General features: G+C 57.4%; 107 protein-coding genes and 1 other RNA gene (2 of these 108 only partly in view). 24 read left to right on the forward strand and 84 right to left on the reverse strand.

Translation table 11 applies throughout. From position 1 onward, the window contains the following. Together R2940_02775 and R2940_02780 are read right to left on the reverse strand one after the other, a co-directional pair. Positions 1 to 762 carry the 5' portion of a 2-oxoacid:acceptor oxidoreductase subunit alpha gene (locus tag R2940_02775; protein MEZ4598695.1) on the reverse strand. The gene continues 372 nt to the left of window position 1, outside the view, so the window shows 762 of its 1,134 coding nt (coding positions 1-762); the start codon lies at positions 760 to 762; the stop codon falls past the left edge of the window. Between the two features lie 34 nt (positions 763 to 796). After that, a complete protein-coding gene (locus R2940_02780) occupies positions 797 to 994 on the reverse strand; it encodes a 4Fe-4S binding protein (GenBank protein ID MEZ4598696.1) in 198 nt (65 codons plus the stop codon). Positions 995 to 1,647: 653 nt separating this feature from the next. Here R2940_02780 and R2940_02785 point away from each other — a divergent pair. After that, positions 1,648 to 2,619 (forward strand): bile acid:sodium symporter, encoded by a 972-nt coding sequence (locus tag R2940_02785; GenBank protein MEZ4598697.1) that lies wholly within the window; start codon positions 1,648 to 1,650, stop codon positions 2,617 to 2,619. A 158-nt stretch (positions 2,620 to 2,777) separates the two neighbouring features. Here the strand turns inward: R2940_02785 and R2940_02790 are convergent, their stop codons facing one another. From R2940_02790 to nifJ, 3 genes are all read right to left on the reverse strand, one after another. Beyond that, positions 2,778 to 4,076 (reverse strand): OFA family MFS transporter, encoded by a 1,299-nt coding sequence (locus tag R2940_02790; GenBank protein ID MEZ4598698.1) that lies wholly within the window; start codon positions 4,074 to 4,076, stop codon positions 2,778 to 2,780. 27 nt (positions 4,077 to 4,103) lie between these two features. Beyond that, the gene (gene purE, locus R2940_02795) at positions 4,104 to 4,598 is read right to left on the reverse strand and encodes a 5-(carboxyamino)imidazole ribonucleotide mutase (GenBank protein ID MEZ4598699.1); all 495 of its coding nucleotides are present in this window, start codon (positions 4,596 to 4,598) and stop codon (positions 4,104 to 4,106) included. Positions 4,599 to 4,684: 86 nt separating this feature from the next. Next, entirely contained in the window at positions 4,685 to 8,242 is a 3,558-nt protein-coding gene (gene nifJ, locus R2940_02800; GenBank protein MEZ4598700.1) for a pyruvate:ferredoxin (flavodoxin) oxidoreductase, read from the reverse strand. Between the two features lie 370 nt (positions 8,243 to 8,612). Between nifJ and R2940_02805 the strand changes: the two genes are divergently transcribed. After that, a complete protein-coding gene (locus R2940_02805; GenBank protein MEZ4598701.1) occupies positions 8,613 to 8,972 on the forward strand; it encodes a winged helix-turn-helix domain-containing protein in 360 nt (119 codons plus the stop codon). Positions 8,973 to 8,976: 4 nt separating this feature from the next. Here R2940_02805 and R2940_02810 read toward each other — a convergent pair whose 3' ends face one another. Then, positions 8,977 to 10,362, reverse strand: a complete 1,386-nt coding sequence (locus R2940_02810) for an outer membrane protein transport protein (GenBank protein ID MEZ4598702.1) — start codon at positions 10,360 to 10,362, stop codon at positions 8,977 to 8,979. Between the two features lie 318 nt (positions 10,363 to 10,680). Here R2940_02810 and R2940_02815 point away from each other — a divergent pair, with 318 nt between their 5' ends. After that, a complete protein-coding gene (locus R2940_02815; GenBank protein MEZ4598703.1) occupies positions 10,681 to 11,052 on the forward strand; it encodes a response regulator in 372 nt (123 codons plus the stop codon). On the opposite strand, the gene R2940_02820 is transcribed toward R2940_02815, so the two are convergent. The 15 genes from R2940_02820 to R2940_02890 form a co-directional block, all read right to left on the reverse strand. Next, positions 11,034 to 12,527: an ATP-binding protein gene (locus R2940_02820; protein ID MEZ4598704.1), complete on the reverse strand. Its 1,494-nt coding sequence runs from the start codon at positions 12,525 to 12,527 to the stop codon at positions 11,034 to 11,036. The two genes, R2940_02815 and R2940_02820, sit on opposite strands and share 19 nt — an antisense overlap. A gap of 148 nt (positions 12,528 to 12,675) precedes the next feature. Continuing rightward, positions 12,676 to 13,626, reverse strand: a complete 951-nt coding sequence (gene mdh / locus R2940_02825; GenBank protein MEZ4598705.1) for a malate dehydrogenase — start codon at positions 13,624 to 13,626, stop codon at positions 12,676 to 12,678. Positions 13,627 to 13,674: 48 nt separating this feature from the next. Beyond that, a complete protein-coding gene (gene icd, locus R2940_02830; protein MEZ4598706.1) occupies positions 13,675 to 15,069 on the reverse strand; it encodes an NADP-dependent isocitrate dehydrogenase in 1,395 nt (464 codons plus the stop codon). Positions 15,070 to 15,202: 133 nt separating this feature from the next. Next, a complete protein-coding gene (locus R2940_02835) occupies positions 15,203 to 15,922 on the reverse strand; it encodes a LysM peptidoglycan-binding domain-containing protein (protein MEZ4598707.1) in 720 nt (239 codons plus the stop codon). A 228-nt stretch (positions 15,923 to 16,150) separates the two neighbouring features. Next, a complete protein-coding gene (gene aspS, locus R2940_02840; GenBank protein MEZ4598708.1) occupies positions 16,151 to 17,941 on the reverse strand; it encodes an aspartate--tRNA ligase in 1,791 nt (596 codons plus the stop codon). Between the two features lie 171 nt (positions 17,942 to 18,112). Beyond that, entirely contained in the window at positions 18,113 to 19,387 is a 1,275-nt protein-coding gene (gene hisS, locus R2940_02845) for a histidine--tRNA ligase (GenBank protein ID MEZ4598709.1), read from the reverse strand. A 188-nt stretch (positions 19,388 to 19,575) separates the two neighbouring features. Then, complete coding sequence (locus R2940_02850; GenBank protein ID MEZ4598710.1) at positions 19,576 to 20,946, reverse strand: diguanylate cyclase; 1,371 nt, start codon at positions 20,944 to 20,946, stop codon at positions 19,576 to 19,578. Between the two features lie 59 nt (positions 20,947 to 21,005). Then, positions 21,006 to 23,423 carry a DNA internalization-related competence protein ComEC/Rec2 gene (locus R2940_02855; protein MEZ4598711.1) on the reverse strand — a complete coding sequence of 806 codons (2,418 nt, stop codon included), beginning with the start codon at positions 23,421 to 23,423 and terminating at the stop codon, positions 21,006 to 21,008. 156 nt (positions 23,424 to 23,579) lie between these two features. Further along, positions 23,580 to 24,587, reverse strand: coding sequence for an AmmeMemoRadiSam system radical SAM enzyme (amrS, locus tag R2940_02860; GenBank protein ID MEZ4598712.1), 1,008 nt, complete (start codon positions 24,585 to 24,587; stop codon positions 23,580 to 23,582). A gap of 192 nt (positions 24,588 to 24,779) precedes the next feature. Then, positions 24,780 to 25,682: an HDOD domain-containing protein gene (locus R2940_02865; GenBank protein MEZ4598713.1), complete on the reverse strand. Its 903-nt coding sequence runs from the start codon at positions 25,680 to 25,682 to the stop codon at positions 24,780 to 24,782. Positions 25,683 to 25,803: 121 nt separating this feature from the next. Then, a complete protein-coding gene (rodA, locus tag R2940_02870; GenBank protein MEZ4598714.1) occupies positions 25,804 to 26,901 on the reverse strand; it encodes a rod shape-determining protein RodA in 1,098 nt (365 codons plus the stop codon). Between the two features lie 5 nt (positions 26,902 to 26,906). Continuing rightward, positions 26,907 to 28,904 (reverse strand): penicillin-binding protein 2, encoded by a 1,998-nt coding sequence (gene mrdA / locus R2940_02875; GenBank protein ID MEZ4598715.1) that lies wholly within the window; start codon positions 28,902 to 28,904, stop codon positions 26,907 to 26,909. Positions 28,905 to 28,908: 4 nt separating this feature from the next. Beyond that, positions 28,909 to 29,433, reverse strand: coding sequence for a rod shape-determining protein MreD (gene mreD, locus R2940_02880; GenBank protein MEZ4598716.1), 525 nt, complete (start codon positions 29,431 to 29,433; stop codon positions 28,909 to 28,911). Then, positions 29,430 to 30,254, reverse strand: coding sequence for a rod shape-determining protein MreC (gene mreC / locus R2940_02885; GenBank protein MEZ4598717.1), 825 nt, complete (start codon positions 30,252 to 30,254; stop codon positions 29,430 to 29,432). The genes mreD and mreC overlap by 4 nt, the downstream gene beginning before the upstream one ends. A gap of 38 nt (positions 30,255 to 30,292) precedes the next feature. Next, complete coding sequence (locus tag R2940_02890; GenBank protein MEZ4598718.1) at positions 30,293 to 31,336, reverse strand: rod shape-determining protein; 1,044 nt, start codon at positions 31,334 to 31,336, stop codon at positions 30,293 to 30,295. Positions 31,337 to 31,543: 207 nt separating this feature from the next. Here R2940_02890 and R2940_02895 point away from each other — a divergent pair, with 207 nt between their 5' ends. The 4 genes from R2940_02895 (at position 31,544) to R2940_02910 (ending at position 36,310) form a co-directional block, all read left to right on the forward strand. Next, a complete protein-coding gene (locus R2940_02895; protein MEZ4598719.1) occupies positions 31,544 to 33,475 on the forward strand; it encodes a SurA N-terminal domain-containing protein in 1,932 nt (643 codons plus the stop codon). 4 nt (positions 33,476 to 33,479) lie between these two features. After that, positions 33,480 to 34,361 (forward strand): phosphoribosylaminoimidazolesuccinocarboxamide synthase, encoded by an 882-nt coding sequence (locus R2940_02900; protein ID MEZ4598720.1) that lies wholly within the window; start codon positions 33,480 to 33,482, stop codon positions 34,359 to 34,361. Positions 34,362 to 34,589: 228 nt separating this feature from the next. Continuing rightward, complete coding sequence (locus R2940_02905; GenBank protein MEZ4598721.1) at positions 34,590 to 34,982, forward strand: Dabb family protein; 393 nt, start codon at positions 34,590 to 34,592, stop codon at positions 34,980 to 34,982. A 74-nt stretch (positions 34,983 to 35,056) separates the two neighbouring features. Further along, positions 35,057 to 36,310: a thioredoxin family protein gene (locus R2940_02910; GenBank protein ID MEZ4598722.1), complete on the forward strand. Its 1,254-nt coding sequence runs from the start codon at positions 35,057 to 35,059 to the stop codon at positions 36,308 to 36,310. A gap of 238 nt (positions 36,311 to 36,548) precedes the next feature. On the opposite strand, the gene R2940_02915 is transcribed toward R2940_02910, so the two are convergent. The 13 genes from R2940_02915 to R2940_02975 all read right to left on the reverse strand — a co-directional run bounded on the left by R2940_02915 (position 36,549) and on the right by R2940_02975 (position 51,157). Further along, the gene (locus tag R2940_02915; protein MEZ4598723.1) at positions 36,549 to 36,752 is read right to left on the reverse strand and encodes a hypothetical protein; all 204 of its coding nucleotides are present in this window, start codon (positions 36,750 to 36,752) and stop codon (positions 36,549 to 36,551) included. Positions 36,753 to 36,841: 89 nt separating this feature from the next. Further along, complete coding sequence (gap, locus tag R2940_02920) at positions 36,842 to 37,837, reverse strand: type I glyceraldehyde-3-phosphate dehydrogenase (protein ID MEZ4598724.1); 996 nt, start codon at positions 37,835 to 37,837, stop codon at positions 36,842 to 36,844. Between the two features lie 150 nt (positions 37,838 to 37,987). Further along, positions 37,988 to 38,650, reverse strand: coding sequence for a class I SAM-dependent methyltransferase (locus R2940_02925; GenBank protein MEZ4598725.1), 663 nt, complete (start codon positions 38,648 to 38,650; stop codon positions 37,988 to 37,990). A 215-nt stretch (positions 38,651 to 38,865) separates the two neighbouring features. Continuing rightward, a complete protein-coding gene (locus R2940_02930; GenBank protein ID MEZ4598726.1) occupies positions 38,866 to 39,462 on the reverse strand; it encodes a nucleoside-triphosphatase in 597 nt (198 codons plus the stop codon). Between the two features lie 255 nt (positions 39,463 to 39,717). Then, a complete protein-coding gene (locus R2940_02935; protein MEZ4598727.1) occupies positions 39,718 to 41,481 on the reverse strand; it encodes a radical SAM protein in 1,764 nt (587 codons plus the stop codon). Positions 41,482 to 41,687: 206 nt separating this feature from the next. Next, the gene (locus tag R2940_02940; protein MEZ4598728.1) at positions 41,688 to 42,236 is read right to left on the reverse strand and encodes an FmdE family protein; all 549 of its coding nucleotides are present in this window, start codon (positions 42,234 to 42,236) and stop codon (positions 41,688 to 41,690) included. Beyond that, entirely contained in the window at positions 42,230 to 43,081 is an 852-nt protein-coding gene (locus tag R2940_02945; protein MEZ4598729.1) for an ABC transporter ATP-binding protein, read from the reverse strand. Before R2940_02945 ends, R2940_02940 begins: the two co-directional genes overlap by 7 nt. A 1-nt stretch (position 43,082) precedes the next feature. Beyond that, positions 43,083 to 44,138: an iron ABC transporter permease gene (locus tag R2940_02950; GenBank protein ID MEZ4598730.1), complete on the reverse strand. Its 1,056-nt coding sequence runs from the start codon at positions 44,136 to 44,138 to the stop codon at positions 43,083 to 43,085. Beyond that, complete coding sequence (locus tag R2940_02955; protein MEZ4598731.1) at positions 44,135 to 45,199, reverse strand: ABC transporter substrate-binding protein; 1,065 nt, start codon at positions 45,197 to 45,199, stop codon at positions 44,135 to 44,137. The genes R2940_02950 and R2940_02955 overlap by 4 nt, the downstream gene beginning before the upstream one ends. Before the next feature lie 8 nt (positions 45,200 to 45,207). Beyond that, on the reverse strand, positions 45,208 to 47,223 hold the full coding sequence (locus R2940_02960; GenBank protein MEZ4598732.1) for a TonB-dependent receptor: 2,016 nt from the start codon (positions 47,221 to 47,223) through the stop codon (positions 45,208 to 45,210). A 68-nt stretch (positions 47,224 to 47,291) separates the two neighbouring features. Then, a complete protein-coding gene (locus R2940_02965) occupies positions 47,292 to 48,113 on the reverse strand; it encodes a methyltransferase domain-containing protein (protein MEZ4598733.1) in 822 nt (273 codons plus the stop codon). A gap of 421 nt (positions 48,114 to 48,534) precedes the next feature. After that, entirely contained in the window at positions 48,535 to 49,713 is a 1,179-nt protein-coding gene (gene purT / locus R2940_02970; GenBank protein MEZ4598734.1) for a formate-dependent phosphoribosylglycinamide formyltransferase, read from the reverse strand. Between the two features lie 238 nt (positions 49,714 to 49,951). After that, positions 49,952 to 51,157 carry a PP2C family protein-serine/threonine phosphatase gene (locus R2940_02975; protein ID MEZ4598735.1) on the reverse strand — a complete coding sequence of 402 codons (1,206 nt, stop codon included), beginning with the start codon at positions 51,155 to 51,157 and terminating at the stop codon, positions 49,952 to 49,954. Positions 51,158 to 51,359: 202 nt separating this feature from the next. On the opposite strand from R2940_02975, the gene R2940_02980 reads away from it, so the two are divergent. From R2940_02980 to R2940_03000, 5 genes are all read left to right on the forward strand, one after another. Beyond that, complete coding sequence (locus R2940_02980) at positions 51,360 to 52,193, forward strand: TlyA family RNA methyltransferase (protein MEZ4598736.1); 834 nt, start codon at positions 51,360 to 51,362, stop codon at positions 52,191 to 52,193. After that, complete coding sequence (locus R2940_02985) at positions 52,190 to 52,999, forward strand: SAM-dependent methyltransferase (GenBank protein ID MEZ4598737.1); 810 nt, start codon at positions 52,190 to 52,192, stop codon at positions 52,997 to 52,999. Before R2940_02980 ends, R2940_02985 begins: the two co-directional genes overlap by 4 nt. A 203-nt stretch (positions 53,000 to 53,202) precedes the next feature. After that, positions 53,203 to 54,333: a DNA repair exonuclease gene (locus R2940_02990; protein ID MEZ4598738.1), complete on the forward strand. Its 1,131-nt coding sequence runs from the start codon at positions 53,203 to 53,205 to the stop codon at positions 54,331 to 54,333. Beyond that, positions 54,330 to 56,546 (forward strand): AAA family ATPase, encoded by a 2,217-nt coding sequence (locus R2940_02995; protein ID MEZ4598739.1) that lies wholly within the window; start codon positions 54,330 to 54,332, stop codon positions 56,544 to 56,546. Before R2940_02990 ends, R2940_02995 begins: the two co-directional genes overlap by 4 nt. After that, positions 56,521 to 56,868: a histidine triad nucleotide-binding protein gene (locus R2940_03000; GenBank protein MEZ4598740.1), complete on the forward strand. Its 348-nt coding sequence runs from the start codon at positions 56,521 to 56,523 to the stop codon at positions 56,866 to 56,868. Before R2940_02995 ends, R2940_03000 begins: the two co-directional genes overlap by 26 nt. A 6-nt stretch (positions 56,869 to 56,874) precedes the next feature. On the opposite strand, the gene R2940_03005 is transcribed toward R2940_03000, so the two are convergent. Next, positions 56,875 to 57,258, reverse strand: coding sequence for a TraR/DksA C4-type zinc finger protein (locus R2940_03005; GenBank protein ID MEZ4598741.1), 384 nt, complete (start codon positions 57,256 to 57,258; stop codon positions 56,875 to 56,877). Positions 57,259 to 57,572: 314 nt separating this feature from the next. Here R2940_03005 and R2940_03010 point away from each other — a divergent pair, with 314 nt between their 5' ends. Further along, positions 57,573 to 58,985, forward strand: coding sequence for an HD domain-containing protein (locus R2940_03010; GenBank protein ID MEZ4598742.1), 1,413 nt, complete (start codon positions 57,573 to 57,575; stop codon positions 58,983 to 58,985). 10 nt (positions 58,986 to 58,995) lie between these two features. Here R2940_03010 and R2940_03015 read toward each other — a convergent pair whose 3' ends face one another. Next, positions 58,996 to 59,967, reverse strand: a complete 972-nt coding sequence (locus tag R2940_03015) for a glucosaminidase domain-containing protein (GenBank protein MEZ4598743.1) — start codon at positions 59,965 to 59,967, stop codon at positions 58,996 to 58,998. 125 nt (positions 59,968 to 60,092) lie between these two features. Here R2940_03015 and R2940_03020 point away from each other — a divergent pair, with 125 nt between their 5' ends. Continuing rightward, the gene (locus R2940_03020; protein ID MEZ4598744.1) at positions 60,093 to 60,509 is read left to right on the forward strand and encodes a secondary thiamine-phosphate synthase enzyme YjbQ; all 417 of its coding nucleotides are present in this window, start codon (positions 60,093 to 60,095) and stop codon (positions 60,507 to 60,509) included. On the opposite strand, the gene R2940_03025 is transcribed toward R2940_03020, so the two are convergent. From R2940_03025 to R2940_03035, 3 genes are all read right to left on the reverse strand, one after another. Further along, entirely contained in the window at positions 60,496 to 61,002 is a 507-nt protein-coding gene (locus tag R2940_03025) for a lytic transglycosylase domain-containing protein (GenBank protein ID MEZ4598745.1), read from the reverse strand. The two genes, R2940_03020 and R2940_03025, sit on opposite strands and share 14 nt — an antisense overlap. Positions 61,003 to 61,029: 27 nt before the next feature. Further along, a complete protein-coding gene (locus R2940_03030; GenBank protein ID MEZ4598746.1) occupies positions 61,030 to 61,842 on the reverse strand; it encodes a class I SAM-dependent methyltransferase in 813 nt (270 codons plus the stop codon). Between the two features lie 197 nt (positions 61,843 to 62,039). Next, entirely contained in the window at positions 62,040 to 62,699 is a 660-nt protein-coding gene (locus R2940_03035; protein MEZ4598747.1) for a hypothetical protein, read from the reverse strand. Positions 62,700 to 62,921: 222 nt separating this feature from the next. On the opposite strand from R2940_03035, the gene R2940_03040 reads away from it, so the two are divergent. Beyond that, positions 62,922 to 64,115, forward strand: a complete 1,194-nt coding sequence (locus R2940_03040) for a class I SAM-dependent rRNA methyltransferase (GenBank protein MEZ4598748.1) — start codon at positions 62,922 to 62,924, stop codon at positions 64,113 to 64,115. Positions 64,116 to 64,255: 140 nt separating this feature from the next. Here the strand turns inward: R2940_03040 and R2940_03045 are convergent, their stop codons facing one another. The 4 genes from R2940_03045 to R2940_03060 form a co-directional block, all read right to left on the reverse strand. Then, positions 64,256 to 64,780 (reverse strand): peptidylprolyl isomerase, encoded by a 525-nt coding sequence (locus R2940_03045; protein ID MEZ4598749.1) that lies wholly within the window; start codon positions 64,778 to 64,780, stop codon positions 64,256 to 64,258. Positions 64,781 to 64,956: 176 nt separating this feature from the next. Further along, positions 64,957 to 66,390, reverse strand: coding sequence for a nicotinate phosphoribosyltransferase (locus R2940_03050; protein MEZ4598750.1), 1,434 nt, complete (start codon positions 66,388 to 66,390; stop codon positions 64,957 to 64,959). A 58-nt stretch (positions 66,391 to 66,448) separates the two neighbouring features. Continuing rightward, entirely contained in the window at positions 66,449 to 66,937 is a 489-nt protein-coding gene (gene ybaK, locus R2940_03055; protein ID MEZ4598751.1) for a Cys-tRNA(Pro) deacylase, read from the reverse strand. Between the two features lie 124 nt (positions 66,938 to 67,061). Continuing rightward, positions 67,062 to 67,868, reverse strand: a complete 807-nt coding sequence (locus R2940_03060; GenBank protein ID MEZ4598752.1) for a rhomboid family intramembrane serine protease — start codon at positions 67,866 to 67,868, stop codon at positions 67,062 to 67,064. A 158-nt stretch (positions 67,869 to 68,026) separates the two neighbouring features. Here R2940_03060 and R2940_03065 point away from each other — a divergent pair, with 158 nt between their 5' ends. The 3 genes from R2940_03065 to R2940_03075 all read left to right on the forward strand — a co-directional run bounded on the left by R2940_03065 (position 68,027) and on the right by R2940_03075 (position 72,564). Next, a complete protein-coding gene (locus R2940_03065) occupies positions 68,027 to 69,391 on the forward strand; it encodes an NAD-dependent succinate-semialdehyde dehydrogenase (protein ID MEZ4598753.1) in 1,365 nt (454 codons plus the stop codon). Between the two features lie 328 nt (positions 69,392 to 69,719). Beyond that, positions 69,720 to 71,423: a L,D-transpeptidase family protein gene (locus R2940_03070; protein ID MEZ4598754.1), complete on the forward strand. Its 1,704-nt coding sequence runs from the start codon at positions 69,720 to 69,722 to the stop codon at positions 71,421 to 71,423. Positions 71,424 to 71,568: 145 nt separating this feature from the next. Beyond that, positions 71,569 to 72,564 carry a glycosyltransferase family A protein gene (locus R2940_03075; protein ID MEZ4598755.1) on the forward strand — a complete coding sequence of 332 codons (996 nt, stop codon included), beginning with the start codon at positions 71,569 to 71,571 and terminating at the stop codon, positions 72,562 to 72,564. Positions 72,565 to 72,605: 41 nt separating this feature from the next. On the opposite strand, the gene R2940_03080 is transcribed toward R2940_03075, so the two are convergent. Together R2940_03080 and ssrS are read right to left on the reverse strand one after the other, a co-directional pair. Further along, positions 72,606 to 73,844: a TraB/GumN family protein gene (locus R2940_03080; protein MEZ4598756.1), complete on the reverse strand. Its 1,239-nt coding sequence runs from the start codon at positions 73,842 to 73,844 to the stop codon at positions 72,606 to 72,608. Between the two features lie 47 nt (positions 73,845 to 73,891). Further along, positions 73,892 to 74,073: non-coding RNA, 6S RNA (gene ssrS / locus R2940_03085), on the reverse strand. Positions 74,074 to 74,254: 181 nt separating this feature from the next. Here ssrS and R2940_03090 point away from each other — a divergent pair. Further along, complete coding sequence (locus tag R2940_03090; protein MEZ4598757.1) at positions 74,255 to 76,609, forward strand: Cache 3/Cache 2 fusion domain-containing protein; 2,355 nt, start codon at positions 74,255 to 74,257, stop codon at positions 76,607 to 76,609. Positions 76,610 to 76,633: 24 nt separating this feature from the next. Here R2940_03090 and R2940_03095 read toward each other — a convergent pair whose 3' ends face one another. Further along, a complete protein-coding gene (locus R2940_03095) occupies positions 76,634 to 76,912 on the reverse strand; it encodes an EscU/YscU/HrcU family type III secretion system export apparatus switch protein (protein ID MEZ4598758.1) in 279 nt (92 codons plus the stop codon). A gap of 83 nt (positions 76,913 to 76,995) precedes the next feature. Next, the gene (locus R2940_03100; protein MEZ4598759.1) at positions 76,996 to 78,015 is read right to left on the reverse strand and encodes a hypothetical protein; all 1,020 of its coding nucleotides are present in this window, start codon (positions 78,013 to 78,015) and stop codon (positions 76,996 to 76,998) included. A 261-nt stretch (positions 78,016 to 78,276) separates the two neighbouring features. Here R2940_03100 and R2940_03105 point away from each other — a divergent pair, with 261 nt between their 5' ends. Further along, positions 78,277 to 79,248 (forward strand): diguanylate cyclase, encoded by a 972-nt coding sequence (locus tag R2940_03105; protein MEZ4598760.1) that lies wholly within the window; start codon positions 78,277 to 78,279, stop codon positions 79,246 to 79,248. Between the two features lie 153 nt (positions 79,249 to 79,401). Here R2940_03105 and R2940_03110 read toward each other — a convergent pair whose 3' ends face one another. From R2940_03110 to R2940_03275, 34 genes are all read right to left on the reverse strand, one after another. Next, positions 79,402 to 80,091, reverse strand: coding sequence for a PilZ domain-containing protein (locus R2940_03110; GenBank protein ID MEZ4598761.1), 690 nt, complete (start codon positions 80,089 to 80,091; stop codon positions 79,402 to 79,404). 170 nt (positions 80,092 to 80,261) lie between these two features. Continuing rightward, on the reverse strand, positions 80,262 to 80,927 hold the full coding sequence (locus R2940_03115) for a PilZ domain-containing protein (GenBank protein MEZ4598762.1): 666 nt from the start codon (positions 80,925 to 80,927) through the stop codon (positions 80,262 to 80,264). A 308-nt stretch (positions 80,928 to 81,235) separates the two neighbouring features. Further along, positions 81,236 to 81,640 carry a hypothetical protein gene (locus R2940_03120; GenBank protein MEZ4598763.1) on the reverse strand — a complete coding sequence of 135 codons (405 nt, stop codon included), beginning with the start codon at positions 81,638 to 81,640 and terminating at the stop codon, positions 81,236 to 81,238. Positions 81,641 to 81,649: 9 nt separating this feature from the next. Then, the gene (gene fliS / locus R2940_03125) at positions 81,650 to 82,084 is read right to left on the reverse strand and encodes a flagellar export chaperone FliS (protein MEZ4598764.1); all 435 of its coding nucleotides are present in this window, start codon (positions 82,082 to 82,084) and stop codon (positions 81,650 to 81,652) included. Further along, positions 82,081 to 83,442, reverse strand: a complete 1,362-nt coding sequence (gene fliD, locus R2940_03130) for a flagellar filament capping protein FliD (protein ID MEZ4598765.1) — start codon at positions 83,440 to 83,442, stop codon at positions 82,081 to 82,083. The genes fliS and fliD overlap by 4 nt, the downstream gene beginning before the upstream one ends. Before the next feature lie 22 nt (positions 83,443 to 83,464). After that, complete coding sequence (locus R2940_03135; GenBank protein ID MEZ4598766.1) at positions 83,465 to 83,809, reverse strand: flagellar protein FlaG; 345 nt, start codon at positions 83,807 to 83,809, stop codon at positions 83,465 to 83,467. Positions 83,810 to 83,883: 74 nt separating this feature from the next. After that, positions 83,884 to 85,329: a flagellin gene (locus tag R2940_03140; protein MEZ4598767.1), complete on the reverse strand. Its 1,446-nt coding sequence runs from the start codon at positions 85,327 to 85,329 to the stop codon at positions 83,884 to 83,886. Between the two features lie 340 nt (positions 85,330 to 85,669). Further along, a complete protein-coding gene (locus R2940_03145; protein MEZ4598768.1) occupies positions 85,670 to 86,131 on the reverse strand; it encodes a flagellar assembly protein FliW in 462 nt (153 codons plus the stop codon). Continuing rightward, the gene (csrA, locus tag R2940_03150; GenBank protein ID MEZ4598769.1) at positions 86,128 to 86,370 is read right to left on the reverse strand and encodes a carbon storage regulator CsrA; all 243 of its coding nucleotides are present in this window, start codon (positions 86,368 to 86,370) and stop codon (positions 86,128 to 86,130) included. Before csrA ends, R2940_03145 begins: the two co-directional genes overlap by 4 nt. 192 nt (positions 86,371 to 86,562) lie before the next feature. Beyond that, a complete protein-coding gene (flgL, locus tag R2940_03155; GenBank protein ID MEZ4598770.1) occupies positions 86,563 to 87,459 on the reverse strand; it encodes a flagellar hook-associated protein FlgL in 897 nt (298 codons plus the stop codon). Between the two features lie 6 nt (positions 87,460 to 87,465). After that, complete coding sequence (flgK, locus tag R2940_03160) at positions 87,466 to 88,845, reverse strand: flagellar hook-associated protein FlgK (protein ID MEZ4598771.1); 1,380 nt, start codon at positions 88,843 to 88,845, stop codon at positions 87,466 to 87,468. Between the two features lies 1 nt (position 88,846). Then, positions 88,847 to 89,206, reverse strand: a complete 360-nt coding sequence (locus tag R2940_03165; protein ID MEZ4598772.1) for a hypothetical protein — start codon at positions 89,204 to 89,206, stop codon at positions 88,847 to 88,849. Positions 89,207 to 89,208: 2 nt separating this feature from the next. After that, positions 89,209 to 89,502, reverse strand: coding sequence for a flagellar biosynthesis anti-sigma factor FlgM (flgM, locus tag R2940_03170; GenBank protein MEZ4598773.1), 294 nt, complete (start codon positions 89,500 to 89,502; stop codon positions 89,209 to 89,211). A 265-nt stretch (positions 89,503 to 89,767) separates the two neighbouring features. Further along, a complete protein-coding gene (locus R2940_03175) occupies positions 89,768 to 90,082 on the reverse strand; it encodes a rod-binding protein (GenBank protein ID MEZ4598774.1) in 315 nt (104 codons plus the stop codon). 101 nt (positions 90,083 to 90,183) lie between these two features. Then, the gene (locus tag R2940_03180) at positions 90,184 to 91,290 is read right to left on the reverse strand and encodes a flagellar basal body P-ring protein FlgI (GenBank protein MEZ4598775.1); all 1,107 of its coding nucleotides are present in this window, start codon (positions 91,288 to 91,290) and stop codon (positions 90,184 to 90,186) included. 170 nt (positions 91,291 to 91,460) lie between these two features. Further along, the gene (locus R2940_03185; GenBank protein ID MEZ4598776.1) at positions 91,461 to 92,156 is read right to left on the reverse strand and encodes a flagellar basal body L-ring protein FlgH; all 696 of its coding nucleotides are present in this window, start codon (positions 92,154 to 92,156) and stop codon (positions 91,461 to 91,463) included. 1 nt (position 92,157) lies between these two features. Next, positions 92,158 to 92,931, reverse strand: a complete 774-nt coding sequence (flgA, locus tag R2940_03190; protein MEZ4598777.1) for a flagellar basal body P-ring formation chaperone FlgA — start codon at positions 92,929 to 92,931, stop codon at positions 92,158 to 92,160. Positions 92,932 to 93,052: 121 nt separating this feature from the next. Beyond that, a complete protein-coding gene (gene flgG, locus R2940_03195; GenBank protein ID MEZ4598778.1) occupies positions 93,053 to 93,838 on the reverse strand; it encodes a flagellar basal-body rod protein FlgG in 786 nt (261 codons plus the stop codon). Between the two features lie 15 nt (positions 93,839 to 93,853). Continuing rightward, entirely contained in the window at positions 93,854 to 94,585 is a 732-nt protein-coding gene (locus tag R2940_03200) for a flagellar hook basal-body protein (GenBank protein MEZ4598779.1), read from the reverse strand. A 144-nt stretch (positions 94,586 to 94,729) separates the two neighbouring features. Continuing rightward, a complete protein-coding gene (locus R2940_03205) occupies positions 94,730 to 95,098 on the reverse strand; it encodes a hypothetical protein (protein MEZ4598780.1) in 369 nt (122 codons plus the stop codon). Between the two features lie 4 nt (positions 95,099 to 95,102). Next, on the reverse strand, positions 95,103 to 95,852 hold the full coding sequence (locus R2940_03210) for a FliA/WhiG family RNA polymerase sigma factor (GenBank protein MEZ4598781.1): 750 nt from the start codon (positions 95,850 to 95,852) through the stop codon (positions 95,103 to 95,105). Next, positions 95,849 to 96,760 carry a MinD/ParA family protein gene (locus tag R2940_03215; GenBank protein MEZ4598782.1) on the reverse strand — a complete coding sequence of 304 codons (912 nt, stop codon included), beginning with the start codon at positions 96,758 to 96,760 and terminating at the stop codon, positions 95,849 to 95,851. The genes R2940_03210 and R2940_03215 overlap by 4 nt, the downstream gene beginning before the upstream one ends. Continuing rightward, the gene (gene flhF / locus R2940_03220; protein ID MEZ4598783.1) at positions 96,757 to 98,046 is read right to left on the reverse strand and encodes a flagellar biosynthesis protein FlhF; all 1,290 of its coding nucleotides are present in this window, start codon (positions 98,044 to 98,046) and stop codon (positions 96,757 to 96,759) included. Before flhF ends, R2940_03215 begins: the two co-directional genes overlap by 4 nt. Continuing rightward, a complete protein-coding gene (gene flhA, locus R2940_03225; protein ID MEZ4598784.1) occupies positions 98,036 to 100,126 on the reverse strand; it encodes a flagellar biosynthesis protein FlhA in 2,091 nt (696 codons plus the stop codon). The genes flhF and flhA overlap by 11 nt, the downstream gene beginning before the upstream one ends. Positions 100,127 to 100,209: 83 nt before the next feature. Further along, entirely contained in the window at positions 100,210 to 101,262 is a 1,053-nt protein-coding gene (gene flhB, locus R2940_03230) for a flagellar biosynthesis protein FlhB (GenBank protein MEZ4598785.1), read from the reverse strand. A gap of 112 nt (positions 101,263 to 101,374) precedes the next feature. Continuing rightward, on the reverse strand, positions 101,375 to 102,163 hold the full coding sequence (gene fliR / locus R2940_03235) for a flagellar biosynthetic protein FliR (protein MEZ4598786.1): 789 nt from the start codon (positions 102,161 to 102,163) through the stop codon (positions 101,375 to 101,377). A gap of 8 nt (positions 102,164 to 102,171) precedes the next feature. Then, entirely contained in the window at positions 102,172 to 102,441 is a 270-nt protein-coding gene (gene fliQ, locus R2940_03240) for a flagellar biosynthesis protein FliQ (GenBank protein MEZ4598787.1), read from the reverse strand. Positions 102,442 to 102,533: 92 nt separating this feature from the next. After that, positions 102,534 to 103,271, reverse strand: a complete 738-nt coding sequence (fliP, locus tag R2940_03245; protein ID MEZ4598788.1) for a flagellar type III secretion system pore protein FliP — start codon at positions 103,269 to 103,271, stop codon at positions 102,534 to 102,536. After that, positions 103,268 to 103,651: a flagellar biosynthetic protein FliO gene (locus tag R2940_03250; GenBank protein ID MEZ4598789.1), complete on the reverse strand. Its 384-nt coding sequence runs from the start codon at positions 103,649 to 103,651 to the stop codon at positions 103,268 to 103,270. Before R2940_03250 ends, fliP begins: the two co-directional genes overlap by 4 nt. Before the next feature lie 5 nt (positions 103,652 to 103,656). Continuing rightward, on the reverse strand, positions 103,657 to 103,971 hold the full coding sequence (fliN, locus tag R2940_03255) for a flagellar motor switch protein FliN (GenBank protein ID MEZ4598790.1): 315 nt from the start codon (positions 103,969 to 103,971) through the stop codon (positions 103,657 to 103,659). A 7-nt stretch (positions 103,972 to 103,978) separates the two neighbouring features. Further along, positions 103,979 to 104,989 carry a flagellar motor switch protein FliM gene (fliM, locus tag R2940_03260; protein MEZ4598791.1) on the reverse strand — a complete coding sequence of 337 codons (1,011 nt, stop codon included), beginning with the start codon at positions 104,987 to 104,989 and terminating at the stop codon, positions 103,979 to 103,981. Positions 104,990 to 104,998: 9 nt separating this feature from the next. Then, on the reverse strand, positions 104,999 to 105,502 hold the full coding sequence (locus R2940_03265; protein ID MEZ4598792.1) for a flagellar basal body-associated FliL family protein: 504 nt from the start codon (positions 105,500 to 105,502) through the stop codon (positions 104,999 to 105,001). 36 nt (positions 105,503 to 105,538) lie between these two features. After that, positions 105,539 to 106,285: a flagellar motor protein MotB gene (locus tag R2940_03270; GenBank protein MEZ4598793.1), complete on the reverse strand. Its 747-nt coding sequence runs from the start codon at positions 106,283 to 106,285 to the stop codon at positions 105,539 to 105,541. Positions 106,286 to 106,288: 3 nt separating this feature from the next. Next, positions 106,289 to 107,068 carry a MotA/TolQ/ExbB proton channel family protein gene (locus tag R2940_03275; protein MEZ4598794.1) on the reverse strand — a complete coding sequence of 260 codons (780 nt, stop codon included), beginning with the start codon at positions 107,066 to 107,068 and terminating at the stop codon, positions 106,289 to 106,291. A gap of 431 nt (positions 107,069 to 107,499) precedes the next feature. Here R2940_03275 and R2940_03280 point away from each other — a divergent pair, with 431 nt between their 5' ends. The 3 genes from R2940_03280 (at position 107,500) to R2940_03290 (ending at position 109,764) form a co-directional block, all read left to right on the forward strand. Then, a complete protein-coding gene (locus tag R2940_03280; protein MEZ4598795.1) occupies positions 107,500 to 107,967 on the forward strand; it encodes a YbhB/YbcL family Raf kinase inhibitor-like protein in 468 nt (155 codons plus the stop codon). A 48-nt stretch (positions 107,968 to 108,015) separates the two neighbouring features. Beyond that, on the forward strand, positions 108,016 to 108,330 hold the full coding sequence (locus tag R2940_03285) for a BON domain-containing protein (GenBank protein ID MEZ4598796.1): 315 nt from the start codon (positions 108,016 to 108,018) through the stop codon (positions 108,328 to 108,330). Positions 108,331 to 108,459: 129 nt separating this feature from the next. Then, entirely contained in the window at positions 108,460 to 109,764 is a 1,305-nt protein-coding gene (locus R2940_03290) for a hypothetical protein (GenBank protein ID MEZ4598797.1), read from the forward strand. Positions 109,765 to 109,767: 3 nt separating this feature from the next. On the opposite strand, the gene R2940_03295 is transcribed toward R2940_03290, so the two are convergent. Next, positions 109,768 to 110,973: a 2,3-bisphosphoglycerate-independent phosphoglycerate mutase gene (locus R2940_03295; GenBank protein ID MEZ4598798.1), complete on the reverse strand. Its 1,206-nt coding sequence runs from the start codon at positions 110,971 to 110,973 to the stop codon at positions 109,768 to 109,770. Positions 110,974 to 111,192: 219 nt separating this feature from the next. Between R2940_03295 and R2940_03300 the strand changes: the two genes are divergently transcribed. Beyond that, positions 111,193 to 112,221 carry a hypothetical protein gene (locus R2940_03300; GenBank protein ID MEZ4598799.1) on the forward strand — a complete coding sequence of 343 codons (1,029 nt, stop codon included), beginning with the start codon at positions 111,193 to 111,195 and terminating at the stop codon, positions 112,219 to 112,221. 92 nt (positions 112,222 to 112,313) lie between these two features. Here R2940_03300 and R2940_03305 read toward each other — a convergent pair whose 3' ends face one another. Beyond that, positions 112,314 to 113,549: a flagellar hook protein FlgE gene (locus tag R2940_03305; GenBank protein MEZ4598800.1), complete on the reverse strand. Its 1,236-nt coding sequence runs from the start codon at positions 113,547 to 113,549 to the stop codon at positions 112,314 to 112,316. Between the two features lie 75 nt (positions 113,550 to 113,624). Next, positions 113,625 to 113,655: the final stretch of a TIGR02530 family flagellar biosynthesis protein gene (locus tag R2940_03310; protein MEZ4598801.1), read on the reverse strand. It continues 356 nt past the right edge of the window; 31 of the gene's 387 nt are visible here — the last part of the coding sequence; its start codon lies off the right edge, out of view; it ends in the stop codon at positions 113,625 to 113,627.

Raw genomic sequence — 113,655 nt, forward strand, 5'->3', positions numbered from 1 at the left:
CAACTGGCGGCGTTCTTCGGCGTCGACCAGTTCGGCCTTGGTGGTCGGAAACCCGTCGGCCGCCTTGTTGAGGCCGGTCACATGATAGCGATAGCCGGAGCCAAAGGCGGCGAGAGGCGGGACGTCGCCGAAGCGGGTATCGAAGGGACGGTAGTCTTCAGGGGAAACTGTCGGCTGTGCGCGCTCGATGATTTCCAGTTCGCCGGGCTCGGGAAATTCGATCCTTTCACGCATATGGCCGAGAATTTCATCTACCAGGATCTGCACCGGCATACGATACTTTTCGGCAAGGTTGAAAGCCCTTACGGTTTCGCTGAAAATTTCCTGGCAGCTGGCCGGAACCAAAGCGATGACCGGATGATCTCCATGGGTGCCCCATCGGGCCTGCATGACATCCGACTGGCTGGGGCCGGTGGGCATGCCGGTGGAAGGCCCGCCGCGCATCACGTTGACGATTACGCAGGGGATTTCCGCGATGCAGGCGTAACCGATCAGTTCCTGCTTCAGGGACATGCCGGGCCCCGAACTGGCGGTGAGAGCCTTGGCCCCGGTCAGGGCGGCTCCGAGAATCGAGGCCATCGCCCCGATTTCGTCCTCCATCTGAATGAATTTGCCCCCGACTTTGGGCAGTTCCACGGACATGACCTCTGCCACCTCTGTCGAGGGGGTTATGGGATAGCCGCCGAAGAAGGTGCAGCCGGCATAAATGGCAGCATGGGCGCACACCTCGTTTCCCTGCAGCAAAGCAACTTTTCTAGCCACGTCTAGAGACCTCCTCTATTTTTCTAAACTACTTTTATTCGTCGTCTTTATGAACTTTGACTGCGAAATCCGGGCAGCGCAGTTCGCACTGCAAACAATTGATGCAGGCTTCGGGTCGAACGACCTTGGCCAGAAATCCTTCCATCTCGAACACCCTGGTCGGACAGAATTCCACGCAGATGCTGCAACCTTTGCAATATTCTTCGATAATCTCCACTCTCGGAGGTTTCATCCCCATTACTCCTTTTTTGCTTTGATAGGGCGCAGGTCAGGACAGTGTCCGATGGCGACGCCAGCGCGAAGTCTAGCACGTTTGGAAGGCAAAATGCCAATTTTTCTGCGCTTTTTTCAACCGAAAGATCGGATTGCCGGATCTGGCCGACTGCCAGGGTGGGACAAAAATAACCGGGCAGCATCGAATCGTATCCCTGAAAAATGTTTCGGCCAGGGATGGATGGGATAATGCCCGGCATTCCTGTCTTTGTATTACTCCCTGACCATCATGGTTCCGCATTTCGGGCAGGGACGCTGCATGCAGGGTTCGCCAAGTCGATGGGGTTCTTTTCGACCACATTGAGGGCAAACACAGGTTCCGGCAGGACCTGCCTCCTTCGGACCTCCTCTGCGGCCGGCTCTTTGACCACCCGGCCGGGTTCCCGTTGGGGAACCCGCACCCGGACCGCGTCCTCTTTCTTGTTCTGTCATTTGGACCTCCCCGTGGTAGTGATCTTCTCAAAGTTTTCCGCTTTCTTATTCCATTCAATCAGGCCGGACGGGGATTGGCAAAAAAAACTTGCATGGCTGTAGAACATATGATAAGAGATATATATAGTTTTTAATATGTTAAAGTGGCCGGTAAAGTTCAATCGACTTCGGGAGGATGCCATGTGGAAACGTCTCGCCTATCTGCAAAAAAACCTGCTCTGGACAATTCCGGCGGCAATGCTTGCAGGGTTGCTGACCGGTTATTTTCTGCCGGTTCAGGGGCTCAAAAGCACCATCGTACCTCTGACCTTTCTCATGGTCTATCCCATGATGGTCAATCTGCAGATCGAAAAGGTCTTTTCCACGGAAGGCCTGCGCTGCCAGTTGGTGACCCAGGCCATTAATTTTCTTCTGATTCCCTTTGTGGCTTACGGCCTCGGGCGATGGTTTTTTACCGATCGCCCCCTGGTGGCCTTGGGATTGCTCCTCGCTGCGCTTTTGCCGACCAGCGGCATGACCATCACCTGGACCGGATTTGCCAAGGGGGATATCAATGCAGCCATCAAGATGACGGTCATCGGACTGGTGGTCGGCTCGATAGCCACGCCCTTTTTCGTGCAATGGTTGATGGGGACTGTGATTGAAATCCCTCTGGCCCAGGTCTTCAAACAGATCGCTCTGATCGTCTTCGTTCCCATGGTGCTTGGCTATTTCACTCAGAAATGGCTGATTCGCCACTACGGCAAGGAGGTCTATCAGCGGGATCTGAAAAACCGGTTTCCCATGATTTCCACTCTCGGAGTGCTCGGCATCGTCTTTGTTGCCATGGCTTTGAAGGCAGACAGCATTCTGTCCCGACCCGAAACCCTTCTCGTCTATCTGTTGCCCCTGGTCCTGCTCTATTCCCTGAATTTTGCACTCAGCACCGTAGTCGCCAGCCTGTTTTTCTCCCGCGGTGAGGGCATCGCTCTGGTCTACGGCACGGTCATGCGCAACTTGTCCATTGCTCTGGCCATTGCCATGACCGTATTCAAGGCAAATGGCGCGGAAATCGCCATCATCATCGCTCTGGCCTATATCGTTCAGGTCCAGGCGGCGGCCTGGTACGTCAAATTTTCAGAACGGATCTTCGGCCTTCCCGCAGAAGGGTGAAACCTTGCGGCAAAGACTTGAACCAGGTCCGAAAGGCCGGAGTTGACTCCGGCCTTTTTTCGACCATCTCTCCTCCCAGTGTCCTGTGCGGTTCGTCATCTCGAAGTTTTCTGACACCTTTTTGGGCTAGCCAAGGCATCGTCAATGCAGGCCGTGGATTAGTCCGCCCTTTGATTGGCCAAGAGGCGATTCATCAAGTTTGCATGTTCTCTCCGGTTGTGGGGGGCGGACCGCGCGGAGCCGTTTTTCCGAGCCTGATCGAAAGAGGCTTTCCCCGGTATCAGAGCGAGGTTGACGAGCATCCCCATGACAGCCAGAAAAGCCGTCGCGAAAAAGGCGTACTGGTAGCTGCCGAAAAGATCTTTGGCCAGTCCGGAGGCGAGGCCGCCGGCGAGGGCACCAACCCCGTATGCAGTAAAGACGAATCCGTAGTTGCGGCAGTAACGCAGGGCCCCGAACAGGTCGGCCGTGGCGACCGGAGCAATGGCCAGCCAGCCGCCGAGGGCCAGCCAAAGCAGGGAAAACGCGCCAAAATAAATGACCACATCACCGGATTCAGCCAGCAGAAGTGCACCTGAAGCGGACAGGATGAGAAGGAAGACGGCGGAAATACTCAGGCGGGCACCGAAGCGATCTGTCAGGAATCCGAACAAAGGCCGTCCCAAGGCATTAAAAAGGGCAAAGCTGCTGACCGTCAGGGCTGCTGCCTTCGGTCCCAAATGGATGATTTCCTGGGCAACAGGGCTGGTGACGGAGATGGCCATCAGGCCGGAGAAAGTCCCGGCGGCGTAACAGGTCCAAAGACCGTAAAACTGCCAGCAACGAAGCAGGGAGAGAATCCCCGCCGACTGGGATGCAGCCGCCACGGAATTTTCCTCCTGCTTCTCGTCCGCCTGCGGAAATTTGAGGAAAAGTGCCAGCCCTGTTATGCAAATGAAGAAGATGATTCCGAATATGCGAAAAGTCACCATCACCCCGAACCGCTCGATCAGCTGCAGGGCAAGAGGGGCGGTGACAAAAGGTGAAACCCCGAATCCGGCCAGAGTACAACCGACCGCGAGCCCTTTTTTCCGAGGAAACCAGCGGGCGGCCACTGCCAGGGGAGCACCATAGACCAGACCGACTCCGGTGCCTCCCAGGACTCCGTAGGTCAGCGACAGGGTGGAGATGGTGTCGGCCGATCCGGACGCGAACCAGGCCAGTGACAGAATGGTTCCTCCCATAAGGGTGGTGACCCGTGGTCCGAACTTCTCGATCAAACCGCCTCCCAGCGGCATCCCCAGGGCGTAAAAGCACAAAAACAGAATATATGGCCAGCCGCTTTCGGTGGCTCCGATGCCCATGAGATCTTCCAGGGGTTTGCGAAATACGCTCCAGGAGTAGATGGTGCCCATGCAGGCGAAAATGCCCATCCCCGCCAGAATGTATTTGCCCGAGGCTTTTTCCTTTGTAAACATGGCCTGTCCGTGGTTGATGTTTTCGGTTCAGCGCTGTTGAAGTTTCCGATCCTTTTCTTCGACCTCTTCGGCCATCTTCTCCCGATAGGCGATCAGTTTCTGCCGAAGGGCGCTGTCGCCCAAAGCCAGAATCTGGGCGGCGAGCAATGCGGCATTTTTTGCACCGGCCTTGCCGATGGCGGTGGTGGCGACGGGAATTCCCCCAGGCATCTGGACGATGGAATAGAGGGCGTCGACGCCATTCAGGGGACCCCCTCCCATGGGGACACCGATGACCGGCAGGATGGTACCCGCCGCCACCACACCCGGAAGGTGGGCGGCCAGGCCGGCCGCGGCAATGATGACCTGGATGCCGCGATCGGCAGCCCCTTCGACCAGTTCCGCCGTTTTGCGTGGCGTGCGGTGAGCCGAGGCGATACGCATTTCATAGGGGACATCCAGCTGTTTCAGCAACGCCGCCGTTTCTTCCAGGATCGGCAGATCCGAGTCGCTGCCCATGACGATCAGCACTTTGGGGTTCATGAGTACTCCTGTGTAAATATATTTATTTTCCGGTTATTTCGGGGTCGCTAGCGGCATCGGATACCGCGCGGATTATGTCAAACATTTTATTGAGCCAGTTTCCGGTAAAGCTCAAAGCGACGCGCAGTCCATGCGTTGGCCCGGGCAATCAGTTCCGCTGCCGCTTCGGGGTTGCTGCGACGCAGGACCTGGAAGCGGTTCTGGGTGCTGGCAAAATCCTCGAAGGTCTGGGTCGGTTCTCTGCTGTCCAGCTGCAGGGGGTTCAGGCCCGCTTCGGCCCGGGCCGGATTGTAACGGAACAGGGGCCAGTGGCCGCAGGCGACGGCCTTTTTCTGGATGTCGATACCTTGGGTCATGTCGATGCCGTGGGCGATGCAATGGGCATAGGCAATGATCAGGGAGGGTCCGTCAAACGCCTCGGCTTCGAGGAAAGCCTTGATGGCCTGAGCCGGGTTGGCCAGGGATACACCGGCCACGTAGGCGGTACCGTAGGACATGGCCATCAAGCCGAGATCCTTTTTCGGCGTATTCTTGCCGCCGGCGGCAAACTGGGCCACGGCCGCCAGCGGTGTGGACTTGGAGGCCTGGCCGCCGGTGTTGGAATAGACCTCCGTATCGAGCACCAGCAGATTGATGTTCTTGTCGGATGCGATGACGTGGTCGAGACCGCCATAGCCGATGTCGTAGGCCCAACCGTCGCCGCCTACGCACCAGACCGATTTCTTGACCAGGTAGTCGGCGATGGTCATCAGCTTTTTCGCGGCCGGGTCGGTGCAGTCGGCCAACTGCGCCTTAAGGCTGGCGACTCGAGCCCGCTGGGCTTCGATATCGCTCTGACTGTCCTGTCTCGCCGCCAGGATTTCGCTCATCAAGGGGCGCATGCTGCCGCAGACCCGGCAGCCGCAGTTCACAAGCTGCTCCAGCAGCTCACGGGCCGAGACGCTCAGCTTGTCCACGGCCAGGCGCATGCCGAAGCCGAACTCCGCCGTGTCCTCGAACAGGGAGTTGGACCAGGCCGGTCCGCGTCCATCCTGACGGGTCGCCCAGGGGGTGGTGGGCAGGTTGCCGCCGACAATGGAGGTGCAGCCGGTGGAATTGGCCACCAGAGCCCGGTCGCCGAACAGCTGGGACATGAGCTTCAGATAGGGCGTCTCACCGCAGCCGGCGCAGGCGCCGGAGAATTCGAACAGGGGGGCGATCAGCTGGCTGCCCTTGAGGCTGTCGCGCTTGATCAGCTGGGGATCGAGCGCCGGCAGGCCGAGGAAGAAGTCCCAATTGCGGGTTTCCTGTTCCCGCAGGGGGACCTTGAACTGCATGGTGAGGGCTTTGTGTTCAGGCGCGTCCTTACTCCTGGCCGGGCACACCACGGCGCAGAGAGCACAGCCGATGCAGTCTTCCGGCGCCACCTGCACCGAGCAGCGCATGCCGGCGTACTCCTGGCCCCGGGCTTCGGCGGACTTGAAGGAAGCCGGCGCGCCCTTGAGGGATTCCGGAGCATAGATGTTCATGCGGATGGTGGCATGGGGGCAGACGTAGGAGCACAGACCGCACTGGACGCACAGGTCTTGATCCCAGACCGGAATCTCCAGGGCGATGTTGCGCTTCTCGAAGCGCGACGTGGCGGTCGGAAAGGTCCCGTCCGACGGCATGCGGGACACGGGCAGGCTGTCCCCTTTGCCGGCGATGATGGTGGCCAGCACTTCCTGGACGAAGGGGGGCGCATCCGAGCTTACCAGGGGCGGCCGCTGCAGGGTGCTGTCGGCCGCGGCCGGAATCGGCAACTCGAAAAGGTTTTCCAGCGCGGCATCCACGGCCTGGCAGTTCATGGCCACCACCTTGTCCCCGGCCTTGCTGTAGCTCTTGCGGATGGCGTCCTTGATGGCCGGCAGCACGTTGTCCAGGGGGATGATGCTGGATATTTTGAAAAAGGCGGTCTGCATGATCACGTTGATGCGGCCGCCCAGACCGATCTCATCGGCGATTTTGCCGGCGTTGATGACGAACAGTCGGAGCTTTTTGGCAATGATCTGCTCCTGAACCTCCCGCGGCAGATGATCCCAGACCTGATCCTGATCGTAGAGGGAGTTGAGCAGGAAGGTCGCGCCCTCGCGAGCCTTGGACAGCATGTCGCACTTTTCCAGGAAGGTGAAGTTGTGACAGGCGATAAAGTCGGCCCGGTCAATGAGATAGGGGGAGCGGATGGTCGCCTTGCCGAAACGCAGATGGGACGTGGTGATGGTGCCGGCCTTCTTCGAGTCGTAGACGAAATAGGCCTGCACCTGGTTGTCGGTTTTCTCGCCGATGATCATCGTGGAGTTCTTGTTGGCGCCGACGGTGCCGTCCGAGGCCAGGCCGTAGAACAGGGCCGAGTACAAATCGCCTTTCTCGTTGGCATAGGCCGGGTTGTAGGTCAGGCTGGTGCCGCAGATATCGTCCTCGATGCCGATGACAAAGTGGTTTTTCGGCATATCGTCCTTGAGGTTGTCGAATACGGCCTTGACCATGGCGGGGGTGAATTCCTTGGAACCGAGGCCGTACCGTCCGCCGACGATGCGGGGCATGACGGGCAGGGCGTTGTGGCCGCCGGCAAAGGCTTCGCCGAGGGCACCGCAGACATCAAGGTAGAGGGGTTCGCCCAGTGATCCCGGTTCCTTGGTCCGATCCATGACCGCAATCTTGCGAACCGTCGCCGGCAGGGCTTCCAGCAAGGCTTTTGCCGGAAACGGCCGGAAGAGGCGGATCTTGAGCATGCCGACCTTTTCGCCAAGGGCGGACAAAGCTTCGACGGTTTCGTGGACCGTGTCCGCTCCGGAGCCCATGAGGATGATGACCCGTTCGGCATCCGCGGCGCCGACGTAATCGACCAGGCCATACCGGCGGCCTGTCAGGCGGGCGAAGCGATCCATTTCTTGCTCGAGGACGGACGGGGTCTCGCGGTAGTAGCGGTTAACCGATTCCCGGCCCTGGAAATAGACGTCGGGGTTCTGCGAGGTGCCCCGAATGACGGGGTGATCCGGCGACAGGGCCCGCTGACGGTGTGCAGCAATGAGGTCGTCGTCGAGCATGACGCGCATGTCGTCATGAGTGAGTTCTTCGACTTTCTGAACTTCATGGGAGGTTCGGAAGCCGTCGAAAAAGTGCAGGAAGGGGACCCGGCTGCGCAGGGTGGCTGCCTGGGCGATCAGGGCGAAATCCATGACCTCCTGCACATTGTTGGACGCGAGCATGGCGAAACCCGTGGAGCGGCAGGCCATGACGTCCGAGTGGTCGCCAAAGATCGACAGGGCCTGGGCGGCAATGGCGCGCGCTGACACGTGAAAAACCGTCGGGGTGAGTTCACCGGCGATTTTAAACATGTTGGGAATCATCAGGAGCAATCCCTGACTGGCGGTAAAGGTTGTCGTCAGGGCGCCGGCCTGCAAGGCTCCATGAACCGCTCCCGCGGCCCCGGCTTCCGACTGCATCTCCGTCACCAGCGGTACCGTTCCCCAGATGTTCCGCTCCCCCTGGGCGCTCTTGATGTCCGAGATTTCGCCCATGTTCGAGGAAGGAGTGATAGGGTAGATGGCGATCACTTCATTGGTGGCGTGGGCGACATGGGCGGCCGCGGTATTGCCGTCGATGGTTGCTTTCTGTCGAATCATGCGTGTCTCCTCAAAAATTTTCTGACAGGCCGGGGGTCGAAACGTCTCAGTTTAAGCTTGACAAGTGCGCACTTTAAATAGTAATCAAAAATTCACGCAAAAAATTTCGTAAGTTGGTTTAAGATAATTACCGGATATCACATTTGCGAGTCAAGCCTTTTTTTGAGGCAGGGTTGATAGCGGCCCTTTCCGCAAGAGGACGAGAGATGTCGGCGTTCGGATATGAAAGTAGGATTGGATTCGTGCGGAAGCCTGAATGTCAAATGTGGTATGCTGCCGGTGCAGTTTGGGGCAGGCAGCACAGGTTTGCACAAAATTTGTCAGCGAATATTGAGAAGGGGACTTTCGCAGCTGTGAGGGAGGACAAAATTTGAAAACCTCAGACAATCACTTGGAGGAAAACGCCTTGCAGCAGGGGCAGAAGCAGTGGACCTTTCTGGATAATCACGCCCATGTCCTGTTGTGCCTGGCCCGTAATCCGGACATGGTCATGCGGGAGGTTGCGCGGCAGGTCGGTATTACCGAACGGGCCACCCAAAAAATAGTCAAGGACCTGGTGGATACTCAGGTCCTTGAACGCTATCGGGTTGGGCGCTGCAACAGCTATCGTATCAATCTGGACCATCCGCTGCGCCACCCGTTGGAAAGCCAGCACACCATCGGGGAATTGCTGGCCATGCTGTTGACGGAGGAGGAGCTGAAAAGGGCTCGGGAGCTGAGTGCGGGATGACCGATCAGAAGATCCAGTTGAGCTGAAATGTGGCGATGTCGATGACGTTCTCATATTCGCCGGTAAGATCGCCTCGAAAAGCATTGCCGGGATCGGTGGCCTTGAGATCGATTTGTGAATCATCGACCCAGATGTGGGTATATCCTGCACTCACCGTAAGAAAGGGTTTTGCCCGCCATTGAATTCCCGCCGACAGCCAGATGCGGTCCTCGTCGGGAATGCGGGGGATACGGGTATTATCGGGCACGGGGCTTTCATCGTAAGCCACCCCGGTGCGGAATTCCCAGTCCTTTGATGGTTTGAAAGTCACTCCCAATGCATAAAACCAGGTATCCTTCCAGTCGGCATCGGTGATGTTGTCGGGCTGGGCCGGGTTATCGAATTGGATGACCAGTTGTTCGAACCGGTTCCAGTAGGTTCGGCTCAGTTCTGCCATGATGGCCCAGCGCGAACCCAGCTCCTGATAAAAACCTGCCGACCAGCTTTCCGGTGTGGTCAACTCCGCCTCGGCACCGGTATCCCGAAAAAGTCCCGTCGGGGCAAATGCGCCGTCGAATTGTGCGGGTACGCTGAAATCAGCATCCCCATCAAAAGTGTGGTCGATTTTGGAGCGGTAGGCAAAGCCGAGGCGCGTGCCTGGCGTGGGTTCGATCAACAGCCCTGCATTCCAGCCGTAGCCCCAGTCATAACCCGCCAGCTTGAAATAACCGTCCTGCGCCGGGTTGCCGGGGTCGGCGCCGACCACGGGCGCCCCCCCCGCAGCTGCCGGCAACACTGTTGCAATGGTGCCGAAATCGATGGCATTGCTGATTTCGGCATCAGCGTATTGGGCCTGGAATCCCAATCCTATGGAAACCCGCTCCGTGAGCCGAACGGCCATTACAGGATTGATGCCGAGGATAACCAGTTTGGATTCTACGGCATGATAGCGGCCGATCCAGTCCCGGTCATAGTTGGATTCGAGACCGTAGGGAACATTGATGCCGAGCCCGAACCGGAGGTTCTCCCCGGGGACAAACATGCCGTAAAACGCCGGGACGAAAAAATCCTCGGCGATATCATCGTGGTCCTGTGAACCCTGGACAGGAAAGGCTGGAAGCACGGGAGGAAAGGGTCCGGTCGACGCGCTGCCTCTACGGAATTTCGAGCGTGGTGCGACGAAACTGAGGACACCGGCCGTCTGCGGTGTTTCCAGGCGGCCGAGTGCCGCGGGGTTGAAAAAAAGGTAGGTGACATCCTCTGCGCCCGCTGTGGCTCCGGCGAAGGCATTCCCTTGAGCCTGGGCGCTCTGTTCTCTGATGGCGAAACCGGAGGCGTGAAGATGATTTGCATTCATCAGATGACAGACAAGGGCAGCCAAAAAGACCAGGAAAAGTGAGAACGGCTTCATCCTGATTCCTGCTGAAGGTTAGGGGCGGCTTAATTTATTGCTCCTTTTTCCTATTCAGGAAGTATTGCATGGACGAAGAGACATGCAATTCCCGCTTAAAAAATACGGTATATTTACGCAGTCGGCGTCGGTCAGGAGGTCTATAGCGAAAGGTTTAGTTCGACCCATACCGATCACGACGCGATCAGAATCAAGGGGTTTCAATAGGATTTCGATGAGCATTTCTGCGTATAATAAAGGTTGATGTTTTCTCTTCGGGAAGGAAAAATTTCGAATTTGCCAGGGGGCAAAAACCCAAAAATATGACAGAAGGCCGCCATGAACGTCCTGATAGCTGAAGATGACGCTACCCTCAGGGTCTTGCTGATGACCCTTCTGGCCAGAAAAGATATCCCCTGTCACCTGGTCAATGACGGGCGAGGAGCCGTCATGGCCTGGGAAGGGGGCGGATTCGACCTGATATTTATGGATATTCAGATGCCGGGGATGGATGGTCTGGAGGCGACCCGGATCATCCGTGAGAGAGAAAGGGGGATCGACACTCATGTCCCGATCATCGCCCTGACAGCCCATGCCAGCTTGAGGGACAGGGAACTGTGCAGATCTGTCGGTATGGACGACTATATAGAAAAGCCGTTCAAGTTCAGCGAGTTTTACCAGATGCTCGACCGCTATCGGCCGAGAATCTGATGGTTCAGGGATTCATTCAGTGGAAGGGTGAAGAAAAACGTACTTCCAACCGCCTCCGTACTTTCCGCCCAGATCTTTCCCCCCAATTTTTCGACGATCTGTCGTGACAGTGCCAGGCCGAGCCCTGTGCCGCCGTATTTCCTGGTCGTGGAAGAGTCGACCTGAGTGAATTTGTCGAAAATCTTTTCGAGCAGATCCGAAGAGATACCGATCCCCGTATCGCGAACACTGAATAAAAGAATATGATTGCCCGAAGTGGCCGGATCTTCAACGGGACGAACGGAGACAGTGATTTCGCCTTTTTCGGTAAATTTGACCGCGTTTCCCAACAGGTTGACCAGGACCTGGCGGATGCGACTCTCATCCCCCATCAGAATTTCAGGTGTCCCCGGGGCCACCTGCAGCGACAGCCGCAAACCCTTTTCCCTTGCAGTGATGGAGACAACCTCCAGAGCTGTCTCCAGCGCCCGGCCGACAGGGAACGGTGTTTTTTCGAACCTCATGGTTCCGGCCTCGATGCGGGCGAAAACCAGCAGGTCGGAGATGAGATACAGGAGCGATTCCGAGGAGCGTTTGGCCATCTCCAGCAGTTGCCTTTCCTCTTCGCCGATGTCCATCCCGAGTACGAGGTCGATCATCCCCATCGATCCCGCCAGGGGCGTTCTTATTTCGTGGCTCATGTTGGCGAGAAATTCGCTTTTGGTTTGGTTGGATCTTTCCGCAGCGATCTTGGTCAGGATCAGTTCCTCGTTGGTTCGCTGCAGATCGGCGGTCCGCACCTCGACGATCCTCTCAAGATGGTCTCTGTGTTCTTTCAGGGCCGCCTCGGCCTGACGGAGGTGGTCGATCATGTCCCGGTTTTCGAATCTGAGCTGCAGAGAGGTGCGGTTCAGCCGGTAATTGTGTTCGGACAGCCGCCAGAGAAGCAGGAGGTACAGGATCGCCATCCCACCCATGGCATAGTTTATGACTTCGCCCTGGAAAAGAAAGTTGATCCCGATGGGAACCAGAGCAGGGATGGCAAAGGCGAGGTAGCCCCAGCGCAGAGAGGAGAAGGTTGTCGCGGCCCCCGACGCCATCCCGCCAAGGACAAAGGCGATAAAAACTCTCTGGGTGGGGGTGATTCCATTGAAGGGAAATGCCCCGAGGGCTCCCCAGACCATGCCGATCAAAATCAGGCCGACAAGGAAGCGGTTTCGCCAGATATCTGTTGAATCCGGTTTGAAACGGGCCCGGAAACTCAAAACAAGACCCATTCTCAGAAAAGTCGCGATGACGAGGGCTGCAAGCCAGGGTATCAGCAGTTGTCTCGACATTCCTCCTTGTTGGAGAACGAAGAAGGCGATCGTCCCGTTGATCAGGGTGGCCATCATGCCGACCGGCGCCAGATTATAGACCTGCTTGACCTGGTCGATGAGAATCTCATTTTCGTACTGACCTTGCAGATTCTCTTCGCTGGCGGTCTCCTCGTTCATTCCGTCTTCTCCTGTTTTCCGGCTCTTCGGACTTTGCATACTTATTTTTTATCATACTCCAAACCGCAGGGCGAAACCTGACGCAAGAAGGCCCGCTCCGGATCTGTTCCGGAACGGGCCTCTGCTGAAATCTTTGGAAGCTCGCAATTTACAGGATGGAAACGAGTTTTTTCACCTCCTCGACCGAGTGTTTGAACATCATCTGCTCCTCGGCATTGAGTTCGAACTCGACGACCTTTTCGATCCCTTCCGCACCCAGAATGCAGGGTACGCCCACGTAATAACCGGTCACGCCAAACTCCCCGTTGAGCAGGGCGCAGGCCGGCAGAAGACGCTTCTGATCGTGGAGAACCGCCTCTACCATGGAAATGGCGCAGGCCGCGGGTGAGTAGAAGGCGCTTCCGGTTTTCAGCAGGTCCACGACTTCGCCCCCGGCATTCTGGGTCCGTTCCACCATGGCGGCCATAACCTCCCGTGCCTTGTCCTTGTCGCCGTACTTGCGCTCCAGCAGTTCCATGGCCGGTATGCCGTTGACGTTGGCGAAACGGACGATAGGGACCATGGCGTCTCCGTGACCGCCAAGCACCATGGCATTGATATCCCTGACGGACACCCCGAGTTCCCAGGCGATGAAGCTGGCGAAACGGGCCGAATCGAGCACTCCGGCCATGCCCATCACCCGGTTCGGAGGAAAACCGGTTATCCTCTGACAAAGGGTCACCATGGCGTCAAGAGGATTGGAAATGACGATCACTATGGCGTTCGGCGCATATTTTTTCAGCCCCTCGGCCACGGCCGTCATGATTCTGGTATTGACATCGATCAGGTCTTCGCGGGTCATCCCCGGTTTTCGGGCGATCCCCGCCGTAACGACGGCGATATCGGCTCCGACGATCCCGGAGATATCGTTGGTGCCTTCGATACGGACATCGAAATCGTCGATGGGAGCCGCCTCGGCAATATCGAGGGTCTTGCCCTGCGGCATGCCATCGACAATGTCATAGAGGATGACATGCCCGAGTTCCCGTCGGGCTGCCAGCTGGGCAATGGTGGCACCGATCTGGCCGCCGCCGATGAGAGCAATCCTGGGTTTTGCCATGGCTTTTCCTCCTGATTAAATTCCCGGTCTGGGGGAAGATTCCCCAGGTCAGTCCGTCATGTTTTCGATGATGGCGGAAGCGAATTCAGAACATTTCAACAGAGTGGCTCCTTCCATGAGGCGCTCGAAATCGTAGGTGACCTTTTTCTGGCTGATGGTTTTTTCGAGAGACCGAATGATCCGATCGGCCGCCTCCTGCCAACCCAGATATTCCAGCATTAGGACGCCCGACAGGATGACCGAGCCGGGATTCACCTTGTCCTGATTGGCGTATTTCGGAGCGGTACCGTGGGTCGCCTCGAAAATGGCATGCCCGGTATCGTAGTTGATGTTGGCCCCGGGGGCGATGCCGATGCCGCCGACCTGGGCCGCCAGGGCATCGGACAGATAATCGCCATTGAGATTCAGGGTCGCGATGACGTCGAATTCTCCGGCCCGGGTCAGCACCTGCTGCAAAGCGATATCGGCGATGGCGTCCTTGATCAGGAGTTTGCTGCGCCATTGACCGCTGCCGTGGCTGGGCATCAGATTAAGGGTCGTCTCCACCTCGCGGCGGATTTCAGCCTGCTGGTCGGGGGTCATCATGTCATAACCTGGATCGATTCGCCGGGCGATCTCCTCGTGGCTGAGGGAAGGGTCCCGGTCCTTGTTGTCGATGATCCAGCTTTCCCTGGCGGTTATGCACTCATCCCGGAATTCGCTTGCGGCCAATTCGTAGCCCCAGGATTTGAAAGCCCCCTCGGTGAATTTCATGATGTTGCCCTTATGCACGAGGGTAACCGATTTTCTTCTGTTTTCTAGGGCATAGCGGATGGCGGCCCGAATCAGGCGAATAGATCCTTCCCTGGAAACCGGTTTGATGCCGATGCCGCACTGATGGCTGAACCGGATCTTTTTGATCCCCATGTCCTGCTGCAGAAAATCGATCACCCGATCCGCTTCGGTGCTGCCGGCCTGCCACTCGATCCCGGCATAGATGTCCTCGGTATTTTCCCTGAAAATGACCATGTCCACGTCTTCCGGCCTCTTGACCGGCGAGGGGACGCCTCTGACATAACGGACCGGGCGCAGACAGACATAAAGGTCGAGGATCTGGCGCAGGGCGACATTCAGGGAGCGGATGCCGCCCCCGACCGGAGTGGTCAGGGGGCCCTTGATGCCAACGAGGTAGTCCTTGAAGGCGGTGATGGTTTCCTCTGGGAGCCAGCCAAGCCCCATATTGAAGGATTTTTCCCCTGCAAAAACCTCCATCCAGGTTATTTTTCGCTGGTCCCCGTAAGCCTTCGCCACGGCAGCGTCAAAAACACGCACCGCTGCCTTCCAGATATCCGGACCGGTGCCGTCACCTTCGATAAAAGGGATGATGGGGCGGGAAGGAACCTGCAGGGAGCCTTCTTTGAGAACGATTTTCTCACCTGCCGGGGGGATTGACTGGTTCGCCATGAAATGCTCCTTGCTGGGAAAATCCGGTGTTTTATCGTCTGGGCAGATCTGTTCCTGCTTTTCGCATCCTTTATGGAAGACCTGTCAGTTTACAAAAGGGGCGGCGGCTGTCAAGCGCGGAGACAGGGTCCTTTCATTCCGGACCTGTTTCCGAACGGAGAACATCAATGGGAAAGATTTTCGAACGACGAGCCTTGTCCCTGGCTTCGAGAATTTCCGCGTCACTCAGATTCCGGGGAATGGTAAGTTTCTGGCCAGGATAAATCTGGCGGGGATCCTTGATCTGGTCGCGGTTCGACTGGTAGAGGATCGGCCACAGCATGGAATCGGAGTAGATGTCCCGGCGGGCGGCAATAGTCCAGAGGGTTTCGCCTCCCCTGACCAGATAGATCTGTGGAAGAATCGCCGGCTTGGGCTTCGGCCGCAGTTCCCTCGCCTCGGTGATGGCCTGACGGGTCGGCTCGCTCGGGGGTTTCGGAGGCACGGGTTTCGGTATTTTCGGCTGAGCCTTCTTTTCGGCCGCCTGTTTTGCGAGCAGTTCCTGTTCCCGGACTTTTTGCAGTTCGCGATTGACCTGCTCTTCCCGGGCTTTCAGCAGGGCGCGCTGGGCATGGGATTCGGCGAAGGGGAGGATTTCCTCGGCCAGCCGGTACTTTTTGCGGCGGATCAGGTTTTCACCGTCCCGCAGGGCTTCAAGGGCCGACTGGTATTCCTCCGGCGCCAGTTTGGCCGCTTCGGCTGCATGGGCTCTGGCCAGAGCGGTGCGGGCAGCCTGCAGCGCTTCCCGCGGTGGGGATGCACACCCGCCCAGGAGGACTGCCAGAACCAGAACCGACCAAATTCCCTTCGCCATAATTCAACCCCCTCCCGCCAGGCAATCTCCTGATAGCCGTCCGCCCGGGAGGCGGGCGAAGGGAGTTGTGCCGGGGGAAGCATCTGCAGCACTGTCAGGTTGTTAAAAAAGCTTTTCCATAAACTTGATACTGCAACCGGACATCGATTGTGCATCATTGATGACGGTAAAAACCATCGATTCCGCGGGTCCATCCCTGGACATCGCAGGATGTCTTTCAGCAGCCTGTCATTGTGTGCGCGCGGCTCGCCGGATGGAAAGTTCCTGCAACTGCTTGTCGTCGACGGGACCGGGGGCCGAGGACATGAGGCAGGTCGCCTTCTGGGTTTTGGGAAAAGCGATGACGTCGCGAATGGAATCGGAGGCGGTCAGGATCATGGCCAGTCGATCGAGACCGAAGGCGATCCCCCCATGGGGCGGGGCGCCGAATTCCAGCGCACTGAGGAGAAAACCGAACTTCTCGCGGGCTTCCTCCTCGGCGATCCCCATCAGTGCGAACATCTTCTGCTGCAGGGCCTGATCGTGAATGCGGATGCTGCCCCCGCCGATCTCCGAACCGTTGAGAACCAGATCGTAGGCCTGGGCCCGCACGCTGCCCGGATCGCCGTCGAGAAGGGCGACATCCTCTTCCATGGGGGCGGTAAAGGGGTGATGGACCGCCACGTGGCGGCGGGTTTCCCCATCCCACTCCAGCAGGGGGAAGTCGGTGATCCAGACGAATCTGTATTGATCCTGGCTGGCGAGACCGAGCTTGTGGCCCAGATGACCGCGCAGTCTGCCCAGGGCCTCGTTGGTCGTCCGATAGGTATCGGCGACGAACAGCAGCAGGTCGCCCGCCTCAGCCCCCAGGGCCTGATCGATCTGGCCGATTTCCGACCCGGTGAAAAACTTGGCGATGGGAGACTGCCAGCTGCCGTCTTCCTGCATCTTGACGTAGGCGAGACCCTTGGCTCCGTAGATCTTCACGAACTCGGTCAGATCGTCGATCTCCTTGCGGGACAAAGAAGCGCAACCCTTGGCGTTGATCGCCTTGACGATCCCGCCCTGTTTGACCACGTCGGCAAAAACCTTGAAGCCCGAATCCTTGACCTGATTGGAGAGCTCCACCAGTTCCAGGCCGAAGCGCAGGTCGGGGTTGTCGACGCCGAACCGGGCCATGGCTTCCTTGTAGGTCAGGCGGGGCATGGGCAGACTGACCTCGATGCCGCGGGTCTGTTTGAAAACCTCGGCGATCATGCCCTCCATGATGCCGATCACCTGGTCCCGATCGATGAAGCTCAATTCGCAGTCGATTTGGGTGAACTCCGGCTGCCGGTCGGCGCGCAGGTCTTCATCCCGGAAACATTTGACGATCTGATAGTAACGATCGAATCCCGAAACCATCAGCAGCTGTTTGAACAGCTGAGGGGACTGGGGCAGGGCGAAGAAGGTTCCCGGATTGACCCGGCTCGGCACCAGGTAGTCCCGGGCACCCTCGGGGGTGCTCTTGGTCAGCACCGGCGTCTCGATTTCGAGAAAGCCTTTTTCATCCAGGTATTTGCGAACTGTGCGGGCGATCCCGTGCCGCAGGATCAGGTTCTGCTGCAGGGTGGTGCGCCGCAGGTCGAGGTAGCGGTATTTGAGGCGGATATTTTCGGCCACCTCGGTGTATTCATCGATCATGAAGGGCGGGGTCTGGGCGACGTTGAGGATGCGCAGTTCACTGACTTCGACCTCGACCTCGCCGGTCTTCATCTTCGGGTTGACCGTTCCCTCCGGGCGATGGGAGACAATCCCCTTGACGGCGAGGACATATTCGTTGCGAACGCTTTCCGCCTTGCCATGAGCCTGCGGATCCCGATCGGGATCCAGCGCCAGCTGGGCGATCCCCTCCCGGTCGCGGAGATCGATGAAAATCAATCCGCCATGGTCCCGGCGCCGCTGCACCCATCCCATCAGGCAGACTTCGCTACCGATGTCGGCGGAGGATATGTTGCCGCAGAAATGAGTTCTTTTCCAATCTCCGAGGGTGTCGTTCAAGGGTATCTCCTTATTTCATGGCCCGCGGGAAGCCACGGCAAGTTCGCATGGCAGCGGCAGGCCGGCAATGGTGATTGATGGGGCCAGGGCAGGGGAGTGCTGTCGCACTCCTCTCGCCTGTTGCCCGAATGGTTGCAAAATGGGAATTATACCGGGGGTTTCAGAAAATGGTCAAGGAGATATCCCGTCCGCCGGAGACAGGATTTCGACCAGTCGCTCGGAAAGCCCTTCGAGGGGAACATCCAGTTGTGTGCCGGCATCCATGTCGCGAAGAGGAGCAATCCCTTTGGCCAACTCCTCCTCTCCAAGAATCAGAACAAATCGGGCGTTCAATTTCCCGGCGCGGCGCATCTGGGCCTTGAGGCTTTTGGCGGTATATTCCATCTCCGCGTGAATGCCGTTTCGCTGCAGGGAGGACATGAGGAGAAAGCCGCGATGGACCGCCACCTCGCCCATGGCCGCCAGGAAAATCTGCGGTCTCGGACCTGCCATCGCGGTTTCGCCCTTCATCAGAACCAGTCTCTCGACCCCCATGGCGAAGCCGATGCCCGGTACCGCCGGCCCGCCGAGGTCGGCTACCAGCCCGTCGTAGCGGCCTCCGGCGGCAACGGCATTCTGGGCGCCGAGGCTGCCGGTGACCATTTCGAAAGTGGTCTTGGTGTAGTAATCGAGACCCCGCACCATGCGATGATCGACGGCAAAGGGGATCCCCAGATCCTCCAGGTACTTTTTGACCTGGCTGAAATGGTCGCCGCACCCGCTGCACAGATGATCCAGGACCGACGGCGCCTGGGCCGTCGCCTCCCTGCAGGTCGGCACCTTGCAGTCCAGCACCCGCAGGGGATTGGCCTGATAGCGGCGACGGCAGTCGACGCACAGGATCTCGAAGCGGGCCTCCAGGTAACTCACCAGCTCGCGCCGATAGTCGGGGCGGCATTCCCGGCAGCCGAGGGAGTTGATATGCAGTTCGACGTTGTCGATGGCGACCGCTTCGAAATAGTGGGAGAGCATGGCCAGGATCTGTGCGTCGATCTTGGGATCGTCGACCCCAAGGGCCTCGACGCCGATCTGGTGGAACTGGCGATAGCGGCCCTTCTGCGGCCGTTCATAGCGGAACATCGGTCCGAGATAATAGAGTTTCGTCACCGGATCCAGCGCATGAAGCTTGTGCTCGATGAAGGAACGCATGACCGGCGCGGTGCCCTCGGGGCGCAGCGTCAAAGAATTGCCACCCTTGTCGGTGAAGGTATACATCTCCTTTTCTACGATGTCGGTGGTTTCGCCGATGGAACGGCAGAACAATTCGGTTTTTTCCACCACCGGAACCCTGATTTCACTGAAACCGTAAGCCTGAAAAATACGGTGTGCTTCCCGTTCCAGAAACTGCCAGGTCGCAATCTGACCGGGCAGGATATCGTTCATTCCCTTGATGCCTGTGATGCTCACAAAAACTACCTCGTGTTTTTTGATTAAATGTGCGATCAGATCCGGTTGCTTGAATGACAGGACATTGGAGCCATAGAGAACCGGCCAGCCGCATGTATACCTGAATCCTTCAGGTTTGGCAACAGTCTGACGACACTGCGTGAACTGCGGGAAGATTCAAGACCTGGTGGGTAAAAGGGTCGGTATCGTCAATCCTCGAGTTCCCTGGCCCCCCGGACGACATTGCGCAGTTTTTTGCCGTAGTACATGGCCTGGTCGGCCAGATCGATGATTTCCTGCTTGCTCTTGGCATCACCGGGAAAGGTCGCATAGCCGATGGTTGCCGTCAGGTGGGTCGGGTTGCCGCTTTCGGCGAAGAAGATGTGCTGTTCGATACTGCGGCGAATCCTTTCGGCGACGATGGCGGCGCCTTCGGCACCGGTTTCCGCCAGGAAACCTGTAAATTCGTCCCCGCCGTAGCGAAACAGGATGTCGGCCTCGCGGACGCTCTTTTTGAGCACGGCGGCCGTTTCTTTCAATGCCTCGCTGCCTGCCAGGTGGCCACGGGTGTCGTTGATTTCCTTGAAATGATCCAGATCGATGAAAACCACGGAAAACTCAAGTTTGTAACGCTCCGCACGGAGAATTTCCTGGTCGAGGATCAAATCCAGGTAGCGAAAGTTGTGAAGACCGGTCAGATCATCGATATAGATCAGCTTGCGGACATCCTTGTAATGAAAGGCGTTGCCGAGCCCCAGGCTCGCCTGTTCCAGAAGAAATTGCAGATTGTCCAGAGGCAGGGGCTGGGAGAAGGAACTGCCCGGCCGGTTGAAAAGAACCAGCAGACCCACGGTCGTCTGTTCATGCTTCAGGGGCAGAAGGCAGAGGGAGTGGGTATGGGGTGGCAGGACGACACCTTTGGGCAGCTCCGAATCGACGAGGACTTTCAGTTCCTTGATGTACTGCATGACCGGAATCAGTTCCCCGGCTAATCTGTAGGCCAGGCTTTCGTCCACTTCTTCAAAGGCCAGCATCTGGGCCGTCGCATCCTCATGGACCAGGAAGGCCAATCCCCGGTTGGTGTCGATTTCCCTGAAGATCGCCTGCAGGGTGGCTTCGAACAGTTCCTGGATATTCAGCAGGGTGGCCAGGTTCTGGCCCTGTTGAAACAGGTTGATCTGTCGTTTCAGCAGCTGATTCTCGTTCAGCAGATGGCGCTGTTCCAGGCAGGTGCGCACGAGGTGGCGCAGTTTTTCTGGATTGAAAGGTTTGATCAGGTAATCCCGGGCGCCGTTTTTCAAAGCCTGAATGGCGGTCTCGATGGTGGCGTTTCCGGTCGCCATGATGACATCGGGGGGATTGCTGAGAGCTCTGGTTTGGCGCAGGACTTCCATGCCGTCCATATCGGGCATGACAAGGTCGGTTACGACAAGGTCGATATCTCCCTGGCGAATCCGTTTCATGGCTTCTGCTCCGGACGAAGCGGATTCGATATTCAGTCCATCCTGTTGCAGAAGCTTGGTATAGAGCCGACGGAAAAACAGTTCGTCGTCCACGACCAATATATTGGCTTTCGTCATCCGCCCTATCTCCATAACAGGAAAATCATGAGGAAAGCTAGCAAAACAGGGGGTTTAAGTCAATGGAAAAGGCCGTTGCACCATCTTTTGCAACGCCAGCCCGATCCCCGGCTGTGAAACCGCAGCGTTCCGTCGCAATCGGTGCGCAGGAGAGTCAGGTTTTGCCGCTGGAGAGCGGCAACGACTTCCGGGTGAGGCAGACCGTAGGGATTGCCGTAACCCTGAGAAGCGAAGACCAGCCGAGGTTCGAATCGTTCCGTCAACAGCCAGGGGAGTGAATGCCGGCTGCCGTGGTGGGGCAGTTTCAGCAGGCTGATGGGCAGATCCGGTGTTTTCCGCAGCAGCTCCTCCACACCCGCTTTTTCCAGATCTCCGGTCAGCAGAACCCCGTCCTCTCCGTGCCGGGCATACAGGACCAGGGAGCGGTCGTTGAGCCGGTCCGGAGGTTGATCAGGGACGAATACCCCCAGGGTCGCAGTCTCCTTTGTCTCCTCCGGGAAGGTCCAGCCGGGCGGGAAGGTTTTCACCGGAATGTTTCGTTCCTGCAAGGGGGTCAGCAATTCGGGATCGAGTCTTTCGGGTTGTTCGGCACACCAGAAGGATTTGACCGGGAAGTGTTCGAGGATATGCACGAGACCTCGCCGGTGATCGGGATGATCGTGGGTCAGGATGACGGCGTCCAGTGAACGGATTCCGAGCCGGCCGAGGGCCGGACCGACCAGTCTGGCACCGGTGTCGAAGGTCCCCCGGGAAAATCCTCCTCCATCGATCAGGTAGTGGCTGCCATCCGGCCTGGTCAGCAGCAGAGAGTCGCCCTGTCCGACACTCAAGGCGGTTAGGGTCATTTCGCCCCCGGCAGAGAAGGGGATCACGAAAAGAACGGCCATGGTCCCCAGGAGCAGCACCCGGGCCGGGCGAAAGCGGGGTTCGAAGGGCAGTATCAGGGCTATGACGATGCAGGACAGGATGCCCAGCATCCACGGCGCGGGATAAACCACTTGTCCTGACAGGATGGGGACGTCGATGGAGTGCCGGCAGAGGTTCCAGGCGAGGGCGGTCATCCACTCGCAGACCTTGAACAGGACAGCTCCGGCTTCCGGAAGCAGGGGGCCGACGGCCAGCCCAGCAAGACCCGCGGGCACCGCTCCGAAACCGATCAGGGGAACGCAGACGAGGTTTGTCAAAAGCCCCGCCGGGGCGAGGAGATGGAAATGCAGCAGGACCAGTGGCAGGGTGGTGATGGTGGCAGCCAGGGTGGCGGCGGCTGTGCCTGCCGGCCACAGCAGCAAGCGGGGCAGTTGCTGCAGGTACTTTTGCCAGCGGGGAAGGAAGATCAGGATTCCGCCCAGCCCGGCAAAGGACAATTGGAACGAGGCTTCGAAGAGGGAGAGAGGAGACCAGCACAGCATGGCGAAAGCCACTGCCAGCAGAATGCGCAACGGGGGAGTCCGGCGGGCCAGGGTCAGCAGCAGGGCGGCAAGGGCCGCCATCAAAAAGGCCCTTCTGGCCGAAAGCGGGTTTCCCGCCAGCTGCAGATAGAGCCAGAGCAGGGGCAGCAGCGCCAGGGGAAGAAATCGTCCCGGGGGTTGAAACAGCAGCAGTTTTTCACTGAATCCGTAAAGAAATCGGAACAGACTGAAAAGCAGCAGGGCCACCAGACCAAGGTGCAGTCCACTGATGGCAAAAAGGTGTGAGATGCCGGCCCGGGCCAGCAGTTCCCTTTGTTCCCCTGAAATGCTCCCTCCATCGCCGATCACCAGGGCCCTCACCAGCGGCGCGGTTTCAGGATTGACCGTCCGGTCGATGCGGCGGCCTGTTTCCTGACGAAACCGGGCTATTCGCGACCGCAGGCCAGGGCCTTTCTCCGAGCTGAATCGAACGAGATCTTTGGTGTTTTCCAGAAATGCGGTGATAAAAATTCCCCGAGCAGCCAGATAGCGGGGATAATTGAATTCTCCGGGGGTGCCGAAGGGGCGGGGGCGTTTCAGTTTTGCCGAAAACCGGATGCGATCCCCTGGTGCAGGAGGCAAAAGCGCCTCTTCGATGAAAAGACGCATCCGCCCTTCGCTGGGACCTGCGCTGCCATTTCGGAAAACTGTCTTAACATCCACATCCAGAAAACAGCCCTGTCCTTCCCTCGGTTGGGTATTGAAAACGGTTCCCTGGAGGGTGATGATCCCCGAATCGGCAAAAACACTGATATGGCGAGGGGATCGGGGCGGCTGCAGATGCAGGTGATAGAGGGCGGTGCCGAACAGCAGAAAAAGCAGAGGCAGAAACCAGAAGCCCGAAGCGGTGCGGGACAGGATTGTCAGCCAGAACAGGCCCAGAAAAAGGAGCAATGGGGGCAGGAGCGGCCAGGGAGAAAAAAAGGGGGCAAGCAGCAGGCCAAGGGTAAAACAGCAGAAAAGTACGGGGAGACCGCCATGGGCGAATAGAAAAAATACCGGCGATGGCGCACCTCGGTCGTGAGACATATTCTGTCGCAGGACCGGTTCAGAATCACGATCAAGGAAAGGGAGGTGCCCCATGTTCGAAATGCTTATGTTGGTGGGTCTGCTTTTTGCCGTTTTCGGCCACCTGTTGCCCGGATGGGAATTCTGGTGAGGGGAACTGTTCCCCTGGCAGAGGCGTTACAGGCCGATGCCCGGTATTTCAGTCCGGCAGAACTCACAGAAGCCCTTTTCAAGGTGCTTCCCTTTTAACCGAAACCCATCCCTTTCGATGACGGCCTTGCCGCACCCCGGGCACAGGGTATCCTCTCTGGCATTTATCAGGTTGCCTTCATAGACGTACTTCAAACCGGCCTGTAAACCGATGTCCCGCGCCTTGTACAAGGTTTCCGGAGGGGTTCGCGGCAGACCGCTCATCCGGTATGCGGGATGGAATGCGGTAATGTGCCAGGGGGTGTCGGTTCCGAGTTGACCGGCGATGAAACGGGCGATATCCCGCAGTTGATCGGTGTCGTCATTGCGGCCGGGAATGATCAGGGTGGTGACTTCAAGCCATATGCCCAGCTTACGATAATGCAGAAGTGTTTCCAGGACTCCCTGCAGTTCGGCTCCTGTGACCTCGCGGTAGAACTGCTCCGAGTAACCCTTGAGATCGACATTGGCCGCATCCAGATAGGGGGCGATCTTTTCCAGAGCCTCTGGAGTGATGTAGCCGTTGGTGACGAAGATGTTGCCCAAACCCCGTTCACGAGCCAGGACTGCGGTATCGTAGGCATACTCGAAGTAGATGGTCGGTTCGGTATAGGTATAGGCGATGCTGCGGCAGCCGCTGTGTGCGGCCCGCCGCACGATTTCAGCAGGAGGGAGGTCCAGACCGGTCACCGGCTGGTCCTGGGGCCATTGGGATATGGTGTAATTCTGGCAATGCAGACAGCGGAAATTGCAGCCTACGGTGGCTATGGAATAGCTCAGGGAACCGGGATGGTAATGAAAAAGAGGCTTCTTTTCGATGGGATCGATGTTTTCGGCGATGCTTTTGCCGTAGACCAGGGTATAGAGGGTGCCTCTCTGATTCTCCCGAACCCCGCATCTGCCCCGGCGCCCGTCGGATATGAGACAGCGAAACCGGCACAGAGAACAGCGAACGCGGTTGTCTTTTTCCTTTTCCCAGAAAAGAGCTTCATGCATCAGAACCTCCTGTCGGGATGGCATGAACGGCTGGATTATTCCTGAAAAAACAATTTTGTTATTCCAGTCTATCAGGACGGAAAGCCTGTGCCATTATATTGAACGAAGCGTTTTCGATACCGCCTCCGATACCGATGACGACCCTGAAGAAGCAGGTCCTTGCATCAATTTGACAAAGGGATGCGGCTTTCTTCACCCTCCTGAGAAGGATTCCCTTGTCTCCTCGAAACCGCGGGAGACCTCCTCGAGCACTTCCCCGATTGCATCCTCATCCAGTCCCAGTTGCAAAGCCTTGGCGTCGTGCGCGATCTCCAGTTCTTCTTCGGCCTGACGCCTGCCGATGCCAAGTTTCCGGCAGACACTGTCGGCCACGCAGATGACATCGACCAACTGCCAGGTATCGGCGTCGACGCCGCTGACCTGAACCTCCTCTTCGTGGAAAAGCGTGGCGGCCACCAGGCGGGGGGAAAAGTTCCACTTTTCCAGCAAGGCCGCCCCGATGGCCGGGTGCGTGTAGGTGAAGAATTTACGCTCCAGATTCGCCGGTAAATCCTCCTCGTTGTAGGAAGCCTGAATGACAAGGGCAAATTTTTCCCGCTCGATATTGTTCATGGCGATTTTGCCGATATGTCGCAGCAGGCCGGCGAGGAAGGCTTCCTCCGGATCGGCCTTCGCGGTTTTTTTGGCGATGCTGCGGGCCGCAAGGCCGCAGCCGATGGAATCATCCAGCAGCAGTTTTTCCATGAGCCCGAACCGCTTGTTCATGCTCTTGACGCTTGCGGCGAGGACCAGACTTTTGATGGTTTTGAGGCCAAGCATCGAAATCGCTCCCTCCAGGCTGGACACCTGCCGTTGAAAGCTGTAGTAGGAGCTGTTGGCGACTTTCAGGACGCAGGCGGTGATGGCCGGATCCCGGGCAACCACCGAGGCGATGCTGCGAACCGACCAATCCGGATCCTGGACGGCGATCAAAAAATCGTTGACGATGTTGGACATGGCCGGCAGGTCCTGCACCGCCTGCACGGCAGCCGTCAGTTCAGCATCGTTCTTGGCCCATTCCGCAAAGGAAAAAGAAGCCGGTCCGTTCTGTTGCATAACGCTTGTCTCCTTGAAACCGATGACTCTTCGGGCCTGGGCAGCGTCTGCCGCCAAGGTAACAAAACGCTAATAGAAGAGTCAATCGCAATTAATGGATTGTCCAATGGGGCAGAATACCTTAGAAAGTGAACCGCCGCATACTGACGTTGAGAATCAGTCCCACGCCTATCATGGTGGTGATCATGCTGGTTCCGCCATAGGAAAAAAGCGGCAGAGGCACTCCCACCACGGGCAGCAGGCCGATCACCATGCCGAGATTGATGACAATATGCCAGAACAGCATGGTTGAAACGCCGAATGCCAGGAACATACCGAAAGGGTCGGCCGCATTGCGTGCCACGTAGACCCCCCATATGACGATAAACAGGTAGAGGGACAACAGGACCAGGCTGCCTGTGAGACCCCATTCCTCGGCGAAAACGGAGAAGGCGAAATCGGTATGCCTTTCCGGCAGAAAGGAGAGCTGCGACTGAGTTCCTTCCATATAGCCTTTTCCGAACAGGCCGCCGCTGCCGACTGCGATTTTCGACTGGATGATGTGATAACCGGATCCGAGCGGATCCCGTTCGGGATCGAGAAAGGTCATGATGCGCTCTTTCTGGTATTCATGGAGCTTGAACCACCCGGCGACGGCCGCTCCCGTCGAAAGGATGATCAGTGCCGCCAGCGTCCCGGGGCGGATGCCGGCGAACAGAACCATGCACAGCCCGATAAACAGAACGATCATGGCCGTGCCCAGGTCGGGTTGTTTCATGATCAGCAAGGCCGGAATGCTCATGCAAGCAAACGGCAGAAGCAGGTCTTTCATCCGGTAACCGAGCAGGTAGTCCTGTCTGCTGAAATAACAGGCGAGGGTCAGGATGATGACGATTTTCATGATTTCGCTGGGCTGCAGGTTGAAAAAGCCCAAGTCGAGCCAGCGGGTGGCGCCCATCGACGTTTTGCCGACCACCAGGACCAGCGCCAGCAGCAGCAGGTTCAAAAAGTAGAAGACGTAGCCCAGCTGCTCCAGATGCCTGTAGTCGATGGCCGCAACGATTCCGGCGAGCATCAGGCCGCCCGCCAGCCAGTAAAGCTGCTTGACATACACCGGCGTGGCCGCGGAGGACCAGGAAGAGGTTGCGCTGTACATGTTGGCGATGCCGACCAGGGCCGTCAGCAGGACCATCAGCAGCAGGGGCCAGTCAAAATGGGTCAGAAGTCTTCGATCGAACATCTGCTTCAGTCTCCACTCAAGCTATCTGCTGTCGGGGTTTCCGCGGCGGCCGAAGGTTCGGCCGGAAGAACGTCTTCTGGTTCGCCGGAGGAGGCAGGGGCGGACGTTTCCGGTCCTGATTCCGCGGCGGAGGGAGCAGGTTTTTGCGGAACGGGCGGAGCAGGAACCGGCTTTTTCTCTATTTCCAGATTGAAATACCGGGCCAGGATTGCCTGGGCGATGGGAGCGGCGGCGCTGCTGCCGTGACTGCCGTGCTCAACGATCACCGCTATTGCGACCTCCGGCCGGTCAAGAGGGGCATAGGCGGCAAAGAGGGCATGATCGCGAAACTGGTAGGGTATCAGATGCTCCTCTCCCTTTCGGGTCCGCTCTTTCTGCTTGACGACCTGGGCCGTCCCGGTTTTTCCGGCATAGGGCATTTCCTGGAGGCGAGCCAGCCAGGCCGTCCCCCCCTGTTCGTTGACCACTGCAGCGAGGCCCTCCCGCACCGCCTTCAGATGAGCGGGATTCAGCTCGACGGAATGCAGTCTTTCCGGTTTGGTTTCGAACTGGATATTGCCGTGAACATCCTGGATCCGTTTGACGAGGTGGGGGCGCCAGACCGTTCCGCCATTGGCGATGGCGCTCATCATGGCCGCCATCTGCATCGGGGTCACCAGGATATAGCCTTGGCCGATGGCGGCGATGACCGTTTCCCCGTTATACCAGGGTTGTCCGAAACGCTGCTTTTTCCATTGTCGATCGGGTATCAGGCCGTCCTGTTCCCCCTCCAGATCGAATTTCAGTTCGTGCCCAAGACCGAGATTTCTGGACATTGCGGCAATGGCCTCGATGCCGGCTTTCTGCCCGGCCTGATAGAACCAGACATCGCAGCTCTCCTTGAGGGCTTTTTTCAGGTCGACCGTACCGTGTCCCCCTTTTTTCCAGCAGCGGAAGGTTCTGTTGCCGACGGCAACCTGACCGCCGCAAAGCACTTTGGTGGACGGGTCGGCGGCGCCTGATTCGAGAGCCGCCAGCGCGGAGACGATCTTGAACACGGAACCTGGAGGATACTGTCCCTTGATCGCTTTGTTGGTCAATGGATTGCGCGGATTCTGGAGCAGATCGATCCATTCCTGTCCGGTAATTCCCCTGGCGAAAAGAGCCGGATCGAAGGAAGGCCGGCTGGCCATGGCCAGCACCTCCCCGGTTCTGACGTCCATAACCACAGCTGCCCCTGCCTCTTCGCCGAAGGCTTCTTCCGCCGCCTGCTGCAGGTCCTGACGAATTGTCAGCAGAACCCGCTGGCCGGGCGAAGGTTCCAGGGTCTTCAGAATGCGCAGTTTTTTCCCCTGGACATCGACTTCGACCCGCCTTTCACCGTCCGTGCCCTTGAGATATTTCTCCAGCTGTTTTTCCAGACCGCTTTTGCCGACGAAATGTCCCGGCCGGTAGTCCTGGAATTTCCCTGAATCAAGTTCTTCTTCGGTGATTTCCCCCAGGTATCCCAGAATGTGGGCCGCCTGGTCGCCGTGAGGATAGGATCGCAGTGGCCGGATTTCGGTTAAAACGCCGGGTAGTTCGAAGCTGTGTTCCAGGACCTTCTCGAGGGTTTCGCGGCTCACGTCGTCGGCCAGCGGTACGGGTCGGTATGCCGGAAAACGGTTTCCGGCAGCCCATCGTTTGCGCAGGCTCTCCAGATCCACATCCAGGTATGCGGTCAGGCTGGAAAGTAGACTTTCCGGATCCTCGACTTCCTGACGCAGCACGGCAATATCGAAAGCGGGCCGGTTGTCCACCAGCACCACACCGTTCCGGTCATAAATCGGACCCCTGGGGGCGGTGATAGGGATAAATCTCGTCCGGTTTTTTTCCGAAAGCACCCGGTATTCCTCATGATTGATCACCTGCAGATACCAGAGTCGCAGCAGCAGAAGAAGGAATATGCCCAGCGCCAGCAGGGAGGAGACGACAAAACGTTTTTTCAGGTCGGTAGCGGCCGACCTGCCTATATTCAGGGCCATGGGATTATGTCAGTGGCGGAAAGGGGCGGAGGAAAAAAAGGTGATTTTTCCCCCTCCTCGGCAACATGGAGAAAAATTTGAGAATCAGGCCGGCTGCCACCAGGTTCAGCAAGACCTGCAACAGCTGGTCGCCGACGATCAGGCGCCAGGACTGCCCGGCATCGGTAAAAAACCCGAGACTGAAGATCAACAGGACACCCTCAAGAAGAGTGCCGCAGGCGACCATGAAAAGGAGCAGCAGAGGACTCTCGGTGTTGAGCCGTCCGGCGACGCTTTTGACCACAAGGGAGATGATCAGGAACACCAACCCGTACAAGCCCAGAAATTCCCCGGCAAACGTGTCCTGCATCAAGCCGAGAAGATAACAGGTGATGCCGGCTCTGATACGGGTTTCGTGGAAACTGAGATAGATGGCCAGAACCAGCAGAAACCCGGGTTTCAGGTGGAATGGGAGCAGGTGGGGCAGAACCGCGGATTGCAGGAACAGAAGACCAAGGCCGAGAATCAGGTAGCCGGGCAGACTTTTCATAATTCCTCCCTGGTCAGAACCAGTACCTCCTCAAGGCGGGAAAAGTCGACCGCCGGGGTGACCTCGACGGTCTGAAAAAGCCCATAGTTGCCGCGGCTGACCGCAGTCGCCCGGCCGAGCACCAGGCCCTTGGGAAAAATCCCTCCGGTACCGCTTGTAATCACCTGATCGCCGATTTCGACATCGTCCTGCCGCTGGGCGAATTCCAGCACAAGTCCGGTCCCGTCGCCCCGACAGATGGCCCTGGTGCGGCTGCGCTGGACCAGGGAGGCGACGGCGGAAGAGGCGTCGGTGATCAGCATCACCCGGGACTGTTGAGAGGAGCTTTTGATGATGCGGCCAACGACCCCTTCGGCAACGACCACCGGCTGACCTTCAGCCAGACCGTCCTGGGTTCCCTTGCTGATGATGACGGTTCGAAACCAGCTGCTGGCATCGACCGCTATAATCTGCGCGGGAACCGCTGCCAGGCCGGTCTCCTCCCGAAAGTCAAGCAGTTTGCGCAGCCTCTCGTTGCTCAGGCGAACCTCCTCCAATCCGGCAAGAGCGCCTTTCAGCTGCATGTTTTCCTGCCGGAGCCGGATGTTCTCCTGTTCCGTTTCAACCAGCCAGAGATATCGGCTCCAGATGCGGTCCATGCCCTGGGCTAGAGTGTCGTAACCCTTCATTAGAGGCGCGGTCAACTGCAACAAAGTGCGCTCGAAAAGAGTGGTCTGGCTCCGTTGGCGCAAATTGGACGAATAGAGCACCAGGGCTGCCAGAATCAGGACGGCAACCACAAGATGGGTGCGATATTTGCGAAGCAGATCCAGTATGGGCATGAAAGACCAGTTCGGCAGCGACGGTCAGGGGACCGGTTTCAGGAGGAGACCGTGACCCTTTTCAGCAGATCGAGTTCATCGAGGACCTTGCCGGAGCCGAGGACGACGCAGGACAGGGGGTCCTCCGCAATGACAACCGGCAGACCGGTTTCCTCCCGCAGAAGGACGTCCAGATTGCGCAGATAGGCGCCGCCTCCGGCCAGGACGATCCCCTTGTCGACAATGTCGGCGGCCAGTTCGGGGGGTGTTCTTTCCAGCGCGATGCGAACCGCTTCGACGATGGCGTTGACTGTCTCGGAAAGGGCTTCGCGGATTTCGGTCGAATCGATTTCCAGGGTTTTGGGAATGCCGGACACCAGGTCGCGACCCTTGACTTCCATCCTGCGCACTTCCGAATCCGGGTGGGCGCTGCCGATCTCGATCTTGATCTGTTCCGCCGTCCGTTCTCCGATCAGCAGGTTGTATTTCCGCTTCAGGTGCTGGACAATGGCTTCATCGAGCTTGTCGCCGCCGACCCGCACGCTTTTGGCATAGACAACGCCGGCCAGGGAGATGACGGCGACCTCGGTGGTGCCGCCGCCGATGTCGACGATCATGTTGCCGGAGGCTTCGGTAATCGGCAGGCCGGCCCCGATGGCTGCCGCCATCGGCTCCTCGATCAGGTAGACTTCCCGGGCTCCGGCCGATTCAGCCGATTCCTTCACCGCACGCTTCTCCACCTGGGTGATGCCCGAGGGGACGCAGATGACGATGCGGGGACGCACCAGCGTCTTGCGATTGTGCACCTTCTGAATAAAATAGCGCAGCATCTCCTCGGTGATGTCGAAATCAGCGATGACGCCGTCCTTCATGGGCCGGATGGCGATGATGCTGCCCGGGGTGCGGCCAAGCATTTTTTTTGCCTCCATGCCGACGGCCAGGACCTTTTTCTGGCCCATGCTGTCTTTCTGGACGGCGACCACGGAGGGTTCGCTGACCACGATCCCCTTGCCTCGGAGGTAGACCAGAGTGTTCGCCGTGCCAAGGTCGATGGCCAGGTCGTTGGAGAACATGCCGAAAATGACATCGAAAAGATTGAGCATGGTGGAAATATCTCCTTTTGCGACGACGCACTATCGGTGCGTCGAGCTGTATGATTGCGGCTGGAAAAAAGGTGCCTCACCCTAGCAGAATCGCCCTGTTTTATCAAGAATGAAAAGGAAAAACCAGTTGCAATTAAAGGCCTGATTGACTAACATTCTCCATTCTGTTTTTCCTCAGAAATAACCTGCAAATAAGGAGCCTGGAGCATGCTGGATTTTGTCCGGAAAAAGCAAAAATCCCTTTGGATTAAGATAATGTTCTGGATCATCATTGCGACCTTCGTGGGAACGGGCGCGATGTATCTGACCAAAGACGAGCCGGGAAACGTGGCGGCGGAAGTCAATGGGGACGAAATCACTTTTGACGAATTTCGCAGCGCCTATGAAAACCTGCGCCGATTCTACCAGAACGTCTACCGCGACGGCTTCGATCCAGAGATGGAGCGGCGTCTTCAGCTGGACCGCCAGGTTCTCGAGGGTCTGATCAATCAGGCCCTGCTGCTGCAGGAAGCCGACCGGCTCGATATCGAGGTGTCGAAAGGTCAGGTTGTCGAGGCCATAGCCGCCATTCCCGCCTTCATGCGTGACGGCCGGTTCGATATGGAGCAGTACCAGACAGTGCTGCAGTATGAACGAATCAGCCCGCAGGATTTTGAGAACAGTCAGCGGCGCCAGATGCTGATCGAAAAGATGCGGGAAAGGATCGAACAGGAAGCTTCGGTGACCGCGGATGAGGTCACCGCGGAATACCGTCAGCGCAACGAGATGGTCAATCTGGCCTTCGTCCGCCTGACCCCTGCCCTTTTCGAAAGCAAGGTGAACGTCACCGACGAGGCATTGCAAGAATACTACCAAGAACATAAGGAAGAATTCCGAATCCCGGAAAAAGTGGCACTCCGGTATGTCAAGTTCGACCCTGAGCGCTACGCTCTCGATCTCGAGGTGACGGATCAGGAAATCGCGGACTATTACCGGCGGCACCAGGCGCAGTTCGACATGCCGGAACAGGCCAAGGTCAGCCACATCCTGTTCCGGGTCGGCGCCGATGCCGATGAAGATCTCCTGCAGAAGAAACGGCAGCTGGCTGAAAAAGTCCTGGCCGACATCCGGTCCAAGGACGGGTCGAACTTCGCCGAGTTGGCCCGCAAGCATTCGGACGATGCCGGCAGTGCGATAGAAGGGGGCAGTCTCGGCTATTTCACCCGCGGTACCATGGTGCCGGCCTTCGAGGATGTCGCTTTTTCCCTGCAGCCAGGTGAGATCAGCGGTATTGTCGAAACCTCCTTCGGCCTGCACATTCTTAAAGGGGAGGGTCACATCGAGGCGGGCATCAAACCGCTGGCCGAGGTTCTTCCCGAGGTGAGGAAGGGCCTGATCGAGGAAAAAGCCCGCGAAACGGCGATCGACAAGGCGATGCAGGCCTACAGCAAATATCGGGAGAGCGGCGACCTCGAGGCCGTTGCCAAGGAACACAATCTGGCAGTCGAGAAAACGGGTCCTTTCGAGCGGGGCGCAACGGTCCCGGGACTTGGCAACGCTCCCGAAGCCAATGCAGAGGCTTTCCGTCTGGAAAAAGGCAAACTGGCCAACGCCGTGATCCTGCCCCAGGGCATTTACCTGGTGGCCCTCGAGGAGAGGATCGAAAGCAAAGTTCCGGAGTTGCAGGACGTCCGGCAGGCGGTGGAAAAGTCCTATCGGCAGGATCAGAGCCTGCCCCTGGCCCGGAATACCGCCGAACAAATGCTGGCTGAGCTCAAGGCCGGCAAAGACCTGCAGCAGCTCACCGAAGGCAAACTGCTCAAAGTCGAGGAAACCGGTTTTTTTCCCCATTCCTACGGCGATTTCGTTCCCCGGATCGGCAATGCGCCGGAAATGGCAGACGAGGCATTCGGACTGACGGAGCAAAAACCGCTTCCCGAAAAAATTCATGCCGTTTCCGATCAGTTTTTTGTGGTAAAGCTGAAGGAGAAGCGTCCGGCCGACATGAGCAAGCTTGACGAAGCCGCCCGCCAGGACCTGGAGAAGGTTCTGCTGACCCGGAAAAAAGAGAAACTGCTGGAAGACCGTCTGGCTGCCCTGCGCAAGGAAGCCGATATCAGTATCGATCCGGCTCTGAATCTCAATCTTGAAAGTGAATAAGCAAATGACTTCTATCGTTTTGCAGACCGATTTCCCCGATCTGAAACTGGTGAACCGCGGCAAGGTCCGCGATCTCTACGATCTCGGCGAACACCTGCTGATCGTAACCAGTGACCGCATTTCGGCCTTTGACGTCATCATGAATGAAGGCATCCCCAACAAAGGCTATGTTTTGACCCAGATTTCAAAATTCTGGTTCGAGCGCATGACCGACCTGGTACCCCACCACCTGGTGGCGACCGAGGTCGGGGATTTCCCCGCGGCCACTCACAAATATCGTCAGCAACTGGAGGGGCGCAGCATGCTGGTGAAAAAGGCCCGACCCCTGCCGATCGAATGCATCGTTAGAGGTTACATCACCGGTTCCGGCTGGAAGGAATATCTCCGGCAGGGCAGTGTCTGCGACATCCCCCTGCCTTCGGGCCTTCAGGAAAGCGCTCCGCTGCCCCAGCCGATCTTCACCCCCTCCACCAAGGCCGAGCAGGGCGCCCATGACGAAAACATCTCATTCGAGCGGGCGGCCGAGCTCTGTGGGAAAGATCTGGCCGAAAAGGTAAGGGACCTGACCCTGGCCATCTACACCCGCGCAAGGGATGAAATGGCGGCCAAGGGGATCATCGTCGCCGACACCAAGTTCGAATTCGGCCTCTACGACGATCAGCTGATCTGGATCGATGAGGCTTTGACCCCGGACTCCTCCCGTTTCTGGCCCCAGGACGGCTACCGCCCGGGCGGCTCCCAGCCGAGCTTCGACAAACAGTTCCTGCGCGACTACCTCGAAACCCTCGACTGGAACAAACAGGCCCCGGCTCCGCCCCTGCCCGAGGAGATCGTGCGCAAGACCTCGGAAAAATACATGGAAGCCTTGAAGCGGATTACCGGATAAGGCTTTTGAATCATCGTCCATAAAAAGCGCGCCGCCCTAAGCTGGGAGGCGCGCTTTTTTTTATGCAGAGGGCGGGAGGGGTCAGGAGAAGGGTGGCTGAACCATGAAGGACTGAAAAGGCCTCGCCTTGAAAGTTGAATTTTAAGTGGCACATTCAATATACAGATATTCACGATACAAGTATTGCAGCCCGGCATGTATTTGACCAAAAGCCTGGAGACTACATTCGTGATTCGTCATATCGTTCTTTTCAGTGCAAAGGACCCGGCCGATATCGAAACGATTCTCGAGGGGCTCAGCATTCTCAAGGAGATACCCGGCAGCTGCCATTTCGAGGTGGCCTGCAACTCAAAGCGGGACGGACTGTCCCAGGAAATCGATGTCATCGTTTACGGTGAGTTCGACAGCTATGAGGAATTGGATGCCTACAAAGCGCATCCTTTTTATCAGGAGAGCATCAAACGGGTACGCCCTTTGCGCGAACTTCGCTATGCCGTCGATTTCGCAGCAGCCCCAGGGTGCCTGCCCCTGGGGACGCCTCAAAGAAGTCAAGGGGACACCAGGGGCGGCCAAACTGCTCTGCGGAAACGCGGAGGGGGTCGGAAGCAGGCAGGCGAGTAAACGACCGGGCATTTGAGAAGCGGCACCGAAAAGATATGCTTGAACCGGCTGCCGTTCAACTACAGGAGGGATGCATGGGCAAGCGTTTTACGATGCTGGTCCTGCTGATGGTCTGCATCGGAATCTTCGTCCCGGCACTCGCATTCCCCGCTGTAACGGAACTTCATTTCTTTTTTGCCGAGAACTGCCCGGGCTGCCGGGAGCAGAAGCCCTTTGTCGAGGAGCTGCAGCAGCGTTATCCTGAGCTGAAGGTGCGCATCTATGACGTCTGGCTCGAACATGACAGTTATGAGCTGATGATGGCTCTTGCGCGGGCTCGGGGCGTGGAGATCGCCACCACCCCGGCCACAGCCGTGGGCCGGCACGCCTGGTTCGGCTTCAACGACATGATCGCCGAGGAGATCGAGGCTGCGGTCGCTGATTGCGCAGCAAAGGGCTGCCCCGACCTGGTTGCGGCTTTGGCTGCCGGGCGACCAATACCCCCGCCTGTCGACGAGGCCGCAGACGCTCCCCTGCCGCTCGATCTGGAAGAGTACTCCCTGCCGGTCTTCACCGTGCTGCTCGGGCTGCTCGACAGTTTCAACCCCTGCGCCTTTTTCGTCCTGCTGTTTCTGCTCAGCCTGATGGCCCACACCCGCTCGCGCAGGCGGATGTTTCTCGTCGGCGGGGTTTTTATCTTTTTCTCCGGTCTGGTCTACTTCTTGTTCATGGCCGCCTGGCTCAATCTTTTCCTCCTGGCCGGACAGCTCCCCCTGCTGACAGCCTTCGCCGGCCTGCTCGCCCTGGCCATCGCCCTGTTAAACATCAAGGATCATTTCTTTTTCCATCATGGTCCCTCTCTCTCCATTTCGGAGAAAGCCAAACCGAAATTGATGGCCCGGATGCGCAATCTGCTCAAGGGACACCGCCTGCTGCCGATTCTCGGCGGCACCGTGATCCTGGCCCTGGTCGCCAACAGCTACGAGCTGCTCTGCACCGCCGGATTCCCCATGGTCTACACCCGCGTCCTCACCCTCCAGGAGCTTCCCGGCTGGCTCTATTATCTTTACCTCGGGCTTTACAACCTGGCCTATGTCACTCCTCTGCTGATCATCGCCTCCCTATTCGCCCTCACCCTCGGCAGCCGCAAGATGAGCGAGTTCGAAGGGCGGGTGCTGAAACTGATGTCGGGGATGATGATGCTGATCCTCGGTCTGATCCTGCTTTGGGACCCGATGCTTTTACAAAACCTGCAGGCCGTGATTGCGTTTATGTTAGCGGCACTGCTGGGGACGGGAGTGATACTGCTGACCGAGCGATGGGTGAGAGAACGGCGGAAGCTGCGTTAAAGCCAGTTTCGACCCGTCTCCTGCCATCAAGGATAGTCTGACGAGGAACGGCCTGAAAACAGAACAGGCGCCGTCCCAGAAAGACGTCGCCTGTTCCTGCAGTCAGATATGAGATCTTTTAATGCAATGGAAACCCTGCTTTTTTCCAGGCGTCCACCCCACCCTGGAGAGCCTCGGCCTTTTTAAAGCCTTTTTCCGCATATTGCGCTGCCAGACCGGCAGACGTCTTTTCATGCGGTCAAGCGCAGTAGAAGATAACCTCCTGCTCTTGGGGAATCTCAGGCAGCCGGTCCTCGAACTCATGCAGCGTTTCGGCTCCCTCCAGAAGCATCGATTGGCATTTTTCGTCGGACTCGTAGGCGCAGACCAGGACCGCCTTGCCCGATTCGATCCTGCGGTGCGCCTCGTTCGGCGTTACGCGGATGACATCTGACTTTTCCATGGCGTGCCTCCCTGAAAAATGGTTTCGAACCACTTCCCGTTCTCTTGTTGCCTGCCAGGCAGAATCCCGTTCCGGGTCGGGACCGGTGACTATTTGCCTGCCAGTGCCGTTGCCGTACGGATCATCTGGTTGGCGTAGCCCCATTCGTTATCGTACCAGCTCATCACCTTGACCATGTCGCCGTCCACCACCATGGTCATGGCCAGATCGACCACCGAGGCACGGTCGTCTCCCAGGATGTCCGAGGAAACCAGTGCTTCCTCGGTCACCCCCACGATCCCCCGGTAGCGGTCCCCTGCCGCTTCTTCGCGAAACAGATCGTTGACTTCCTCGACGCTGGTGGGACGGGAGGTCAGCGCCACCACATCCGCCACCGAACCCGCCGGTACCGGCGCCCGCACCGCCACGCCGTCGAACTTGCCGTCGTATTGGGTGAGAACACGCGTCGTGGCGATGGCTGCGCCGGTGGATGTCGGCACCAGGTTGGCTGCTGCGGCCCGGCCCCGGCGGGCTTTTTTGTTATAAGTGTCCACAAGAGCCTGACTGCCGGTATAGGCATGGACGGTCGACAGCATGGCCTTTTCAACACCTATGCGGCGACCGAGGATCTCGATCAGCGGAGTGATACAGTTGGTGGTGCAGCTGGCGCAGGAGACGATCGGCTGGTCCGGCAGTTCGGTATTGACGCCGTAAATCACCGTATCGATGCCGCCCCCCTTGGCCGGAGCCGACAGGATCGCCTTCCTGGCGCCTGCGGCCAGATGTTTTTCCAGATCCTCGCGACGGGTGAATCGGCCGGTACATTCGAGCACGACATCCACTCCGAGTTGATCCCATGGCAATTCGGCAGGGTCTTTTTCGCTCAGCACCCGAATTTTGCGGTCGCCGACCGTCAGCCCATCGGATTCGGGGACCACCGGTTGTGGATGGCGGCCGTAAACGGTATCGAAACGGAGCAGGTAGGCGAGACCGTCGGGCGGGATCAGGTCGTTGACGGCAACTACGTCCAGCTGCCCCTTCTGCAGAAGTATTTTGAGGGCGGCCCGGCCGATTCTGCCCAACCCGTTGATCGCGACTTTGACCATGATAACCTCCTCTTTGTCCGGCTGCATTTGGCGACAGGTGCATGCCGTAGTTTCAAGGATAGTGGCTGGAAAGCCCTTTTCAACAGGTTTTAACAATTTTCGGTTTTCTGGTTAGGCCATTGACTCAAGTTGCAGCGACAATTCACGGTTTTATTGCTTTCGCAGCGCAACCCAGAAACCGGTATCGTCGTCGATGATGCGGTAGTCGTTTTCGCAGCCGAGTTCGGCGAACATTTCCGCAAATCGTCTGTGACCGTCTTCGCCGGTTTTCTTTTTCGCGTAGCAATCCCATTCCGGGTCTCGCTTGAGCATCTCCGCGACGACCTGGTCCTTGAGCTCGAGACTGCCGAACCCCCCTCCGATATAGGTGAATCCGCCCGGTGCCAGGACCCGGTGAATTTCCCTGAAGGCATCCTTCAGATCCTTCCAGAAAAACATCGAGCCTCGGCTGACGATCAGGTTGGCATAATTGTCGGCGAATGGCATGGAATGTACATCGCCGGCCCTGGTGCGAATTCGGTGGCTCAGTTGTGCTTCGGCGATATTATTCATTGCGATCTGCAGGGAATCCGAAGAAAAGTCGAAGGCGATCACCTCCATCTTCGACACCTCCCGGGCCACGGCCATCGCCAGCATGCCTGGTCCGGTGCCCAGATCCAGGCAGACCCCTTGGGTGATTCCAGTGACCGTCAAGGCGTTTCGGGCAATGACGGGGTAGATCGGTGCGAAAACCGTTTTCGCAATCTCGTTCATCTTCAGGGCGCCGTCTCTGTTGAAGGCCGGTTGTCTGGTCTGGGTCCAATTCTGCTGCATTTTCTGACTCCTTTATGGTTGTTGCTTCGCGTCGAAGGGTCGCAGGTCCTGTTCCTCGAGAAGGCGATGAAATCTTGCACCGGCCAGGCGACCGGGCCTGAAACGATAATAGTGTATGGGGAAATGCCTAGGAAGTCTTCTTTTGAAATGGGGATGCCCAAGCAATATACCGCGGGGCATTTCATTTCACAGATCGAACATTCCATTGGTTGACCTCAAATCAGTCCTGAGGAACTTCTGTCCAGATTTTGCAGGATTTTCAGCAGGCGGGCGGTTGCATCTGTTTCATCAGCACAAATGACATGAAGCGGGGAAATGCCCCAGCGGCGGCAGACGCCGGCGACCCGGGCCGACTGCACCACCCAGAGATGGATGACGGGCAGTTCCAGAAGAGGCCTGAGATGGTCGGCCCAACCCTTGCCCTGAATCTCCAGGGAGCCGACTTCGTCGACCACAAGGATGTCGGCCCCGGCGCAATGCGACAAAGAAAGGGCCAGGCGTCCTGCGGCGAGCCCTTCCGGATAAAATGCATAGGGAAATCCTCCCGAACCGGCCGGATCGGTGCGAACGGCCAGAGGAGTTCGTTTGCCGTCACTCAAATCGATCAGGGTAAAAGCGCTGCGCCGGTCATTCTGCCAGTGACCTTCGGCCAGAATGCCGGCAATGCGCCAGCCGAGAGCGCGCAGTTGCCGCACCAGTTCAGCCACCAGGGAACTTTTGCCGATGTGAGGCGGCCCGCTGATCAAGATCAGCGGGCCATGATCACCACGGTTTTGCCGTCCGGGATGGACTTTTGATGTTTTACCTGTCATTGCGGGCCCAGGCAGAGTCTTTTTTCCGGAGGAAGCCAAAGCGCCTCGCTTCCGATTTCCAGTCCCAACGAATCCCAGCAAGAATTTTCAATCATTGCGGTAACAGGGATTCCCTGGTAGCCCAGCAGCAGGCGGGAAAGTCCTTCCCCCGCGCCGCTGCATCCACCCTCGGCATAACGAACCGCTGAAGGGACAATCCGTTCAATAATCGATCGTCATCCCTTACTCTCGAATCTCGCCCCAGCCCGTTCTTGATCACGCCCAATGCCAATCGATGTCTGGTTTGGCGAAGGAACGATTAATGCTCGCGCGGGAAAATGCGATGCCGTGAAACTGGCGATAAAAGAGGTCCGCTTCCCGGTAAAGGTCGAACCGGAAGCGGTCGGGGTGCAGCACATTGGCCAGGTAGAGCAGGCCGAGCACCCAGCGCGGGCCGCCGAAATCGCTGCTCGGCAATGATGGGGTGTATATGCGCCGGTTGCGGACCGCGTCGACCTCGATGCCGCGCTGCAGGCATTCGTCATAAAAATCGGCAACCGGGTTGGAGAGAAAAGAAGAGATGATGATCACCTCGGGATTCAGGTCGATCAGCGTTTGGCGGTCGATGGTCATGCCGGGCCGACCGGTCAGGTCGAGCTTCTGGTTGACGCTTTCGCCTCCGGCCAGTCGGACCAACTGGTTTTCGAAGCGTTTGCCCTTGATGGCGAACAGCGGCCTGCCCATAGCGTAATAGACCCGGGGACGGCAGGGGGCGCCGATCAGACCTCGGGTGACCTGCACCATTCGGTTTTCAATAAAATCGATCAGTGCAGCGGCCTGCTTGGGGCGGCCTGTCAGTTCCCCGAAATGGCGCAGGAGGTCCATGTAGGAGCACGGCTGCTGTATGGCCTGGTGCAGTTCCCGCAGGTTTTCCGGGCCGAGCATCGTCTCCCAGACCCGTCCCACTTCGGCCGGGTCCCGCACACCCAGTGCGATGAGCATGGCCTGAACGATTTCCAGGGCTCGGGTGAAGGGATAGCCTCCCTGGAAATCCCCTTCCTGAAAACCGCCGCCGCACGGTTGGCCCCTGAGCTTCAGAGCGGTGAACCCGTGAGGGCAGCTCTCATCGGCGGAAATCAGCTTCGCTCCCATCGGGCCGTAAAAATCCCTGCGCAGCAGGCTGGCGCCGCACTCGGGGCAGCGGCTGTCCAGCTGCTGGGTGCCGGGGCAGTTGAACAGATAGGTGTGGCGGAGAATTCCCCTCAGCTCGTCGACCAGCCTTTCCGATTCCCGGATCGTCGGCTCCCACTGGGGATCGGCCGTCTCCAGGGGAATATAGCGCATGACCTGCAGCGGAATGGCTGGCGAGATCTCCTCCACGCGACGGGCCAGTTCCATCAATTCGGCGCTGTTGTCCCGGCGGTGCATACAGGCCACTTCGACATGCACGCCCGACCGGTGAAACAGACCGATGTTGCGCATGACCGGCTCCGGCGATCGTCCTCCGCACGCCCGGTAGGCGTCTTCGGTCAACCCCTTGATGCCGACGTTGACGAAGTCGAGCACCGGCAGCAGCCGGGCCAGCGATTCCTCGGTAAAGTAGCCGTTGGTGGCGCAGCCCACCAGCAGCCCGGCGGCGCGGGCGGCCTGCGCGACCCGCAGGAAGGTCTCAAGGTTGGCCAGAGGATCGTTCATCAGAAAGGCGATGCCCAGACAGCCTTCCTGCATGGCGGCGGTTACCACCTGCGTCGGAGTTAGATGGCGCAGGGATCTGCCGTCAGGGTTCATTTCCCGCACGATGACGGTGGAAATGCACCCGGGACAATCGAAGTTGCAGCCTGCGGTGCTGACCTGCAGGAATTTCCCGCCCGGGTGAAAATGCAGCATCGGCATGGTTTCAATGGCGATCGGGCAGACGATCAGGTAGCGGTCCGGATGGCATTCCTCCATGCTCCCCGCCATACAGCGGTAGCGGCCGCAGCCGCCGCTGGCGCCATCGGCCACCCGGCAGCGGTTTTCACAGATGGTGCAGGTCGTCATGGTTGTTTTCCTAGAAGTGCAGATTTATCGTCCAAATCGAAATCGGGATCGAAATCGAAATCGGTCTTTGACTTAAAATGAAACCGATCCAGGTGAACTCAACGAACCAAAAACCAAAATCCGATTTCGATAGCGATTTCGATTTCGATCCCGACAAGTCCTTATGAAAACCGTGGGACACCTCCCCCGGGCACGGATTTCCCGAGTCAGGGACAGGGCCGATAATAGGGTCCATGAGCACAGGCACGGCAGATACTCCCCTCCTCGGGCACGATCACATCGCGGTGATCGAGCACCGTTTCTCCGCAACGGAAGCATTTGGCAATACGAACCGGAGGACCGGGCAGATCGCCGGGCCCGAAGGTCACGGTCACTTTCTGCCAGGTCAGCAGGGTTTCGTCGTCCGCCTCCAGAGCCCTGGTCATGGCCTGCTCCGGCGGCAGTTCGGCATCGCCGCGGCTGGCCACCCGCCAGGCCTCGCCGGTTCTCTGATTGACGAAGGTGGCCGCCATCTTGCCGTAGTCGAGGAATTTCAGACTGCGCCGTCCCAGCCGCACGCCGGAGGCGATGGTGATGGCGTCGGTGATGCAGCGATCGTTTTCGACGAAGACGATGAGCTCCTTGATATCCTTCGCCTCCACCAGTTCCAGTCCCTTTTTGGCCAGGCGCACACCCATGACCTGTCCGGTGCAGAGATGTCCGTGATATTCCTCGCATTGTTTCAACATGTCCCGTACGTTGTCGACTTTCAGCATGCGATCCTCCCATCGGTCGGGTTGCCGGGCAATACCGGCTTGCAGCCCGACGGACAATTGCAGATTCTGTTGCGCAGCCTTTCCGGCACGCAGATGCGAAAATTTTCCATGAGTTGCCAGACTTCCACGTCCGCCTGATAGAGACGGCACAGGTTGTCCCGGTTCAACACCTCGTCGGGATGGCCGTGGGCGATGACGCGCCCGTCGCGCAGCATGACCACCTGGCCGGCCACCCAGAGCACATGGTCGGGAAAATGGGTGGACATGACGAAGGTGTAGCCCTCGGCGGCCAGTTCGGCGAGCCGCTCGAGCAGGCGGATCTGGTTGCCGTAGTCGAGACCGTTCACCGGTTCGTCGAGTATGAACGTGCGGGCTCCCTGGCAGAGGGCCCGGGCGATGAGGGTCATCTGCCGTTCGCCGCCGCTGATGCGGGTGTAGGGCCGATCCCGCAGATGGCCGATGCCCATCAGGTCCAGCGCCTCCATGGCCAGCTGTTCGTCCCGTAGGCTGGTTGAGGACCAGAACCCCTTGTGAGGCAGGCGCCCCATGAGCACCACGTCCAGCACCCGGTAGGCGAAGGAAGCCTTGTGGATCTGCGGGACATAAGCCACCCGGCGCGCCAGTTCCTTGCGGTCATAGGAGGATATATGGCGGTTTTCCAGGCGCATTTCGCCGCTGCCCGGAGGCAGCAGACCGAGCATGATCTTCAGCAGGGTGGTCTTGCCGCAGCCGTTCGGTCCCAGCAGCGCGACCAGACTGCCTTTGGGGATGCGGAAACTGACATCTTCAAGGACCTGTTTCGATCCGTATTCGAAAGAGAGGTTTCGCCCTTCGATCAGGGTCATGTCATCCCCATCCTTTCCGAGTATTTTTCAGCAGGAAAATAAAAAACGGTATGCCCACCAGGGAGGTGAGGATACCCAGCGGTATTTCGACTCTGAGCAGCAGACGCGAGATATCGTCCACGACCAGCAGGTAGATCGCTCCGAGCAGGGCCGAGACCGGCAGCAGGATGCGGTTGTCCGGCCCGACCAGCAGGCGGCCGATATGGGGGACGATCAGTCCCACCCAGTCGATCCTGCCGCCGATCACCACGGTCAGGGCACTGATTACCGTGGCGCAGAAAACCAGCAGGGAACGCAGCAGGCCGACATTCAGCCCCAGGCTGCCGGCTTCTTCCGTGCCCATGCTCAGGGCGTTGAGGTAGCGCCCCAACAGCATCAGACAGCCCAGGCCGATCAGGATCGGGATCGAAACCGCCATGATCGTGCGGCTGTTGGCCATCGACAGGCCGCCCATCAGCCAGTAGACGATGGCCGGCAGTTCGTCGAGGGGATCGGCCAGGTACTGGACCACCATCAGCAGCGAGGTAAAAAGGGAACCGCTGATGATGCCGCCGAGCACCAGCATCAGCATCCGGTCGCCATGGTAGAGGCGGGCGATGCCGGCCGCCATCCCGACCGCCAGCAGGCCGCCGCCGAAACAGCAGAGCTGGACCCCGAACCAGTGCGGGGAAAGCAGCAGCCCGAGGGCGGCGCCGAAGGCGGCACCGGGCAGCACCCCCAGCATTTTCGGGGAGATCAGCGGGTTGACGAACATCGACTGGAAGGCGGTGCCGGAAGCGGACAGAGCGGCGCCGATCAGCATCGCCGCAACGATTCTCGGCACGCGGATTTCCCACAGCAGGTTGTGGAGCAGTTCATACCGCTCCGGCGCCAGTGTGGGTCGGCCGAAGAGCTGCTGCTGCAGAAAAAGCAGGATTTCTCCAAAGGAAACGGGATATTTGCCGAGGGCGAGGGAAATCAGGACGGTTATCATCAGCAGCACGGTCAGCAAAAGCGCCACCCAGTGCCGGCCGACAACCGCCAGGGCGGGCCGATGGATCGCTTCCGCCCGGCTCATGGCTTGCCCCCTTTTTTCTGGTCAAGAATCGACCGGAGATCCGCCCGGGATGGTTCAACCTGCAGAAAGAGTTTGAAGAATTCCCGTGTTTCCTTGTCCATGTCGAGGCTGAATCTCTCCGGATACAGCACCTTGGCGACCCATTTGATGCCGAGCAGCCGCATGAAAGAGGGCGGCCGGTCGAACCAGTTGAAGGGGATGTCGGGAATTTGGTAGACGCGGCCGTTTTTCACCGCCGGGATGTTGCGCCAGCGGGGCGAGGAAAAAACCTCCCGGAAGAATTTCGGATCCTGGGCCAGGATGACCTCGGGGCGGTAGAGCATGACCTGTTCCATCGACACCTGCTGCATGCCGAACAGATCTTCCGGATCGCCGGGATGCACGTTGACGCCGCCGGCCAGATCGATCAGTTCCGCGTGCCAGGTGCCGCCCCCGTCGGTGCGCAGGCCGTCGCTGCCCAGGGCGTAATAGACCCGCACCCGTTCTTTTTGCGGGATGGCCGCGGCTTTCGACAGAATCTCCGCCAGCGATTGTTCGGCGTAGACGGCCAGTTTTTCCGCCCTCTGCTCACGGCCGAGAAGGCGGCCCATGAGGCGGATGTCCCTGGGATAATCCTGCAGTCTTTCCAGAGTGACATAGGCCAGGGGGATGTCGAACCGCTGTAAAAAGGTATCGAAACGATTGCTGACGGCGTTTTCCCGCCAGCAGATCACCAGTTGCGGCTTGGCCTTGAGCAGAACCTCAAGATTCGGTGTGTGCCCCAGGCCAAAAAAACCGCCGATGACCGGCAATTGTGACAATTGGGGCGGAAGGAACTTTTTATCCTGTTCCCTGATTGGAAAATTGAGGCCGACCATCAGGTCAGGATCGATGGCGCAGGCCAGATGGTTTTCCGGCGGCGAGGCCACGTAAACCCTTTCCATCTGTTCGGGAAGAACGAGCTGCTGCCCTTCCATGTCCACAACTTCTCTAGCACCGGCAGCCGGGAGCAGGGCCACCTGCAGCAGCAGAAGGATCACCGCCAAACCGACCGAACAACCTCTTTCCAGGGCTTTTTTCATGACTATCCTCAGAAGCGGTACCGGATATTGGTGAAAAAGTTGATGCCCGGCTCCGGATAGCCTTCGTCATAGGCGTAGTCGGCGTCGAACAGATTATTGATTCCGGCTTCCACGATCAGGTTCTGCAACGGCTCAACTTCCGCCTTGGCGTTGACCACGGCAAATTCTTCGGCGACCCTGACCCCGTTCGAGGAGCTGTAGGACTTGGAATAGTAGGTGAGATCGGTCTGCAGAGTGAGCCAGGTCAAGGGATGGTATCGGAGGAAAGTGAACAGCTTGTGGTTGGGGGTGTTGGTCAATTCATCGTCATTGCTGCGATTGTCCCGCTCGAGAAAGGTGTAGTTGATGCCGGCGGTCAGGAAATCGAACACTTCTCCGCTCAGGCCGATTTCGAATCCGTACTGGTCGACTTTCCCGATATTCTGGTTCTGCTCGATGGTTGTCGTGGGATCAGCCGGATTGGTGATTGTGGCGAGCTGAATGAAATCCTTGATGTGACTGTAGAAAACGGCCGTATCCAGGGCAATCCGTCCCCAAAACAGGTCCCGATAGCCGAGCTGGTAGTTGATGGCTTTTTCGGGATCCAGATCCGGATTGGGAATAGCCCTTCCCAATCGATAGGAATATTTGTCCTTGATGGTGGCCTGCCGCGTTTTGTGGGCGGCGGTGGCGTAGACAGTGGCGGTTTCGGTCAGATCGTAGAAGAAGCCGATCTGCGGATTCCAGGAATCAATTTTCTCCTTATTTTCAAAATCGACCAGTTCACCGCCGATCAGGTTTTCCGCGTCGAGAGTTTCCAGGGAGTCGTAACTCAATCCCACCACCATTTTCAGCTTTGGCGTAAAGGTGACGGTGTTCTCGACCCCGATGGAGAAGATTTCATCTTCGAAGCGCTGATAAGGGTTGGGCAGGTTGTGCTCCTTGTGCACGTCCCGCTTGTAGTGAAAAGCGAGTTTCAGATAGTTGCGGGGGATCAGCTCGGTGCCGGCTTCTACGGACCCGCCATAGGTGTGATCGTCATAGTCGCTGCGAAAGGCGTAGGGCCGGGTGATGGTGTCGTAATCCGCATCATCGTAGCTGTACAGGGAGTTTTCATAGTTGTCATAGTACAGTCTGGATTTGACGTATGATTTTTCGGCGATACGGGTGCGGGTGTTGAAATAAAAGCTTTCCTTTTCCCAATAAGGCCAGCGCCAGTAGCGGATTCTCTCAGAGGGATCGTCGCCGGCATAGGGCGGTGTGCCTTTTTTCCCACGCTGTTTGATGTAGCTGAACGCATATTCATCGTCACCCCGAGGCGTCAGGCCGATCTTGACGTTGTACTTGTAATCCTCCTGATAGGAATTTTCCCGGCGGCCGCCATCCTCGGCGACAGTTTCATCAAAATTGTCCGACAGACGAAAATAGTCCAGTTCGTACCAGGAACCGCCGGCCTGCAGGTACCACCAGTCCTGGTTGGTGCCGAGATTGAGGTAGGCCTGATAGCTGTCGCCGGATGCGATTCCGGCGCCCATGTTACCCTCGAAGGCTTTTTCCGGGCGTTTTGATACCAGATTGATGGCGCCGCCCATGGTATTGGGGCCGTAGAGCACCGAGGCGAATCCCTTGGAAAGCACGATCTGGGAGAGGTCGAAGGTGGTGAAACGGCGCAGGTCAGGGTAGCCGTCGTAGGGCACGTAGATGGGGATGCCGTCCAGGAAAAGCGGTACGCGGCGGATGTCGAACCCCCTGACGTAGACGGCGCTTTCATTGCGGGCTCCGATTCTGCTGAGATGCACCCCCGGCAGCAGGTCGAGGGCCTCGGCTACATCCTCCCTGTTGAACTGGCGCATCTCCTCGGAGGATACCTGCTCGGTCAGTGCTGCGCTCGGTGTTTCGTCTCCTGTGCCTACAACCTCCACAGTTCCGAGATTGAATACCCCCTCCTGCGAAAGGGCCGTCGACGGGGCCAGGCAAAGAAGCGCCGCGGCCATAAAGCGCCAAAACGGCAAAATTTCGCATTCTCCGGTTGTGCGAAGTTTCATTTTTCCCTCCTTGGTTGGTCTGCTGCAGGGCAGCGATCAGATGTTTGAATTCGAATTCCAAAGCCCTTCTAGAATCGCTTTCCGGGTGAGTCCCACGACATGACGGCCCAGCGGACTGTGCGCGGCGACCGGTGCTGCCAGCGTCCTTCCCGGCACTCATAATTTCGCGCGACGTATTGCTGTAAAGCGGTTTTCTCGCTGGGCAGGAGATTTCCCAGTTTGTTTCCAGCTGCGGCGGTTGCGGATTCCAGGTCGGAAAAGCTCCTGTCCTCGACATAGGAAATAAAAGAGATGCTGGCGTGCAGGCCCAGTTGATACAGCAGATTGTAGACGTAGATGTAGTCCGCTCCCCGGCGGCAGGGCCGGCCGATAGCCTGGAACAGATCCGGATCGAAGGGGCCGTCGCCGGCGGGCACCGAGATGTAGGCGCGATGCAGGGCGAACCGGTTGAGAGTTTCTATGGCGTGGCGAAGGTCGGGGACGATCACCGAGCGTGAGGCGATGACCACCTCGTGGGGCGTGATGTTCCGCTCCTGCCAATCATCAGTCCAGGAAGCTCGGACCGGATGGATGTTCGTGATTCCCTGCTGCCGGCAGATGGACTGCAGGCGATCGAGCATTGCCGCAGAGATGTCAAGAGCGGTGACTCCTGCGACACGTGCGGCAAGGGGAAGGGCAAGTGCGCCGGTACCGCAACCGACATCGAGGACCCGCCAGTCGGGTTGCAGTGACAGCAGCTGCAGGAACTGTTCGATATAGGGACCCTGGCTTTCCGGTCGGGAAAAGCCGGCGGCCCGACGGTCCCAGTATTCCTTAACCTGTTGCGCATCGAAGGGCCGGGCGAGGTGCTCCTGCCAGACCTTGTTCCAATCAATGGTGCGGATATCCATGCTCAATTCACCGACGGGGCAGAGTTGCTCGGGAAAGAAAAGGCAATCGGTAATACCGAATGATTTCCCGGCCCGGATTGTTCGAAATTCTCCAGTCTTTTGTGAACAATCCGGGGCCGGTAGCGACCGAAATCATGCGGGTTTCGTTGGGTCCGTACATTGCCGGAGGACGAAATAGGCGCAGAATTGGGGTGGCGCGCAGGGCGTGACACGATCGTGTCAAATTAGGCACGATAATGACATGACAGGCATGATCGTGTCAAAGAAAATTTACAAATGCTATTTGACAGCTGTCCGAGGGATAGGTCGGGAAGGCGGAAAGGTGTTCAACTGTTTGTTGTAAAAAAGAAAACCGCACCAAGGGCCGGTTGGGAAAAGGCTTGGTGCGGTTTATTTATCGGTACTGCTTGACAGGAAAATGTCAGACTGGTTTCACTTTGATCGCTTTGGCAGCATCCATGGCCCGTTCCCGGGCCTGTTCCAGCGTTTCCCCGACGGCCAGCGCGACCCCCATGCGGCGGCCGGGACGGGCATCGGGCTTGCCGAAAAGACGCACTTTGGTGCCGGGTCCGGCCAGGGCCTGTTCGAGACCTTCGAACACTACCTCCTCGGCCTGTTCCGCCGCCAGCACCACATAGGAGGCGCCGGGCGCGAGCAGTTCTATCTCCGGGACAGGCAGGCCGAGAATCGCCCGCACATGGAGTTCGAACTCGGACATGTTCTGGGACACCATGGTCACCATGCCGGTGTCGTGGGGGCGGGGAGAGACCTCGCTGAAATAGACCTGATCCCCCTTGATGAAGAATTCAACACCGAAGATGCCGCGGCCGCCGAGAGCGCCGGTCACCGCCTCTGCCTGGCGTTTGGCTTCCTCCAGGGCTGCCGGCGACATGGGCATCGGCTGCCACGATTCCTGGTAGTCGCCGCCTTTCTGGATATGGCCGATGGGCGGGCAGAAGCTGGTGCCGCCGGCGTGGCGCACGGTCAGCAGGGTGATTTCATAGTCGAAGGGGATGAATTCCTCGATGATGACCTTGTCGGCCGTCCCCCGGGAACCGGCCCGCGCATAGTCCCAGGCCTTGTCGATGCCGGCCTGGTCGTGGACGGTGCTCTGGCCTTTGCCCGAGGAGCTCATGATCGGTTTGACCACGCAGGGCAAACCGATGCGGGCAACCCCTCCACGGAACTCCTCCAGAGTGGAGGCAAACAGATAGCCGGCCGTCGGCAGTTTCAGCTCTTCGGCGGCCAGGCGGCGAATCCCCTCGCGGTTCATGGTTAGATTGGCCGCCCTCGCCGTGGGGATGACGGTAAAGCCCTCTTTTTCCAGGTCGAGCAGACAGGCGGTGTGGATCGCCTCGATTTCCGGGACGATGAAATCGGGCTTTTCCTGGCGGATAATCGATTCAATCCTTTCCCGGTCCAACATGTTGGCCACATGGCTGCGATGAGCAACCTGCATGGCCGGGGCATCGGCGTAGCGGTCGACGGCGATAACCTCGATGCCGAAACGCTGGGCTTCGATGACCACTTCCTTGCCCAGTTCACCACAGCCGAGCAGCAGGATGCGGGTGGCGGTTTTTTTCAATGGAGTTCCGATCATTTTATCCTCCGGGTAATGAAGTCTTTTTGTAAAGGTAATCGTACTCGTTGTCGTACTCGTAATCCTGATCGATCCTCGAGTACGATTACGATTACGAGTACGTCGACAACGACCACTGACAACAAGTGGAGATTGCGCCTGCTAATGGCAGGAAACAAACATAAAAACCCGGATTTTGTCAACAAATTTGACTTGATGAAGGGTGGTTTACCGAATGTGTCGAACCGATGACAGTGTGTCAATTGGTCCGCAGATCGTCTTCTCCCAGAAATTCGATCCCCAGCATGGTGACGTCATCCCGGATTGGAGCCCCCTGGCCGAAATCGCACAGAGACTCGATCACCTTGTCGCAGCAGGCTTCCACCGACAGCTTGCGCAAACTTTCCAGTTTGCGATAAAGGCGTTTCTGCCCGAACTGGTTCCCCTTCCCGTCGCTATGCTCGATGATCCCATCCGAATAGAGGTAGAGGCGGTCGCCCGGTTGAAGCAGAATGTTTCCCGTCTCGAACGGACCCGAGCAGCCGGTTCCGATGATGGAGCCGCCGGCGCCGAGAATTTCGCTCGAACCGTTCCGGCGCGTCAGCAGCGGACTGGGATGGCCGGCATTACTGTAGCGAACCATCCCGGTCCGGGTGTTGATCAGGGCATAGCTGATAGTGAAAATTTTGCCGAAACGGTCATAGGGATATTCCTTTTCCAGTTGCTGCAGGACCTCTCCCGGAGACAGGAGGCGAAAATAGGGTGGGTCGGCGATCGGCTGTTTGATGATCCGGCCGAAAAAGGGGGAGAGGCTCTGGTAGACGGCAACGGTCACCATGGCTGAAGAGATGCCGTGGCCGCTGACGTCGAGCAGATAGGTCATGACTGTGTCGTCGGCAACCCTCATGATGTTAAACAGGTCTCCGCCCACCTTTTCGCAGGGGAGGAAACGCCAGGCAAAATGCAGGTTGGGCAGATCGGGAATGTCCCCGGGCAGCAGCGATTTCTGAATGTCCGCGGCCGAGCGCTGGTAGGCTTCGAGTTCCTTCTGTTTTTCGAGCAGCGCCCTGTTCGCCATCTCCGCTTCATAAGTCAGGCGGCGGATGGTCAGTTGGGAGGCGATCTTGAACAAAACCTCCCGGCGGTCGACCGGCTCCAGGATCATATCGTCCGCCCAGGGAGCAAGAGGTGCAATCCCCGCTGGTTGCCTCCGTCCGGAGGAAAAAAGCAGGCAGCTCACCTTGTTCCGTTGAACATTGTGACTCAGTTCCGACCAGTCCTGAGGAGAATTCTGCAGGGCCAGGTCGGTGTCGAGCAGGAGCAGGTCGGGCAGTTCCTGCAGAAGGCGGCCTGTATCTGGCAGGTTGGCAGCCTTGAGGACCAGATAACCTTCATCCCGTAGAAAGTTGTAGAGGAGGCAGGAGGTTTCGGTCTCTTGTTGGGCCAGCAAAATTTTTTCAGGCATGACATTCCGTTTATGAAAGAGCCACCAAAGATATCAGTTGATTTGTTCTCAGGGAAAAATTCTGCAATTTACAGGCCCACTTCGTCCGGATCTGGTCCGGATGTGAGTCTGTTTTCATCACAAAATCCATAAGTTACATATATTATTGGGTAAATGCCGGCAAATCCGGATCCTTGCTCGAGTCCGGGCAAAACGGTTGCCCGTGAAAATACCCTGTGCTACCCTGTGGGCCTGTCAATTTCTGTTCTTTCCAGCCACACTCGTGTCTCTGCGCTATATGAAAAAAAAGGAACGGCTCGACAAGCTGATGGTGGAGCGTGGCCTGGTACCATCCCGCGAACGGGCCCGCAGTCTGATTCTCGCCGGCAAGGTGCTGGTTGAAGAGCAGGTGGTGGACAAGGCGGGAACTGCCGTGGAAGAGGACCGCGACATTCGCCTGAAAGGCGAAGATATCCCCTACGTTTCCCGTGGCGGCCTGAAACTTGAAAAAGCCCTGGATGTCTTCGGGGTTGCGGTGGCAGGCAGGACTGCAATCGATGTCGGGGCCTCCACCGGTGGTTTTACCGACTGTCTTTTGCAGCGCGGAGTTGTCAGGATTTTTGCCGTGGATGTGGGCTACGGACAACTGGCCTGGAAACTTCGCCAGGACCCCCGTGTTGTCAACCTGGAGCGGACCAACATCCGCCATCTGACCGCGGAGCGGTTGCCCGAACGGCCCTCTCTGGCCGTCATCGATGCTTCCTTTATTTCTCTGGACAAGGTTCTGCCGCCCACTCTGACTCTGCTGACCGATGAGGCGGACATCATCGCACTGATAAAGCCGCAGTTCGAGGTCGGCCGCGGAGAGGTGGGCAAGGGAGGCGTGGTGCGGGATGCCGAAAAGCACGAGGCCGTGCTGCAGCGTATCCGGAATCTGGCGGCAGATTTGGGATGCAGGGTTCTCGGCGAAACCGAAAGTCCGATTCTGGGGCCCAAAGGCAACCGGGAGTTTCTGATCTGGCTCAAAGTCCTGCCTTCTGAGAGGGAGCCGTCTTGAACAAAGTCTGGTTTATCGGTGCAGGGCCGGGGGATCCCGAGCTTCTGACCTTGGCCGGGGCCCGGCGCCTGGAGGGTTGCAAAACGGTTTACGCGTTCCCTCCTTTCGATGAGACTTTCGCCGAGCGGCTGGCCGGCAAGGCGATCTGCAACCCCTACGGCTACCGGTTCTCGGAGCTGGTGCAGATTCTCGAAGGACAGCTGTCAGAAGGGGATGTGGCCTTTCTGGTGCCCGGTGACCTGACATTTTTCTGCCCCTTTCAGGCTCTGGTCGAGGTGTTTGGGAAAAAAGCCGAAGTTCTGCCCGGGGTCGGCACGGTCAATGCCGCCGCGGCAGCGATGAAGCGCACGCTGAACCTCTCCGGCAGCTGCAGCCGCACAGTCATCGTGTCGACCCGCACCCTGGAGGAGGCCGAAGGGGCTCCCCGCCTGGAGGAACTGGCCGGTCCGGGGGTCACCCTGGTGATCTACATGAATCACCACCCCTTGCCGGAGCTGGTCGCCCGACTCCGATCCGGATATGGCTGCAACGTTCCGATCGCCCTGGTGCACCGCCTCGGTTTTCCCGGCGAGCAACTGGTGCGGGGTCATCTCGACGATATCGAGGCCGAGGCCAAAAAGTACGACTTTTTTTCCGAACCCGGGGGGAAGGGACGATCTGCCCTGACTCTGGTGATCGTCGGCGAGACCCTGACCGCCCCCGCAGGGAGCGACTGGTGGGATGACAGAAGCCGTGACGTTCGCAAGGTATTGGAGGAAAACCTGCAAGACGGAATGAACAGAGATATTCAGGATATTCAGGATTAAGGTCAAAGGATACTGGTTTCAGGAAGTTATCCTGACTATCCTGTCCATCCCTGTTATATGGTTTTTTTGTTGCGTCATTGCGTTAATAAAAGAGTCTGGTTTAATTTTTCCATCCTGTTCATTGGAACGATCGTTGTCAGGTTTTTGAACTTCCAACCCCGATTTCGATCCCGATTTCGATTGTTTTTTTACAGGTATCAATCATGATACGCATTCTGCACACCGCCGATCTCCATCTCGATGCCCCCTTTCCGGGGCTGGGCTGTCGCGCGGCGCGACGGCAGATCGATTTCCTTGAAACCTTCGAACGGATCATCACCGCCGCCATCAAGAACGAAGTCCACCTGTTGGCGATTGCCGGCGACCTGTTCGATCATCCCCGGCCCTCTCCTTTAGCTCTGGGCAAGGTGCAGGCCGGCCTGAAAAGGCTGGCCGATCGGGGTATCCGCACGGTACTGCTGCCCGGCACTCACGACAATTTGGTCGCCGGTTCCTCGGTCTATCGGCAGGCGGAGTTTCCGGGGGCCGTGCTCCTCGATCAGCCGGTGCAGGCGGCACCTGTGGAACTCACCCTGGCCGGCCATCCGGTTTTCCTTTATGGGTTCGCCTATCGCAACTTTGCCTCGCAAAACGCTTTGGACGGAATGCAGCGCCGCTCGGAAGAGGGGCTGCACATCGGCTTGCTGCACGGGTCCCGGGAGGGCAGTCCCGAGTGGAACCATCGGAAAAAGGATCTGCCTTTTTCCATGTCCATGCTGAAAGGGTGGGACCTGGATTATGTCGCTCTTGGCCATTACCATGGATTTGAGATTCTGCAGGAGGAGGGCCGGATTTTCGGTTGCTATCCCGGTTCGCCCGAGGGCAAGAGGTTTGGCGAGAACGGACCCCGCCACTGTGCCCTGGTGACCGTGGATCCGAGAACGGCCAGGGTCGAACCGATTGCGGTGAACCATCGGTTTCTCGAAGAGAAAGAACTGGACCTGACCGGGTGTACGGCAATGAGCGAGGCCGTGGAAAAAATCCTCCCTCTGGCAAACCCGAATCTGCTGCTCCGTCTGACCATGACCGGCACCGTCGAGATCCCCCTCGATCTCGCGGCCCTGGAGAGCCGCTGTGAGGGAGATTTCTTCTATCTGGAACTGAGGGACCGCACCCGTCTTTTCGACAGCGCCTTTGTCCGGCAGATCGAAAAGGAGGAAACAGTCCGGGGTGTTTTTGTACGCCGCACCCGGGAATTGATGGCCCGGGCCGACGGCGAGCAGCGGTTGATTCTCGACGAGGCGTTCCGAGAAGTTTTGGCGCGTTTCAAGGTCTTTGCGGGAGGAGATTCATGATCCTGCGCACTGTCGAACTGAAGCATTTCGGCAAGTTCTCCGAACGTGCCTTCGATTTCCGCCGGGGCATGAATCTGGTCGTGGGACCGAATGAATCGGGCAAATCGACCTTGATGGAAGCAATTCCGGCGGTTCTGTTCGGTCTGCGGGACAAGGATCGCTTCAAACCCTGGGGGCGCCAGGGCAACAGCGAAGCCGCTCTCGCCCTGGAGAACGGCGGCCGCACCCTTCGCATCGAGAGAAATATCCTGACCGATCAGGTGACCCTGGTGGAGCGGGACGATCTCTACCAGGTGCTTTATCAGTTCGAAGGCAAGGCCGCGCCGCAGGGTCGCTCCTCCGAGCGAAAGGAGTATTACGATCAGCTTTCCAGGCTGTTCGCCGTGGCCGAGGAGAGCATCTTTCGAGCCAGCCTCTTTGTCGGCCAGGGGGCCCTGGAACTGGCGGATCGCGGTCTGGCTTCGCGGCTCAAGACTCTGCTTTCCGGCTTTCTCGAAGTCGACTATGACAGGGTACTCGAATCTTTGGAGGAGGATTATTTCGCCATCACCCGGAAAAATCCCTGGGGCAAGGACAAGACCAGGGATCGGGAGCTGGACGAAGTGTTCGAACGGATCGAACATCTGCAGCAGCGCTGGATTGCCGCCCAGGAGGGGATTCGGGAGCTTGAATCGATCCGCAAAGCCATTCGCGAACTGCAGGATTCCATCGAGACCGACCGCAGGGAGCGGGAAAAGGGCGAGCGGTACCTCGACCGGGTTCGCAAGCATTGGCAGCTGAAGGAAAAGGAGGGCGGCCTGCGCCGGGATTTCGTTCGCATCGATCGGGAAGCCGGCAAGGTCGGGGATCTGGAACAGCGGCGGCAGGAGCTTGAAAGCGAACTCTCCAAGACCGGTCTGCCCTTTGAGATGCCGCCTGAACTTCCGGTCCTGCTGACGGAAGCGGAAGAGACCCGCAAGGAAATGGTCGGTCTGCAGAGCGAAACCAATGCCCTGCAGGAGGAGTTGCGAAAACAGAAAAATCCTCCGACCAAAGCACCACTGCTGATTTCCCTCGCTGTCCTGACGGTCTGCCTGCTGGCGGCCTTGCTGACCGACGGGCTGGCGGTGCTGGCCTGGTCCCTTTTCAGTGCTGCGGTGCTCGGAATCTGGGGACATTATTTCTGGCGATTCAACCAGAAACGCACCGAACGCAGCCGTCTGCAGGGACAGAACCAGATTCTCGAACGGCGACGCGATGAGGCCCGCCAGCGGTTGGAGCGGCTGAAAGAACGTTTCGAAGCCTCCGGTCTCTCCCCCTCGCCGGTGGAGCTGGTCCGCATGCAGAAAAACCTGGCGCGGCATCAGCAGCTGCTGGAGAAGTACCGGGAAGTGGTCAGCGCCCTCGGGGTACTGGAAAAATCGGAACAGCTCGGCGAAGAAAGGGCCCACGTGACCCGGGAACTGGCCGTGCTGGATGAGCGGATGGAGCGGGAACGGCCCCTGGCCGATGACGGCATGCTGCCCCCCGAGGAACTTCCCGAGGCCGAGGAGAAACTGCAGGCCCTGGAGGAAAGCATCCGCCGTCGGGAAAAGGAGCTGGTGGAGTTCAGTCGCCGGGAAGCGGCCCTGGAAGGGGAGCTTGGCGATCTGCAGCAGATTGAGGATGAGGGGGAGAGCCTCAAGGAGCGGGAAATTCTTTTGTGCCGGCGGCGGGATTCACTGGCGGCGGCGATCGAACTGCTGTCCGGATCGGTTGAGGAGTTTCGCAGCAACTATCTGAACCGTTTTGCCGAGGAGGTTGGGAACCGGTTGGGGATGGTGACCGGCGGGCGATATCGGAAGGTCCGCCTCGACGACGATTTTTCCCTCCAGGTTCAGGTCCGGGAGAGGGAATGGCGGCCAATAGAACAGTTCAGCCGAGGCACGAACGATGCCGCCTATTTCGCTGTTCGGCTGGCCCTGACCAGTCACCTCAGCCAGGGGCTGAATCTCCCGCTGCTTCTGGATGACCCCCTGGTCAACCAGGACCAGGAACGGCTCGGGGAAACCCTCAAGGTTTTGGAGAGACTGAGCAGCGAACATCAGATCATCCTGTTCAGTCATGACGATCGGCTGCTGAAAAAGGCGGCTCGCGAACGCTGGCATGTGGTCACTCTGAATGATCAGCCGAATGTGACGTTTCCGGCTGCCCAGGAAAGGAAGGAAGATGCTCAACAACTGTCTTTTCTGTAAGATCATCGCCGGGGAGATACCCGGCAAGCTGGTTTACCAGGATGATCGAATTGTCGCCCTGCAGGACATCGCGCCGCAGGCTCCGCATCACTATCTGCTCATCCCCCGCAAGCATCTGGCCACCACCCTCGATTTGGGCGAAGAGGACAAGGATCTTGTCGGGCATATTTTCCTGGTGGCGGCCAGACTCGCAGAAGAGATGGGCTTTTCCGACCAGGGATTCAGGGTCGTCAATAACTGCAACGAAGGGGCGGGTCAAACCGTCTGGCATATTCATTTCCATCTGCTGGGCGGGCGCGCCTTCCATTGGCCCCCCGGTTAGCCCGGTCTACAATTTTCCTTTTTCCGGAGGAGCTTTTTTCGCCTGCTCCCTTTCCAGCTCCTCCTTGCAATCCACACAGTACCGGGCATGAGGGCGGATCTCCAGGCGCTCTGTCGCGATCGGTTCCCCGCAACTCTGGCATAAGCCGTACTCGCCGTTTTCGATGCGGTCCAGTGCTTCATCGATTCGCATGATTTCCTCACGCGTGCTTTCGCTGAGCAGGTGAAGTGTGTCCTGCAGGATATCGGTCAGGCTCATGTCTCCCACGTCGGGCACTCCCTGGTCGATAAGGGCGGCCGCCGCCGCGCTTCTGTCCCGGAATTCGGTCAAAAGTTCCTCCCGGCGTGCCAGAAGGTGCTTTTTGATTTCGGCGATTTTGTTTTCCCTCATTTCTGCTCCTCGCAGTCAGTGGTTACAGCCGAGAAAAAACGGCCGCAAAGGCGAATGGCGATCCTATTTACAGCTTATGTCCGTGCCGGAATCATGTCAATTGACCCAGCTGGTGCCCCATGCGGCTCCTGATGACGATAATGGCAAAGGGCCCCTGGTTTGCCGCAGGTGCCAGTCAAAACATCCTCGGCTTCAATCGTTTTAAAAACAGCCTTGCCGGGCATCCTTTTCTTGTCTAAGATGAAACTTCCACCACCAAATTTGATCGAGGTTTTATGTATCTGCCGGCAGGCGATGAAAAAAAAGAACGGCGAATGATCAATGAGATCATGGAATTGCTGGTCACCCATTACGGTGGTGGTCTGAGCGAAGAGGCTCTGGACGAGGGCATAACAACCCTGCACCGGGCCATTGAAATGGCCCGCAATGCCCATGCCGGACAATACCGCAAATCGGGTGAGCCTTATTTTTTCCATCCATTGAGGGTTGCCCATATGGCGGCGCGCCATTGGATGGACTTCGCCTCGATCATTGCCTGCCTGCTCCACGACGTGGTCGAGGACACACCGGTCACCCTGGCGGAGGTCGAGTCGCTGTTCGGGGAAGAGGTGGCTTTGCTGGTCAACGGCTTGACCAAGGTGAGCGGGGGGGAACTCAGCCGTGAAACCCTCAAGGCGGAAACCTACCGCAAGCAGCTGCTTCTGGCCATCGAGGACGTCAGGGTTTTGTGCCTGAAATTCTGGGACCGTATGGACAATCTTGAAACCATCAAGGCTCTCGACCCCGAAAAACAGGCCCTGATCGCTGAAGAAACCAAGTCGGTTTATGTCCCACTGGCCCGCCATCTCGGGATGGGGAACGTGGCCGTCAATCTGGAGGCCCTGTCGCTGCGTATCCTCTATCCCGGCCGGGCCGATCGCTATCAGAGAACCATCAATGCCCTCAGATCAGAGGTGGAAACCAGTCTTCGCAAGGTCCGCTCCGCCGTTTCGCAGGCCTTCGAACACCACAAACTGCCGGCCACTCTCAAGGATCGCTGGCGTCCCTTCTCGGTGGCGGCGGCCCGGGCCATGAGCCGCGGTCTGCCCACCCTGTATACCCTGGAGATTCAGGTCGACCGCACCATGGAGGCCTACCTGGCTCTGGGCGTGCTGCACAGCCTCTATCATCCGATTCCCGGAAAACTGCGCGATCATCTCACCGTCCCGTCCCAGTTCGGCTATCAGTCCCTGAAAACATCGGTGCAGGCCGGGGAGCTTCGGCTGCGGGTTGAGATCACCACCCGCAAGCTGGCGCGATTCAACGAATCCGGTGTACTGACCCCGGGCTTCGAATTTCGCCGGGACAATTTTCAGGAGCTGATGCGCTCCCTGCTCGAGGGGGAATCCGCCATAGACCCCGAGAGTTTGCGGCTGGCTTCGGCCTCCATTCAGGTCTACACTCCCGAGGGGGATATCTGCACTCTGCCGGAGGGAAGCAGCGCCCTCGACTTCGCCTTTGCGATTCACGAAAAGGTCGGGTTGTATGCCTGGCGGGCGCGCATCAACGGGCAGACGCGGCAGCTCAAATCCCGTCTTCTGGACGGTGACCAGGTCGAGATTGAGCGGAGTTCCACCCCGACCGTACTGCCCAAATGGCTCGACTGGGCGGTCACCCCGCGGGCAAGAAATCAGATCCGGAAGTTTTTGCGGGTCAAGGTCAAGGAAGAGATTGTGACTGCGGACTGAAGGGGTTCAATCAGTTTGTCGCGGCGAGCAGGTGGTGGAAATTGCGTTCGGCGGGGAGAAGGCCGACGGAGGGGGCGGGTTTCTGCAGACGGACCGAGGCCAGCCGTGCCAGATCGTTGCCCCGGATCATGGAGCGGATCTCCCGGACGTAATCGTCGCGGCGGGTGGAGTAGAGTCGAAGTCCTGCGGCCAGATCGATGCCGCGCAACCCCATTCCCTTATCGCGCAGCATGGCCCGCAATTCGCGCAGTGAGCCGTAGGCCCGGTGGGAGTTGAGATTTTTCATGTAAGCACGGACCGAGTCATAAAGAGTGGGGAATCGCTGCACTTCGTGGGTCTCGCCTGCGGAGCGGTCCAAAGGAACCATCCCGGTCCCCGAGGCGTAGGTCCATAGCCCGAAGAGGTTATTTCCTTCCAGCGCAAAGCGGGACGTCCCGTAAGCCGATTCGTTGGCGGCCTGAGCCAGAACCATGGAGGGCGGCAGCACATCGAGCCTTTTCAGCAGGTTCCGGCGGGCGAGGGGATCGAGCAGGGGATTGCCCTGAACGTTGTATTCCCGGCTGCTGTTCAGCAGGCTGCGGTGCTGGGCCGCAGTGAGGGACAGGCCCGCGTCATAATGATCCAGGGCGGTTATCACTTCCTGTCGCTGATGACGGATCTCCTCGTTGACCATCAGCACCATGGGCAGCAGGGAGAGGTAAAACAGCCGTTTCTTTTCCTTGACCTCCCTCAGTTCCTGAAAATCGGGAGGCAAAGTCGCCATGATGAAGGGCGGCACTCCCTGATCCAGGTTGTCCCAGTGGTAGCGGTTGCCCGCCATGAAGGTCCTCAAGTCATGGCAAGTGGCAGGGGCGATGATCGGAACCGACGAGTAGGAAAATTCCGATTCCCTGGAAGCCGTTGACGACCCCTGCCTGCACCCTCCCGCCACCAGGGCGGCCAGTGCGAACATCGGGCCTATTTTCAGTATCAGATTCTTCATCCTCGCCTTTCAAGATACAGGAGCAACCCGCTCGAAAGTACCTTAAGATATAACAGTTGGCGGCCTTAATGCAAGTTTTGAGGTTAAGTGTTTGATATTAAAGAAAAAAATCTTCGGAGGAGCGTATGAAAAGCTATCGCAAGGAGCTCTGGTTCAACCTGCCTCAACGCAGAGGGTTCATCAACATAACCCCGGAAGTGGAGCTCTGTCTGAAGGAGAGCGGAGTGCGGGAAGGTCTCGTGCTCTGCAATGCGATGCACATCACGGCCTCGGTGTTTATCAACGACGACGAATCGGGCCTGCACCAGGATTTCGACCGCTGGCTGGAAAGACTCGCGCCGCACGAACCGGTCTCCGGTTATCGTCACAATGTCGGCGAAGACAACGCCGACGGCCACATGAAGCGGCAGATCATGGGGCGGGAGGTGGTGGTGGCGATTACCGAGGGCAAACTCGATTTCGGTCCCTGGGAGCAGATCTTTTATGGCGAGTTCGACGGGCGGAGGAAAAAGCGGGTGCTGGTGAAGATTATCGGGGAGTGATGGAGGCGGACGTTTTTATCTCAACTGGCTGCAAATCTGTAGACATCCCTCTCTCCGCGAGGGCCTGTTTCAGGGCTTTGAGCACCTTGCCGGCATAGACGCTCCGTTTTCCGCTGTCCATGGCGTTGTAGCAGCCGATCCCCTCTTCGGTCAGACCGTAGCGCTGCAGGCAGTCGGCCAGCACCCAGGCCCCGACCTTGACGTTGTAGCATGGGTCGCCGAGGGCGGCCCAGCGCTTCAGTCCGAGGTGCCGGGCCCAGGAGGAGTTGATCTGCATAACGCCGAAATCGTAGGAGCCGTTGCTGTTGTAGTTGATGGCGGCGGGGTCGAACTGGGATTCAACCTTGGCGATGGCCCAGAGCAGTTCGGGGGAAATATGGTACTCCCGTCCGGCTTCTTCGAAGCAGAAGGCGCAGCTCAGCCGTGAGGCGAAAAGCACCAGCAGGAGCAGAATTAAGGGCAAGGCCGTTTTGAGCAGGCGGGCAGGGGGCATGAGGGCTCTCCGTCGCCGATGCGCAACTTAACTTTTTTCGCTGGGGGGTGCAGCCTTTTTTTCCGGACGACTGGCGTAGATCATTATCTTGACGTCGGTGAAATTTTCCACTTCTCCCGCAAAGGTTTCCACCTCGAAGTGGTCCTGTACCTTGCTTCCGGCCTCGATGAACAACTTGTTCAGTTCCTGCACTCCGATGCGATTCAAGCCGGCCCGTCTTGCCCATTCGTGGAAATCATGGGTTTTTCTCAACTCTTTTGTTTCATGAAGGATAAAGCCTGCTTCGTTGACCATGGTTTCCCACTCCTGTCGAGTATAGGCGCGGTGGTGGGTCGGGTCACGGAGTTTTTCATAGGTTTCCTGGAATTCCGCGATTTCGGGGTCGTCGGAAAGCATGGTATCGATGATCACCATGCGCCCGCCACGACGGAGAACTCTGTGGAATTCCTGCAGTGCCCTGGGCAGGTCGGGGAAGTGGTGCGGAGCTATACGGCAGGTCAACAGGGTGAAGGCACCGGCCGGAAACGGCAGGTCTTCGGCATCGGCCTCGCGGAAGGTGACGTTCTCGACACCACCCTCTTCACTGATGAACTCCTGGGCTTTTTTCAGCATTTGCATCGCCAGGTCCGAAGCCACGACGCTTCTCACCATGGGAGCGAAGTAAAGGGCGGTATGCCCTCCGCCGCAGGCCACATCCAGTAGAATATCGTCACCGGTCGGTTTGAGCAGCCGGGCGGCTTCGGCCAGGTCGTCGCTGGAGGCGAATCCGGGGCTTTTCACATAGCCCTCAGCGGTGCGACTGAACTGTTCCCTGACCTTGTCTTTGAAGTTTTTCGGCATCAAATTCTCCTGAGATTCTTGCTCCCGGCGGCCCTGTTCATGAAGCCTCGGGCTGAAGCCATTATACCATTCCGTACCGGTGTTGTTGGATCCATTAAAAGCCCTGTGTCGGCGAACATTATCATGAACAAAAAGGTTTGGGAAGTCCTGGAATGCGCTATTTTACACTGGATGTTTTTGCCCCTGCATGGCGGATTCTAACCCACCTCGGAATCATCCAGGGAAGTCGCCTGGACCCGGTCTTCGAGCCTCGATATCAGCTCGGCGATGGACTCACGACAGGGCCCGGCCAGGTCTTCCAGAGATTCAAGGCATCCGGCCAGACGCCGCGCCGCGGACAGGGCCGATCTGCAGGCTTGAAGATATTCAGCCGCCGGGTCGTTGGCATTTGCCCTGGACATTTCCTTGAATTGCCTGCGGACGGCGGGATGGCTGCGCTCCTCCTCAAGGACGGCCCGGCGCAACTCGGCATATTGCTCCCCTGAAAAATCCTCCTCTTCCCTCGCCTGACGGAGCAGGTCGATGGTCCTGTAATCGGGCAGGGGTTTCAGCTCCTTTCGACGGGAGAGAAGTTCGGGCTCTTCCTTGGCCAGGTACTGGAAGGCGCGGGTCAGTTTTTGAGCCGTCGGCTGTTTGATATGGATTTCCCGGGCGCAGTAATCCTGAAAACTGTCGTAACCCCATTGCCGATACAGGTTGTTGCGGCTGACCTGAAGCAGCTCTTCCCCCAATTCCACCCATGAGGATTTGAATCGGCGGGCGACGTCCAGGACCCGATAGCGATCCGAGGAAGGATCCAGCTGCTGCATGATCATTTCGATATGGCGTTCGGCGCCGGATTGAGGCTGATCAGTCACGTATTGTCTCCGAAAAATAGTCCGACCGTGGACCCCGAAAGGTTTGACCTGTGCGGGCGTTGGTTTTTGCTCCGGCTCCCGGGGAGGAGGAACGGTTCTCTGACACCTCTGAGGAGGTTCCGCAGATCCTTTTGACTTGGCGGAAAATGACCGGACGGTTACAATGGCCCCCGCCGGTTGGCCTTACAAGCTGATTGTTTCCTGTCCACATAGGATAGCGTTATGAAAAAAGATATGTTTCAAATAGGCCCTCAGACCCTTCAAATGCTGGAGCTTGGTCACCCATGGGTGATCGCAGACCGTTACACCAAAACCTGGCCTTCGGGTCGTCCCGGGGACCTTGTCGAACTGCGCGACGCCGGCGGGCAGATGGTGGCCACAGCTCTGCTCGATCCCAAGGATCGGATTGTCGCCCGGGTGCTGGAGCGTGGTCCCATGAATTTTGGTGGAGCATGGCTGGCTGAGAAGATCCAGCGGGCGCTGAATCTGCGCACCAGGACCTTGGACCTGGACCGAACCAGCGCTTATCGCCTGGTCAATGCCGAAGGCGACGGTCTTCCCGGTCTGACCGTTGATCGCTACGAAAATCACCTGATGGTGCAATTTTTCTGCCGGTCCTGGCAACCCCACCTGACCATGATCGCCGATACTCTGGACAAGCTTCTGAAGCCCCGCGGAATTTATGTCAAGCACCGTCCCCAGCAGACCCGGGAATTGGCCGACGAGGGGAAGCGTTGCAGCCGCCTGTTGACGGGGCGGGGTGCGCCGGGTCGACTCCAGGTGATGGAAAACGGACTTAATTTCCTGGTTGAACTCGAAACCGGTCTGAACACCGGGCTGTTCTGTGATCAACGAAACAATCGCCGGGATCTTATGGGGCGGATCCGGGGCGGTTCAGTCCTGAATCTTTTCTCCTACACAGGCGCCTTTTCCGTGGCCGCCGCAGCGGGGGCCGCCCGGGTGACCAGTGTGGATGCTTCGGCAGGCTATCTGGATTGGGCCCGGGAAAATTTTGCGGCTAACCGACTGAACCCCAAGCGCCATGAATTTATTCTCGGCGACTGTTTTACTGTCCTGGAAGAACTGGTCCGCAAAAAAGACCGGTTCGATCTGGTCATCATGGACCCGCCTTCCTTTTCTACCGTCGGCAAAAGCCGGTTCACCACAACGGGAGGAACGGCCGAATTGGTGACCCTGGCCCTCGATTTGCTGCCGGCCGGAGGGCTGCTGGTCACCTCTTCCAATCACCAGAAGGTCGATTGGGCGGATTACCTCAAGGAGTTGCGTCGAGGCGCTCTGCGCGCCGGCTGCGACTTGCGGATTCTCGCCACCTCCGGACAGGGGGAGGACTTTCCCTATAGTGTAACGTTCCCGGAAGGGCGTTATCTTAAATTCGTTATCGGCATGAAAGGTTGACAGAAGCCGATTCTGGTTTGCGGTTTTGCAAAATCGAAATCGCTATCGAAATCGAAATCGGGTGTTGGCCTTTTTGCATAAAACCAGGCTTCAAAGTCAAGGCCCGGATTCGATCCCGATTTCGATTGAAATCCTCGCCCTCATCCCTTTTCGTCCACAATCCTACTTTTTTCGATAACGACCGGCTCCACCGGTACGTTTTCATGGTAACCGCGACGGCCGGTGGACACCTTGGCAATGGCATCGACCGTATCCATGCCATCGATCACTTTACCGAAAACCGCATAACCATAGCCGGCAGCCGTTTCAGACTGATGGTCAAGAAAGTGGTTGTCGGTCAGGTTGATGAAGAACTGGCTGGTGGCGCTGTCGACCACCTGGGTGCGCGCCATGGCGATGGTGCCGCGCAGGTTTTTCAGGCCGTTGTTCGCTTCGTTTCGAATCGGCTCGTGGGACGGTTTTTGCGACATATCGGCGGTCATGCCGCCGCCTTGGATCATGAAGCCGGGAATAACGCGGTGAAAAATGGTCCCGTCGAAAAACCCTTCCTGAACATAGCGCAAAAAGTTTTCGGATGATCCGGGGGCGTTGACAGGGTCGAGTTCGATGGTGATGTCCCCATATGATGTTTTTAGATGAACCACGGGGGCTTTTTCGGTTGTCATTGTTTGCTCCTTGGTTGGGGCCCGGAATCGGCTGGTTATGGTATGGAACATCGGGCTATATCATGTCCTCTGTCAATTTTCAAGGGTATGGTTAGGCGTAGGGGCAGGTCTCAGACCTGCCCTTTGGTAAGAATCTCGGTGGGTCCTGGTGCGGGTCTGAGACCCGCACCCTACGGCTAATCCTCAAGGTAAGGTTCCATCAACCGGTTGCGTAGGGCGTTCAGACCCGGGCTGATGGAGACCTTGTAGGTGTGGGGATTGATCAATCGCAGAGTACCGTTGGGCATTCGCTGCAGCTGATCCCGGCAACGGTCGGCCATGGTTTCAAGACTTTCTGTGGGCAGGGTGGGTTTGCCGTTTTCCATGACCACTTTTCGTATGTCCTCGAAGGTGACGTCTTTGGGCAGGCTTTTGTGCCGAGAAGGGTTGGTGGGATCGTAGACGGTATCGGCCGGGGAAAGGGTCTCGTCTTCGAGGCAGATGATATCGATGGAAAATTGTCCATCGGGCTCCATGGCGCGCAGAAGCCGTTTGTGATCCGGCAGGGTTGCTTTGGCAATGTCGCTGGTGACCTTGAACTTCGGCTGGTCTTCGCAACGCACCAGCTTGTAGACGCCGCCAAGGGCTCCTCCTCCCGGGCCCCCCGCCGTGGCCAGTTGGGTCCCGACCCCGTAGATGTCGATGCAGCCACCTTCTTCCCGGATGGATTGGATGACATATTCGTCCAGATCGCTGGAGGCGACGATTTTAACCTCCGGAAATCCCGCCTCATCCAGCATATTCCTAGCTTCTTTCGACAGGTAGGCCAAGTCCCCGCTGTCGAGGCGCACCCCGAGGAGTTCATGATTTCTGTTCCTTAATTCCCTGGCCACGGTGATGGCGTTCGGAATGCCGCTCTGCAGAGTGTCGTAGGTGTCCACCAGCAGGATGCAGCTATCGGGAAAGGCTTCGGCATAGGCTCGGAAAGCCTCCAGTTCCTCGTCGAAAGCCATGACCCAGCTGTGGGCGTGGGTGCCTTTGACCGGGATACCGTAAACTTGACCGGCCAGGGTGTTGCTGGTACTGCGGGCCCCTCCAATAAAGGCCGCCCGGGCTTCGCTCAACCCCCCGTCGGGCCCATGAGCGCGGCGAAGGCCGAATTCGATCACCGTGCCTTTTTCCCCGGCTGACAGTACGATGCGCGCCGCCTTGGTCGCGATGAGGGTCTGAAAATTGACCATATTCAGCAGCGCGGTTTCAACCAGTTGAGCTTCGGCAAGAGGCGCTTCCACGGTTACCAGCGGTTCGTTGGCGAAAACTACGGTGCCCTCGGCGGGAGCGACGATTTTGCCCGAAAAGCGAAAGGACTCCAGGTAATCAAGGAAACCGTGGGTAAAAATATTCAAAGCTTTCAGATAGTCCAGATCTTCCCGGCTGAAACGAAGTTTTTCAAGATAGGCAAGCGCGTTGGCCAAACCGGCAAAAACCGCATAACCGCCCTTAAAAGGGTTTTTCCGGAAGAAAAGATCGAATACGGCCTGCTTTTCATGCATGCCGTTTTTCCAGTATCCGGCCAACATGGTGAGCTCGTAAAGATCGGTTAAAAGCGGTGAATAGCGATAATCCGACATGCTGCCTCCGGTGGAATCGATTTGATTCCAGTATACAGGGTGAGGGGCTGAAAAAAGATCAGGGGTCCATGGCTGCTTGGACAAGTGTCGGCTGGAGGACCTGCTGCACATCCTGAGAAGTCATCTCGAGCAGGAAGCCCCGTTTGCCCCCATTGATATAGACGACCGGAAGGGAGAGTATCGATTCTTCCATGTAGACCGGCAGATGTTTGCGGGTGCCGAAGGGCGAGGTGCCTCCGACCAGATAACCGCTATGGCGATTGGCTGCAGCCGGGTCGCAGGGGGTAATCTGTTTCACCCCCATGGCCCGCGCGAGGGATTTGGTGGACACCTGGCGGTCGCCGTGCATCAGGACCACCAGGGGTTCTCCGCGGTCATCCTGCATGATCAGTGTTTTGATAACGGCATGCTCGTCGACATGCAGCTCACGGGCACAGACGGCGGTGCCTCCATGCTCTTCGTAATCGTATAAATGTCCGATAAAATTAATTTTTTTATAACGCAGCAGGCGAACAGCGGGAGTGACGGGGAATTTGTCTTTTGCCATAACGTTATCTTTTAAAATGTTAAAAATTAAAGGCTAAGGTCCGATTTCGATTCCGATTTCGATTTGGATTTTTCGAAATCGGTATCGGTATCGGTATCGGTATCGGATGTTTGCCTTCAAACTTTCAAATAAACCAGTAAACAACCTGCCATCCCAGGCTGCCGATAGTGGCTCCGGCGCAGAGGACGGCCAGGCTCAAAAACAGTTTGGCGCTGGCCTGGCGTCCGCGAAAGCTCATTGGCAGCAGCAGGCCGAAGGCGGCACCGCCGAGCGCTCCGCCAAGATGTCCGGCGTTGTCGGCACCGACCAGCAGGCCGAATATAAAGGCGAAGACCGCCCAGCGAAACATGAAATTGCGCAGCGCCTGGCCCACAGGACCCATGCGGTGAAAATAGGCCACGGCAAAACCGATCAGGCCGAAAATCGATCCCGATGCGCCCACAACCGGTGTTCCTGGGTGCCAGAAAAAACCGAGAAGGGTCGCCGTCAAAGCGGTCAGGGTGTAGAGGGTGATAAAGGGGGGAGTGCCGATCTCCCTTTCGATTAAGGGGCCGACCTGATAGAGTACAAGCATGTTGAAGCCGAGATGGATCAGGCCTGCATGGGTATAGGCGTAGGTCAGGCAGCGCCACCACTGGCCATCATTCAGAACCAGAGGGACCCAGAGTTGGGCGCCGAAGTGAAGCAGCAATTCGATGCGGGGCGCCATCAGGGGGGTGAGGCCCAGACCGGCGGCGGCGCCCTTGAGAATCATCAGGGAAAACCAGATGAGGTTGAGCGCAAGGATGATTTTGGTAGCATTGAGGCTTTCACCTCCGGGAAGAGTTCCCTGCTTGAAAAAAGTTTTCATATTGCGCTCCCAGCGCATGATTCTCCATTGCCAACGGGTACCGTCCAGTCCCAGACGGTCGAAAAACGCCTTCCAGTCCACACAAGATCCTTTCACGAAAATGGGTAGAAATACTATTGCAGAAAAACGAAGCTGGTTCAACTTATGAATCATTCCGTAAGGATGGGGTTGTTATGATAACAGATGATAACGAGGGCTGCCGGTCAGCCCGAGCAAGTACGGCCAGGAAAGGATGAAGCATGCCGATAAGATCGATCAACCCGACAACCGAAAGGATAAATAACCGTTACGAAGAAATTTCCGAGGAAAATATAAAGGAAATTATTAAGAACTGCCATAAAGAGTCAAATGAATGGAAGAAAATCAGTTTGGAAGACCGGGCGATCCTGATGGGCAAAGTGGCCTTTTTGCTTCGCGAAGAAAAGGAGCGTTACTCAAGGTTGATGGCCCAGGAAATGGGGAAGCCGGTCAGTCAGGGGCGGGGTGAAATCGAGAAATGCGCCTGGGTTTGCGAACACTACGCCGAACAGGCTTCCTCCTATTTGCAACCGGAATCCCTGCCCAGCGACGCCTCCCGCTCCTATGTGGCCTTTCGGCCGCTGGGGGTCGTGCTGGCGGTGATGCCCTGGAATTTTCCCTTCTGGCAGGTGTTCCGGTTCGCCGCTCCCGCCCTGATGGCCGGGAACGGAGCGTTACTGAAACATTCCTCCAATGTTCCCGGCTGCGCCCTGGCCATCGAGGATCTGTTCCGGCGGGCCGGTTTTCCAGACCATATTTTTCGCACCCTCATGATCGGATCCGGCTCGGTGGATCAGGTGATCGCAAATCCCCTGGTGCGCGCCGTCACCCTTACCGGAAGCGAGCAGGCCGGGCGCAAGGTGGCTGCGAAAGCGGGGGAGATGCTGAAGAAAACCGTGCTCGAACTGGGCGGCAGCGATCCCTTTGTGGTTCTTCCGGGCGCAGATCTCGGCGAAGCCGCCACCGTGGGTGCTCATTCACGGTGCATCAATGCCGGGCAGAGCTGCATTGCCGCCAAAAGGTTCATCGTTGTCGGGGATATTTACGATGCCTTTGTGGAGCATCTCCGCCGGGCGATGGCTTCGCTGAAAACCGGGAATCCCCTCGACGAGGAGACCGAAGTCGGACCCATGGCCCGGGGAGACCTGCGGGAGGAACTGCATGCCCAGGTTCAGGCCTCGGTGCTGCAAGGTGCAGACCTGATTCTGGGGGGAGTGTTGCCGGAAGGACCGGGATTTTTCTACCCGCCCACTCTCCTGACGGGAGTGCAACCGGGCATGCCGGCCTTCGATGAGGAGCTGTTCGGACCGGTGGCGGCCATGATCCGGGCCCGGGATGTGGAGGACGCTCTGCAGTTGGCCAACCAGACATCCTTTGGCCTGGGCGGTTCCGTCTGGGACAAGGATTCCTTGAGGGCCGAACATCTGGCGGCCCGTATCGAGGCCGGAGCCGTATTTGTCAACGGCATGGTCAAGAGCGATCCCCGCCTGCCTTTTGGCGGGATCAAGGATTCCGGCTACGGCCGGGAATTGTCGGCCTACGGTATTCGGGAGTTCGTGAATATCCAAACGGTGTGGGTAAGGTGAAACGCGTGAGGAGTGAGGACTGCTCCGCTCGTTGTCAATGGAGCGCAAGCGTAACGGTTGTCGGCGTCGTAATCGAAAATGGATCCAATTTCGACAACGATTACGAGAACGACAACGAGGTGGAATGTAACTGATGAACGTGGGAGCTTAAAAACGCGCAGCGAAAGTCGTAAGATGAACGTTACGTTTTTGGTATTAAAAAATTCGGGTTTCAGGGCTTCAATTGACGATATACTTGGTTATACTTTAATGAACTGAGGGATTAACCAGAAAAGGAATCGGCAACAGGATGAGGAGTTTGGTCTGGAAAATATCCGTTAGGGTCGGAATGATTTTTCTGGTCTGGTTATTTGCGTTACCGGCGGCCGCAGCGCAAGTCGATCTCTCGCCGGTCGCATCGGAACTGCGGCAACTTTTAGAGCAAAACACCTCCACCTTTGAGTCTGCCCTCGACGGGACCCCTGTCCCCCTTCACCCAAGGGTGGAGGAGTTCTACCGCATGCGGCACTATTTCCCGGCCTGGCTCGAGGGACGTCAGCTCAACGGACAGGCTCGCCGGCTGTTGAGCCTTTTGCGGGCGGCGTCCAATGAAGGCTTGGATCCGGAGGATTATCAGGTTTCGACACTGACCGTCTTAGGGGCCCTGAATCAGGTCCTGCCGTCCTATGGATATTTATGGGATTTGCGCTGTCTGGCCCGGCTTGACATTCTCCTGACCAATGCCTGCCTTAAATATGCCGATCATCTGGTTCGGGGTCGCGCAACCCCCTCGTCTGTTTATCCCGGAGAGTGGCATGCCGTTTTGAAATCCCTGGACGTGGTTGAACTGTTGCGGGACGGGCTTCGTCAGGGGAAGCCGGCCGGGTTGCTGATGGAAGCGGCTCCGAAAAATCCCCATTATATTCAGTTGCGAAAGTCTCTGGACCTTTACCGGAAAATGGCCCAGGCGGGCGGCTGGCCGCAGATCCCCGAGGGGAAAACCGTCAAACGCGGTGAAAATGACTGGAGGATTCCCTGGGTGAGGCGTCACCTGGTCCAGGTGGGAGATCTGCCCGTCGGGGAAAACCAGGATTCGCCGGTACTAGAAGAGGAGACGGCCCTTGCTTTGCAGCGTTTTCAGGGTCGACACGGGTTGAAGGCGGATGGGGTTTTCGGTCCGGATACACTGGCCGAACTCAATGTTTCCGTTGAAGAGCGAATCCGTCAGATCGAGCTCAACCTCGAGCGGGCACGCTGGCTTCCCGATGAATTCGGCGACCGCCACCTGCTGGTCAACATCGCCGACTTCCGGCTGTTTGTGATCGAGGGCGACCGCCAGGTGTTGGAGATGGCCGTGGTAGTCGGCATGACCAAACGCCGGACTCCGGTTTTTTCCTCCCGTCTCAGCTACCTGGTTTTCGCTCCTTACTGGAATGTGCCTCTCTCCATACTGCGCCGGGAAAAACTCCCCAGGATCAAGGCGGATATCGAATATCTGGCGGCTTATCACTACCAGATTGTTTCCTGGAAGGATTTCCCCACGCGGGTGATCGATCCTTCCACCCTCGATTGGGAGTTGATCAACGCGGATAATTTCCCCGGAATGCTTCGTCAGAAACCGGGGCCCTGGAACTCGCTGGGCCGGGTCAAATTCATGCTGCCCAACAGCTTCGACGTCTACCTGCACGATACACCCGAACAGAACCTGTTCAAACGGGAAGAGAGGGTCTTCAGTTCGGGTTGCATACGTTTGGAACGGCCTGCAGAACTGGCTGCTTACCTTTTAAGGGAGCAAAGGGGCTGGAATGAAGAGCGCATCCTGAAGGCGATGGCGGCCGAGCGGCCGCAAAGGGTCGATATTCCAGATCGGTTGCCGGTTCATATCCTTTATCAGACAGCCTGGGTGGACTCCAGGGGTGATGTCCAATTCCGCAAGGATATTTACAAGAGGGATCAGGAGCTCTTGCTGGTGCTGAACAAGATGCCTTCCCAAACAAGAGCTCTGCTGGCCTCGGAAGTTCGCCATATCGACAATGAGAATCACCTGCCCTGATGCATCCTCCAGTCATGACTTCCCTCGATTTACCCCTGTTTAAAAAATTAAATTAATTATCTTGATTAAAAATTCACGAGAATGGTATTTTACTGCTCGTTTTGCGGGTTTTGTTTGTGCCAACATAAAAATAAGCCTGGTATCAATGACTTCCATATCCGTAACAGTACTCACGACCGTTTACAACGCCGAGCGCTTCCTCCGTGAAACGGTTGAATCCGTTTCCGTTCAAACCTTTCAACCGATGGAGCATCTTCTGGTTGACGACGGCTCGACGGACGGTTCTCTGGCTTTGGCCTACAAGCTGGCGGAAGAATATCCTCGGATACGGGTCATCCCCCTTAAAAAAAACGAAGGGCGTCCCGCGGCCTTAAATGTGGGACTCAGGGAAGCCGGATCGGAACTGATTGCGATACTGGACAGTGACGACATAGCCATGCCCCATTGGCTGGAAAGGGTCGTGGCGGTTTTTCAGGAAGCTCCCGAAGCCGGGTCGGTGGGCGGAGGGGGCGTGATCATGACCGAAAACGGGCTTATTACGGGCAAGGTAAAGTACTGCAAAAAAAAGGGGGATGTGACATCGGAGGTGCTGGCGGGACATTACATGATTCTGCATCCGGGATCTGTTCATCGCCGGTCCATGCTTTTAAAATCAGGCGGTTATAATACTCTTCTCAAGAGCGTCGAGGACTGTGACATGTATATGAATGTCGCCAGCCTGGCAAGGCTCATAAATGTCGGAGAACCGTTGATCTATTACCGCCGGTTAAAGGATTCCGAAAGCAGAACAAATCCGGAATACGCTGCGCTGATCTGCGATTATATTATGAAGAAGGCAGCCTTGTTGTCCTCCGGGAAAACGATTTCCGAGGCAAACAGTTCTCTTGCACCCATTGTCGAGAAGATGACAGTCGTGCCGCGTTTGAAAAAACTGGAAAAAGGCGCTTATGAATATGAGATGGCGAAAGCGTTTCGCCAGGGGGGGCAGCCTCTGCACGCCTTCCGATTATTCCTTGCCGCGGCCGTAGCAAGGTATAAGCCCTTTTCCTCCTGTGGAAGAGCTTTGGGATGCCTCTGGTGCCGGAATATGCAACATCAAATATCCCTTCGTGGTCTCGAGATCCGGAATACAGATGGATGAAATGATATAGGCAACCGAATTGAGTTTAGCTGTTGTGGATCTCAGATCAACTCCGCCAGCCAGCGGAAGGCCAGCAGGGTGCCGGCGATGGAGCCGAGGGAGGAGAAAAGGAAAACCAGCAGAACCCTGGTCATGCGATTGCGCCACCAGCCGGGAAGGGACGCCAGATCCTGGTTGACGTTTTCCAGGTCGTTGACCGTGGGGGCGGCGACAAAAGCCTGGACCAGGCCGGTGACGAAGCCGGCGCCTATGGTGGGGTTGAGCGAAGTGATTGGAGCCGCGATGAAGGCCGAGATCACGGTCAGGGGATGACCCAGGGCGGCTACTGTGCCCAAGGCGGCGAAAAGGCCGTTGGCCAGCACCCAGGCCAGGGCGGCGTCGGTCAGTTTCCGGGGATCGGCAAAGAAAAATCCCACCACGAACAGAGCCAGCACGATGACCGGGAAAGCCCATGGCAGAATTTTGGAATAAAGGGGTTTGTCCGGGATGATCGTGAGTTCGGACGGATCCGGCAGGTTCTCTTCACCGAGGCGGCGGATGATGCCCGGCACATGAGCCGCTCCCACCACCGCAACGATTTTTTCCCCTGCGGACTCCAATATCTGGTGGGCCATGTAGTGGTCCCGCTCGTCCACCAAAATGGTTTTTACGGGCGGCATAATTTCGCCCATTTCATCCAGCATGGCGGTCAGGGTGTCGGTTTGGCGCAGGCGGGCCAGCTGTTCTTCGTCAACCTGCTGGGTTTCGAAGACTCCGGCAAAAAGTGCCGCCAGCAAGTTCATTTTCTTCCATAGTCCGGTTTTACGCCAGGCCCGCAGAAGGGTCGTGCGAATATCCCGATCGATCAAACGAACCTCAATACCGCACCTGTCCGCTGTCTGAGCGGCGGCCAGCAGTTCGGCTCCCGGTTTCACACCCGTCTGCAGCCCCATCTTTTTCTGAAAGGCCGAGAGGGCCAGGTTTGCCAGCAGATAGGCGCCTTGCCCTTTGCGGATGACCTGGACCAGGTCGAGGGACTTCCAGCGGTCGGGTTCGACCAAAGACTGGTAGCGCTGCTGATCCAGCTCAAGACAGACGGTATCCGGTCTTTCCTCTTCAATCACGCGTTGAACGGTATCGACGGAATCACGGGAAATATGGGCCGTTCCGACCAAAAGGATCTCCTTGCCCCGAATGCTGAGGCGGTGGACATCGGAATCGGGCTCCTTGTCAAGGTGAGGATCTTGCAGGGGGCGCGAAGGCAGGATTGACACCAGTTCTCTATCGGAAGAAATTGTCATCTTTTCCTCAAAACAAAAAGCGCCGGTTCAGCGACGCTTTTTGACGGGTTCTCTCCACGCCTGCCGTGGGTTTTTAGGCCTCAAAAGCGAGCCTAGTAAGGTGGGAAACCTTGTGGGGGCATCAGGCGTCCCGATACGAGTCGGGCTGGCTCACCGCCCCCCTGAAGTCTTCCCGAAATAAAAAGTATACCGCTAGGGCTTACCAACCTCACGGGCAGGGTAGAGAGTTTATTCGTGCTTTTACTATAGTAAAAAGCTTTGACTGTTTCAAGGGTAAACTATTGGCGAAGGAGGTGTCATTCCCGTCAGCCTGGATTGGCATTCCATGAAAATTGCATGGTTCGGTCGGTAAAGTTGTGCGACCTCTCGCAGGTCCCCATTTTTCTATAGCAGTTTGCACAGGTAGTCCCATGAATATCCAGACGAAGATAGTCAGCATGGTCCTGGTGTTGGTTCTTTTGACAGCCTTGTCAATTGTCGCTATCGCCTTCCGTCAAAAAAATGTCCTTACAGAGAATGTAAGAGCTGAGCTTGACCAGCTGATTCAGAGCGAAACGGGGAAAGTGGCCCAGGATGTCTATCTCATGTGCCGCATCATGCAGGAATCCCTCGAGCAGCGCCTTGGGCACGGGCTGATCGTAGCCGAAACAGCTCTGAAGCGGATGGGAAACATCTCTTTTGGCAGAGATACGGTGACATGGCAAGCAATCAACCAGTATACGGGGAAACCTTCGAAAGTCATTCTGCCTAAAATGCTTATCGGGGGCCGCTGGGTTGGACAGACCACCCGTTTTGAGGAGGCGGTGCCGGTTGTGGATGAAGTTACAGCCATGCTGGGGACGGCCTGTACTCTGTTTCAGCGTGTCAATGAAACCGGAGACATGATACGGGTGGCAACCAGTGTTCCCGATTCCGATGGCAAAAGGGCCATCGGTACCTACATTCCCCGATTCAATCCGGACGGTTCTTCCAACCCGGTCATCGAAAAACTTTTGCAGGGAGAGACCTATACGGGCAGGGGCTATGTGGTCAATGCCTGGTACCTTACCGGATATGTGCCTTTGTGGGATCCTTCCCGGAAAAAGGTGGTTGGCGCCCTGTTTGTGGGGCAGAAGCAGGAGAGTGTCACCAGCCTGCGGCGGGGCATCATGGATATCCGGATCGGTAAATTGGGTTATGTAGCCGTTTTCGGCGGAAAAGGGGACCAGCAAGGGCGCTACATCATTTCTCAAAAAGGGTCGCGGGACAATGAGAATGTTCTGGCCTCCTCCATGCCTGTCGACATGGTCGATGGGATTGGACAAGCCATCGAAAAAGCCCTGACCCTTGAGGTGCCCCGGGACGGCGGGACCATCCCGGTATTTTTTCACAGGTACCCATGGCAAAATCCTGCAGAAGGTGACAGACGGTTCAAACTGGCGGCGGTGACCTATTTCGAGCCCTGGGACTGGGTCATCATGGCCACGGCCTACGAAGATGATTACCTCGAAGCCCGGGAGCGGATGACGGGAGCCTTCTCCCAGATGATCAACTGGGCCAACCTGGTCACAATGGCCATTATCGCGTTTGCACTGGCCCTGAGTTTCTACATCGCCCGCGGCATCAGCAGGCCCCTCCAGAAAGCCATTCAGGTTTTTGACAAAATCGGCCAGGGGGAGCTCGACGTCCAGATGAATTTGAACGCCAGGGATGAAATAGGCCAGCTGTCACAAGCCTTTGACGTCATGGTCGGCAATCTGAAACAGGTGACTGCCTCCAGGGAAGAACTGGATCGGGAGATCGTGCGGCGATCTTTTGTCGAAAGAGAACTGCGTCGGGCCTCTGCCCGGCGCAAGGAACTGGAGATGATTATCAATCACAGCCCCACGGTGGTTTTTTTGTGGCAGGCGACAACGGGCTGGCCCGTTGAGTATGTTTCGGAAAACATCCGGCAACTCGGTTTTATGGCCGAGGAGTTTCATTCGAAGAAACGACTGTTCAACTCGATCATTCATACCGACGATGTTGGCTGGGTGACCGCCGAAATAACCCGTTACCAGGAGGAAGAGAAAACCGTCGATCTCATCCAGGAATACCGCATTGTCAACGGTGAAGGGGAGGTGTGCTGGGTGGAAACGCGTTCCTGGCCCAGATTCAGCGAGACGGGGAGGATCACCCATTTTCAAAGTGTGCTGTTGGACATTACGGTCCGCAGAAAGGCCGAGGAAGCCGTGCACAAGCTGGCCTATTACGACGGCCTGACCGGTCTGCCGAACCGGATGCTGCTGCTGGACCGGCTGGAGCAGGCATTGGTCCAGGCCAAGCGGGATAAACGGCAGCTGGCCCTGCTTTTCCTGGATCTGGATGGTTTCAAAGAGGTTAATGACCTGCGTGGTCACGCCTTTGGCGATCTGCTGCTCAAGCAGGTTGGTCAGAGACTGGATGACAGCATCCGAAAAAGCGATACCATCGCCCGGTTCGGCGGAGACGAATTTGTCCTTCTCCTGCCTGGTGTTCGAGAAACCGGCGAGGTCAAGTTTGTCGCCCAGAAAATATTGGAGACCCTGAATCAGCCGTTTTCACTGGAAGGGGAGCAGGTGAAGGTTACCACAAGCATCGGAATCGCCATTTATCCCATCGATGGCGGCGACGCGGGGACTCTGCTCAAACGGGCCGATATCGCCATGTATACGGCAAAGAACCGGGGCCGCAGGGGATTCTGCTTCTTCAACGAAGACATTGACCGGGAATGGGACGAGGCAGGTGCCGTGAGGAGTGAGGAGTGAGGGGACTCTTTGTAAGGCTTGACGTTAAGACGAATCACCGCCATATCGGTTGTTGATCCGATAGACGAAGGCCAGAATTTCCGCCACGGCCTGATAAAGCTCCGGAGGGATCTCCGCGCCGAGAGGGATCTTGGCCAGAAGTTCCACCAGATCAGGATCTTCAACCACCTCGACGCCCGCCTCCCGGGCCGCAGCCAGGATTTTTTCGGCAATCGGTCCCTTGCCTCCCGCGACCACCGTGGGGGCATTCCTGCCCTTTTCATATTTCAGAGCGACGGCTTTTTCAGTTTTATTTTCAGTCATTTAAAAACCTTAGTTGCTCGTTGCTGGTTACTAGTTGACGGTCTATGAAGGTTTTCGGTTAACGAGCCACGAGCCCCCACCTTTCAAACCCTCGTATTCAACAGTTTCTGCTCGTCCGTCAACACCCGTCGAATCAGTTCATTGTCGAAATTTTTCCCGCCGGAGCAATAAGAGGCATTCTGGATCGGCAGTGCCGTCAGAATGGAGCGAAGTTCCTTTTCACACCCGGCAACAAAATCGGCTGTGTCCTGCGAGGCGCAGGTAAAGCGAAGAAAAAGCTTTCCCTGCTCGTGCAGCATGTCGATGCGGAGATTGCCGAGATTTTTGAGTGTCAAAAACAGAGAGACCTTGTCGGGTCCGGTAATCGATCCCCTGCTTCGTCCGCCATCCTCGACCGTCATGAAACCGTTTTCCACGAAAGGAAGCGGCAGAGGAATCAGGAAGGAATTTTCCTGGCCAAGGCGAAGATTGCAGAGTTGAAAAAGTTCAATTTTCTGCAACGCTCGGTGGACAGTTTCGGAAAGCTCCGGATCCCCTTCACCATCATGCTTCAGGATGTTGAGCAGGGCGCTTTTCAGATTGTCTGCATCAAATTTGCCGGAACCCTCCGCCAAGTCGGCTTCCATCCTCAACCCTAGCCTGGCAATCAACGCCTTCAGACTTTCCCCTGAGAGGCCTTTTTCGGCAGAAGGCTCGAATCCGGAAAAAAAAGAGAGAAGGTTTTCAAGAGCCGGAGTTTTGGCTTCGGGGCTTTTTGACAACTTCGCCAAAAGGGGGGCCAGATCCCACTTTTCCTCGAGAAGATGTATGGCATGGGTCAGGCGCTCCACCAGGGAATCCTTCACCAGACGAAGCTTGAGTTGAGGGCTCGATTCCTCGACCATTAATCGCAGTTGCTGGCCGGTTTGAAGAGGGATTTCGGATTTGGCCGCGAGTCTCTGGCTGTTGAGATCGAGCACAACGCTGTTCAATCCACCCTCGGCAACAGTGGCTTGCACAAGCTGCCCCGGCTGCAGCCCGTATTGGCGCATTTCGGCCGTCGCAACGGCATTGGCTGCCGGGGGCAGTGAGCGGATGATCAGCATAGGGTTGATAATATTCATGGATTCTTTTCGACCGGTACACAAACTTTCTTAAGTCATATCGGTATCGGTATCGGTATCACAGTCGTTGCCGTTGTCGGATTTTAGGTTTTTTTGATATTCAAAAACCTTTTCGACCCCGATACCGATATCAACCCCGACCCCGAAAAAATCCTTTCAAATTAGCCGAATAAAATGTCCTTTTGACTAAAGACTTCAGGGTTTTGGGTCGATACCATGAGTAAAGAAACAAACCTTCAGTTGACCTGTCGGGAGAAAAAAATGCCAAATACTGCACTGATCATAGGGGAAACCCCCGAGGCGAGGCAGAGTGTTGCCGAGATAGTTGATGCCACCCGTCAGTTTCAGCGCAAGCTCTACTGCGCTGACGACCGCAGGGCGCTTCGATGGCTGCAGGATAACCCTGTGGATATGGTTTTTTGCGGGTTGACGGAGCAGAACATGCGCCATCTGAAAATCCTGACCGGATTTATGAAGGACGAACCGGAATGGCGGGATATACCTGTTGTGGTTTTTTCTCACCCCGGCAAGCGAGACCTGCTGATCCGAGCTCTGGAAAGTGGAGCGAGTGACGGGATGACCCGGGAGACGGCCATCGAGGAGATTACCGCCAAGATCCGCTGGCACTTGAAAAACCGTCAACGAATTCAGGGTTTGTGCATGAGCCGGAGTCAGCTGGCCCGCATGGCTCTCTGTGACGGGTTGACCGGCCTCTACAACAGGGCCTACTTCGATGCCACCCTGGAGAAGGAAATTGCCCGCAGCCGCCGGTCCAAGTTGCCGCTGTCTCTGTTGCTGGTGGATCTGGATCATTTCAAGAAGATCAATGACAACCACGGTCATCTGGTGGGTGACCGGGTGCTTGCCAATGTGGCTGCCGCACTGCGGGATCAGAGTCGCGTTGCCGATACGGTCTGCCGCTATGGCGGCGAGGAGTTTGCGATCATTCTTCCCGAAACGCCATTGGCCGGCGCTCAGCTGGTTGCCGAAAGGATACGGCGCCAGATCTCTGAGCTAAAGCTAGAGGTTTCGGTGACCACGAGTATCGGCATCAACTGTGCTGAACATTACGAGGAACTGGTTCCCGATCTGCTGATCGCCGGCGCCGACTCTGCCCTCTATGCCGCCAAGCGCAAAGGTCGCAACCGCTGTGAGGTGGCGACCAGGAATGAGACCGATTTCTGCGATCTGCATCTGGTATATCCCGGCAATCTTGCAGTGGCTTCGGCTTGAAAAAACTTTAGGTCAAAAGCAAATTGGGACGCAGATTAACGCAGATGAACGCGGATACGGCTTAAAGCCAAAAACTTAATGTTTTGGTTTGGCTGGATCCGCGCATGCGAAACATCAGATTTGATCCGCGTCCAAACCAAGATTTTTCCGATTTTATTCTATTGAACTTTCCCCCGGATCCTGCAAGGTTGAAGCAAAGATGCGGTTTTTGTTCTGCATGGCCTTGAATTGTTCGGTCATGGAGAAATGAGTTATCTTTTCCCGGTCGTCCGGTTGCAGATTCACCAGTTCAAAAGCCGTTTCCAGAAACCCCGGACTTTTTTCCACTGTCCTGATGACCCTGCCCAGACATCGAACCGTTTCCAGTGTCGCTCCCGGCAAATGCATCTCCATTTCCATTAGACCCCCGGGAGGCAGGGATTTTGTCGTCCGGAAGCTGATTCCGTATCCGCTCAGATTGACCCTGGCCCGCTGGGGTTTTTGCCTGTGACGGCCTTCGCCGCCCTGCCAGTAACGAAGATAGATTTCTGTATCGATACGGTAATCGCGGCGAACATGGGAGCTGATCTCGGAATTGGTGACAAAGAGCAGTACAAGGTTGGGCTGGATCGCCCGGACGAGATCGGCCCAGGCGGTGAGAAAGGCGATTCCCTTATCGAAAGTGACCCGCCACTTTCCGCCCGGATCAATCGCCTCAAGAGGCAGGGGCTGGGTGGGAAACTGGATTTCCAGGTGAGGAGGGGAGAAGTTTCGGAGAACCCCGTCCACATGCAGGACCTGCCGCCCTTTCATGGGAACGGTTACGTTGACCATCACGCAGTCGGCGAATTGTTCCACCATCATTTAGTAATCCTAAGGTGGTCAATCTGATGGTTTTGGAAAAAGTCATTCCCGAAGTGATTTTGATCGGGAATCCAGCTTATAAAGTCCTTGAAATTAGGGATGCCCGATAGACCCACTCGGGCATGACGGATCGAATTTGCGAGTATATCAACATGAAGCGATTGTTCCTGCTACCCCAGATCCCGGGTCTGAATCTTGTTGCGCAGTTCCTCACGCTGGGCCGCCATGCAAAAACCGATAATCGCGTCGCGGTCGGCAGACTCAATCTCGATAAAGTGCATGGCTACTCCTTTTCGGCCTCCGGCAAAAGGGCACAAACGTTTGACCTGGCCGATGCAGGTGGCCTGTTTCGGGGGATCCTCACTGAAAATCAAGGTTAGAGAAATCTTTTCATTCAGCTGGACGGTATCAGGCAGGGGCATGCGAATGCCGCAGCCGCTGATATTGACCCGCGCCTTAATTTGGCGGGGCTGGTTCTCCTCGCCTTCCACAAAGCGGGTATAGCGGATGGTCAGGTCGGTATCCACCCGGAAGAATTCGCGGTTGCCGAACTGCAGCGGTGTTTCGACAACCTTTAAACGCAGTTTGTCCCCGTCGAGGACCTCCTCTATGGTCGCCCTGAGGCGGATTGGGTGCCCATCTTCCTCAAAAAAGAGACGGCAGCCGCCTTTCAGATCCAGTTCCTCAACAGGCAGCTGACCGGTCAGGAAGGTCGCCTCGACAGTATCCACGGACCGTCGGCGCGCCACGCACTCCAGGGACATGGTCTGATCATCCCTGATGGGAAGGGTGATCTGAATAATCCGAAAATCTTTTAGATGATCGAGAGCTGACATGAAGCGGTTTCGGGTCCGTTATTGTTTTTGATTGGGCAGCTTTGGGTCGTGGTTCCAATGACGCTGTCGAAACCCGGCTTTTCCGTCTAATTCAAGGGCAATACGAGCAGCCATATTAGCCTTACTTTCCCGATAACGCAAACAAAGTTTTCTGGTTATGCACTTGACTACTGTGAAGATAAAACCTTCAATCACAAAGGCTTAATGCAAAGGAGCGGGGGCGCAAAGGCGCAAGGGGAAAAACGATCAGGATCATCTTGTTCATTGGTTTCTTTGCGACTTGGCGTCCTGGTGTCCTGGCGTTGAATTCACTGCCTGGAACTGACCCTGCTGCCGGAATATGACGAAGGAGTTTTATATCCGCTGATTGCAGTGCGGCCCTCCCGGAGTTGAGCCAATTCATCCCGAACCAGCGCCTTGTGTGCCGTGGCTTGGGTAAGAATTTCCTGGCAGCGATCGGCGAGATCGGTCATCAGCGATCTTTTTGTTGCCAGAAAAGAGGAGGGGAGAGGAGTTTCCGGCTTCGCTGTCAACAGATCAGCGATTCGACCATCGATCAGATGCGCTTCATCCCGAAGCTGCATCCAGCCCTGCAGCGAAACGCCGACAGCATCTCCCTGCCCCTTTTTCAGCATTCCTCCGATTTCCTCCAGCTTATTTAGAAGGTCCCGGTATTGCTGCAGGGAAAGCTGAAGGAGATTTTCCAGTTCCATCGTCTCACCTCAGAAGCTGGCATTCAGAGGTTTGTAATCGCCATTGGCCGTCTTGGTCTCGACCTTCTGTTCCTCGCGGACTGTTTCGATAGCCTGCGTCCAGGTTTCCCGAAGATCGCACAACAGGCCTTCGACCACCTCGAGAGGTTTCGCTTCGTTTGTCAGGTTGGCCTCGAGCATGTTGCGGATCATGTAGTCGTACAGGGCATCGAGGTTGGCGGCGATTTCCCCGCCGATCTGGTGATCCAGAGTATTGCGGAATTCCATGACGATGGCCATGGCCTTCTGGATACCAGTGACCTTGCCGGAAATGTTCCCCTCCCCGATGGCATGGATGGCCTGCCGGGTGAAGCGGATCGCGCCGTCGTAGAGCATGATCAGGATCTGCTCGCGGGATGCAGTGGAGATCTGGTTCTGCTGGTAACTGTTCAGATAGGCATTCATCGTTTATAACTCCACAAATTTTCGAGTGATTCCAGTTGTGCGCTCAGATAACTGCTGGTCGAGTTCATGCCGCTTATCAATTGCTCGAGGGCGTTGAACTGGTCGTAAAGGTTCTGCTCCCGTTTTTCAAGACGCATCTCCATGCGTTCAATGCCTTTTTCAATGCGTTTTACGTTTCTCTCGATGCTTTCCTTGCGACCGGCATAAAAACCATCGGTGTTGTCGGTGATATCTTCCAGATAGTTTTTGAAGCGGGTGGCGATGCCATCTACCGATTCATTGCCCACCAACAGTTCGGTCACACCGGAGAGGTTGCTCTTGATTGCATCCGATAATGTTGCGTCATCGATCTGAAGGGTGCCGTCTTTTTGGGTTTCGAGACCCAACTGGGACAGAGAGGTGATGCTGCCACCGGCTTGAGTGGTCAGCAGGCTCTGCAGGCGTCGCTTGATGTTGTTGAGGCCCGAATCCCCAACCAGAATGCCCGCGCTTCCCCCCTCGGATTTGGACTGGCTGGTGACGAAGGAAACAACATCGTTATAGCCCGAAACGAAATCTTTGATTAATCCTTTTATGGAGTCCTCATCCAACTTTACGGTCAGGTTGGTAAGGGTGCCTTCTTCAGCCTTTGACAGGTCCAGTGACACGCCGGGAATTGCTTCGCTCAGGGTGTTGCTGTCGCTGTAAATATCGATGCCGTCCACACGGATGTGAGCCTGTTGGGCGTTTTGGGTTGTAGCAAGCGCCGGAGGCTCATAACCCTCAACGCCCCCTGCCAAGGCAGAGAAATCGAGACTGAACCCGGTAGCGATATCGTTCCCGGTCACAACCAGCCGATAGGGACTTGCGGTGCCGTCGTTGATGATGGCTGCCGTGACGCCTGCATCCGCTTCGTTGATGGCGGTCATGATGCCTTCCAGAGAATTGCTTTCGGCATCGATGGTAATACTCACCGGTGCTTCACTGCCCACGGTCAGGGTCAAACTGCCTGTACCGAAACTGTTGGCCGTTTTGCTGGAAACCCCCTGGCTGACACTTTTCTGTACCTGAGCAAGATCGACCACCTCGACCTGGTAGCTGCCGGGGAGTGCATCGCTGTCGGCGGTAGCGGCAAAGAAATCTTCCGAACTCAAGGTTGCTTTTTTTGCCTGCAGTTCGGTTACCGAATCGAGATCCTCGATTTTCGACAAAAAGCCATCCAACTTGTCCTCGAACTTGGCGAGGGCCGACAAACGCGCGCTGAAAAAAGCCTTGTCCGTCTCCAGTCGGCTGAGCGGCCGGCGCTCAGCCTCCATCAACTGTTTGATCAGAGAGGTGGTGTCCAGGCCGGTGGCCAGGCCGCCGAAAGATATCGCCATGGTTTGCTCCCCTCCGTGCAGTCTACCCGGTGGTGTCCACCAGGCTGCCGCGTAGTTCTTTCAAGTGTTTGGTCAGATCGATAAGTTCTTCGGGTGGAATCTGTCGAATCATTTCGCCCGATTCGACCTCCACAAGACGCACCACCATCTGGTTGGTCTTATGCTCCATCTCAAAACGTACACTGTAGGCGCCGTCTTCAGTGAGGGACTTGATCTGATCGAGTATCTCCTCGGGCTGCACCTTTTTCCTGGCGGTATCCGAATCGACCCGGTTGGCGGTTTCTTCGCGGACGCGAGTGATTTCGTCGGCGCTTGTCGCCAATTTTGGCGTGACGGTCCCGGAGACGGCTGCAGAGTCAACTTTCATGGTTGCCTCCTGTTAGCTCCTTGAGAAAGGGGGCCGGGAAACCCGGCCCCCCAGGTTGGATGACCGATCCGGCCTTAGCCGAGCAGCGACAGAGCCAGCTGCGGGGCCTGGTTGGCCTGGGCCAGAATGGAGACGCCGGCCTGCTGCAGAATGTTCTGCTTGGTCATGTTGGAGGTTTCCTGCGCGATGTCTGCATCCAGGATCCGGCTGCGGGCGGCGCTCAGGTTTTCAGCAACGTTGTTGAGGTTGGCGATGGTCGATTCGAAGCGGTTCTGCACGGCGCCGAGATCTCCGCGGGAGGAGTCGATCTGGGCAATGGCGCGGTCGATGTTGGTGATCGCGCTGTTCGCTCCGGACTGAGTGGAAATATCCACGTTGGTCATGGAGTTCGCAGTCGTTACATTGGTTGTTCCTGCGGTAAAGGTCATACCCGAACCAGCAGCCGTACCCTGATTGATAACGATTGCATTTTCACTGCTGAGAGTTACGGAGCCGACGATGACCTCATCTTGAACCGCCGTCAGGTCGAGACTGCCAAACAAGGCGTCGCCGTTACCATCTGCTTCCAGCTGGATATTACGGCCATCGCTAGCCGTAAGAACCATTTGGTTGGAAGAGTTCATTTCAGCGGTAACACCGGTTTGGTTTGACACAGCATTGATCGCATCAGTCAAAGCGCCGTTTGCATCGGCAGCCTGAACTGAAGCCAACATAATATCGACGCCGTTAATCGCGAATTCACCTGCTGCCAGGCCGTCTGCATCGAGGGAAACAGCACCCAAATTAACAGTTGTTGCGTTGGCTGTGGCGCTTACACCGGTCGTAGCAGAAAAGGCATTGATCCCTGCAGCAACCGAAGCTGCCGAGTTATCGGCGTCTGTGGTGGAAAGATTGTCATTTGAGGTGGTAATGACCTGATCGTTGATCGTCAGTACGCCTGAAATGTTGGTCAAGAGTCCGGATGCCGTACCAGGTGCAGTTATTCCAGTAGAGGATACTTCCGCGTTGGCACCCAGAGCATTGGCACGGGCATCGCTGATCGACAGAGAGATGGATTGGTCGGCATTGGCGCCAACATGGAACTTGGCGTCGGTCATGCTTCCATCGAGGAGTTTTTTACCGTTGAAGGTGGTGTTGTTGCCGATACGGTCCAGTTCCGAAATCAGCTGGTCAACTTCCGCCTGAAGAGATGCCCGGTCTTGATTGGTGTTGGTATCGTTGGCCGACTGTACGGCCAGTTCGCGCATGCGCTGCAGAATGTTGGTGCTTTCTCCCAGGGCGCCTTCAGCGGTCTGGGCCAGGGAGATGCCGTCGTTGGCGTTCCGGGCGGCCTGGTTGAGGCCGCGGATCTGCGAGGTCATGCGGTCGGAGATCGCCAGACCGGCGGCGTCGTCCTTGGCGCTGTTGATGCGCAGACCGGAAGAGAGGCGTTGCATCGATTTGCCCAAGGCACCCTGAGACTGGCCGAGGTTACGCTGAGCGTTGAGGGACATTACGTTAGTGTTGATGGTAATTGCCATGGTTTATTCCTCCGTGAATGATGGTTTGGCGGGCATCCTTGCCCTGGTTTTGGTTTTTGTTCTGTTTTTTGTTTGCCTGCCGGGAAGGTTCGGGTTGATTCACTCACCTCCTTCGACTGGATTTTCCCGGATTTGCTCTTTGACTCACTTTTCGACCTTCAAAACCGAAATCTTTAGGATTATTTTTCAATATTCATAGTCATAGGCTTTTCGAACGCAGATAACTGCGGATAGAGGCGGATATAGTTAAAATCTGAATGTTTCTTCTTTTGGATTCCGGTTTGCTTTTGAAATCATCTGCGTCCATCCGCTTTTATCTGCGTTCAATTTGCCTTTCAGGTTATTGGCCAGCCTTTTCTTCGGCCGCGGCCCGGGCTTCCTCGATAGTCGGCAGGGGGGTGCGGCTCTGGTATTTGGTGCCTTCCAGGATGACCTGCAGCGCCCGGTTGCTTTTCGGTGCGAACAGGATCGGCGCAGCCAGGTTGAGGGTGATCTTCCGGTCGGGAGGCACGGTCACCACGGTCAGGACGAAGCATTCCTCCGTCTCCTCGAGTCCCAATTTCACCCGCTCCCGCTGATCGGGAACCACCCGGTAATCGAGAAAGAAATTGGTCGGATCGGTGAGGATGAAGGCGATGTTCGGGTCCTCGACGCTCTGAATCCAGAACAGGGGACCTTCCTTCTCGTTGGGCATGACCACGAACCTGCGCAGATGCTCGAAACCGATGAGTCCTTCCGGGAAGGTCAGGAGGTTTTCGTCGCTGTATTCGATTTCGCCGAAGCGGCTCTGAATCTTCCTCATTTCGGTTCTTTCCTCCCGGCCAGGCTGCTGCTCAAATCGTTCAGATCTGCAAGGTTCCATTGGGTCGCCTCCTTGTTTTCCAGGCAAATACGGTCGTAAACTTCCTGCCGATAGATTTTTTTATCTGAAGGGGCCTCGATGCCGATACGGATGCCGCCGCCCTTCAGCTCGATTACGGTTATCTTGATGTCGTCGCCGATGACGATTCCTTCACCGGCTTTACGGGTGAGTACAAGCATGTTTGCCCTCCCTGGCGTTGGTTGGCGCCTTCATCCTAAGGCGTCTGGATTAAGTCTAAGAGGCAGATTGGACGCTGATTAACGCAGATAAACGCTGATAAGGCATAAAACTTGACCTAAATGCATTTTGGTTTTGATTGATCTGCGTATGCGAAGCATCAGATTTGATCTGCGTCCTATCCTGGTTTTGCTTTACAAGTAATTCAAAATTGACAACTCCGAAACCTTACCCGTCACATTCAGCGCCGCTTCGAAAGCCAGCTGCTGCTGATTGAGATTGGTGATCGTTTCGACGATGTCGACGTCTTCGTAGCGGGACAGCACTTCCTGCATGTCGATCTTGACGTTTTCCATGTGCAGTTGGGCGTTCTCAACCCGCTGGGCGATGTTGCCCATCTTGCTGCGCATGAGGCTGACCTGCTCCGATCCGGCCTTCAAATCGTCGAGGTGGCTCAGGGCCGCGGTCGGGTCATTGGAGGTGAGGCTGGTCTCGATCTGGCTCAGCAGGTCGAACAGGTTGATTCCGCCAGGTATTCCTGCCCCCTGGAACAGCCTGTCACCGGTCAGATTGGTTTGGATCTTTTCCCCGGGAGCAATCTCCAGCCTGATCTCATCGCTGGTACCGTCGTAGGTAAAGGGGTCGCTGGTGTCGGGGAAGGGAATTGTGTTTTCCTCGAACCCGGCGAAGATGTATTTGCCGTCGACCTGGGAGTTGGCCAGGGCATAGAGCTCTTCCCGGATATTGGCGATGTCGTTCGCGTAGCTCTGCAGGTCAGCGGCGCTCGCCGCGCCGTTACCGGCGGCGATGGTGGTTTCCTGGGCCCGGATAAGCAGGTTGCTCACCTGGTCGAGATGGGAATCCTGGATCTGCAGGCGGTCGGAGGCGGTGCCGAGGCTGCGCAGGTACCGGTCGCTCTGCTGGATCTGGCTGCGGGCGTTGAGGACCGGGCGAACGGCCGAGGGATCGTCGGAGGGTTTGTTGATCCGCTTGCCGGTGGCGGCGGACAGGCGCTGATCGAGCAGCCGGTCTTCCATCTTGTTGATCTGGTGTTGAAGGGCCCGGTAAACGGTCGCCTGGGTCGTTTTCATGGCTTATCACCTCTTGATGCTCATCAGGGTATCCATCATCTCGTCCACCGTGGAGAGGAGCTTGGCCGAGGCTTCGAAACCTTTTTGAAACTTGATCAGGTTGATCATCTCTTCTTCCAGGGAGACGCCGGCCACGCCGTCGCGCAGGTTCTGCAACTGGGTCATGGTGTCTTCGTTGGCGTTGCGGGCCAGTTCGTTCTGTCCGGATTCGACGCCCACCCGGGAAACGATCCGGGAGTAGGAGCCGACCAGGGTGTCGTTGCCGTCGACCACCTTGGCGCTGCCCAGTTCGGCTATCGCCTGGGCAATGGTGTTGTCTCCCGGCGCCGAAGACTGTCCGGCGGCGACTTCGTCAGGACTGGTCAGCAACACCGAAATCGCATTGGCGGAGCCCGCGACCGTACCCGGATCGTTGAAGAAATCGGCCCCCGTAACGCCGTTCAGAGCGGTGCCGTTTCGGTGTACATTATTCACTGCCTGAATCAAATCGTTTGCCAGTTTGTCAACCTTGCCTTCGAGTTCGGGGATCAACTGGTCGCGGATTTCGAGCAGCCCCTTGAATTCGCCGCCCAGGCGGGTGGTATCCACCGGTCTGGAAATGGTGCCGACAGTGACGTTGAGCTGCAGTTCGTTGGCGACGATCGATCCTTCCAGCGTAATGGCCTGGCCGTTCTGCACCAGGGGAAGGCCGTTCGGCAACTGGACGGAGACGACGCCGTCCTTGTTTTCAAGGCTCTTGGCTCCGATCGTTTTCGACAGGTCGGCGAGCAGCAGGTCCCTTTCATCCCGGAAGGAATTGGCCGATTGACCGACGCTTTCGATGGTCGCGATACGGTTGTTGAGGTCGGCGACCCGTTGCAGACTGTCGTTGATTCCCTCCAGCTTCGCGAGCAGGGTTTCATCGATGTTGCGCCTCACTGAATCGAGTCCCTCAATGGTGGAATGAAAGGCATCGGCCAGCAGGCCGCCCTGCTGAATGACCAGGTCGCGTTCGGTCTGGCCGCCCGGATTTGCCGCGAGTTCCTGCCAGGAGTCGAAGAAGTTGTCGATCTCGGTGCCCAGCCCGCCGTCGGAAATGTTGAAGAGACGTTCCAGTTCGGCCAGCGGCATCGTTTTGGCATCCTCTTCGCCATAGCTTGCGCTCTTGTCGCGGATCTCGCTGGTGAGAAAGGCATCGTGTTCCCGCTCGATGTTGTTGACCAGTACCCCCTGGCCGACGACAAAACCGCCAAAGGTCAGGGAAGGGTAGGTGCTGAGCGTGGCCTTCTGGCGGGAATAACCGGGGGTGTTGACGTTGGCAATGTTGTTACCGGAGATCTCGATGATCTTCTGGGTTGTCGAGAGACTGGTCTTGCCGGTGTTCAATGCCGTGGACAGGCCGCCCATATCAGATCCTCCCGGAGAGAAGACGACCGCCATGCTGCAGGCGGACGTCGTTGCCCTGGGCTCCGTAGGTGTTCGGTACGGTGCGCTGACCGTAGAAGGTCATCAGGTTGCGGACCCATTGCAGGGTCATGTAGAACAGGTAGGCGTTGCGCCGGTTTTCTTCCTTGACGGTTGCGGCCAGCCGGCGGGTCTCCTCGTCCTCGGGACGCTCGCCGATGGTGTCCAGGACCGTCAGCATGCGGCTTTTGATTTCACCGATGCGGGCCAGATTCTCCATGTCGAGAGCCTTGGCGTATTCCCGTTCCTGGATGATGACCTGCTGCAGGTCGATAAGCTGCTGGCGCAATGTCGATTCGGACATGATCATTTATTCCCGGCGATGAATTTGATCAGGCTGGCCGCGACCTTGCGGGTGTCGGGGCGATAGGTCCCTGCCTCGATCTGTTCCTTGAGAGCCTGAAGCTTTTCCGCCCTTTCGACATCGGCTGAAGGGGAAGCTTCCTTGGCCCGATTGACCTGCTGCAGCACATCGGAGAACTGGACTTTGTCGCTGCCGGCAGATTCGGTTTTACCGTCCGCATCCTTCACCCGGTTGGAAACGCGGGATTTGTCGATGGGGCCGATGCCGTTGTTGCCGTAAATTTTGTTGATAGTCATGGTCTTCACCTTGGGTTTTGTGGATTCCGTGGCCGCGGATATCCACCGTTGATTCGAATCAATGGCTGCTCTGCGAAATAATCGGCAGCACCAAATTGTGAGACGAGCTGGTTTTTTTAAGTGTTCTGATGTTTCTTACTCTACGTATCGACCGGGCAGAGGGAATAGTTTAGGAGTTTTTTTGCGGGAAGCGGGGCGAGGGAGGGGAATTGTTTGCTGGCGGCGTTCCGACCGATCCGTCAGATCGCCGCCAGCTGCGTCTTGTTTATTTTTCCAGTTTCTGCAGCTGTCTGAACAGCATCTCCCCGATCCCCACGCCTTCGGTGCGGGCCATCTGGGTGGCGACTTCCTGATCCATGAGATCGTTGAAGATCTCCTGGCCGTTGCTTTGTTCCACCAGCCCGTCATCGGGAACCGTGTCGCGCATGCTCTTGAGCATGGCCTTGAGCATCACCGCCTCAAAATCCTGACAGGCCCGGCGCAGGGCTTCGGGATTTTTCGAGGACTTTTCCTCTTCACCCTGTGTGCGGGGAGCGAGGGCCTGGCTGATGACGAATTTCGGATCGAAGCTGAGGTCCATGTTAGAATCCTGTGGCTCGTGGCTCGTGGCTCGTGGCTCGTTGCTGGGGATTTTGCTTTTACGAGCTACTAGCCACCAGCTACTAGCCACGCCTTTAGGTTTTACAAAACCACCAACTCCGCATGCAGCGCACCGGCGGCCTTGATCGCCTGGAAGATGGCGATAAGGTCGCGGGGGGTGGCGCCGATGGCGTTGAGGGCCTGGGCCACATCGCCGATGCTGACGCCCATCTGCAGCACGACCAGTTCGCCCCCCTCTTCGGTAGCGCTGATCTGGGTCTCCGGTACGACCACCGTCTGTCCCTCGGAGAATGGTGCAGGCTGGGATACCTGGGCCGACTCGCTGATGACCAGGTTCAGATTGCCGTGGGAAACGGCGACCGTCGCCAGTCGAACCCCTTCGCCCATGACGATGGTTCCGGTTTTTTCGTTGACCACGATGCGGGCGATGCTGTCCGGCTGGACGGGGAGGGCTTCGATGGCTGCAATGAATTCGATGGGCCGGCTCTGGTAGTTTGCGGGGATGGCGACCTCGAGGCTGCCGCTGTCCATGGGCTTTGCCAGGGCCGCCTTGAAATAATCGTTGATAACGGTGGTGATTCGGGAAACGGTGGTGAAGTCGGGGTCCCCCAACTGGTAGCGGAGGGTTTCACCGGCAGAGAACTGGAAAGCAACTTCCCGCTCTACCAGGGCACCGCCCGGGATGCGTCCTACGGTCGGGTGGTTTTTCTGCACCTTGGCCGCCTTGCCGCCGAAGGCCAGGGACCCCACCGTCAGCGCCCCCTGGGCGACGGCGTAGATCTGCCCATCGGGGCCCTTGAGGGGAGTCATCAGCAGGCTGCCCCCAGCCAGGCTGTCAGCGTCGCCGATGGAGGAAACCAATACGTCGATGGTGGAACCTGTTTTGGCGAAGGGGGGCAGGTCGGCCGTAACGATGACAGCCGCGACGTTCTCCACGGTGACCTCGCCGGGATTGACCGTTACGCCGAGGCGTTCCATCATGTTGACCAGCGACTGCACCGTGAACTGCGTACTGTCGCTGTCTCCGCTGCCGTTGAGCCCGACGACCAGGCCGTAACCGACCAGTTGGTTGTCGCGAACGCCCTCGAGGCGGGCGACGTCCTTGATGCGGGCGGCCGAGGTAACGTCGGGCAACAACAGCAGGGCCGAAAAAAGGAAAACCAGCCAACGGAGGTAAGATTTTGTCATGGTATTACCCTGAGAGTATATCAAGATCAAAAGCTTTCACCACAGGGCGAAGCGAAGGTGTGGCGAAAAGAACTCTGGGTGTCATTCCCGAAGCGATTTTGATCGGGAATCCAGCCCTTTCAGTGTTTACAATCATGGATGCCCGATAGAACAACTCGGGCATGACGGATTTAAAACGGCCAGACATTATCCAGAATCCGCACCATCCAGCCCGGTTTCTGCTTGTCGCTGATGACCCCTTTGCCTGTATAGGCAATTTTGGCATCGAGCACGTTCTTGGAGTTGACGATGTTCTGCGGCGAAATGTCGTTGGGGCGGACGATGCCGGTGAGAACGATGATCTGGTCCTCGTTGTTGACGGTGACCGTCTTGCCTCCCTCGATGCGCAGGTTGCCGTTGGGATAGACCTCCACCACCCGGGTCGTCAGGGTCGCAACCAGGTCCTCTCTGCGGCTGGTGCTGCCGGAGCCATTGAAATCGTTTTCGTAGCTGGTGCCGACCAGCTTTGAGGGGTCGATGGAACTGCTCAGTTTGGCGAGATTGTTTTCAAGGCCAAAGAAGTTGTCGATGCCGGCGTCCATCGAGCTGGAACGCCCGGTGGAGGTGGTCGCCTCGCGGCTGGCGCTGGCTTTTTCGAAGATGGCAACGGTCAGGATGTCGCCGACCTGGGTGGCTTTGACGTCGCCGAACAGGCTGCCTCGGCTCGTGGTCCAGAGGCTTCCGGGGGACTGGGGCGTTTCAACGACGATCGGAGGCGCGTTGTCGGACGGGAGCTGAGGACCGGTCATTGGGGGCAGGGTGGGCGCACATGCCGTCAATGATATCAAGGCTGCTGCAAATACCAGGATATGCGAGTATTGTTTCATTTCAGAACTCCACGCTCACCGCTTCGGGACCGGTGACCCGGCAAAGAATGTCCTTGTTGGACGTGGTGTTGCGGACCCGGATCATGTCCCCTTCCAGTCCATTCTGTTGGGCCAGACCCCGTGTGGTCACGACCAGGGCGCCCCGGCGGGCGGTCATGGTCACCATCTCGCCCCGCTTGACCAGGGGCGGAAACTCGATGGAAGCCCGCTCGAAGGCGTCGCCTGGCCGCAAGGAACGCTTCAGGCGCTTGCCGACCAGTTCGGCTGCATCGAAGCAGGGACTGCGCAGCTGATTGAGGTCGCGCTCCGCCATCTCGATATCTCCCGCTTCGATCAAGGCTCCCCGGCGCAGATCGCCGGCGGCGATGGCAACCTCCGCCATCGCCTCCAGAGTTCCGCTGACAGCCAAATTTTCAACGACTTCTCCATTAACACGCAGTATCAGATTGAAGCGTCGGCTGGGAAGGATTCGCGGATCGGAAGGGTTGATCTCACAGGTCAGCTTGCCAGCCGGTACGGAAAAAGGATCGGGCAGACGAAGCTCTTTGAAGCGGATTTCGGCGTCGGGCAGCTGATGCTTATGCTGCTCCAGGTATTCCTCCAGGAACCGGCGCAACTGATCCGGATGGACAAGGTTTTCGGCGGCCACGGCAGCGCCGACAGCGATGAAAAGCATCCATGCCGTCAGAAGCAGGGCGATCGGGGATATGCGGGGGAAAAAGTGCATCAATATAAATCCGTTCTGGTTACAACTTTTCAAGTTGGTACTATCCATGCCATGCCCCGGCATCGTTGTCGTTGTCGTAATCTGAATTAAAACTGCCAATTTCGATTACGACAACGACAACCGTTTCGCTTTCGCTTCACTGACAACGAGAGGCGAGCGCTGCAGTCTTTTACATCAGATTGTTGGTCATCTGCAGCATTTCGTCGGCGGTTTTGATTGCTTTGGAGTTGATCTCGTAGGCCCGCTGGCCGGCGATCATGTTGACCATCTCCTCCATGATGCTGACGTTGGACCCTTCCAAGAAACCCTGAGCCAGGACGCCGAAGCCGTTTTCACCGGGCAGGCCGCTGCTGGGCGCCCCCGTGGTCGGTGTTTCTGTGAACAGGTTGTGACCGATGGCCTTGAGCCCGGCCGGGTTGGAGAACCGGGTCAGTTCGATGGTGCCGACCTGGGTGGGTTCGCTTTCACCATCCAGATAGACTTCCACCACACCGGACTGGCCGATGGAGATGTCGGTGGCGTTTTCCGGGATGATGATTTCCGGAAAGAGGGGAAGCCCGTTGGAGGTGACCAGCCGGCCGGTGCCGTCCTTCTTGAAAGCGCCGGCGCGGGTATAGGCCGCTTCGCCGTTGGGTTGGGTCACCTGGAAGAAGCCGGACCCTTCGATGGCGATATCGAGATCGTTTCCTGTCTGCTGGATGTCTCCGGTAGTGAAGATTTTCTGTACGGCGGCAACCCTGGAACCGAGGCCGATCTGCACTCCCGTGGGAAGTTCTACGCCTTCTCCGGAGGAGGCGCCGGCGACCTTGACGGTCTGATACAGGATGTCCTGGAAATCCGCCCGGCTTTTCTTGAAACCGGCGCTGTTGACGTTCGCCAGGTTGTTGGCGATGACGTCCATGTTGGTCTGCTGGGTTTCCATGCCGGTTGCGGCGGTCCACAAAGCCCTGATCATGAATTTGTCTCCTTATCAGATCCGGCCCAGTTCAATGGCCTTGTTGTCGAGAGTAGTGAAATTTTTCAGCGCCTTCTGGCAGGCTTCGAAGGCCCGCGTCGCTTCGATCATTCTGCCCATTTCCTGCATCATGTTGACATTCGAATCTTCGATCTGTCCCTGGATGATCTGAGGGTCGGTGACCAGTTCCTCGAATTCCTTGATGTCCTCTTCGCCGACGGTGAACAGCCCGCCGCCCTTGCGTTCGACGACTGAATCATCGCTGAAGGCATAAATGGGCAGTTTAATGGCTTCTCCGCCTTCGATCTGAATATTGCCCCGTTCATCAATAACGACATCCGGGGAAGTCAGAACGATCGGTTTGCCGTTGTCGCCGAGCACCTGCATACCCAGAGCGGTGGTCAGAATTCCGCCGTCCAGGTGAAAATTTCCCTGCCGTGTGTAGAAAATGTTTCCCTCAATGTCCCGAACCTTGAAAAACCCTTCACCGTCGATGGCCACATGGGTAGGAACTTCGGTCCTTGTGAAAGGACCCTGGGAGTGATCGGTAAAGCCTTCCTTGATGTCGGTCAGAGAGAAGATGCCGTCGCCCCGCACGGCCATGGCATCGGCGAGTTGCGCCTCGAATGCCACCTGGGATTTTTTGAAACCGACCGTCTTGCTGTTGGCCAGGTTGTCGCTGATGGAGTCCATCATCTTCAGTCGCGTCATTGCGCCGGAGAGGGCGCTGTATTTTCCGCTGCTCATGTTTTATCCTCTGGCAGAAGTTTCTTTATGAGCATCTTTTCGACCGCTTTGGAGCTATTCTTTAGGGCCAAAATGGTTGCTCGTAGCTGGTAGCTAGTGGCTAGTGGCTAGCAAACCCGACAACCAAGACTTAGCAACGAGCAATTAACCCCCGCCCTTCGCCTTTCTCAACGCAATCAACTGCTGGACCTCCGCAAGAGGCAGCTGCAGCAGCTCGGCGATTCGTTCCGCATTGGCGCCCTGTTCGGCAAGAGCAGACGCATAGCGGTATTTTTCGGGGGTTCGGCGCCAGTTGGAGCTGCTTTCCAGGCGGCTTTTAAGGGTGGCTTCCAATAACGAAGACTGGAACTCCCCCTGCCGGGTCTGTGCTTTTTCGCCGCCCGCCCGGTCCTGGCTGTCTTTCTGCAATGTCCTGCGCAGCTTGCGGATCTGCAGGAACTGCAGGGCGATAATCATGCAGGCCGCCAGCAGGGCCAGGATGAGCAGGAGAAGTCGCGGGTCCGAAAAGGTCATGGCGTCAGCGCGCTGTTTTCTGTGCGCGCCCAATGTGGGTTTTGAGTTTTACCAGGGCCTGACTGTGCAGTTGGGAGACCCGGCCCTCGGACAGTTCGAGGACCTCGGAGATCTCCTTCTGTGAAAGCTCTTCGTAGTAATACAGGGTAATAACCAGGCGCTCCTTTTCCGAAAGGCGATCGATGTGTTCGGCGAGCTGCCTGGTCAGTTCGTGGTTCTCCAGAATGGCGTCGGCGTTTTTGGCTGTGTCGTCGGCCAGATTGTCGAGCAGGCTGGGCCCGTCCTCCGAATCGTCGATGCTTTCATTCAGGCTGACGCAGCCGAGATGGCTGATGTCCTGGAGCACCTGGCGATATTCTTCCAGATCCATGTCGAGATGGCTGGCGATCTCCTTTTCGTCCGGGAACCGGCTCAGGGTCTGCTCCAGGTCACTGATGGCGGACTGGACCAAAGACTGTTTCCTGCGCATGGTGCGGGAGAACCAGTCCATGCGGCGCACCTCGTCAAGTACCGCACCCCGCATCCGTTTTTCGGCAAAGGTTTTGAAGGTGACTCCGAGAGAGGGGTCGAACCGGCTGGCGGCGTCCACCAGCCCCAGCATTGCGGCGCTGGAAATATCTTCCTTGGTCATGAACTGGGGCACCTGGGATACCATCCGCTCGGTCAGGAAGCCGACCATGTGCAGATGACTCTTGATCAGGATATCCTTGTGGTCCTGTCCCGGTGGGCGGAAGTAGCCGGGTAATCCCGTCATGGCGCGACCTCGGTGTTGATGGAGAGCATCTGCTTCCAGAAAAACTGGATGGTTCCCTTGACCCGTGACGGTTCAGGCAGGGCAGCCAGGGATTGGGCAAAGCCGGTAAAGGCACCGCTGACCTTGCTGCCCGGATACAGTTCCAGCATCGGCTGCTGGCGCCGGATCGATTCGCTCAGGCGCTTGTCGAAGGGGATGCACCCCAAATAATCGATGGAGATGGACAGATATCGATTGGCTACGGTCGTCAGCTTCTGGTAGACGTCCAACCCTTCTTCCATATTGGCCACCGAATTCACGATCAGGCAGAAATTTTTCTGATGGTAGCGGGTCGAGAGCAGTTTCATCAGGGCATAGGCATCGGTAATGGCCGTTGGGTCGGGGGTGGTCACCATGAGGATGTCCTGCGCCGCCACGCTGAAGTAGGTAACGTTTTCGGAAATACCTGCTTCGGTATCGATGAGCACCATGTCGAACAGGCCGTGCAGCAGGTCGAGTTCCTCCATGAAACGGAGCTGCTGACTGCTGTCCAGATGAGTAAACTGCTGGATTCCGGAGCCTGCCGGCAGAATGCGGACGCCATGGGGACCTTCGACCATGATTTCGTCGAGGTGACGTTCTCCCTTGAAAAAATGGTTCAGGTTGTAGCGGGGCGTCAGGCCGAAAACCACATCGATATTGGCCAGACCCAGGTCCGCATCGATGATCAGAACCTTTTTGCCCAATTTGGCCAGAGCGATGGCGACGTTGGCGGTGACCGCCGTTTTTCCTACGCCCCCCTTGCCGCTGGTGATAGTGAAGACCCGGGGGGGAGCCGGCGCCAATTTCCCTGCGCTGCCAGACTCGATCTGATTCTTCAGGGCGCGCAGGGTTTCTGCCTGATCGGCATGTTCGCGAATCATGCTCATAAACTTTTCTCTTCGGTTTGATTGGTGATGAAACCGGCCAGGGCCTCGGGTTCGGCCACGACCAGATCCTCCGGAACTCTCTGGCCATTGGTCAGATAGCTGATCGGCAGATTCTGCCGCAGGGGCACGTTGAAGAGCGAACCCCGCTGATCGCATTCGTCCAGTTTGGTGAACACCAGGCTGTGCAAGGGCAGCTTGCCAAACCGGCTCACCGTTTCCTGCAGTTCCCGATCCCGCGTGGGAGCCGCCAGGACCAGATGGTTTTCGGTGCCGGCCTGAGGGCCGAGGAAGCGGCACAGCTCCTCGATGCTCGGCACGTCGCGAGGGCTGCGGCCTGCGGTGTCGATCAGTATCAGGTCCTTGTCCTGGTGGCGGGCAAAGGCTTCCTGCAATTGATCGGGAGTCAGTACCACCTCCACCGGCAGGTTCATGATCTCGCCGTAGACCTTCAACTGCTCGACGGCGGCGATACGATAGGTGTCGATGGTGACCAAAGCGATCCGCGTTCCGCCGTTAAGCAGGTAGTTGGCGGCCAGTTTGGCGACCGTGGTGGTTTTTCCCACCCCGGTGGGACCGATCAGGGCAACACGCCGCTGCCGGCCGCGATCAGCATGTACAGGCTCGGTCACCCGGATCAAGTCCTGAACCGTCTGTTTGAAAAATTCCCGGAGCCGCTGGGGGTTCTGCAGCTGCTGCGGGGACAGGTTTTCCCAGGCGAGCTGCTCGATCGCTTCGACGGCGTCGCTCTCGATGCCGTACTCCGCCAGCGCTTCCCGGAGCAGCGACATTTCCATGACCTGACCCCGACGATCGGGGGCGGGGGCAGGCATCGCCGACCGCATGGGCAGAGCCGGTTGAGCGGGAGCGGGGCGGGCGCCTGCGTCTGCCATCTGCCGGACCAGGGTTTTCAATTCGTCGATTTCCCGGCGTACCGTATTCATGTCCTGGTCGGCCAGCCGGCTTTTCAGCACACGAATCTCGTCCTCCAGCGGGTCCACCACCTTGCGCTGTTTCCAGATGTCCTGGTAGCTGATAAGGGGTTCCTCCTCTTCCGCTGTCACGGGAAAGACCGGCTGATTCAGTTTCTTCTGCTTATGGTCGTGAGCTGCGGGAGCACCGGCCGGGTCGTCGATGGCAGCGGTCACCTCGTACAGAGGTTTACGAAAAACCCCCATGCCTTTGCGCACCGTTCGGGTGGAAAGGATCAGTGCATCGGATCCGAGGGTTTCCTTGACCTTCTTCAGGGCCGAGGGCATGTCTTCCGATTCGAAAACTTTAACGAGCATCGATACTCACCGTTCCAATGGACCGCACCTTGAGGTGCGGAGCGATTTCGTTGTGCGACAGAACGGCGAGATTGGAGAGGTACCGTTCGGTCAACCGTTTGACATGAGGACGAATTGTTGGCGAGCAGAGCAGGACCGGATTCGTCCCGCCATCCATCTTCTGCATGGCCTCGCTCAGTTTCTCCAGAAAAGCCTGGGCGGTCGCCGGATCGAGGGCCAGATAGCTGCCTTCCTTGGTACGATGCAGTGAATCCAGAATCTTTTCCTCAAGGGTATGGTCGAGGGTCAGCAGGGGCAGCAGCTGGTCGTCGACGGCATAGCGACCGCTGATGGAGCGGGCCAGGGCCTGTCGAACCTGTTCGGTCAAAAGTTCCGGATCGGAAGTGCTCGGGCCCCAGTCCGCCAGAGTTTCGAGGATGCTTCGCAGATCCCGGATAGACACCTGTTCGCGCAAGAGATTTTGCAGTACCCGCATGATCATTCCCAGTGAGAGGATGTTCGGTGTCAACTCTTCCACCAGCTTCGGATAGGTCTTACCGAAGTTGTTTAGCAAGTTCTGTACCTCTTGGCGGCCGATCAGCTCATGAGCGTGACGTTTAATGATTTCGCTGATGTGAGTGGTGATGACCGTGGTGCCGTCAACCACCGTGTAACCTGCGATCTGGGCCCGCTCCTTCTTGTCTTCGGAAATCCAGGTAGCGGGCAGACCGAAGGCCGGTTCGGTGGTGACGATCCCTTTCAGGGGTTCGGTGGCCAGACCGGGGTTCATGGCCAGGTAGTGGCCGGGGAGAATTTCTCCGCCGGCGATGGCGATCCCCTTGAGGAGAATAGAATATTCGTTCGGTTTGAGCTGCAGGTTGTCCTTGATGTGCACCGGCGGCACGATAAAACCCATGTCGAGGGCGAACTGCTTGCGGATCGAGCGGATCCGGGACAGCAGTTCTCCGTTCTGGGCGGCGTCCACCAGGGGGATCAGTCCATAGCCGACCTCCAGTTCGAGGAGGTCGACATTGAGCATCTCCTCGTACTTTTCTTCCCGTGGGACCAGTTCATCCGGGACCTTGGCGGCGGCATCCGCAATTTGCTGCTCGTCCTTCTGGGCTTTCTGCACTTTATAGGCGATAAAACCAAGAGCGGCGGCGAGGACCAAAAAGGGCAGGGTGGGCAAGCCCGGAATCAGGGCGAACCCGAACAGGATGCCGGACACCACCCAGAGGGCCCGGGGGTGCACGGTAAACTGGGACTTGAGTTCGGCACCGAAATCCTTGGCCCCGGAGGTACGGGTAACCAGAATACCGGCGGCGGTGGAGATGATGAGCGCCGGAATCTGACCCACCAGACCGTCTCCGACAGTCAGTATGGTATAGGTCTGAGCGGCTTCGACGGCCGGCATTCCCTGCTGCATGACGCCGATGACAAAGCCGGCGCCGATGTTGATCAAGGTGATGATGATGCCGGCGATGGCATCCCCCTTGACGAACTTGCTGGCACCGTCCATGGCGCCATAGAAGTTGGATTCGGAGGCGATCTCCTGGCGGCGTTGACGGGCTTCCTCGTCATTGATCAGGCCGGCGTTCAGGTCGGCATCGATGGCCATCTGCTTGCCGGGCATGGCATCCAGGGTGAAACGGGCCGCGACCTCTGCCACCCGGCCGGCGCCCTTGGTGATGACCATGAAGTTGATGACCACCAGAATGACGAAAATGACGATCCCCACCACGTAGTTGCCGCCGACCACGAATTGGCCGAAGGATTGGATCACCGAACCGGCCGCACCAGGCCCCTCGTTGCCGTTAAGCAGGATCAGGCGGGTGGACGCCACGTTGAGTGAGAGGCGGAACAGGGTCGTCGCCAGCAGCAAAGCCGGAAAAATGGCAAAATCGAGGGCCCGCAGGGTGTAGAGCGAGATGATCAGGATCAGCAGAGATAAGGTGATGTTCAGGGAGAGGCAGATGTCGAGCAGGAACGAGGGCAGGGGGATGATCATCACCAGCAGGATGGCCACCAACCCCACCGCGACCATGACATCGCTGCGCAGCAGACTCTCTCTCCAGTTGTTGGGTAGGACGTTTGCTAACATCTGTTAACTCCTGTAAAGCTTTTAAAGGCGTTGCTGGTTGCTGGTTGCTGGTTTTGCCAGCCCCTTACCCCTAGCCCCGCCTTTCAACGGCGTAAGCCGTATACATAAGCCAGTATCTCCGCCACCGCCTTGAACCACTCCTCCGGCACCTGCTTGCCGAGATCGACCTTGTACAGGGCCCGGGCCACCGGCTTGTTTTCCACTAGGGGCACATTGTTCTCCCGGGCGATCTCCCGGATCCGCATGGCGACATTGTCGGCGCCCTTGGCCACCACCTGGGGGGCATCCATGCGGCTGCGGTCGTATAGCAGGGCCACCGAGTAGTGGGTCGGGTTGGTGATGACGACATCCGCTTTGGGCACTTCCGCCATCATCCGCCGCCGGGCCATCTGCTGCTGCAGTGAGCGGATCCGCGACTTGATGTGGGGATCCCCTTCGACCTCCTTGAACTCTTCCTTCTGCTCCTGCTTGGTCATTTTCATTTTCTGTTCCATCTCCCAGCGAACATACAGGAAATCGATCAGACCGAGCAGGATCAGGATGGCACAGCTTTTGAGCAGCACTGTCAAAGAAATCTGGCCCAATGTCCGGACGGTTTCGATGACGTCCTTGTCAACCAGATGCAGAGCCTGGTCGAAATCATTGGCCACCACCCTGTAGGCGACAGTTCCGACCAGCAGCACTTTGGCCAGGGATTTGATCAATTCCACCAGAGAGCGTTTTGATACAAAACGGGCGGCTCCGGTGACGGGATTCATTTTGCTGAAGTCGGGCTGCAAAGGCTTTGTGGTGAACAGCCAGCCGATCTGCAGAAAGCTGGAAAAAAAACCGACCAGCAACACCACCAGCAGAAGCGGCGCCAGCAGCAGGGCGATTTGCATCGCCGTCTGAATCAGCAGCGAGACGACGGCGGCCGAAGTGACCTCTGCTGTGGCTGCAGACCGCCACATCTGCGCCAGCCAGACGGAAAGCCGGCGCCAGAACAGCGGGGCGTAAAAATACCAGAGCAGGAGGGTTGCGCAAAGCAGGGCGGCCGTTTGCACCTCCTTGCTCTGAGCTACCTGCCCCTTTTCGCGATAGTCCTGGCGTCTTTTTTCTGACGCTTGTTCTGTGCGTTCCTGATCGGTGTCGGCCATGTAAAGTCGGTTGCTAGTTGCTGGTTGTTAGTTGCTGGTTGCTGGTTGTGCGGGTTTTGGTATCCACGAGCTACGAGCTACGAGCTACGAGCTACGAGCTACGAGCTACGAGCTACGAGCCGCGGGCGACAAGCTCCAAAAGATGCATCAGCCGCTCCGGCAAAGCGGCAAATTCCCGGCTCAGAAGCCCGGCCACCATGTGGAATGTCAAACCGATGACCAGAAGTGCCAAGCCGATGTTCAGCGGGAAGCTCAGCAGGAAAACGTTCAGCTGGGGGAATATGCGCGCCATGATGCCGAGGACCAGCCCCGACAGCAGCAGGAGGACGAGAATCGGAGCGCTGAAGCGCACTGCCAGGCTGAACATGCGGCCTGTCATTTCCATGAGAAAAGGGACCGCTCCTGCAGAAAGATCGAATTGACCGGGCGGCAACAGCCGGTAGGAGGACGCCATGACCCGGAAAAACAGATGGTGGACGTCCAGTGCCAGGAAGATCAGGATGGCGAAAACGTTCTGGAACTGGGACATCAGGGACAGCTGATGCTGATTCTGCGGATCGTAGATGTTGGCGGCAGCGAACCCCATCTGGTAGCCGATAATGTCGCCGCCGAACTCCACCGCGGTAAAGATCAGGCGGGCCATGATCCCGATCATGACCCCCAATAGAGCTTCCTGGCCGATCAGAATGGCAAGGCTGACAGGGGTGAAACTGTGGTCCGGGATATAGGGGGCCGCCACCGGATAGGTGATCAGGGCCAGAATCAGGGCCAACCCGGCCCGCAGGGTGGCAGGTGTCTGCCCTCCGCTGATGATGGGAATGCTTCCGATCAGTGCTCCCGTGCGGGCGGCGCAGATCAGAAAGCTTTCGACGGTGGTCAGGGGCAGGACAGGGATCTGCACGATAAACCTCAGCTGCCGACTGTTGCGATATTCTGCAGGATCTGGCTGGTAAAGCTCAGCATGACCTTGATCATCCAGGGAGCGAAGATCAGCAGAGCGACAAACACCGCCACGATTTTCGGGATGAAAGTCATTGTCTGCTCGTTGATCTGGGTGGCTGCCTGAAAAATGCTGATCACCAGACCGACCACAAGACCCGCCAGCAGCATTGGCGCCGAGAGCAGCAAAATGGTTTCGACCGCCTGACGGCCGATATCGCAGACATATTCCGGAGTCATTTTTTTACCTCAAGGGGCTGGTTGTTCGTAGCTCGTTGCTCGTATCTTGTAGCTTGAGGTTTAACCAGCCACGAGCCAATAGCCACGCGCTCCTAATAAAAACTCTGCACCAGCGAGCCGACCACCAGGTTCCAGCCGTCCACCAGCACGAACAGCAGCAGCTTGAAGGGCAGAGAGATGATGACCGGGGGCAGCATCATCATGCCCATCGACATCAGAACCGAGGCCACCACCATGTCGATGACCAGAAAGGGCACATAGACCATGAAGCCGATCTGGAAGGCACGTTTCAGCTCCGAAAGCATGAAGGCCGGGATCAGGGTCATGGTCGGTACGTCGTCCCGATTGTCCGGAACTTCGTTTCCGGCGATCTCCATCAGCAGGCTCAGCTCCTTTTCCTTGGTCTGGCTGAACATGAATTCACGCATCGGCTTCACCGCTTTTTCCAGGGCGGCTTCCTGCCCGATCTCCTTCTTGAAGTAGGGCTGCAGAGCCTGCTCGTTCACCTGGTTGAAGACAGGGGCCATGATGAAAAAGGTCAGAAAGAGTGCCAGTCCGATGATGATCTGGTTGGGCGGCATCTGCTGGGTACCCATGGCCTGGCGGACGAAGGACAGCACCACCACCAGGCGTATGAAGGCGGTGGTCATCAGCAGGATCGCCGGGGCCATGGTCAGGACGGTGAGCACCAGCAGAATCTGCAGAGCGGTCGACATTTGGGCCGGGTCGGCGGTCTGGCCGATCCCCACGGTGAGGGTCGGCAGCCCCTCCGCCCAGGTCATGGCGGGAAAGAGGATCGGCAGCAGGGAAAAAGCGAACAGTTTTTTCATGACCGGGACTCCCTGATGCCGGCCTGCAGCTGCGCCTCGAATTCTCCCCGGGTTGCTTCGCCCAGATCCTTGAGCATTTCGATGCGGTCGGCGCCGATGCCGAGCAGCAGTTCCCGTCCCCGCACTTCCACCAGACACAGGCTTTTCTTGGGGCCCAGAGGGCGCATTTCGCGGACCTGGATGAGACTGCCTTTCGCCTTGGGCAGCCAGGCCAGTCCCCGTCGGCTGAGTGCATAGAGCAGCAGCAGAAAGCCGACCACCAGCAGCAGGCCGGCCAGCAGGCGGAGGCTGCTTCCGAGCAGACCGGGGGAGGCCATTTCCGCCGAGGGGGCGGCTTGGGCAATGGCCGGGATCAGGAGCAGGGCGGTGATGATTCTCATGCAGGTCATCCCAGATTTTCGATCCGTTCAGAGGGGCTGACCACATCGGTCAGACGCAAACCGTACTTGTCCTTGACCAGCACGGCTTCGCCGCGGGCGATAAGCCGGGAATTGACATAGAGATCAAGGGGTTCTCCGGCCAGCTTGTCCAGTTCGATGATCGAGCCTTCCTGCATCTGCAGAAGGTCCTTGATCAGGATGCGTGAACGTCCGATCTCCACGGAGACCTGCAGGGGAACATCCAGCAGAAATCCAAGTTCCCTCGATTTTTCCGGGGTTTCAAGATTTTTGGTGCCGGGTTTGTCTTCTGTGGTTGCCATGATTACCTCATTTCCTTTTCGATTCGGCTTGCTTTATCTCTTCGGCCCGTTTCAACACCCGGACCGCCTTGTTGCCCTTGGTGACCCCCGCCTGGACCAGATACTTGGGACGCCCTTCGACGAGCAGAGTCAGAGGAGCGCTCGGGTCCCGCCCCAGGTCGATAATGTCCCCCACCTGGAAATTCAGGATATCCCTGACCGGCAGGGCGATCTCGGCCAGCTGGGCGACCACTTCGGCTTCCATTTCGACGACTTCCTCTCCTATCGTCTCCCTCCATGCACTGAAGCTTTTTTTCGCCATGGGTGCCATCTGTTCGCGCATTTTGTCCCGCAACGGTTCCAGCGAAGGCAGCGGCAGCACAAGGGTGAGTTGGCCTTCGAGTTTGCGCAGAGTCACCTTGAAGCGGCAGACGATCACCAAAGTGTCGGCGGGCACGATGTTGACCAGGCGGGGATTGTTCTCGATCTTGACCAGGAGACTGTTCAACTTTTCCAGAGGCAGAAAGGCCTTTTCCAGATCGAGGCAGGCATCGTCGAAAACACCCTTCAGCACATGCCGCTCGATGGTTGTAAGGGGGCGGTTGGGTGCGGGACGTTTCTGTTCGACCTTGCCGCCGAGCAGGTTTTCCATGATGAAAAAGGCCAATTCCCCGCTCATGATGAACAGTCCGCCCCAGCGCAGGGGATCGAGGCGGATCAGTCCGATGGCCTCCCTCTCGCCCAGACGCTGCAGAAAATTATCAAACTCGTAGGTTTCGATAGCCGTCCGTTTGACCGTGACCGAACTTTGCAGGCAGTTTGTGAGAGAGATACCGTAGTTGCGGCCAAAGGAGTCCATGATGATATCCAGGTTGTCGAACTTGCACTGGCGCGAACTCTGGGCAAAAAGCAGATCGAGCTGGCGCACCTGTTTTTCGCCGTATGGTCCGCCGGATTCTACGGGGTCGACATCGATATCCCCATCCTGCACGGCCGAAAGCAGTTCTGCGATTTCTTCCTTGGAAAGAATGCGTTCCACGGCAAGCCCCTACTGAACGACGAAATCGGTAAAGTAGATTTTTTGTACACTGTCCTTTCCCAGGATCTCGTTGAGACGGTCCAGCAGTTCGCTGCGAAGCTGCAGTTTTCCCTGAAGGTCGGACAGTTCGTTGAAGGTCTTGTTGCCCATCAGCAGCAAAATGGCATCCCGTACCTGCGGCATCCTCTGTTTCACCGCTTCACTCTTCGTTTCGTCCTGAACCTCGAGGGTGATGGCGGCCTTCAGGTAGCGGGTTCCGTCCGGATCAAGGATATTGACGATGAAGGGTTCGATATCGACCATCGGTCCGACAAGATCGGATGATCGGGGCGAGACCGAGGCTTCGGTGCCTGGACTTCCTGCAGCCGTCGACGGCTCTTCACCCTTCAGCAGCAGAAAGGCCGTTATGCCTCCGCCAATCAACAGGACTGCAAGAGCCCCTGCAATGATCAGGAATAGTGGGGACTTTTTTGTGGAAGATCCCTGTTCGGATGCGTTTTCTTTTTCAGCCATAAATAAAATTCCTCCGGTATGATTTCAGACTTCAATTCAAAAGGGCATCTGATCGCGCGCGTCGATCAGGTAGGGAAGATCGTCCCGGTAATGGTTGAGACTTTCGAGCACGAACTCGACCCTGCGGTTCAGCGTCCGACCTTCCTCGGTGTTGTTGGGAGCGACCGGATGCTGATCGCCGTAACCGACCGCCGCCAAACGTTCCAGAGGGATCAGCTTTTCATCGACCAGAAATTTCAAAACGGCGACCGCCCGCTGGATCGAAAGATCCCAATTGGTCATGGCGGGGTCGCCAGAGGACAAATTGTCTGTATGCCCTTCAATGCGCAGAGCCAGTGGCAGGGGGCGTACCAGGCCGGCGATCTTGCGCAAAACCGGGTAGGCGGTCGATTTCAGCTGGCGGGACCCCGGATCGAAGAGAATGGAATCCTTGACCTGCAGGATGACCGCTCCGCGGTCCTTGACCAGTTTGATGTCCTCATCGATCTTCATCCGGCTCATGATGACGTTTATCTTGTTGTAAAGCCGTTGCACGTAGTCATCGTCGACCGGGGTAAAACTGACGATCTTCGGCTTATCGATCTCGGTCCGGGCAGAGGTGCCGAAGATGCCGAAAGCTCCTCTCAGCGAACCCAGGGCATCCCGAACCTTGCTGATGTCCATGTTGGCCATGGACAGCAACAGAACAAAAAAGGTCAGCAGCAGGGTGACCATGTCGGCGTAGGTCACCATCCAGGCCGGAGCACCGCCTTCACCTCCGGATTTCTTTTTCTTTGGGGGCATATGCTATCCCTTCTTTTTGGTTCCGAAGTTTGATTGGCGATCCTTGGGCGCCACGAAGGCGTGCAGCTTCTGCTCTATGATGCGGGGATTCTCGCCTTCCAGAATCGACTTCATCCCCTCGGCTACCAGTGTTTTGTCCAGGATCTCTCCCGCCGACCGGTTTTTCAGTTTGCCGGCCATGGGCAGACAGATGACGTTGGCAACGACCGCTCCATAGAAGGTCGTCAGCAGCGCGACGGCCATGGCCGGGCCGATGCTGGAAGGATCGTTCATGGTCTGGAGCATCTGTACCAGGCCGATAAGGGTGCCGATCATGCCCATGGCCGGTGCATAGGTGCCCATGGCCACAAGGATATCGGCGCCTTTTTCATGGCGGTCCTGGATGTACTCGATTTCCCGGTCGAGCATTTCCTTGAGCTTTTCGGGCTCCTGCCCATCCACCGCCATCTGCAGCCCTTTCAGGAAAAACGGGTCACTGACCTCGCCCACCACCGTCTGCAGGGAGAGAATCCCTTCCTTGCGTGCCTTCCCGGCAAATCGGATCAACTGCTCGATGCGCTCGGTCGAGGAGGTTTTTTTGTAAAGAAAAGCTTTTTTGACGATGGAAGCGGTACCGAAGACTTCTCCGAAGGGATAATGAACCAGTGTCGCCCCCACAGTACCGCCGAAGACGATGATTATGGAGGGGATGTCGACGAAGAGAAAGATTCCGCCCCCCTGGGCGATGGCAATTATCATCAGGCCGAAGGCGGCGGCAATCCCGAGAATGGTCGAGAGATCCATTAGTTAAAACCCTCTACTTGTCAGAATGTTGTCGATCCCGGACAGAAGGCCTGTCCAAACAGCTATTGGCAAGTAACATGCCAGTCGCCGTCAATTTATCGTGATGACCTTGAATGCCGCGGAAAAACCCTGGTGAATTGACTGGTTGGATAAAATGAACAGGAAAACCGAACAGAGAGCCGGGGGAAAAGAGCCATCCGTGACCGGGCAAGTGGCGGAAGGAGGGCTGTCAGGTATTTGACATCTGCTTTTTGTTCGACGAAATATTTGCCATCCGCAAAAAAGAGGATAGTCTGAAAAATAAATAATAAAGGCGAACTGCTTGATTTTCATGAAAAACAGGTCCGGGAGATTGCAAAGTGCACGCCCGAATGTATTCCTTGGTTCTGCTGATGACACTGGCCCTGGTCTGCAACGGAAAGGAGGCCACAATGGCTTTGGAACTCAAATCTCCTGCCTTTGAGAAGGGTGGCGATATCCCGGCGCGATACACCTGCCAGGGGGACAATATTTCGCCTCCCCTTGAATGGTCGGGTGTGCCGAGGGAGACCAAGAGTCTGGTTCTGATAGTGGATGATCCCGATGCGCCCGATCCGGATGCGCCGAAAATGACCTGGGTTCACTGGGTCCTCTACAATCTGCCGCCGGACAGCGAGGGACTTCCCGAAGCTGTCGACAAGTTGCCGTCAGGCACCGGCGAAGGGCTGAACGACTGGAAAAAAACCGGTTATGGCGGACCTTGCCCGCCCATCGGCAATCACCGCTATATTCACAAGCTCTATGCCCTGGACAAGGTATTGGACCCTCTGGAGCGGCCGACCAAGTCAGACATAGAGGCGGCCATGTCGGGTCATATTTTGGACCAGGCCGAGTTGATGGGCACCTACCAAAAACACTGAAACAACCCATGCCCGAACTGTGCGGGCCAAACCAGAGGAGGAAAAGAGATGAAATGGATGAACATTGTGAGCCGACTTCTCCTGGGGACATTTCTGTTATCTTCATTGATCGCTTGTGCGGGAGGCCCGGAGAGCCGCAGTACGGGGGCCTACCTTGACGATGCCTCCATTACGACAAAAGTTAAGACCGCTCTGATCACCGCTGAAGAGGTTGCCGCAAGAAACGTTCAGGTCGATACCTATAAGGGCGTTGTGCAGTTGAGCGGGTTTGTCAAAACCGCGCAGGACAAGCAACGGGCCGAGGAAATAGCGAGCGAGGTCGGCGGCGTCATTCGGGTACAGAACGATCTGCTGATTCGATAGCGCCGGTTTCTGATTTCGCCCTGTGCCTCCAAGCCGGGGAGGATTCAGGATCCCGGCCCTAGAGCGGAGAGGGAGACTCGGCTATCTGTCCTGATCTGTCTGCGAAGAGTATGATGGGAAGGAACCCTGATGAGCGAAAAGTACCCGCCGGGATTTCAGAGCATGCTGTCATTTCCCCTTGTCGACGCCCTCCTGGGGCGTCGCTCCCGGCGTTTTTTCCAGGGTGCCGAAATTCCGGACGGCGTTTTGGCTTTCCAGTCGCGACGGCCGCAGTTCCCATTGACCGAGCTGGAAAAAATGCTGGTGGTGGCCGCTTGCGGGGGGAACAGTTCATGGAACCACCTGATCTACCGGGCCGCCCGTTACGCACCTTACCTTTCCAATTATGCCGGTGCAGCAGGCGGCCGCACCTTCCCCTCGGCGGCAGGATTCCATACGAGTCAGACCTTTTTTACCGACGATGACGGTGTCTACCTGCTCGACATGCGTGATGCGCCGTCCTTCCAGGACCGAACCGAGGACGGGGCCCTCGACCCTGAAGCCTTTGTACAGAACGTCCGCAACCGAGTCCGCAAAATTGGGGAAGGGCGCCTGCAGCTTCCACCCGAAGTGCCCTTCACCGAACCCCACAACACCTGGGTCTTCAACCAGCCGTCCACGCTGGTGGTCGTCCCCGTCGGCGACCTGGCTCAGCATGTGCTGCTCAATCTTCTCTACATGCTGCAGAACGGCCTGGTCCTGTATGACGACCTCAACCGGCGGTCCATCCCGGGCATAGAAAAGTTCAAGGACATCGTCGATGTCGAAAACGTCTGGCCGATCACCTTCGTCGAACAGTGGTCTCTGTCGGAACTGACCGTGGAACTGGGAACCAGCTGTTACGCGGGGGTTCTCATGCTGCAGGCCATGGGCCTGGGCGGGTGGATGTTCAACGGTGTCGATCCTTTCGCCATGCTGGGCGCCAGCGGCGATTCAAAGGCACCGGGCCTGGGCTTCCGTTACGACAGCGACGACCGCTGGCCCTATCCGAACCCGACCGGTCTGGAGGGGGTGATGGAAGGCTACTGTCCGCCCCACTACCGGGATATGCGGGATGCCGTCGACGCCCTCTGCCAGCGCAAGTTCGGCCCGGGCGGACCCTTCCACCCCGAAACGCCCGGCCCCTGGAAAGACAGCCGCAAGGTGCGTTCCGCGGCCCAGTTTCACGACGAAAGGTTCCGCGAATGCATCGCCTTTCAGGCCCGGTATCTCTACGACACCTTCGGCAAGTTCCCCGCCACGGTCCCCTCCATGTTCCTCATCATGTACCTCCAGGCCCACCACCTCGACCTCGATTTCTATGACGAATTCTACAATCCTGGAGCCTACCTCAAGACTCACTCCGAGCATATGAAGAAGTGGCATCCGGAGGAGCCGGACCGAACCGCGGACTGAAGCTCAACTCCCGTACTTCTGCAGCCGTCTGGCGTGCGCCAGGGCGAGCGGGATCAGTTCGATGGCGGGGAAGCGGGGGCCTAGGGCACCTGCCAGGCAATCTCTTTCTCCAAAATGCCTGACCGGGTCCGGCCGGCAATGGGGGGACCAGAGCAGGGCTGGAACGGGGTGCCAGCTGTGAGATCTCATCCGTGCGGGGGTGGAATGGTCGCCGGTGACGAGGAGCACGTCCGGCTTCAATTCCCGCAGACGGGGGATCTGGGTATCGACCTCTTCCAGCAGGGCGACCCGGCGCCGGAAATCGCCATCCTCTCCGGCGCTGTCGGCGGGTTTGAAGTGCAGGAAGAAGAAGTCGTAGTCATCCCAGTTTTCTTTCAATAGCGGCAGATTCTGTTCCAGACCGCCCCGTGTTTCCAGAACATCCATCCCCAGCAATCTGGCAACGCCCCGATACATGGGATAGTCGGCGAGGGCGGCTGCCCGCAGGCCGAAGCGCTGCTGCATGGTCGGCCAATCGGGCTTTTTGGCGAATCCTCGCAGCAGGATCATGTTGGCCTGGGGGTGGTCGCGCAATTCTTCCCCAACCTTTTCCAGAAACTGTCCCACCAGATTTGCAGTCCTGTCGGCCCGGGCGGTTTTGGCCCGGGGCGTTGCCGGCGACACGCCGATCGACTGGGGATCCGTGTCGGTCAGGGCGTCGTCCATTCCCTCGCCTCGCAAAACCAGCAACACGCGGTATTCCTTGACGGTCTGAAGGAATATTTCAATGCCGGGAAGTTTGAGCTGGCGGAGCTTGTCACAAAGTTTGCGACTCTCTTCGGTGGCCAGGCGGCCGGCGCGGCGGTCGAGAATCCGGCCCTGGTCATCCAGGCTGCAGAAATTGCCCCGTGCCGCCACGTCGTCGGGCCGAAGGTCGAATCCGGTGCCCAGAGCCGACAGGGCCCCGCGCCCGACCTGATACCGGACAGGGTCGTAACCGAACAGCGCCAGGTGAGCGGGACCGCTGCCGGGGGTGATCCCCGTGCCGACCGGCTGATGCAGGCCGCATTCGCCTTCCCGGGCCAGCCGATCCAGATGAGGGGTGTCGGCAGCCTCCAGTTCCGTTGGACCACCCGGTTCCATGGGCAAGCCACCGAGGCCGTCCAGCACCAGCATGACGATTCGGCCGTTTCCGGGAATCAGCAGGTCGGTGATCACGTTGTCGTTCATTATCAGGGTTCCTTTCTGCAAAAAAGGGCCGGAGTTTTGACCTTTAACAAAATTTCAGAATTTGTCAAAACCGATAGGAAGGGTGTCGGCAGAGGTGGTGAAATGCAGAAAATTAGATTCGGAATTTCGAGGTTTTTTTCTAGTAGAATGTTCCTGTGGGAGGGGCTGCTCGCATAGACCTCTGACGTTCGCATCTGCACGCTGGAAAGGAGACAAAATATGAGAAGGATCCTCTTCACTCTACTCGTCGTCCTGCTGACGGTGGCCACATCTGCTGCGGATAATCGCCAGATTCGTTTCCGGGTCACCGACCTCGGTACCCTGGGAGGCGAAAGAAGCTATGCCTACGGAATCAACGACTTTGGCCAGCTGGTGGGATCGTCGACAACAGCGGGGGGAACCCGGGCGTTTCTCTATTCGAAAGGGGTCATGCGGGATCTTGGTACCCTCGGAGGCAATTTCAGCGAGGCCCGGGCCATCAATAATGCCGGTATTGTGGTTGGGCGGTCGTTTACCGCCGACGGACCGGCTCGCGCCTTTCTCTTCTCTCGGGGGAAAATGAAGGATCTCGGCACCCTCGGCGGGGAGCAAAGCAGTGCTTTCGACATCAACGATGCCGGCAGGGTGGTAGGGGTTTCAGAGACCGCAGAAGGGGACAGCCGGGGCTTTCTTTACGTTCGTGGGAAAATGTCAAACATCGGGACCTTCGGCGGGTACAGTTACGCCCGGGCCATAAACAGGGCGGGGCAGGTGGCGGGTTACTCCTACATGCTCGAGGACCTGCCTACGGACGGACCCAAGCATGCCTTCATTGCTATCCGGGGAAACCTTCAGGATCTGGGATCGATCGGAGGCAACAGTGAAGGGTGGGGGATCAACGACCGTGGACAGGTGGTGGGGAGCAGCTGGTCGATAGACGGAAACTTTGATGAAGCGATGCTTTATGAAGGGGGAAACATGAGCAGTCTCGGCACTCTTGGAGGTCTTTTCAGCTTCGCCCGCGATATCAACAATCGAGGGCAGATCGTGGGATTTTCGGAAATGGCCTCAGGGGCCTATCACGCCTTCCTCTATACCGACGGCAGAATGCAGGATCTCAATGATCTGCTTGAAGACGAATCTTTCGACGGTGTGATCAGTACCGCGGAATCGATCAACGAACTCGGACAGATCGCCGCCAACGCCGCAATCGGTAACACTCTTCATGCCGTACTTCTGACCCCGGTGATCCAGACGTTCACCCGTTAGAACCGCCACCCTTTTCCTGTAATGACAGACTGCGGGAATAAAAAAACCCCGGGCCCGGCCCGGGGTTTTTTCGGGAAATGCCCCATCGTTATTTAGCGCTTGAGGTTGATCAGTTCGCTCAGCATCTCGTCGGTTGTGGTGATGACCCGGCTGTTGGCCTGGAAACCGCGCTGGGTCGTGATCATCTTGACGAATTCGGCGGCCAGGTCGACGGTGGATTGTTCCAGAGCGTTGGTGAACAGGGTGCCAAGCTCCGCTCCGGGTACGCCGACTCGGGGCGGACCTGCGGCATCGGTGGCGGAATACATGTTCTGCCCCTCCTTGACCAGGCCGCTGAAGTTGGCGAACTTGGCCAGCACGATGCGGGAGATCTTGATCCGCTCGCCGTTGGAGTAGTTGGCGGTGACTGTTCCCTCGCCATCGATGGAGATTTTCATCAGGCTGCCCGGACCGAAGCCGTCCTGATCCTGTGAAAAGACCTGGGAGTCGTTGGCGTACTGGGTGGTCTGCAGGGTGTAGACGATATCCTGTGCGCCAGTCCCTCCTCCCCAGTTGAGACCGGAAATGGTCAAGGTGCCTCCGGTCAATTGCTCGCCGTTGCTGTCGAAGGTGAGGGGGGTGCCGCCGGAAGTGGCGACGATGTTGTTGGCTTCGTCGACAACGTTGTACTCCCAGGTGTTATCGGCGGTTTTGCCGAAATAGGTGGTCAACATGTGCGTGTTGCCCAGGGAGTCGAAGATGGTGTTCGATGAGGCGTAGTTGTAGGTGGTCGCATCGTTGATGTCAAAGGGGCCGGAAACCACCGCCGAATTGGAGTCGAGGTTGGTGGCCAGGAACATGTTGGCGGTCATATGCGCCGGTATGGCCGAATTGATGTCGATCTGGATATCTGAACTGTCGCCGGCGCTCAGATTGCCGTTAATGTCGAAGGGTTTTCCCTGAACCCGGTAGCCTTCGGGATTGACCAGATAACCATCGCCGTTGAAGCGGAAGGCACCGGCACGGGAATAGAAGGTGGTGTTGTTGTCGGCCTCCCTGAGCACGAACAGGCCTTCCCCTTCGATGGCGAGGTCCGTATTCGATTCGGTGCTTTCAAAGGTTCCCTGGCCGAAAATGTTGTCGACGATGGACAGTCCGGTGCCGCGGCCGACCTGGGAGGCCCCGCCGGAGCCGTTGATATAGCCGGAGAGCAGATCGGAAAAGACTGCGCGGCTCGATTTGAAGCCGACGGTATTGGTGTTGGCGATGTTGTTGCCGATGACGGACATGGCGTTGCCGTTGGTATTCAGACCGCTGATGCCACTGTAGAGCGAACTTGAAATGGCCATGCTGTTATCCTCCTGGGTATAGGCTGCGTCGATCGGTCGGCAGCCCGCGAACCTCCTGTTTGAGGACCGGTTCGGTTAAGCAATGATTGCACTGTCGATATTGGTG

It is taken from the genome of Syntrophotaleaceae bacterium (assembly GCA_041390365.1).
Lineage (GTDB): Bacteria > Desulfobacterota > Desulfuromonadia > Desulfuromonadales > Syntrophotaleaceae > JAWKQB01.

What these genes read in the sequence shown, in the direction of transcription:
- R2940_02780 (MEZ4598696.1), bottom strand. Translation starts at nt 994, where the DNA reads ATGAAACCTCCGAGAGTGGAGATTATCGAAGAATATTGCAAAGGTTGC.
- R2940_02785 (MEZ4598697.1), top strand. Translation starts at nt 1,648, where the DNA reads ATGTGGAAACGTCTCGCCTATCTGCAAAAAAACCTGCTCTGGACAATT.
- R2940_02790 (MEZ4598698.1), bottom strand. Translation starts at nt 4,076, where the DNA reads ATGTTTACAAAGGAAAAAGCCTCGGGCAAATACATTCTGGCGGGGATG.
- purE (MEZ4598699.1), bottom strand. Translation starts at nt 4,598, where the DNA reads ATGAACCCCAAAGTGCTGATCGTCATGGGCAGCGACTCGGATCTGCCG.
- nifJ (MEZ4598700.1), bottom strand. Translation starts at nt 8,242, where the DNA reads ATGATTCGACAGAAAGCAACCATCGACGGCAATACCGCGGCCGCCCAT.
- R2940_02810 (MEZ4598702.1), bottom strand. Translation starts at nt 10,362, where the DNA reads ATGAAGCCGTTCTCACTTTTCCTGGTCTTTTTGGCTGCCCTTGTCTGT.
- R2940_02815 (MEZ4598703.1), top strand. Translation starts at nt 10,681, where the DNA reads ATGAACGTCCTGATAGCTGAAGATGACGCTACCCTCAGGGTCTTGCTG.
- R2940_02820 (MEZ4598704.1), bottom strand. Translation starts at nt 12,527, where the DNA reads ATGAACGAGGAGACCGCCAGCGAAGAGAATCTGCAAGGTCAGTACGAA.
- mdh (MEZ4598705.1), bottom strand. Translation starts at nt 13,626, where the DNA reads ATGGCAAAACCCAGGATTGCTCTCATCGGCGGCGGCCAGATCGGTGCC.
- icd (MEZ4598706.1), bottom strand. Translation starts at nt 15,069, where the DNA reads ATGGCGAACCAGTCAATCCCCCCGGCAGGTGAGAAAATCGTTCTCAAA.
- R2940_02835 (MEZ4598707.1), bottom strand. Translation starts at nt 15,922, where the DNA reads ATGGCGAAGGGAATTTGGTCGGTTCTGGTTCTGGCAGTCCTCCTGGGC.
- R2940_02850 (MEZ4598710.1), bottom strand. Translation starts at nt 20,946, where the DNA reads ATGACGAAAGCCAATATATTGGTCGTGGACGACGAACTGTTTTTCCGT.
- R2940_02855 (MEZ4598711.1), bottom strand. Translation starts at nt 23,423, where the DNA reads ATGTCTCACGACCGAGGTGCGCCATCGCCGGTATTTTTTCTATTCGCC.
- amrS (MEZ4598712.1), bottom strand. Translation starts at nt 24,587, where the DNA reads ATGCATGAAGCTCTTTTCTGGGAAAAGGAAAAAGACAACCGCGTTCGC.
- R2940_02865 (MEZ4598713.1), bottom strand. Translation starts at nt 25,682, where the DNA reads ATGCAACAGAACGGACCGGCTTCTTTTTCCTTTGCGGAATGGGCCAAG.
- rodA (MEZ4598714.1), bottom strand. Translation starts at nt 26,901, where the DNA reads ATGTTCGATCGAAGACTTCTGACCCATTTTGACTGGCCCCTGCTGCTG.
- mrdA (MEZ4598715.1), bottom strand. Translation starts at nt 28,904, where the DNA reads ATGGCCCTGAATATAGGCAGGTCGGCCGCTACCGACCTGAAAAAACGT.
- mreD (MEZ4598716.1), bottom strand. Translation starts at nt 29,433, where the DNA reads ATGAAAAGTCTGCCCGGCTACCTGATTCTCGGCCTTGGTCTTCTGTTC.
- mreC (MEZ4598717.1), bottom strand. Translation starts at nt 30,254, where the DNA reads ATGCCCATACTGGATCTGCTTCGCAAATATCGCACCCATCTTGTGGTT.
- R2940_02890 (MEZ4598718.1), bottom strand. Translation starts at nt 31,336, where the DNA reads ATGCTCAATCTTTTCGATGTCATTTTCGGCATGTTCTCCAACGACCTG.
- R2940_02895 (MEZ4598719.1), top strand. Translation starts at nt 31,544, where the DNA reads ATGCTGGATTTTGTCCGGAAAAAGCAAAAATCCCTTTGGATTAAGATA.
- R2940_02900 (MEZ4598720.1), top strand. Translation starts at nt 33,480, where the DNA reads ATGACTTCTATCGTTTTGCAGACCGATTTCCCCGATCTGAAACTGGTG.
- R2940_02910 (MEZ4598722.1), top strand. Translation starts at nt 35,057, where the DNA reads ATGGGCAAGCGTTTTACGATGCTGGTCCTGCTGATGGTCTGCATCGGA.
- R2940_02915 (MEZ4598723.1), bottom strand. Translation starts at nt 36,752, where the DNA reads ATGGAAAAGTCAGATGTCATCCGCGTAACGCCGAACGAGGCGCACCGC.
- gap (MEZ4598724.1), bottom strand. Translation starts at nt 37,837, where the DNA reads ATGGTCAAAGTCGCGATCAACGGGTTGGGCAGAATCGGCCGGGCCGCC.
- R2940_02925 (MEZ4598725.1), bottom strand. Translation starts at nt 38,650, where the DNA reads ATGCAGCAGAATTGGACCCAGACCAGACAACCGGCCTTCAACAGAGAC.
- R2940_02930 (MEZ4598726.1), bottom strand. Translation starts at nt 39,462, where the DNA reads ATGACAGGTAAAACATCAAAAGTCCATCCCGGACGGCAAAACCGTGGT.
- R2940_02935 (MEZ4598727.1), bottom strand. Translation starts at nt 41,481, where the DNA reads ATGACGACCTGCACCATCTGTGAAAACCGCTGCCGGGTGGCCGATGGC.
- R2940_02940 (MEZ4598728.1), bottom strand. Translation starts at nt 42,236, where the DNA reads ATGCTGAAAGTCGACAACGTACGGGACATGTTGAAACAATGCGAGGAA.
- R2940_02945 (MEZ4598729.1), bottom strand. Translation starts at nt 43,081, where the DNA reads ATGACCCTGATCGAAGGGCGAAACCTCTCTTTCGAATACGGATCGAAA.
- R2940_02950 (MEZ4598730.1), bottom strand. Translation starts at nt 44,138, where the DNA reads ATGAGCCGGGCGGAAGCGATCCATCGGCCCGCCCTGGCGGTTGTCGGC.
- R2940_02955 (MEZ4598731.1), bottom strand. Translation starts at nt 45,199, where the DNA reads ATGAAAAAAGCCCTGGAAAGAGGTTGTTCGGTCGGTTTGGCGGTGATC.
- R2940_02960 (MEZ4598732.1), bottom strand. Translation starts at nt 47,223, where the DNA reads ATGAAACTTCGCACAACCGGAGAATGCGAAATTTTGCCGTTTTGGCGC.
- R2940_02965 (MEZ4598733.1), bottom strand. Translation starts at nt 48,113, where the DNA reads ATGGATATCCGCACCATTGATTGGAACAAGGTCTGGCAGGAGCACCTC.
- purT (MEZ4598734.1), bottom strand. Translation starts at nt 49,713, where the DNA reads ATGATCGGAACTCCATTGAAAAAAACCGCCACCCGCATCCTGCTGCTC.
- R2940_02975 (MEZ4598735.1), bottom strand. Translation starts at nt 51,157, where the DNA reads ATGCCTGAAAAAATTTTGCTGGCCCAACAAGAGACCGAAACCTCCTGC.
- R2940_02990 (MEZ4598738.1), top strand. Translation starts at nt 53,203, where the DNA reads ATGATACGCATTCTGCACACCGCCGATCTCCATCTCGATGCCCCCTTT.
- R2940_02995 (MEZ4598739.1), top strand. Translation starts at nt 54,330, where the DNA reads ATGATCCTGCGCACTGTCGAACTGAAGCATTTCGGCAAGTTCTCCGAA.
- R2940_03000 (MEZ4598740.1), top strand. Translation starts at nt 56,521, where the DNA reads ATGCTCAACAACTGTCTTTTCTGTAAGATCATCGCCGGGGAGATACCC.
- R2940_03005 (MEZ4598741.1), bottom strand. Translation starts at nt 57,258, where the DNA reads ATGAGGGAAAACAAAATCGCCGAAATCAAAAAGCACCTTCTGGCACGC.
- R2940_03010 (MEZ4598742.1), top strand. Translation starts at nt 57,573, where the DNA reads ATGATCAATGAGATCATGGAATTGCTGGTCACCCATTACGGTGGTGGT.
- R2940_03015 (MEZ4598743.1), bottom strand. Translation starts at nt 59,967, where the DNA reads ATGAAGAATCTGATACTGAAAATAGGCCCGATGTTCGCACTGGCCGCC.
- R2940_03020 (MEZ4598744.1), top strand. Translation starts at nt 60,093, where the DNA reads ATGAAAAGCTATCGCAAGGAGCTCTGGTTCAACCTGCCTCAACGCAGA.
- R2940_03025 (MEZ4598745.1), bottom strand. Translation starts at nt 61,002, where the DNA reads ATGCCCCCTGCCCGCCTGCTCAAAACGGCCTTGCCCTTAATTCTGCTC.
- R2940_03030 (MEZ4598746.1), bottom strand. Translation starts at nt 61,842, where the DNA reads ATGCCGAAAAACTTCAAAGACAAGGTCAGGGAACAGTTCAGTCGCACC.
- R2940_03040 (MEZ4598748.1), top strand. Translation starts at nt 62,922, where the DNA reads ATGAAAAAAGATATGTTTCAAATAGGCCCTCAGACCCTTCAAATGCTG.
- R2940_03045 (MEZ4598749.1), bottom strand. Translation starts at nt 64,780, where the DNA reads ATGACAACCGAAAAAGCCCCCGTGGTTCATCTAAAAACATCATATGGG.
- R2940_03050 (MEZ4598750.1), bottom strand. Translation starts at nt 66,390, where the DNA reads ATGTCGGATTATCGCTATTCACCGCTTTTAACCGATCTTTACGAGCTC.
- ybaK (MEZ4598751.1), bottom strand. Translation starts at nt 66,937, where the DNA reads ATGGCAAAAGACAAATTCCCCGTCACTCCCGCTGTTCGCCTGCTGCGT.
- R2940_03065 (MEZ4598753.1), top strand. Translation starts at nt 68,027, where the DNA reads ATGCCGATAAGATCGATCAACCCGACAACCGAAAGGATAAATAACCGT.
- R2940_03070 (MEZ4598754.1), top strand. Translation starts at nt 69,720, where the DNA reads ATGATTTTTCTGGTCTGGTTATTTGCGTTACCGGCGGCCGCAGCGCAA.
- R2940_03075 (MEZ4598755.1), top strand. Translation starts at nt 71,569, where the DNA reads ATGACTTCCATATCCGTAACAGTACTCACGACCGTTTACAACGCCGAG.
- R2940_03080 (MEZ4598756.1), bottom strand. Translation starts at nt 73,844, where the DNA reads ATGACAATTTCTTCCGATAGAGAACTGGTGTCAATCCTGCCTTCGCGC.
- R2940_03090 (MEZ4598757.1), top strand. Translation starts at nt 74,255, where the DNA reads ATGAATATCCAGACGAAGATAGTCAGCATGGTCCTGGTGTTGGTTCTT.
- R2940_03095 (MEZ4598758.1), bottom strand. Translation starts at nt 76,912, where the DNA reads ATGACTGAAAATAAAACTGAAAAAGCCGTCGCTCTGAAATATGAAAAG.
- R2940_03100 (MEZ4598759.1), bottom strand. Translation starts at nt 78,015, where the DNA reads ATGAATATTATCAACCCTATGCTGATCATCCGCTCACTGCCCCCGGCA.
- R2940_03105 (MEZ4598760.1), top strand. Translation starts at nt 78,277, where the DNA reads ATGCCAAATACTGCACTGATCATAGGGGAAACCCCCGAGGCGAGGCAG.
- R2940_03110 (MEZ4598761.1), bottom strand. Translation starts at nt 80,091, where the DNA reads ATGATGGTGGAACAATTCGCCGACTGCGTGATGGTCAACGTAACCGTT.
- R2940_03115 (MEZ4598762.1), bottom strand. Translation starts at nt 80,927, where the DNA reads ATGTCAGCTCTCGATCATCTAAAAGATTTTCGGATTATTCAGATCACC.
- R2940_03120 (MEZ4598763.1), bottom strand. Translation starts at nt 81,640, where the DNA reads ATGGAACTGGAAAATCTCCTTCAGCTTTCCCTGCAGCAATACCGGGAC.
- fliS (MEZ4598764.1), bottom strand. Translation starts at nt 82,084, where the DNA reads ATGAATGCCTATCTGAACAGTTACCAGCAGAACCAGATCTCCACTGCA.
- fliD (MEZ4598765.1), bottom strand. Translation starts at nt 83,442, where the DNA reads ATGGCGATATCTTTCGGCGGCCTGGCCACCGGCCTGGACACCACCTCT.
- R2940_03135 (MEZ4598766.1), bottom strand. Translation starts at nt 83,809, where the DNA reads ATGAAAGTTGACTCTGCAGCCGTCTCCGGGACCGTCACGCCAAAATTG.
- R2940_03140 (MEZ4598767.1), bottom strand. Translation starts at nt 85,329, where the DNA reads ATGGCAATTACCATCAACACTAACGTAATGTCCCTCAACGCTCAGCGT.
- R2940_03145 (MEZ4598768.1), bottom strand. Translation starts at nt 86,131, where the DNA reads ATGAGGAAGATTCAGAGCCGCTTCGGCGAAATCGAATACAGCGACGAA.
- csrA (MEZ4598769.1), bottom strand. Translation starts at nt 86,370, where the DNA reads ATGCTTGTACTCACCCGTAAAGCCGGTGAAGGAATCGTCATCGGCGAC.
- flgL (MEZ4598770.1), bottom strand. Translation starts at nt 87,459, where the DNA reads ATGAAAACGACCCAGGCGACCGTTTACCGGGCCCTTCAACACCAGATC.
- flgK (MEZ4598771.1), bottom strand. Translation starts at nt 88,845, where the DNA reads ATGGGCGGCCTGTCCACGGCATTGAACACCGGCAAGACCAGTCTCTCG.
- R2940_03165 (MEZ4598772.1), bottom strand. Translation starts at nt 89,206, where the DNA reads ATGTCCGAATCGACATTGCGCCAGCAGCTTATCGACCTGCAGCAGGTC.
- flgM (MEZ4598773.1), bottom strand. Translation starts at nt 89,502, where the DNA reads ATGACTATCAACAAAATTTACGGCAACAACGGCATCGGCCCCATCGAC.
- R2940_03175 (MEZ4598774.1), bottom strand. Translation starts at nt 90,082, where the DNA reads ATGGACCTCAGCTTCGATCCGAAATTCGTCATCAGCCAGGCCCTCGCT.
- R2940_03180 (MEZ4598775.1), bottom strand. Translation starts at nt 91,290, where the DNA reads ATGACAAAATCTTACCTCCGTTGGCTGGTTTTCCTTTTTTCGGCCCTG.
- R2940_03185 (MEZ4598776.1), bottom strand. Translation starts at nt 92,156, where the DNA reads ATGAAACAATACTCGCATATCCTGGTATTTGCAGCAGCCTTGATATCA.
- flgA (MEZ4598777.1), bottom strand. Translation starts at nt 92,931, where the DNA reads ATGGATAGTACCAACTTGAAAAGTTGTAACCAGAACGGATTTATATTG.
- flgG (MEZ4598778.1), bottom strand. Translation starts at nt 93,838, where the DNA reads ATGATCAGGGCTTTGTGGACCGCCGCAACCGGCATGGAAACCCAGCAG.
- R2940_03200 (MEZ4598779.1), bottom strand. Translation starts at nt 94,585, where the DNA reads ATGAGCAGCGGAAAATACAGCGCCCTCTCCGGCGCAATGACGCGACTG.
- R2940_03205 (MEZ4598780.1), bottom strand. Translation starts at nt 95,098, where the DNA reads ATGACCTTTTCGGACCCGCGACTTCTCCTGCTCATCCTGGCCCTGCTG.
- R2940_03210 (MEZ4598781.1), bottom strand. Translation starts at nt 95,852, where the DNA reads ATGACGGGATTACCCGGCTACTTCCGCCCACCGGGACAGGACCACAAG.
- R2940_03215 (MEZ4598782.1), bottom strand. Translation starts at nt 96,760, where the DNA reads ATGAGCATGATTCGCGAACATGCCGATCAGGCAGAAACCCTGCGCGCC.
- flhF (MEZ4598783.1), bottom strand. Translation starts at nt 98,046, where the DNA reads ATGCTCGTTAAAGTTTTCGAATCGGAAGACATGCCCTCGGCCCTGAAG.
- flhA (MEZ4598784.1), bottom strand. Translation starts at nt 100,126, where the DNA reads ATGTTAGCAAACGTCCTACCCAACAACTGGAGAGAGAGTCTGCTGCGC.
- flhB (MEZ4598785.1), bottom strand. Translation starts at nt 101,262, where the DNA reads ATGGCCGACACCGATCAGGAACGCACAGAACAAGCGTCAGAAAAAAGA.
- fliQ (MEZ4598787.1), bottom strand. Translation starts at nt 102,441, where the DNA reads ATGACTCCGGAATATGTCTGCGATATCGGCCGTCAGGCGGTCGAAACC.
- fliP (MEZ4598788.1), bottom strand. Translation starts at nt 103,271, where the DNA reads ATGAAAAAACTGTTCGCTTTTTCCCTGCTGCCGATCCTCTTTCCCGCC.
- R2940_03250 (MEZ4598789.1), bottom strand. Translation starts at nt 103,651, where the DNA reads ATGAGAATCATCACCGCCCTGCTCCTGATCCCGGCCATTGCCCAAGCC.
- fliN (MEZ4598790.1), bottom strand. Translation starts at nt 103,971, where the DNA reads ATGGCAACCACAGAAGACAAACCCGGCACCAAAAATCTTGAAACCCCG.
- R2940_03265 (MEZ4598792.1), bottom strand. Translation starts at nt 105,502, where the DNA reads ATGGCTGAAAAAGAAAACGCATCCGAACAGGGATCTTCCACAAAAAAG.
- R2940_03270 (MEZ4598793.1), bottom strand. Translation starts at nt 106,285, where the DNA reads ATGCCCCCAAAGAAAAAGAAATCCGGAGGTGAAGGCGGTGCTCCGGCC.
- R2940_03275 (MEZ4598794.1), bottom strand. Translation starts at nt 107,068, where the DNA reads ATGGATCTCTCGACCATTCTCGGGATTGCCGCCGCCTTCGGCCTGATG.
- R2940_03280 (MEZ4598795.1), top strand. Translation starts at nt 107,500, where the DNA reads ATGGCTTTGGAACTCAAATCTCCTGCCTTTGAGAAGGGTGGCGATATC.
- R2940_03285 (MEZ4598796.1), top strand. Translation starts at nt 108,016, where the DNA reads ATGAAATGGATGAACATTGTGAGCCGACTTCTCCTGGGGACATTTCTG.
- R2940_03290 (MEZ4598797.1), top strand. Translation starts at nt 108,460, where the DNA reads ATGAGCGAAAAGTACCCGCCGGGATTTCAGAGCATGCTGTCATTTCCC.
- R2940_03295 (MEZ4598798.1), bottom strand. Translation starts at nt 110,973, where the DNA reads ATGAACGACAACGTGATCACCGACCTGCTGATTCCCGGAAACGGCCGA.
- R2940_03300 (MEZ4598799.1), top strand. Translation starts at nt 111,193, where the DNA reads ATGAGAAGGATCCTCTTCACTCTACTCGTCGTCCTGCTGACGGTGGCC.
- R2940_03305 (MEZ4598800.1), bottom strand. Translation starts at nt 113,549, where the DNA reads ATGGCCATTTCAAGTTCGCTCTACAGTGGCATCAGCGGTCTGAATACC.